Here is a 113,581-nt window from a genome sequence, read left to right as displayed (position 1 = left end):
GTATTATCCGATTAATGCAAAAATAAAACTGCTAGATTCAGGATCTTCGGAATCCCGATTTCTAGCAGTTTATTGTTTCGGAGATATCGGCTGTCAAAATTCACTATTTCCCGACAGCCCCTTTTTTAAATGCCTATCATAATGATAAGCATTATGACGGCAATATTCATATTAGGTTTTTCAATTGTCATTCAATTGCTGTCTAATTGTCATTCATCTGACATCAGTTGCGAACACCTGGAGATGCTTAATCTTTAAGTTTTATCAGCCGCTGTTCGACGGCGCTGGCATGAGCACTTAGACCTTCGGCGTGCGCCATGTTTGCTGCAGAAGGACCAAACACTTTGACAGCTTCGACAGATAATTTTTGATGTGTGACGGTCTTTAAAAATGTGCCTACTGAAACGCCGCCGGTATAACGTGCCGCTTTTAGTGTCGGCAGGGTGTGATTCGTCCCCGAAATATAGTCGCCGAATACTTCAGCAGAGTACTCGCCAATAAAAAGAGAACCATAGTTGGTGAGTAAAGGCATCAGCGAATCCGGATCTTCAACACAGAGTTCCAAGTGCTCAGGTGCCCAATCGTTAGCGAGTTTCACAGCTTCATCTAAATTGCTGACGAGAATCACTTCGCCATATTCAGCCCACGAAGCAGATGCAATTGCTTTGGTATCAAGTAATGCCAGCTGCGTCTCTACAGCTTTAATTGTCTGTAGTGCCAACGATTCGTCGGTGGTGATTAAAATTCCCTTTGCCAGCAGGTCGTGTTCAGATTGCCCCAAGAGATCTGCTGCAATGAGATTGGGATCAGCTGTGGAATCGGCGATCACCATGACTTCGCTGGGGCCTGCGACAAAATCTATGCCGACCTGTCCATAGCATTGACGCTTTGCTTCTGTGACATACTGGTTGCCGGGGCCGACAATAATGTCGACAGCGGGAACTTGTTCTGTGCCATAGGCAAAAGCGGCAATGGCCTGTGCGCCTCCGAGCTGATAGATGCCGTTGACGCCTGCAATATCCATAGCGACTAATGTTTCAGGTGCAACTTTTCCCGTGTGTTTTTGAACGGGTGAACAGGCAAAAACGTTTTTAACGCCTGCAACTTTTGCTGGGATTATCAACATGAGTGCAGAAGAGAACAACGGGTAATTGCCACCGGGTACATAACAGCAGCAGGCATTGACGGGAATGACCCGATGCCCTAGCAGGATACCGGGTGCAACTTCAATAGAATCAATATCCTTCAGCGAATCTCGCTGCGCACGTGCAAAGGCTTCAATATTAGCGGCCGCGCGTCGCATGTCGTCAATCAGCGCAGGTGATACCAGTTGATAGGCTGACTGGATAGCTTCGGCGGTTACTCTTAAGATCGGATTGGGGTTCTTGTCAAATTTTGTATTATAGGCGATCAGTGCATGATCACCTTCTTTTCGTACATTGGCGATAATGTCGTGAACGGTTTGTGACAGCCGCTCCAAGTCATCCTGTGGGCGTTCGCTGGCACGTTTGATATATGTGGTCATTATTGGTGTCCTTCCTCCGGTACAATACAAATGAATTTTAATGCGGATTGCCCTTTGTTGGAGAATTGATGCATAGCATTGGCAGGCACGTATGCATAGGCTCCCGGCGTTAATGGATTATCGACACCGTCTATGAAGAGTGTCCCTTCGCCTTCAATGACAAAATTAATATGCGGCCAAGGATGTTGATGTTTCGGTGAATAGCCCTCAGCGCCGAGCTCGACAACGCGCATCACATAGCCTTCCCAGCCTTCTTTTGGTGATACGAGAACCTTCATAAAAGCATTTTTTGCAGCATCGCTCATAACTTGAGCTGCTTCGAGTGTGTTAAAATTACCAACAACCATATTAGCCTCCTCAAATTGTTATTATTTTCTATCTTAACACCCTTTCCTTTAGAAAGCAATTCGGAAGTTGTTAGGGACACGAAACAATTGATTGTCCTTGTCATTCATGTTATACTTGCGATACCGGAGGGCGTGTATGGACTTTAGAAAAAGAAGAGAACAACTCTTGACGGAGCCTGTTGGGAAGGTGTTGATAACACTTGCCGTTCCCGTTATGATTAACAATCTCATTCAAACTTTCTACGATTTAACGGATACATATTTTGTCGGTCGCATCGGCGGGAACGAAGTTGCCGCGATTTCACTGGTGTGGCCAATACTATTCTTAATGATTTCATTTGGTATCGGCATGTCCATGGCCGGCGCGACGCTGATTGCCCAATATATTGGCAGTGGCAATGAGCAGCAGAGTCGGCGTATTGCAGGGCAGATTATTTCTTTTCTGCTGATGATAGCTGTCGCCATCGGTTTAATCGGTTACTCTTTAACGCCTTCAATTGTTTATTGGATGGGTGCGAGAGATACGCTTTTTACCAATGCTTCAACATATTTAAAAATTATGTTTGCCGGTTTGCCGGCGATGTTTATGATGTTTGCTTTCAATGCCATTAAGCAGGGGCAGGGCGATAATATTTCGCCGATGATTTTTGGTGCTGTTTCAGTGGGGATCAATGTTGTGTTGGATCCGATTTTTATCTTTGCTTTAAATCAGGGAATTGCCGGTGCGGCGAGGGCGACAATTTTGGCGCGTGCCCTTGTAGGGCTTCTTTCGGTGGCGACACTGTTTTCGACTCGGCATCAGCTTGAGCTTCAGCTGTGGGACTTGGTACCGGATATGCGTGAAATTATGAAAATATGCCGGCTCGGCATTCCGTCATCACTTGGACAAGCAATGCAGGCGCTGGGATTTACAATTTTAAATGTCTTTCTCGTAGGTTTTGGTGAAGTGACCTTAACGGCATTTGCTATCGGCAATCGCGTGAATTCGCTAATCATCATGCCCACGATGGGAATAGGTAATGCGCTTTCCACTGTGGTGGGGCAAAACCTTGGTGCAGATAATGTCACACGGGCAAGAGAGGCCGTTAAGCGAAGCGTCATTATTTCGACGATAACACTTGTAACAGGTGCAATGATTATGTATCCGTTTTCAGATCGGCTCATCAGTATTTTTACACAAAACCCTGAGGTCGTCTTTCACGGCGGTAATTATTTAAGGCTCATTATGCTGTCGGCGCCGCTGATGGGTTTTTTCCAGATTCTCAATGGTACATTTCAAGGGTCAGGTCACACAGTGTTCAGTATGATTTTGCTGATGGGAAGACTGTGGGGATTAAGGCTGCCGATGATTGTGGCGCTGAGCCATACCCCGTCTTTCGGTCCAAATTCTGTTTGGTATGCGATGATCGCCAGCAATTTCATTATTTGTTGTGTTGGATGGGGGATCTACTTTACGGGACGTTGGCAGCGCAAAGTTATTAAAGATGTTCAGACGGTGGTTGAGCGATAGGTGAACTTTAATAAATAATTCACAATTGGACAGTTGACGTATGAAGCGGATGATGCTATGATAAAGTTGTAATAAATCTTCAGGGCGGGGTGTAATTCCCCACCGGCGGTAAAGCCCGCGAGCCGAAAGGCTGATCCGGTGTCATTCCGGAGCCGACAGTATAGTCTGGATGGAAGAAGATGACGTTTTTTTTATGATCTTTTACCCTGAAGTGCCTTGTGCTTCAGGGTTTTTTGATGCATTGATGTCTCCATTAATGTTTCTCTGAAGCAATAGAAAACGATGCATAAGGAGGCACCGAAATGACAACGAAAACAAATCAAAGGATGTCGGTTTCAACCATGACAAAAGTGGCAATGCTAAGTGTTCTGGCATTTATCTTAATGATGATTGAATTGCCGCTGCCCATTTTCCCGGGCTTTTTAAAGATTGACTTAAGTGATGTCCCGGCTTTAATTGCAGGGTTTGCACTTGGGCCTGTTGCAGGGGTTGCCGTTGAGGCGATCAAGAATATTCTGCACCTTCTCAGGACTTCTACCGGCGGTGTTGGCGAACTGGCTAACTTCCTGATTGGCGCGGCAATTGTGCTGCCGTCTGCACTGATGTACCAGCGAAAACGCACGCGAACCAGCGCGATGATTGGATTGGCGATTGGTACAATCGCCATGGCAGCAATGGGAGCGTTTGCAAACCTTTATGTACTGATTCCGTTCTATACGAACTTCATGCCGATTGATGCCATTGTGGCAATGGGATCCGCTGTGAATGGCAGCATTGACAGTATTACAACATTAGTGCTTTATGGAATTGTACCATTTAATCTCTTAAAGGGTCTTGTGGTTTCACTTTTTACAATGCTTTTGTATAAACATATTTCGCCGATTATCTCAAAGCGAAGTGCTTAAGTGATGTAGGCATTGATATAGACAGTAAAGATATAGATTAGCGGTGCGTGTGATCAACACGGCTAAGAAGCGTAAAAAAACACCTGTACCAATTTGGTACAGGTGTTTGTGTTTTTTGGTGTAAATTACAATTTGTAACGCTGCAATTCCTTTTTGAGGAAGAGAATAACTTCTTCGAGTTCTTGGATGTTCTCTGTCAAATGTGTGATTTCTGAAGAGAAGTTGGTGACATTGGCACTCATTTCTTGTGATGTCGCAGAATTTTCTTCTGCGATTGCCGCAAGTGTATGCATATTTTCGAAAACGCGGTTGATTTTATCGGTTTCAGTTGAGAGCTGATTGGAAATTTCAGCAATAGAAGTAGAGACGGTTTTGATTTGCGAAGCCGCTATTTTACTTTCTTCTGTGACACTTAACATGGTTTTGGTCCCGTTTTCAAGCTGTATAAACTGATCGCCGACTTGATTGACCATATCGTTGACACCGCGGGTGAATTCGTTGAGGCTTTGATTAATGGTATTGACGGCGCCTTTTGAATCTTCAGCTAATTTTCGAATTTCTTCTGCGACGACGCTGAAACCTCGACCCATTTCACCCGCGCGGGCCGCTTCGATGGAAGCGTTTAAGGCGAGCAGGTTTGTCTGCTCGGCAATGGATTCTACGGTGCTTACAATCGTGATGATATCACCGATCTTTTTGCTGAGTGCACTGCCTTGTTCATTAACGCGACCGAAATTATCTTTAACCGCATTGAGATCTGAAGAAGCGCGTTCTAAGTCGACAAAAGCCAATTCGATTTTTTCAACAGAAGTTTCCAGTTGTTCTTTGCCGCTTAATTCTTTTTGACTGATCTGATTGAGCACTTCGATGTTATCGGAAAGAATGCTGACGGAGTTTTCTGTTTCTTCAGCCTGATGCGTTGCACCTTCTGCAACTTCTTGCACGGCTCTTGAAATCAACTCAGAAACTTGCCCCATATTGGTAGCGACATTTGAAAATTTTTCTGAGAAAGAATAGAGATCATCCAGACCGCCTTTGAGGTAAGTGATTTCTTCGCGCAGGTTTTCTTTAACATGCGTCATTTCATCAAAAACTTTTTCTAGGGGATCGTTGGAAGAAATATAAACATCTTCATTAAATTTCAGCTCGCTGATGTGCTTCATTTCTTCTGTGATGCTGCCAATCGGTTTAAAGACTATTGCCCCCGTTATGAGGCTGGCGATGAGGTAAAAGACGGGAACGCCGATGAGCAGTGGTAAATTACTGGTTCCTGAGAGCAAGAAGATGAGTAGTGCCGACAGGAGTGTTGGCAAAACGATAATCTTACCGGAAAGTGTTCGAAGAAAGCCAAAAGATAACAGTTTAGAAGCGGGATAATTAATCACGCGGTGGGTTCCCTTTTCGAACGTTAACTGTACTCTCACAACATGTGTGCCATCACTGTCTACTTTTCGTTCTAAGACTTTCGCGTCGATTTTTTCACCAAAATGTTGTCCGACACCAGTGAGGAGTCCCAAAAAGTAGTCGATGAGTCCTCGTTTTGATTTGTATGTGATAATGACATTTTTATCATCAATTTCTTCAGGAATAAGTCTAGGCGGTTTTGCGCCGGGAATCATTTTTGTCAGTTGCGTATGCACCTTGTCCATGAGCATGAGAAAACCCTTTGCCGATGATTTCTCAAAATAAGAGGGAAACCACTTGTAAAATGATTGAATATTATTTTCGCCGAGTTTTCGCCAAAGTTCCTCAGAGGAGATGTTGTCGTTTTTGGCAAAGGCATCCATTAGTGCTAAAATACGCTTATCTTCAATTTCTTCAAGCGGTGTGATGATTCGGTTGGGATTCCATCCTTGATTTTGAAGGATATTATTCTTTACGTTTTCACCATACATATTGGTCATGGTATTAAGCCAAATGTTTACTACAGTACCTTTCATGTTTTTAGCAACCTTTCTGAATCGTATTTGTTTATCGGATGTCTAAATATAAATGATGTTTAAATGAGGGAATTGAAATGATGTGATTTCCTCAACTATAAATACCGGATAAAATGGGCTCCATGTTAAATGTATTTGCCGAGATGCAAGAAAATAGAGTGCCCTTATTTCTTCTTATTATAACTCTTTTCACAAAAGATATGAAACAGTATTTTACGAGCTGGCGTAACAATTTAAGGGATTTTATGTGAAATATCTGTAAATAAAAACGCGTGGTGTGGTAAAATTTTATAAAGGGAGTTTAATATGGGGGAGGATTCATGAAAAAACGCAGATTGATTATGGCTGTTCTACTGATTATCAGTTCGATCAGCATGATGGTTGCTTTTAATAAAACGTTGTGGGCCTATGGGGATTTAAACTTGGATCAATCGTGGTCCTATTTGCCAAATCAATATGCCAGCCCAATGGATAAAATGCCTGATGGCTTGGAAATCGTTGATTTAAAACTATTCACGAATGGCTTGCTTGGCAGTTCAGAGCGTATTAGGGGAACGCTCTATAAGAAAATTGAACTACCGAGAACATGGCTCGGTGAGGATTTGATTTTATATAATAACGTCTTTCGAGATAATGCAAAAATCTATGCCGACGGACAGCTCGTCGCCGTACAGGGCAGTTTTTCAACAATGGGCAATAAAGCAATGGTTAGTACCATTGAACAATATATTGTCATTGAGCCAATGGGGCGCGACTTAACGCTCATGGTGCTTTTCGACGGCTACAGTGATCACATTGGGGCGTTTGACGATTTATATCTTATGCCGTCGAAACAAATGTTTGGCAGACTCAATATTCTATTTGGCGTGCAGACAGCCGGTTTTATTATGACGTTGATTCTTCTGCTGATGGTTTCCTTGAAACCGCTTCCAAAGTATCAGAAGCGTTCGGAGCTCGTTTTTGTATCGCTGATTATTTTACGGTGGGTTTCAATTGTCAGTTCACCAATTGTGAATCAGCTGCCGATTTCGTTGAATTTTTGGATACGTTTTGGTGCCGTCATTCAGATCTTAATGCTTTGTTATGCGCTTATTATTCTCTTTGAGCGCAAAGAGATCTGGAAGAAGCGCTTGAATGTCATGTTGGCGGTTTTTACGTTTATTATCATTATTGCGCTGTTGCTTTATGAAGCAATGAATGTCAAATGGGTCGTTCTCGGTTATGCTGCTTTGGTGACGGTGCTCTATATGATTTTTCGAAACGAGATCAGGGCAACGGATCGTTTTGCTGAGATGATGGTGGTTAACGTGTGTCTGTTGGCAGATGTCTTTTATCGCGTTAAAGCGTTCTCCCCACCGATGCATCTGTTTATTCTTGCAGTTTATGGCGTTGTTTGGCACTTTTTCAATGCAAGAGAAATGGTATCAAATGCAGAAGAGGGCATCCATGAAACACTGCCGAAGCGCATTGAGACCTGTGACGGTGATGAGACAGCCGGCATTTATGAAGAGGTGGTTGATCGGTTGAATTTAATGGCGATTTCCATTTTTGATTCAAAGACGGTTTTTTCGACAAGAGCAGAGGCCTTTTTTGGCGATGTACTTGGGTTTAGAGGGCTTCATGAAATACTGCTGCCAAATGACGCTGAACAGGCGGAATATCTCAAAGAAATCTTAGAACGCATTGTTGCAGCTGGCTCTCTTGAAGAACGCATCGTTTACTTGGAGTTGCTGCCAAAGGGGATACATCACGGTGAAAGGTATCTCAGTCTCGAGGGATACTGGTCGGATCGGAGCAAATGCCTGATGCTCATTTTGAACGATACCACTGAAATAAACGCAAAGGAACGTCATGCGCTAAAAGTGCGTCAGGAAATGGAAACCATTATTGAGGTGCTTCGCAATCAACAGGATTTTATTGCCTTCAAAAAGAATTATGAACAGTTTATTCAGATTTTAAATGAGCAGTTGCATCGCGAACAGTGTGATGTGATTAAGCTAATGGCCTTTGTCATTACCAAGCTCAATTTTTTCATGATCAAACTCAAGCTCTTTAAAATCGATGAAGGTGTTTCGCGGATTGAGAGGATTGTGTCCGACTTAGAAATGCTTCAGGCGCAGCAAAAAATGACGGCGCTGGTCCAATTTGACACGTTAATGGCAAGTTATCAGATGTCAACAGTGCTGGATGATGTCTTCAAATGGCTGGCCCCTTACATTCGCCATAATGACGGCGATTATCATCAGCGGCTCATCAGTGTCGTTCAGCTAAAGATGCTTGAAGAGCTTATTGAAACGTTGCCGGAAGACGAAACGAAGGCGACACTCAAGTCGCAGCTATGGCGTACGCAGCATTTGAGGTTCAAAGAGCTCGTCAAAACGTATAACCAATATACGCAGGATTTTGCCAAGGCACTTGGCAAGAAAGTACGGAAAATTGAAATAACAGGCGATGATATCTATATAGATTATGAGCGAAATGACTATTTTACGAAGGGCTGTTTAATTATACTGAACAACGCCATCGCGCACGGCATTGAATCACCCGCAGAGCGCGTTCGACGCAAAAAGAGCGAATGGGGAACAATCAGTGTTGTGCTAAAAGGCAGTGCATCCGAGATTATGATCATCGTTCATGATGACGGGCGCGGTTTTGACGTGGATGCTATAAAAGCAAGAATGCTCGAAGCACATCCAGACGCGTACGATGTGATCAAGCAGCTTTCAGATGAATCGGTATTAAACCATTTGCTTGAAGGCACCTATGCTTATAAAGGAACAGCAGACATGGGACTTCAAACCTTAAAAGGCGAAGTTGATTCACTAAAGGGAACATTGCGTATCGAAACGGAGAAACATGCTTTCAGCAGGCTCATTATTACCATCCCAAATGAAAAAGCCTATGTCTTCTAGGATGACGGCATTTGCGCGTCATCCTCGTGATGACAAGTGTCGAGATGTGCGATGAGCGAAGTGACAAATTGACGCGTATTGGCTGCTGTCACAAGTGAATCGATGGTGTGTAACATGCGTGTGTTGTCGATAGAGACATTGTCAGCATAAGCCTCACGGTAAATGCTGGCAATTTTTATCCCCAGCGATTTGAGCTGATCGCTGCTTAGCGGCGTCAAGCACGAGATGGGCTGTGTTAAATTCGTACCATCAAAAGCAGCGGGGTTGGTATAATTGAGCCTCTGTGCCAATGAAGGCAGTGATAAGATTCCCTTATCGGCATCTTCTATTAGTGACTTTGAACCTGAGAAATAAAAGAGTGCGTGCTGCAAATCGCCGAGATCAATTAATTGTTTTAAATTCTGGAAAGCGGCGTTTCGGAGGTCAGAGCGGTAGTCCATGATTAAGTCCAGTTCATCAATAAAGACGACGAGTCCCTTGTAATCAAGCAATGTCAGAAGCTTGCAGAAAGCGCTTAAAAAATCCAAAGTGTTTGTCTTGTCGACAAAACCGGTTAAACCGTATTTTTGCTTAAGTGCATATGGAATTTGACGTTCGCCAGTTAACCAAGCTGTGGTAACCTGCTGCATTTCTGGGTTTTTTTGAATGCGTGCACGCATAAAAGACAAAAATGCGCGTGCAAAATTCATATTATACTGAGATAGCGCCTGACAGACGGCATTGATTTCAAATCTGTTTTGATTGGGAAAAGGTGAATGCTGCAAATTGTTGAGCCAAATTTCAAAGAGATCATTAAAAGATGCTTTGCCCGTTGCATGGTGTTTAACCGATAAATTGTGCATAATGGCATAGTAAAAATCATTGATTTTATTAAAACGAAACCCGTCTTGGATTTGGAGTGTTGCAATGACATAATCTTTTTCAAGCGCATGACGCTTTAAAGTCGAGATGAGCTCAGATTTGCCGGTGCCAAAATCGCCGAGCATTAACTTGACGGCACTGGCGCCGTCTTTTATAAGCGCGAGCTGCGTGTTGAAAGCACGGATTTCATTTTCGCGGCCGAAACTCTGCCAGCTGGATTCAGCTGGTGGTGTGCCGTATCTCAGCGCGTTGATGATGGCTTTTGATTGCAATGCGGACCTCCGGGATCAGGTAAATGCGTTAGTGGCAATGATTTAACCAATAATAACTACCTTTATATTATAACTTTTTGAACGTTTTATGAAAATAGTGATTCCGATGAAGAAAGGGGCGTCAGATGTGATTTGGGAATGCGTCATTGTAGGGGCTGGTGCTTCGGGGCTTTATGCTGCCGCACAGCTGGAGATGCAGAACGTGCTGGTTTTAGAGAAAAAACATCGCGCGGGCTTAAAACTCGGCGTCAGCGGCGGCGGACAGTGTAACTTAACGCATGAAGGTTATGCTAAAGATTTTTTTGATCATTACGGTGCGCATAAAAGTTTTGTGAAACACGCTTTGAAAGCGCACGATGCAAGTGCTGTGCGACAGTTTTTCAAACATTTGGGTGTCGAGACAGTAACCCGTGAAGACGGCAAGATTTTCCCTGCGGATTTTAGAGCGCGGAGCGTTATTCGCTCACTGATAAATCGCATTGAAAACCTTGGACACGTCATACAATACCAGCAGCGCGTTACGGAAGTTGCGCAGTGGTCAAATGGCTTCCTTATCAAAACAAAAGATGCTGTTTACCATTCAAAGCGCGTGATCATCGCAACGGGTGGGCAGTCATACCCGAGTTTGGGATCGGAAGGCGATGGTTATGCACTTGCCGAAATGCTTCATTTGCCGCTTACGGCAGTCGCACCGGGGCTGACGGGCATTTTGTGTAGTGATAAGGCGCTGGCGGCACTTAGCGGCGTCGGGTTAAGCGCAATCAACATGGTGCATTATCCATCGCAGAAGCAATATACTGGGGACTTGCTCATTACACATTTTGGTCTTTCAGGGCCGGTTATTATCAATAACAGCCGAGATTTCAAAGCAGGCGACAGACTTGGCGTAAATTGGCTGGGTGAGGATCCCGGTAAAGTTCAACAGCGAATAAAAAGTATTATCGAAGCCAATGGCGGGCAGCATTTGCGCTACTTATTGAACCAGTTTGAACTGCCGGATCGTTTAAAGTCGCTGATTATCAGTCGCATGGCGATGGATGAACAGCGAAGACTCGCTGAATTCAGCCGAGAAAACCGCCAGCAGCTGATGACATGGCTGACGGCATATCCGATTGCCATCAAAAAGCTACAGGGCTATGATACTGCGATGGTCACTGTAGGCGGTATTGCGACAACGGCGATATCGTCCAAGACGATGGCGGCAAAAAACGTCGATAATCTCTATATTGTCGGTGAATTGATGGATATTGATGGAGACACGGGAGGGTATAATTTGCAGTGGGCATTTTCAAGTGCCTATGCGGCGGTTCAAGCAATATTATCGACAATCTAGGTGCATGACATTGACATTCATTCTCGATAATGATAAAATATTAACATAGATGAGAGCAATTATCAGTATCGGGAGTGTACAAAATGGCATTAGTGCAAATGGGATGTGGGCAAATCGTAAAACTGAATCAAATTGCAGGCAGTGACAAGCTTAAAAAGAAGCTGGAAGATATGGGGCTTACAACTGGCGTAGAATTTACAACCGTGATGAGAACGCGTCGCGGGCCAATGGTTATTGAGCTTAGAGGAACCCGTCTGGCGATTTCAAAAGAAGTTGCAAGCTATATTGATGTTACGCCAATTCAGAACTAAGAGGTAATTATGAAGCAGTTGAATATCGCAATTGCCGGTAATCCGAATTCCGGCAAGACGACGCTCTTCAACACGCTGACCGGCGGCAATCATTATGTAGGCAACTGGCCAGGCGTTACAGTAGAGAAAAAGGAAGGCAGCCGAAAGTTTGGGCAATGGGCGCTTTCAATAACAGATTTGCCGGGGATCTACAGTTTAGAGCCCTACAGTATCGAAGAAATTGTCACAAAGGCATATATTATAGATGAAAAACCTGATCTCGTAATCAACGTGGTGGACGGCACCTTGTTGGAACGAAATCTCTATTTGACAACACAGCTTATGGCGCTGGATGTGCCAATGGTTTTAGCCGTCAATATGATGGATGAGCTGGAAAGACGACAAATTAAGTTAGACGCAGCAGCATTGTCAAAGTCGCTTGGCGTTGAAGTCGTAATGATTTCAGCGCAGAATAAGCATAATATCGATAAACTGCTAGAACGCGCGGTGACTGTGGCAACTGATAGGCGTGATGTTCAGGCAGATCAGAGACGATCCGATGTCGTTGACAGAATTGAACGCGATGCGACGGAAGAGGATGCATCACAGCGGCGTTATGCGGTTATTCAGTCTATATTATCTGTATGCTTAGCCTATCAAACGGTTAAATATGATGAACGGACAGCAAAGCTGGATCGTTTTTTTATGAATGAAGCCATCGGGTTACCGATATTTTTTTTGATTATGGCTTTTATTTTTTATATGACTTTTGAAGTGGGGGGCATTTTTTTAGATGTCATTGACCGCTTTTTTACAAATATGCTGACACCGGCAGTCGTATCGGTTCTTGGATCGGCAGGGGTTCACGATTGGCTGATCCAGTTAATTGGCGATGGCATTATCGGCGGCGTCGGCGGCGTGTTGACATTTGTACCGAATATCGCTATTTTATTTCTTTTTATTTCCTTTTTGGAAGATACCGGCTATATGGCGCGGGTCGCCTACATCATGGATCGATGGATGACGCATTTTGGATTGAACGGTAAGACGTTTGTGCCAATGATTCTGGGGTTTGGCTGCAATGTACCGGCAATTATGGCGACGCGTACAATTGAAAATGAAAAAGACCGATTGCTTAGTATATTGATTAATCCCTTTGTTTCGTGCGGGGCGAGATTCCCAGTTTACGTGCTGTTTGCCTCTGTTTTTTTCAAAGGTTATGAAACGATTGTGACGTTTTCGCTATATGCACTGGGGATTGTGATTGCACTGCTTGCTGCAGTTGTTTTTCGAAAGACGCTGTTTCGCGAGAATGAATCCCATTTTATTATGGAATTGCCCGTCTATCGGATGCCATCGGTTAAAACACTTGGGATTCATGTATGGGAGCGTGTTAAAGGCTATATTGTCAAAGCTGGGACGGTTATTTTTGCAGCTTCTGTCATCCTTTGGCTCTTGTTGAATTTTAACCTATCCGGCATGACGAATATCGATTCGAGCTTTGGTGCTGCCATAGGAAGGGCGATAGCGCCAATTTTTAAACCGCTTGGATTTGGAACTTGGGAAGTGGCATTGTCGCTTTTGACAGGGATGGTGGCAAAAGAAGTCATTATTTCCAATATGGCTATTGTGCTGGGATCACTGGATGGTGACGCTTCCTTTCTAACGGCTCTTCAATCGTTGTTTAATAGTGTTAGCGCATACGCTTTTCTGGTTTTTGTATTGCTGTACACACCTTGTATTGCAGTTGTCGGTGTCATTAAACGCGAGACGAATTCGTGGAAGTGGACATTTTTCTCTGTGACGTATCAATTTGTTGTCGCATGGATTGTCGCTTTTATCTTTTATCGGATCGGTCTCATTCTATTTTGAGGCGTATAAAGGAAGGTGCAAATGCATTTGATTTTAAATGTTGTCATCGCGGTGGCGATTATAGCGTATGCCGCTTATGTCATCCGAAAAACAGTTTTAAAAGTTAAAGCAGGTAAGTGCATGAGTTGTACCAATAATCCTGAGGATGACTGCCATTGCAGGCGCGTTGATGGGATTGTTGGTTTCGGAGATGAAAAAAGAAATGACAAAGAGGACAAAAGGCCTGATTAGTATCATGATTCCCGTCTTTGTATGATGGCGGGTATCGTGCTGTCGCCAATAGATGCAATGAATGTTGCCCCTGAAATTTTTTAGGGGTATTTTTCATGACTTTTTTGGCGCTAATGATCATGAGGATTAGCTAAGCGGTTGGCGGCTAAATGCCGATAATACAAGTGAGAGAAAGGAGTATCGCATGAAGATTTCCCAGTTTTTTTCATCGCTGACACAACCGCAAAGTGTCTTGGCGCCTAAACAAGACGATCGTGTGACCACTGGCAGTGAACGCACTTTAGAAACACAAAGCAGTGTTCGAGACAATAAAATTGCTAAGCTCTTATCCAGATATAATGTGACGGCATCGGAAGATGACCTTGATGAGATAAATCATTTTATGGACAAAGCTTCTGGAACAGAAGCTCAAAAGCTCAATACACTTGAGACAGCGCTTGCCAAGGGCATTGAGCCGACGGATTCGAATTTATCTGACTTGCACAGCGCTTTAAATGATGCAGCGCTAACGGCTGAACAGATTGATACACTGGCTGTACCAAAGGAGGCAACTGCCGCCGATACAAAGGCCGTCATTGCCAGCCTTAAGCTGCCAAAGGCAATAAAGGCGGTTCTTTCAGAAATGGTCGATCAAGGCTATACGCTTAAAGAGGCGACTGCTATGCTGGCGAATGCACTTGGGATTAGCATGCCTGCTGACGGCAGTGCCATGAAGGCTTTAATGAAGGCGATGTCAAAGCTTTCGGTCGAAAGTGTTGCGAATGCACTATCGACACTTGGACTTGAAAATAGCGCCGTCTCAACGACCGAGACAGCAGCCGATTTGATTGCCGAAATACGCCTTGATACAATCGCCAAAACAGAAACGCCAGATATTGCATCAGCGGATTCTTTAGCAGGGAGTAAAGCAGAAGGTGATCTGTTGTCTAATCGTGAAGTACAGCCGCAAACAAAAATGTCTGCGGATCAAACGGGGGCTAAAGCAAGCGATGATCCAAAAGATGACAGCATGGTCTACGAAGAGAATGCTGTGTGGCATAACGATGATAATGCTGTAGTACCGGAGGGTTTTGAAGCCATGGTGATGGAAGCGGTAAATGCCGTTGCCGCCAATTTGGAATCGCTGACAGGTGAGCTAGCAGTAAAACAATATCTTGTCACAGAAACAACGGCAATGGGAATTGAGATGAAAGCGCAATTTGATGCTTTTAAATCGGAGGTCACAGAAACGTTGGCGGCGCCGGAGGCGCAAACGGCTGAGGCATTGGCATCTTCTGTTGCAAAAGCAATCGAAATGATCGACAAGACGATCACGCAAAAAGAAGTGACGCTGTATAGTACCATGCAGACGGAAAGGGACTTGCTTCTCACGTCCAGCGAGTTGCGCGAAGCATCTAATCTATTGGCAGAAGGAAAAATTTCAGATGCTGTCGAAATTGTGTCAAAAGCACATGATACTGTTAAAAATCTGTTTTTCAATCCTGACAGAAGACAGGTGATGCTCTTCGTGACACAGCGCGCGGAAAGCGCAAAACAAGTACTCGAACCCGGATCAGTGCAATCTTCACAGAAAATCCAAACAATCCTTTCTCAGCTTCAAGATGACCAAGGCCGCCATCATGCAAGAGACGTTGTTGAAACGTTGCGTTTCATGGGCAGTAACCATGAGTCAGAAGTCGTCAGCAGCCTTGAAGGCAGAGATCATCAAAATGATCATGAACTGATACGCACGAATGTTAAGGAAATACTGCTAAAAATGGCAAAGGAAGATAGTGAACAGCGTACGGTTAGCAGCACTGAGAAATCACTCATGAATTTAGCTGGACAGCAGATGATGAACGACCAGCAGCAAAACGGCAAAAGGCCATTTTACTTTTTCAATTACCCGATTTCTGAAGCAAATGATGTAGGCGAAATGAAAGTTTATGTTACCGGACAAAACAGACAATCACAAGTAGACTGGCAGAATTCAGAACTCTATTTTGGCATGGACCTTGGCAACATTGGCAAGACGGGCATCAAGATCAGCATTCAAAATGGTGATGTCAGTATTCAAGTCTTAAATGATCAGCATGAAGCCCTGACAGCCGTGCTTGAGACTTATAAAGAAGATATGACAGCTGCCGGGTTTAAGCAAGTGTCCGTTCAGGGTACTCCTTATGAGGACAAGAAACCGAACGCCGTGGTCGAAACGCAGACAGCGGTTGCAGAGCAAGTGATTCAAGATGGAAAGGTGGATATGAAAGTATGAATCCTTATCAAAAATCTTATGGTGAAGACGATTATACTGCATCGGATTTAACACATTATGCCGAGTCGATTATTGAAGCGGCAAATGCAGCCCAAAAACCGATTACACAATCACCTGAAAAAGTTAAACATATGATTAGCCACGATATCCGCCATATGCTTCCGCCTCAGATTTATGAATTAATTGGACTCGTTGCGGCGGCTGTAGAAACGGCAGTAGAAGAGTCAGAGGCGTAATCTGAAATTATTTACTGTGAAAATAAAGAACAGACGTTTGTGAAACCACTCTAAATTGGGTATAATAAGAGTGGTATTTTTATGATTCGAACAGGACGATCTCGGCGCCTGCAATTCGCAACGGGATAGAAGAGAGGGCATATGAAAGTTAATAAATCGTCTAAAACCGGTTCGGCGTCCAAATCCAAGGCGCCTGTAAAGAAAGAAGCAACTGAAGTACCACGTGTTTCCTTCACTGAAATACTGGCAATCAAAGACTACCAGGAACAGAAGGATGCATTGCAAAAAGTACTTGATGAAATTGATTCCAGAGGGCAACTGCTTATTGAAAATCGGACAGTTGAAAATCTGTACGCGTATAAAGAGATGATTAAAACATTTGTCGATGAAGTGGTGAACAATGGTTATGAAGTAAAAGAACGCCGCAGCTTTTCAAGAGGCGGTCGATCAAAAGTGATGAGAACGGTATCGGAAATTGATGCAAAACTCGTTGAACTCACCAATCTGATTATTAAACGAGAACATAAGGAAATTAATGTCTTGAAGAAGGTAGGCGAGATTCGAGGGCTGTTGATTAATCTGATGATTTAATAAGGAGGCATTATGGATTTATCGTCTTTAAACCCGGCGCAGTCGCGTGCTGTTATGGCCGTCGAGGGGCCGATTTTGGTACTGGCAGGTGCTGGGTCTGGGAAGACGCGCGTATTGACGCATCGCATTGCGTCGCTGATTGAAACACATGATATTTTTCCATCGAACATCTTGGCAATTACGTTTACCAATAAGGCGGCCAATGAAATGCGGGAGCGGATTGAACACTTAATCGGCCCAGTGTCGCAGCAGATGTGGGTTGGCACTTTTCATGCCATTTGTGTGCGCATTTTGAGGCGTGACGGCGATAGGATCGGTTTTGGCAACGATTTTGTCATCTATGATACGGCGGATCAAAAGGCGCTGCTAAAAGTTTGCTACAAAGAATTAGGCATAGATGATAAACGTCAGCCGCTTAAATCCACACAGTATAAAATTTCGAACGCAAAGAATGATATGCTGACGCCGGAAGGCTATGAAAAGGAATTTGGCGGGGATTTCACAGAACGCGATTTTATCAAGCTCTACAAGCGCTATCAGGAAAAGATAAAGCAAAATCAGGCGATGGATTTTGACGATCTTTTACTGAATACCCTATTGTTGTTTAAAGAAGCACCGGACGTACTCGCCGGTTATCAGCAGCGTTTTCGCTATATTCACGTCGATGAATATCAGGATACCAACCGTGCACAATATCTGCTCATCAAAGCACTTGCCGGCAAGCATCACAACTTATTCGTAGTAGGCGACGGCGATCAGTCTATTTATAAATGGCGTGGTGCTGATATCCGTAATATTCGCGAATTCGAATTGGATTATCCGGGTGCTCAACTGATAAAACTAGAACAGAATTACCGTTCGACACAGTACATTCTCGACCTTGCCAACAGTGTTATTAAGCAGAATCCCAATCGAAAGGACAAAGTACTCTGGACCGATCGCGGAAAGGGTCAAAAGGCAAAGTACTACAAAGCTTATGATGAAAGAGATGAGGCGAATTTTGTCGTACGCCAGATTAAACGACTTGTTCGCGAAGAAGGGTATCGTTATAAGGATTTTGCCATTCTCTATAGAACCAATGCGCAGTCCCGTGCTTTTGAAGACTTGCTCATTGTAGAGCAAGTTGCCTATAAAGTCGTTGGAGGTCTTAAATTCTATGAGCGAAAGGAAATTAAAGACATCCTCGCATATCTGAAACTCGTGGTCAACCCTCAAGATGATGTGAGCTTTCAGCGCGTTATCAATGAACCTAAGCGAAGTATCGGCGGCAAGTCAATTGAAAAACTTCAAATGTATGCACAAGAACGAGGCTTGAGTTTATTGGAAGCTTGCGGCGAACCGGAAGCGATGGCTCTACTAAGCGGCAAAGCGCGGCAAGGAGCCGAAGCGTTTTATCAGATTATCGGGGCATTAAAGGCCAAAGTTGACACGGCATTTGTCTCGACAATTTTTGATGACTTAATGGCACAGACGGGGTTGATAACACTTTATGAGCAGGAAAGAACCATTGAGGCGGATGCCAGAATTGATAATATTTATGAATTCAAGAGCGTTATTGATGCTTTTGAACAGCGGAATGAAGCGCCAAATCTTAGAGACTTTTTGGCGGAAACGACACTTCGCAGTGATCAGGACAGCATTGAGGACACCGATGACAGTATATTGCTCATGACTATTCATGCTTCAAAAGGGCTTGAGTTTCCCGTCGTATTCTTAGTTGGACTCGAAGAGAACCTCTTTCCAAGCTTTCGCGCAGCGGATGATCCAGAAGCATTAGAAGAAGAGCGCCGCCTCTGCTATGTTGGGATTACGCGTGCTGAGAATATGCTCGTCATCTCGCACGCCATGAACCGTACGCAATACGGGCGCTACGAGGCGCGTTTTCCAAGCGTATTTTTAACAGAAATGGATACTGCGTGTATTGACGGTATTGATCCAGCGGGCGTTGAAATGCCACACAAAGAGAAGCCGAAACAAAGCTATTTTAGTATTGGCAAATCATCTGTCGCCGCGAGTAAACTCGTACCGAAACCGATGAAGCCAACAGAGGCCGCACAGACGGGATCGGTTGAAAATATTGATTTCGTCTATAAGCCAGGCGCCAAAGTAATGCACAAAGTCTTTGGCAGCGGGATGATCATCAGTGTCAACGGTTCGATATTGACCATTGCTTTTGACAATAAGGGGATCAAGAAGCTCGACGCGGATATTGCGCCGTTAAAACCAATTGGTTAGGGGTTAACGCCGCATCTACGATTTTGTGTAAGCAAGTAAAAAATGAAAGCCATCGCGACTGTGATGTCATAACGAGCATCAATTGTCCAGCGGTTTTCACAAAAAGGAGCGTATACATGACGCAGTCTATAAAAGAGCAAATTGAACGGCTGAGGTCGGAAATCGAAAGGCACAGTCATGCCTACTACGATCTTGATCAGCCCTCTATACAGGATTTTGAATACGATGCTCTCGTCAACGAGTTGGCTGAACTCGAAAGACAGCATCCTGAGTTTCTGTCAGCGGATTCGCCAACACAGCATGTCGGCGGCACGGTACGATCAGAGTTCGTCAAGGTAACCCATGATGTCCCGCTCTTGAGCCTTGACAATGCTTACAATGCTGAAGAACTCTATGCATTCGATACACGTCTTCGAAAAGAACTGGACGAACCTTTTGCCTACTCGGTGGAGTATAAGATCGATGGTCTGTCTGTCGCAATTCGCTATGAAGATGGCGTGATGCTGAGGGCGGCGACGCGCGGCAATGGTGAAGTGGGTGAAGACGTTACCGATAATGTCAAAACGATTGCGACAGTCCCTAAAGTGCTTGCAGAGCCAGCCCGCGGTCTTTTAGAAGTGCGTGGTGAAGTTTATATTGATAAAGAATCCTTCAGGAAGATGAATGAACAGCAGACACTACAGGGAAAAGCAGCCTTTGCGAATCCAAGAAATGCGGCGGCGGGAAGTTTGCGGCAGCTCGATTCCAACATTGCTGCTTCAAGACCCATGGCGATTTTTGTCTTTGAAATTTTACAGGGAGACGACCAAGTCTTTCAACAGCAGGATGATGCATTTTCAAAGTTAAGACGGATGGGGTTTGACACTGTGGCACCGGCGATTTTCAATAACATGACAGATGTGATTGCCTACTGTGACAGCATGACGGAAAAAAGGCACGCATTGCCCTATGAAATCGATGGGCTCGTTATCAAAGTCAATGCATATCACCAGCGTTTACAACTGGGAAGAACGGCTAAGAGTCCGCGATGGGCGATTGCCTATAAATTTCCCGCAGAACTGGCGGAAACGCGACTAAGTGCTATTCAAATTCAAGTCGGAAGAACGGGTGTATTAACGCCGCTTGCCGTTTTTGATCCCGTAACCGTGGCGGGTTCGACGATCGCCAAAGCAACGCTGCACAATCAGGATTATATTGATGAAAAAGATATTCGCGTTGGCGACTATATTCTGGTTCAAAAAGCCGGTGATGTCATTCCGGCAGTGGTACGGGTTCTTAAAGAGAAGCGTGAAGGCGATTTGCAGGTTTTTAAATTACCGACGCATTGTCCGGTATGCGGTACAGAAGTGATCCAAAATGAAGGTGAAGTGGCAAAACGCTGTCCAAATGAATTGTGTCCGGCAAAGCTCAGACGCAAGATTATTCATTTTGTTTCGAGACCTGCGATGAATATCGACGGTGTTGGTGAAGCGATTATTGATCAGCTGATTGAAGCGGGTTATTTAAAAGACGTTGCGGATATTTATGAATTACATCATCAGCGCGAGGCGCTAATCGCATTGGAACGCATGGGTGAAAAATCGGTTGACAACATGCTGGCTGCAATTGAAACATCTAAATCAAATGATGTCTACAGGCTTTTATCCGGACTGGGGATACCACATATCGGTGCAAAAGCAGCCAAAGTTCTGGCAACAAAATTTGGCAGTTTGGATGCGGTAATGACGGCTTCTCAAGAAGCGCTTACAGCGATTGATGAATTTGGTGAAAAGATGGCAGATTCTGTTATTCGCTTTTTCGAGGAACCGGAGCATCAGGCTATTATTAAACATCTTCGTGCCTGCGGCGTCAATTTTGATTCGGCACTTAAAGCCGTTGATGAGGGATTGCTTACTGGCAAGACGCTTGTTGTCACGGGAACCCTTGCACATTTTACCCGTGATGAAATCAAAGCTGAAATTGAGCGGCTTGGTGGAAAAGCTTCTGGGAGTGTTTCGAAAAAGACGGATTATGTGATTGTTGGTGAAGCAGCGGGCTCGAAAGCCGAAAAAGCCCGTGCGCTAGGTGTGACGATCTTGACAGAAGAAGCATTTTTGACAATGATCAAAACTCTTTAAATCTTCGTAACAATCCTTGTAATCAAATGCGAAAACACGTAAAATGAGTGCAGAATTAAATCTTAAATGCCAACGACGGCTAATCCTGATTATATGAGGATTAGTCGTTTTTTGTGTTTAGAGGAGAAGGGTTGAAGGTGTTTATAATTATACAAAATTATGCGTTGTGCATGCATGCGACAGCAGGCAGTCGATAAATGCGGCAAACCGTAAAATATCTCTATTTATTAATGCGTGTTACAGGAACTTTATAATTTCCTTACGAATGTGACATGGATTAAAAAATGAAAGTTAACAGTTGTGCGAATTGCAAAAAAATAATTTTACACGATTATTAAAATTCTGTGTTGTGAATAATTAAACTATTTTGAAATTAAAGGCGATAGAAGAGTTGTTACAATTAATTCACAGATAAAACGGCTACTAAACATTGAAAAATAGAGGGATTTAGTTTAATATTATTAGAAACACATGCGAAAACAACAATTCTATTTACACTCTGTTCACAAAAAAAATGCACGTTAATGTGATTAACGAGTATAAACCAATCTCATTTATACAATTACATCCAAAAAAAATGCAATTATATTTTAAAAGAGTGTCATAATTTGATGTAATGTATCATTATGGTAATAGGGTTTGTGTCGAGACGTGTGCTACAGGAGTTGAATGAATAAGGGCGAGTAAACGAAACGGCCTGGCAGCAACTGTTTGCGTATACAGCAACAGTAAAAGTTTATTCAATATCTATATTTCTGAAAATACGAAAGGAGTGTTAGATTTGGGCAGATATGTAGCGAGAAGATTTGTATCAATGATCATTACATTATGGTTTGTCATTACCATCACATTCTTCTTAATGCATTCTATACCAGGCGGGCCGTTTTCAAGAGAGAAGGCATTGCCGGAAAAAGTATTGGAGGCATTAAATGAGAAGTATCACCTCAATGATCCACTGTGGAAACAGTACACAGATTATTTACAGGGGGTTGTCGTATTAGACTTCGGACCATCTTTCTCGAGACCGGGTATCTTCGTTTGGGATAAGATCCAAGAAGGTTTCCCGATATCTGCTAAAGTTGGTGGTATCGCGTCATTATTTGTTATTATAGCAGGTATTCCCGCCGGCGTGATATCCGCACTCTATCAAAATAAACTGCCGGATTACATCGTCACGGTGATTGCGACCGTCGGGGTCGCCGTGCCGAGTTTCGTCGTCGCCACGTTATTTATCTACGTCTTTAGTGAGAAATTAATGTTGGTGCCGGCGTACGGGCTGGAAGAAATCAAATCATACATTGGTCCGACGATTGCGCTGGCTGGCTTTTCGCTGTCATTTGTCGCGCGGCTTTCGCGATCGAGTCTGCTTGAAGTCATGCAGCAGGATTACATCAGAACAGCGCGGGCAAAAGGACTGTCTGAATTAAGTGTTATCTTCAAGCACGCCATTAAAAATTCACTGATTCCAGTTATCACATACATGGGGCCAACCATTGCCTCCATTTTAACGGGTTCATTTGTCGTCGAGCGTATTTTTGCGATACCGGGCATGGGAAAACTTTTTGTTGAAAGTGTTGGGAACCGTGATTATACCATGATTATGGGAACCACGATTTTCTATGCTGCGTTTGCCATCATCATGATTTTCTTAGTCGATATCGCTTATGGGATCATCGATCCGAGAATTAAACTAGGTGATTAAGGGGGGCGCATGGAAACGAAAATGACGAATAAATGGGAGCGCTTGGAATTAAAAGCGGCTGAGAGTGAAGCCGTTCGTAAGAGCTTGACGTACTGGCAGGACGCGTGGCGCCGACTTAAGAAAAATGTTCTCTCAATGGTTGGATTGGGTATTATCATTTTATTAATGCTCTTTGCTGCATTTGGCAATTTCTTTACAGAGTGGTCTTTTTCCGATCAGGATCTGGACATGTCAAATCTTCCGCCGACACTCGATACCTTTGATATTGGTGACGGCACACTTGTATATGTGCACAAGGAATACACACTCTATCTCGTTGAAGAAGATGGCGCGAAATTGACTAAGCTGCCAATTGAAGATAAAAACGTTATGAAAAAATACAATGGCTATACAGTCGATGGCAAAACAGTGGTTATTGACTATAGCCTCGCTGCTAAAGCGAAGCAGTCCGGGGATGCCGATGCACCGAAATTCCAACTCATCATAGATGACCAGTCTTTCACGGTGCCAACGGGTCAAGTTTACAACAAGGTTTACGTACTGGGTACGGACAGACTTGGGCGAGATATGCTCGCGCGGCTCATATACGGTGCTAGAATATCACTGCTCATTGCCTTTATTGCAACGGCTGTTCAGTTCTTTATCGGCGTACTTTACGGTGGGATCTCCGGTTATATTGGCGGTACAGTTGACAATATCATGATGCGGATTGTCGATATTATTGCGACGGTGCCTCTGCTCTTATATGTTATTCTCTTGATGGTCGTTATTGGCCCTGGCCTCAAGACGATTTGTATTGCCCTTGGTTCCGTTTACTGGGTGAATATGGCGAGAATTGTACGCGGTCAAATTTTGAGTATTAAAGAACAGGAATACGTTCTTGCGGCGAGAACCATTGGTGCGAGCACGTGGCGAATTATGGTAAGACACCTTATTCCCAATGCGCTTGGTCCAATTATCGTATCACTTGCGATGATGATTCCGAATGCGATTTTTACAGAGGCGTTCCTGAGCTTTATCGGCCTCGGCGTCAATGCGCCGATGGCATCATGGGGGACCTTGGCCAACGATGCAGTGCCGGGCCTTAGATCGTATGCATATCAGTTGATGTTGCCATCGATTTTGATATCACTTACTGTGTTGGCATTTAACTTCTTAGGTGACGGGCTCAGAGATGCGCTCGACCCTAGACTTAGAAAATAGAAAGGCGTGTGGACATGGGCGAGAGAATTTTAGACGTACAGAACCTGTACACTTCCTTTTATACACATTTAGGTGAGGTTCAAGCCATTCGCGGCGTAAGTTTTCACCTAGACAAAGGCGAAGCGCTGGGAATCGTTGGCGAATCAGGCAGCGGTAAATCTGTTACATCAATGTCTGTTATGAAACTATTGCAGCATCCCGGAAAAATTAAATCCGGAAAAATTATGTTTAAGGGCGAGGATATCGTTCCGAAATCATCCAAAGAAATGATGAGTATTCGCGGTGATCAGATTGCCATGATCTTTCAGGATCCAATGACATCGTTAAATCCCGTCTATACAGTGGGTAATCAAATTATGGAAGCCATGATTAAACATCAGGGTCTTTCGAAATCAGAGGCGCGGAAGAAAGCCGTTGAAATGTTGAAACTCGTTGGTATTCCGTCACCGGAAGATCGCGTTGACAACTATCCGCATGAATTTTCAGGCGGGATGCGCCAGCGTGCTATGATTGCCATTGCACTTTCGTGTCAGCCTGATCTGCTGATTGCAGATGAGCCGACAACAGCGCTGGATGTCACCATTCAAGCACAGATATTAGAACTTTTAAAAGAACTTAAAGATAAAGTCAATACAGCCATTATTTTAATTACACATGACCTCGGCGTCGTTGCAGATGTCTGCAGCCGTATTGTCGTTATGTATGGCGGCCTCATTATGGAACAAGGCAGTGCAGAGGACATTTTCTATGAACCGAAGCATCCTTACACAATGGGCCTTATCAAATCCATTCCACGATTGGATTTAAATGAAAGACAGCGGCTCGTTCCCATTCCCGGGACACCGCCCGATTTATTAAATCCGCCCGTTGGGTGTCCATTTGCATCGCGTTGTCCTTATGCAATGCAGATCTGTGCAAATGAAGCGCCAAAGTATTACGACATTAACCCAGGACATCACGCTGCGTGCTGGCTGCTTGACCCTGAAGCGCCTAAGGTTGAAGTCGATACAGGGGTGAAACGAGGTGGCGCAGATGCGTAATGAAAATAAAGAAGTATTGTTAGAAGTTAAAAATCTTAAGAAATACTTTAAGATCAACAAAGGGTTTATTCGTAAAGACGTTCGTTATGTACAAGCTGTTGATGATGTGAGCTTTAAAATATACAAGGGTGAAACGCTTGGACTCGTTGGAGAATCAGGTTGCGGCAAGTCGACGACAGGCCGTACACTTATCAGACTCTATGAGCCTACAGGCGGTGAGATCATCTTTGACGGTGCTGAAATTGGCGGTATGTCTGAACAGGAACTCAAGCCGTTTCGCAAACGCATTCAAATGATTTTTCAGGATCCGTATGCATCACTGAATACGCGTATGACCGTTGGTGATATTATCGGTGAACCGCTGGATATTCACAACTTAGCTTCTGGTGAAGCACGCCAAAAACGTATTTATGAATTGCTCGAACGCGTTGGCCTCAGTAAAATGCATGCCAGCAGATATCCGCATGAATTCTCAGGCGGGCAGCGACAGCGGATTGGCATCGCCCGTGCGCTTGCGGTTAATCCAGATTTCATTATCTGTGATGAACCGATTTCAGCATTGGACGTTTCAATCCAAGCACAGGTGGTCAATATGCTTGAAGATCTCCAAAATGACTTTGGGTTAACGTATCTGTTCATTGCGCATGACCTGTCGATGGTGAAACATATTTCAGATAGAATTGGCGTTATGTACCTCGGAAAACTCGTTGAGCTTTCCGACAGCAAGAATCTCTATGAAAAGCCGCTGCACCCATACACACAAGCGCTTCTTTCGGCAATTCCGATTCCGGATCCGGAAGTCACGCGACAAAAGCAGCGCATTATTTTGGAAGGCGATGTACCGAGCCCAATTAATCCGCCGTCAGGTTGTCGTTTTAGGACGAGATGCATCTATGCCATGGATGTTTGTGCCGAAATTGAACCGGAATTTAAGGAAGTCGAGCCGGATCATTTTGTCGCATGTCACTTGATGGATCAGAAAAAATGACATTTAATTAATAATTAACAAATTCATCTTTATTTGAAAAATAAAGGGTTCTGTATTATAATATGGTTATGTTAAAAATTGTTAACCATTGTATTAAAATTGTGTTACAAGCGAATTGAAAGAGAGATAAAAGCGAGGGAATAACACAATTATTGAACGGTATGAACGGCTTTAGCCGTTTATATAAATCATGATCCATGATGACACATCACAGCGAAGGCGATGTTTCAGCAACACATTGCAGGTTGTGAAATCAAAAAAAATGGAGGGGATTATTTTGTTTAAGAGAAGTTTAGCACTATTATTAGTGGTAATGATGGTAGCAGGCTTGTTCATCGGCTGCGGCGGCAACACAGAAGAACCGGCTGCACCTGCTGACAATACGCCGGCAGAGACTACCGAACCAGCAGCAGAAACGCCAGAACCAACTGAGGCACCGGCAGAACAAGTTCTTTATTGGAACATTGGCGCTGAGCCAAAAACGATTGACCCAGGCTTAAATGCAGCGGTTGATGGTGGTCACGTAATCAACAATATGTTTGAAGGTTTAATGCGTGAACTCAATGGTACTTTAGAGCCAGCAATGGCTGAAAGCTACACAGTAAGTGATGACGGTATGGTTTATACATTCACACTTAGAGATGCAAAATGGTCAGACGGCAAAACTGTCACAGCTCAAGATTTTGAATGGGCTTGGAACCGTGTATTGGCACCAGAAACTGCATCTGAGTACTCTTGGATCTTTGACGCTGCAAACGTTGATACTTTCCAAGCACTTGATGACAAAACGTTTGAAGTAACACTCAAGGCACCAACACCTTACTTCTTAGGTTTAACTGCATTCTATACATTCTTCCCAGTAAGACAAGAATCAGTTGAAGCTGGCGCTGACGGCGCATGGGCAATTGATCCTGCAAAATCAATTGTAAATGGTCCTTTCATGCTCGATTCATATGTTGGCGGCGACAGATTGGAACTCGTTCCAAATCCTGAATACTGGCAAGCTGACAAAGTTAAACTTGAAAGAATCGTCGGTGTTATGATTGTTGAAGCATCAACAGCATTAACAGCTTACGAAGGCGGCACACTAGATGTCCTCGCAACAGTTCCTACTGAAGAAATTTCAAGACTGATTGCAGAAGATCCTACATTCTACATCTTGCCAATGGATGGTACTTATTACTATGCATTTAATGTAGAAGCTGCACCGCTTGATGATGTCAATGTCAGAAAAGCATTATCGCTTGCAATTGACAGACAAGCAATCTGTGATACTGTAACGAAAGCTGGTCAAATTCCTGCTTTAAATATTGTTGCACCTACTTCTTATGATGCAGATGGCAACCTGTTTAGTGATCAATTAGGATCAGTTGGTCTTCAAGCCACTGCAGCTGTTGAAGACGCACAACAAGCATTGGCAGACGCTGGTTATCCAAACGGCGAAGGTTTCCCAACACTTGAATTAATGTACAATACTTCTGAAGGCCATAAAGTCATCGCAGAAGCTATTCAAGAAATGTGGAAGAAAAACCTTAACATCGACGTTGCATTAACAAACCAAGAATGGGCTGTTTTCCAAGATACTAGAAAACAAGGTAGTTTCCAAGTTGCAAGAGCTGGTTGGATTGGTGACTACTCTGACCCTATGACATACCTTGACATGTTCACATCAACTAACATTGGTGCAACGAACTACTCAAGATGGGTCAATGAAGATTATGATAAACTTCTTGAAGATGCTAAAACTGCACCAGGTCAAGAACGTTTCAACATGCTTTATGACGCAGGTAAATTAGTAGAAGAAGCATACATTAACTTGCCAATCTACTACTATACAAACACAATCATGGTAGCTGATAAAGTTCATGATTGGGAAATGAACACACGTTCTACATGGTGGTTCGGATTTGCATATATCGAATAATCTCGATTGCATATGAGAGGGAAGGTCTTCGGACCTTCCCTTTTTGTTTTGCCTAAAAATTACGAACATGTTATAAACGCATTACGATCTAAAAACTTGTGAAAGCCTGTGATATAATAGATGCGTAATAAGTGATAATGACGAAGGTAAACATGTAGATGACGGCTGTTTTTAGGTCATTGGATTTGGAAAACAGCGCCGGATTTACAAAGTACATATAAGAGGTGAAAGATGCGCAAAGGGAAATTAAGCAACGAGAAGCTAAACGATCTTGTCCTGAAGACCGTGCAGACTTCCAGAGAAGATGTTCTTATTGGTGCCAGCATCGGTGAAGATTGCTCAGCCGTTGCCTTTGGCGATACGGCATGTGTTCTATCAACAGATCCCATTACGGGGACGGCAGAAGCAATCGGGAAATTGGCAGTGAATGTAGGTCTTAATGATATAGCTTCCAGCGGGAGTGAGGCCGTTGCACTTCTGTTGACCCTATTATGTCCAGAGGAAACGACAGATGAAGCGATCTCAGGTATTATTAGGGATGCACAGATCACGGCGAATACACATAACGTTGCCATTATCGGTGGACACACTGAACGGACATCAGCTGTTAATCGCATCGTGATCTCGGTAACCGCTATTGGGAAAAATACGCCGACTGGCATTGTCAAAACCGGCGGTGCTCATGCGGGAGACTTCATTTATATGACGAAGTGGGCAGGGCTTGAGGGAACCGGTATTCTAGCGGTTGAAAAGAAAGAAGAACTTCAGACGGTTATGAAGTCGACAGAACTTGAACAGGCCAGACAAATGCTGGTGTATACAAGTGTCCTAAAAGAAGGTGCCATTGGCAAACAATGCGGCGCAACGGCCATGCACGATGTGACAGAAGGCGGCGTTCTCGGTGCTGCTTATGAAATCTGTGAAGCCAGCGGTCTCGGCTGCGAACTTCAAAAAATGCACATTCCCATTCACCCGGTAACAGAGATGATTTGCAATCATTTTCTCATAGATCCGCTTAAACTCATTGCAAGCGGTGCCATGATGATGACCATTGCGCCTGAAAATGCACCTGCACTCGAACAGGCTTTTATTGCAGATTCCATCGAATACGCAAAAATTGGCGTGATGACAGAGGCAACAGAAAAAATGCTGGTCTACGGCGATTTTGAAGTTGAAGAAATCAAAGAACCGATTGCACCTCCAGAAGGCGATGCACTCTATGATGTTTTAGATTAGGAGTGACCGATGACATATAAAAAAATAGGCATCATCATTGGCATACTGTGTTTGATGATGAGTATGCACAGTGTAGTTTTTGCCAATAAATTTATCGAAACAGACACGGTGACAATGACCAATCCGCTGACAGGCGTCACGGGGAATTATCAGCCGGTTAATCTCATGATGGGCGGTGAAGACGTTATTACAGACGTGCCGGGAATACTCTATACCAGCGGCAGCAATACGCGGACTTTGGTTCCCATTAGCTTTATCGTCGACAGAATGGGCGCGACGATTAGCTGGCAGCAAGAGACGAGAGAAATTACCATTGATACAGCGGGCAAGCAGATTGTCATGCAGATTGACAATGCCTATGCGACTGTAAACGGTACGAAGACGAAACTGCCTGATGGTATTGCGCCAATTTTGCTGGCATTCGGCAATCAAAACAAGACATTTGTACCCGTTAAGTTCATTAGTGAACAATTGGGGTTGGAAATCAACTGGATTGGTGATACGAGGACCGTTGCCATTAATAAGCCGGTCCAGACACTGACGAATGTTTACCTCGACTATCTTAAGCAGTTTCCCGAAATTAGAATGAAAGTGACTGGTGAAGTTGATGCCACTTCCTTTGTGATTTCAGGCAGTGATGTTGGTGAACAAGATAAAATCGTGATTGATCTCCAAAATACAAAATTTGAACTCGATGACCCTTCAATGCTTAAGAATGGTGTTGGCACTTATCGCGTCGGCGATGGTATCTTTGGCATTGACCGCGTTGAGATCAGTCTTAATGGCACTAATCCGCCTACAACGCGTGCCACCGTCTTTTTAGATGAAAAGCGCGGGCACCGTGTCTTTTACGATGAAACGACGCATGAAATGGTTATACAGCTCATTAATACGGTCAATGACGTTCAAATGGAAAATACTTACGGTACGGATACTGTCGTCATAGAAACCAGTGAGCGCCCAGCGTATAATATCAATCTTATAGGTGATCAAATTGTCGTTGACGTCTTCAACAGTGTTTTAAAAGCAGATGAAGGGCTGTCAACGATTGTCCCGGTCAACAAGGGCAAAATAGAATCATACGGTTACAGTCAACTGGATACCAGTCAATACGGTACGGAGGATCTCTATACATCGAAAGATGTGATTACGCGGGTTGCCATCGCATTGACAGAGGCGGTTACGTATGATGATATTTATATTGAAGATGACGGCACGAACATTAAAGTGTTCGTAGCACAAAATCCGCTCAACAATTTTGATTATGTTAGGTTAAATACGGCAAAGAGTCATGTAAGCATTCATCTCTTCGATGGTTCGAACTTCACAAAAGCATATGATTCGAAGACGCGAACGCTCACCCTTAAACTGCCGGTGGCCTCCACAGACCTCAATGATTTCACCTATCCTGTTGATGATAATATTGTCCGTGCTGTCAATATTGCCAGATCAGGCGATCAGTACATTGTGTCCATACAGCTGATCCAAAATACAACTTATACGGACAACAGTACCGCAGATGATATTATCTTCGCCTTTACCAATAATACGATACTGAATTCGAATTACACGGATACACTCATCGTGATTGACCCCGGCCATGGCGGACACGACTCCGGCGCTGTCGGGACATTGGCAAAGGAAAAAGATTTGGCGCTCCAAGCGTCTCTGTCGCTTGAAAATCAATTGAAACAGCTTGGGTTTAAAGTCTATATGACGCGCTCAAAAGATGTATATCCCGGACTTTATGATCGTGCGGATATTGCCAATGACTTGAATGCGGATCTATTTGTCAGTGTTCACATCAACGCGCATACCAATACGGCAGCAACGGGTGTTGAAGTGCTTTGCAATTCGGAAAGCATGACTGGCGGCAAAGGGCTGGCGACAGCAATTCAGAAGGAACTGGTGAGTGACTTAAACGCCGTTGACCGCGGTGTTGTCCAAAGACCGAATTTGGTTGTGCTGAGGGAAACGAAAATGCCTTCTGTGCTTTGTGAACTCGGTTTTATCAGCAATGCATCTGATCAAGCGAAGCTTATGGATCCAGCCTATCTCGACAAAGCGGCAGGTGCCATCGTCGATGGGATTGTAAAATTCTTAAAATAGCAAATTAATGCGATTGCCTTAATGACTAAATAGAAAACGGCGGTATAACACTAAATGCTGAAAAGAACCATTCGCTTTGATAAAATTGCCGGTGGTTCTTTCGGCTTGATTTAAGGAAGGTGATTAAATGAGAATAGACGGTAGAGCATTTGATGCACATCGACCGGTAAAAATAACGCGAAATTATGTGAAACACCCTCATGGCGCAGTGCTGATCGAGATGGGTGAAACAAAAGTCATCTGTACGGCGACGGTTGAAGAAAGAGTGCCATCGTTTTTAAAAGGGGCAGAAAGCGGCTGGCTGACAGCAGAATACGCCATGCTGCCTGGGTCGACACAATCTCGAAAGTCGCGTAATACGAAAGGTGTGGATGGCAGAAGTCAGGAAATACAGCGACTAATCGGTCGATCGCTTCGGGCGATTATCGATTTAAAAGCACTCGGAGAGCGAACCATTTGGATCGACTGTGATGTTATTCAAGCAGATGGCGGCACGCGTACGGCTTCCATTACAGGTGCTTACATTGCATTATCTGATGCAATTAACCGTTTGATGACGGAGGGTGTTTTGACGCAATCACCGATTATCACTTCAGTTGCTGCCATCAGTGTCGGAATTGTCGCAGGCGAACCGCTGTTAGATTTGTGTTATGTTGAAGATTCCAAAGCGGATGTTGATATGAATCTCATTATGACAGGCGAAGGTCGCTTTGTCGAAGTTCAGGGAACGGGTGAAGAAGCAACCTATTCAAAAGAGGAATTGATGACACTCCTCGCGCTTGGTGAAAAGGGGATCGCGTCATTGACGGCATACCAAGAAGCTGTACTCGCAGGGACGGTGTAATGAAAAAGACAGAAGCCAAAACAGCCGTTAAAACTGAGTTTAAAACAACGTCTAAAACAACGCCTAAAGCAACGCTAAAAGAGAACCAAAGCGCTTATCCATATAAAGCGGTATTGGCATCTGGGAATTCACACAAACGGCAGGAAATTCAAGCGATGCTTAAGGATTTTGATTACGAAATATTGTCCTTGAAGGATGTTGGACTTGAAAATATGGAGATTGTTGAAGATGGCGATACATTTGAAGCCAATGCCGTGATTAAGGCGAAAGCTGTTCAACGTGAGATTGGCGGTGTTGTGCTCGCAGATGATTCCGGGTTAGAAGTGGATGCGCTGGGTGGCGCGCCGGGGGTCTATTCTGCGCGTTATGCAGGTGAACATGGCAATGACGAAGCCAATAATTTGAAGCTTATAAAGGCATTAGAAGAGGTTGAACCGGCGCAGCGGACAGCGCGATTTGTATCAGTCATCGCCATGATCTTTGAAGACGGTGAAACCATCACTGCTAGAGGAACCGTTGAAGGGATTATTCAGTTACAGCCAGTTGGCGATAATGGCTTTGGCTATGATCCGTTGTTCTATTATCCGCCTTTTCAAAAGACGATGGCGGAGCTAACCATGAGCGAAAAGAATGCAGTAAGCCATCGAGGCAATGCATTAGCTTTGTTGAGGCAGAAACTGGAGGCAAAATATGCGGGTCTGCATCATCAGTGACACGCATGGAAACATGTCGAAAGTCACACATTATCTGGAAGAAAACTTAAATTTTTTTGATGAAATTTGGCATTTAGGTGATTTTATTAAGGACACTGAACAGCTAAAACAGAAATTTGGAAGGCCGATGATTGCCGTTAAAGGCAATTGTGACTTTTACCAGAGCGGTCCGGAAGAGATCGTAAGGGAGATTGACGGGAAACGCGTACTGCTTTGTCACGGTCATCATCACAGTGTAAAATCATCATTGATGAACCTCTATTATTATGCCGTACAGCAGAATGTCGATGTCGTATGTTTTGGTCATACGCATGTGCCCGTCAATGAACGCGAAGAAGGCATTTTATGCTTCAATCCAGGCAGTGCTGCCATTCCAAGAGCTGGTTTTCGTGCTTCAATTGGCATTATGGAGTTCGGCAGCGGGCGCGTCGTGGCAACGCACGTTCATCTGTGATTGGTGATTACTATGCAGAGGTGACTATGCAGTGGTGAGGGGTATGCGTACTATTTCAATGGTCGTGTGATGCGTTTCAAAAGGACTAAAAGGTAGTTGAAATAGACTAAATTTTCTGTTAATCGCGATATGGAGCAGACCGCTATAAGTCTGATAAAATCTCGTTTTTAGCGATTATTTTATTACAAAAACAGTTGACGCGCTATCCCATTTAATGTATAATAAAATTCGTCAGTGAACAGCGGGGTGTAGCGCAGTTTGGTAGCGCATCTGGTTTGGGACCAGAGGGCCGCGGGTTCAAATCCTGCCACCCCGACCATTGTTTTTATTTGGTTGATTGCTGAACACTGATCAAGCGTATCAATGCTGAGCATTTTTCTAGGGTTCAGGACAGATGTGAAGTGTTAATACAACGGCAGTGATTATACACTGCAAGGTGAATATGTGAATGAAATATGGCGACTGTCGTCAAGCGGTTAAGACTCAGGATTGTGGCTCCTGCATACGTGGGTTCGAATCCCATCAGTCGCCCCATTACTTTTGGGGATTCGCCAAGCGGTAAGGCAACGGACTTTGACTCCGTCATTCACAGGTTCAAATCCTGTATCCCCAGCCAATTGTTCACAATGATTTTTATCATTTTTATGAGCCCTTGAAAATTTCAAGGGTTTTTATATGAGGTCCATTAGCTTAGTTGGTAGAGCACCTGACTCTTAATCAGGGGGTCCTGCGTTCGAGTCGCAGATGGATCACCAAGCAGTCAATAAGTGTCGAAACAGTGAAACAGTCAAAAGCCCTTGACATCAAGGGCTTTTCTAATGAGGTCCATTAGCTCAGTTGGTAGAGCATCTGACTTTTAATCAGGGTGTCCCGCGTTCGAGTCGCGGATGGATCACCATAAGCAAACATAAGGAAACGACGTTCAGTACTGAACGGCGTTTCTTTTCTATTGTCTATTTAAGCGCCGCTTCAAGCAATGCCAGCGGTGATGAGAGTGATGCAGCAGCAGTCTTTTGTGCTGACAGCCATGTTTCATTAGTGCCAACTTGTGCCGCGGTGACCTCAGGTGCCGGGCCGCCGGTATGTCTTCTTGAGGAAACGATGGCAAGCAGGTCGATGACATCGTATAGATCTGCTTCAAAGAGACTGCTATGGGTTTTATAGGCATCTAAAGTCATTTCAGAAAGTGTCGTTCCGCGATCAGAAGCTTCCTTGACGATGGCGCCGATAATATGGTGACAGTCTCTGAATGGCAAGCCTTTCTTAACGAGGTAATCTGCAAGATCCGTTGCCTCCGTAAAACCTTTCAAGGTCGCTTGATACATCGTCTCCACATTAAATGATGCTGTTGCCAGAAGCCTTTCAAGCATGCTCAGCATATTGCCAATTTGGTCGGTTGTGTCGAAAAATGATTCTTTATCTTCTTGAAGGTCTTTATTATAGGCCAGCGGTAATCCTTTCAGTGTGACGAGCATACCGCTTAGATGTCCGATAATCCGTCCGCTTTTTCCCCTGACGAGCTCTGCTATGTCGGGGTTTTTCTTTTGCGGCATAATGCTGCTGCCCGTACTGTATGCGTCATCGAGTTCGATAAAGTTGAAGAGCTGCGAATTCCAAATAATAATTTCCTCTGCGAGACTGCTCATATGAACGGCCATTAGTGCATAAGCTGCCATTATTTCAACAAGATAATCACGATCAGAGACAGCATCAATACTATTTGCAGTTAGGCGGTCAAAGACAAGTGCGTCTTTAACGAAGTCGCGGTTAATAGGGTAACTGGTGCTTGCCAGTGCACCTGAACCGAGCGGCATCTCGTCCAATCTTGCGTAAATGTCAAAGAGTCTGCTGGTATCGCGCTTAAATTTTTCAACATAAGCAAGGAGATGGTGCGCCAGCGTGATAGGCTGAGCCTGTTGCAAGTGGGTGAAACCGGGCATAATGGTTTTCGTGTGCACTTTGGCAATGGCGTTAAGCGTTTCAATTAATGCCGTGAGCTTCTTGATTTGATCGATGACCACATCTTTGGCGTAGAGGCGCATATCGAGAGCGACTTGGTCATTTCGGCTGCGCCCGGTGTGTAAGCGCTTACCCGTTTCCCCAAGGGTATCAATTAAGTAAGCTTCAATATTCATATGAATGTCTTCAAGTGACAATTTAAAGGTATATGAATCAGATTTAATGAGATGGTAGACTTTCTTTAGCCCGTCTTGAATGGCAGCAGCATCGCTGTCATCGATAATGTTCTGATTCGCGAGCATTTGGACATGATAATAACTGCCGAGTATGTCATAGGGATAGAGTCTCTGTTCAAAGCCGATTGAAGCGTTAAAGAGATCGGTTTCTTTTGATGTGTCTTTTGCAAATCGGCCATTCCATAACTTTTCCATAGTATCTCCTTGTACGTTTTTTTCTATTATATAATACGTGATTGGGTTTTCCAATAGGCTTGCGCACGAGAACAATCGCGGTGTAAGCATTATTTGCCAATGGTTGCCGCAGAGGCTGCCTCGATGAACGGTGATACAGATCATTTTGATGCCAATGATAAGCTTTGCTTTAGTGGTGGGAAAACACATAAACAGATATAAAAGTCGCATCTGCTGGGCAGATGCGACATGTTGATGTGATTTGTATATCATGCTTTATAGAATGCTGTTGTTAAGCACTATTTTTCATTGCTTTTCTTCATCCATGCGCGGACGGCCATTGGCAGGCCGTAAAGATTAATAAAGCCTTCTGCATCTTTGTGACTGTAGAGTTCGCCAGTTTCGAAGCTGGAGAGTGATGCATTGTAAAGAGAATACGGTGATGTGGCACCTGCCATGATGATATTGCCTTTATAGAGTTTTAATTTAACATCGCCGGTTACCGTTTCCTGTGTTGTATCAAAGAAAGTAGAAAGTGATTCCCTGAGCGGACTAAACCATTGGCCATTGTAGACGATATCGGCGAATTTTTGAGCTGCTGTGAGCTTGAAGCTGTAAGTTTCACGGTCAAGGCAGAGATGCTCAAGTGCTTCATGTGCTTTATAAAGGATTGTGCCGCCCGGTGTTTCGTATATACCTCTGGATTTCATCCCGACAACGCGGTTTTCGAGGAGGTCGATGGTACCAATGGCATGTTTACCGCCGAGTTCATTCAGCTTTTCCATAAGTGCCACAGGGCTATAAGCAGTACCGTCAATGGCAGTTGGTACGCCTTGCTCAAAGCTGATCGTTAAATATTCAGCTTTGTCAGGTGCATTTTCAACTGTACTGGAAATTTTGAGTATCTTTGAGTAATCAGCTTCAAATGAAGGGTCTTCAATTTCAAGACCTTCATGTGAAATATGCCAGAGGTTTTTATCGCGGCTATAGCTTTGTTCTGCACTAAAAGGTAGGAAAATCCCTTTTGAATGACAGTAGTCAATGGCATCTTGCCTTGATTGAATATCCCATAAACGCCATGGGGCAATGATTTTAAGTTCCGGTTTCAATGCCTTAATACCGAGTTCAAAGCGAACTTGGTCGTTTCCTTTACCTGTGGCACCGTGGCAGATCGCTTCTGCGCCTTCTTGGATAGCGATGTCAACGAGGACTTTTGAGATAAGCGGTCTTGCCATTGAAGTCCCTAGCAGGTATTCACTTTCATAAATAGCACCGGATTTAACGGTCGGCCAGATATAGTCTGTAACGAATTCTTCTGTAACATCAACGACAAAGACTTTTGCAGCACCTGAACCAAGTGCTCTTTCTTCCAACTTGTCCAATTCTTCAACACCTTGACCGACATTGACGCATACGGCGATAATATCATAATCGTAATTTTCTTTAAGCCATGGAATGATGGTCGTTGTATCCAGTCCGCCCGAGTAAGCGAGCACTACTTTTTTATTAGCCATAATTTTTCCCTCCGAGATTATCTTTCCTTTTAATACTAATTAATACTAAAATACTGATACTGATAAAGCCATTTTGGCATTCATTATTTTTTTAACACGTCAACACGTGTTTCAAGAAGCGTGATTAATTACTTTTGTTAGCATGATTATACAAAATAATAAATATAAATGCAAGAAAAATTTAAAAAATAGTTGCAAAAATATTTATGAATATGTATAATTATCAAAAGCAAGGCACCCGTTTTAGAAAAGTGACGTTCGGGATGTCTTACCTATAAGGAGAATAAAGATGATTTTTAACTTAAAATGCCTATTGCGGCGTCTTTAACAAAATGAATAATAAATGTATAAAGTCGAATAAATATGCAAAAATGGAGGTAATATAATGTTCAAGGTTATTCCAGGGTATATTAATAAGCCCGTAGGTTTTAAAGCCGCTGGTATGTTCAGTGGCATCAAGAAGGCAAAAAAAGATTTAGCAATGGTATATACATCATATCCGGCAGAAGTTGCATGTGTTTTCACGACAAATGTCGTGAAAGCAGCGCCGGTTTTGTGGAATAAGAACGTTTATGAATCAGGTGAAAAAGTATCAGCAATTGTTGTTAACAGCGGCAATGCCAACGCATGTACAGGCCTTCAGGGAATAGCGGACAACGAGACCATGGCGACTAAAACAGCAGCGCTCTTGGACTGTAAACCATCCGGTGTACTGGTCGCTTCAACAGGTGTTATTGGCGTTCCAATGCCAATGACAGTTATTGAGAAAGGCATTGATCAGATCGTTCCGAAGCTGAAAGAAGATGATGCATCTGGTCTTGAAGCAGCAGAAGCGATCATGACGACAGACACGTTTACAAAGACGATTTGTGTACAATTTGAAATTGAAGGCAAAACGGTTACCATTAGTGGTATGTCTAAGGGTTCGGGCATGATTCATCCGAATATGGCGACGATGCTGTCATTTGTTACGACGGATGCTGTGATTTCAAAAGCTGTCTTATCACAGATGCTGAAAGAAATTAATGAAGATACTTACAATATGATTTCTGTCGATGGCGATACGAGCACCAATGATATGGTATTGGTACTTGCGAATGGCGCTGTTGGTCATACGCCGATTGCAACCGGGACGCCGGCTTATGATGCATTTAAAGAAGCTTTTTATTATGTTCATGAAACATTGGCGAAGCAAATTGTTAAAGATGGCGAAGGCGCCAATAAATTAATAGAAGTTGCTGTCGAAGGTGCCAATAATACGATCGAAGCAAAGCAAATTGTAAAATCTGTTCTCACATCCAATCTTGTGAAGACGGCGCTTTTCGGCGAGGACGCCAACTGGGGCAGGGTACTCTGCGCGGCAGGCTATTCAGGCGCGGCGTTTGATCCAATGAAAGTTGATTTGTGGTTTTCAAGTGAGCAAGGTAAGATTCAGCTTTTGGCGAAGGGCGAACCCATTGTCTTTTCAGAAGATAAGGCGGCTGAGATTTTGTCCGCTGACGAAATTAAGATCGCATTAGCGTTGCAGGAAGGCGAAGGAAGCGCTGTTGGCTGGGGTTGTGACTTAAGCTATGAATACGTAAAAATAAACGGCGAGTACAGAAGCTGATGGAGGGTGGCGATCAAATCATGGACAAGGTAATTGATAAAGCAAAGATTTTAATTGAAGCGCTACCCTATATCAATGCTTTTAAAGGTAAAATTTTTGTCATTAAATACGGCGGCAGTGCGATGACAGATGAACGACTCAAAAGCCAGGTTTTAAGAGACGTGTCACTTTTAAAATCCGTTGGGATTCGCCCGGTCATCGTTCATGGGGGCGGGAAGGAAATCACAGCACTGCTCAAGGAAGTCGGTAAACCCTCTCATTTTGTCGATGGGATCCGGGCGACGACAGCCGAAGAAATTGAATACGTGGAAATGATGTTATCCGGTAAGATCAATAAAAGTGTTGTTGCGACACTGATGCAAAATGAATGTGAAGCTGTCGGCATCTCCGGTAGAGATGGTGGATTGCTTAAGACGGTTCCTTTTGATGCATCACAGCCCGCTTTTGAACGGGTGGGCCTCGTCACTGAAGTCAATGCTAAAGTGATTGAAACGCTTTTAGAGGCACAGTTTGTGCCGGTCATTTCACCAATTGGTGCAGATGCAGAAGGCAATGCGTTCAATGTCAATGCAGATGAAGCGGCGGCAGCAGTAGCCGGTGCTTTAAAAGCGGAGAAGCTCATCATGCTCACCGATGTTGACGGTGTGCTGAACGGCAAAGCGTTGATCAGTGAAATTACCATGAAACAGGCGGAAACCCTTATTGCCGAAGGCGTGATTACTGGTGGGATGATTCCCAAAATTGAATGCTGCATCAAAAGTGATGTGGAAAATGTGCATATCCTCAATGGCACGCTGGATCATGCAATATTGCTTGAGATCTTTACACAGCGTGGTGTCGGTACAAAAATTTTTAAATGAGACAACAGGAGGTTGATGATGGCGACAATCGATCAGGCAAAACAAGTGATTGCCAATACTTATGGCAGATTTCCAATCGTTTTCGAATCGGGAAGCGGTGTGACGTTAAAAGATGATTCCGGTAAGACATACTTAGACTTTGTAGCAGGTATCGCAGTGAATGCACTGGGCTATGGCGATGAAGGCTATGCAGAAGCATTAAAAGAGCAGGCGCTTAAAATGTGCCATGTCTCCAATCTCTATTGGAATGCGCAAAATATAGCCCTTTCGGAAAAATTGACAAAATGGTCGGGATTATCTAAGGCTTTTTATTGCAACAGTGGTGCAGAGGCCAATGAAGCGGCGCTCAAATTCGCAAGGCTCTATGGCGAGGATACGCGCTATGAAATTATTACCATGGCAAATTCCTTTCACGGCAGAACCATGGGTGCATTGACCATGACGGGTCAAACAAAATATCAAAAACACTTTTCGCCATTGATCGAAGGGGTTAAGTATGTACCTTATAACGATTCGGAAGCGTTAAAAGAAGCGGTAGGCGATCAAACGGTTGCCATCATGGTTGAAGTGATTCAAGGTGAAGGCGGCATTGTTACCATAGCGCCTGCCTTTGTCGAAACGATTAAATCACTTTGCAAAACACATGATTTGCTGTTGATTGTCGATGAAGTACAAACGGGGATTGCGAGAACCGGTCATTACTTTGGTTATCAGGCGTTCGGATTAGAACCGGATATTGTCTCCGTTGCAAAAGGTGTTGCCGGAGGCTTCCCAATGGGTGTTTCACTGGTCAGTGAACGCGTTGCGTCAAAGCTTTCGCCAAGTTGCCATGCATCGACATTTGGTGGTTCTGCGCTGGGAAGTGCAGCGGCTAATTACGTGTTGAATAAAATTGATGATGAAAATATGTTGGCGCATGTTAATGAAATGGGCGATGTTCTCAAAGCAAAATTAGAGGAACTTAAGGGCAAATATAGTATCATTAAAGAGCTGAAAGGCATGGGGCTTATTCAGGGCATTTTAATTGACGATGCGTTGCCGACAAGTGAGATTATTGGCAAGGCGATCGAGGAAGGATTACTGCTGGTTGGTGCAGGTCATCAAGTCATTCGCTTTGTGCCGCCGTTGATTGTCAAAGCTGAAGATATTGAAGCGATGGGCCAAATTCTGGACAAAGTACTTGCATCATTAACGGTTTAAAAACGCTTAAAATAAATGGATGATGACGCGAGAGCATACACAATCACACATCTAAAACGCCTGTACAATGGTAAGTGTACAGGCGTTTTCAACGTGGTGATATTTGATTAAAATGATATTGGCAGATCTGTTCAGCGGCAGTGGCTTTTCTGCATGATGCCATGCTTAAGCTAGTGGTCCTTTTCAATGCTGAGAATGGCATCAATTTCCATCAACAGCTGCGTGATTTGATGTTTAACAGTGACAAATGACTGATGAATAACAGCTTCATCGCCATCTTTCAACTGTGCTTGGAAATTAATTAATTCTTTATGCAATGTATCAGCACTGATACCGCCGGTGCTGCTTTTTAGTTTATGCACCATCTTTTCGGCGCTAACATAATCACCCTCTGAAAGTTTGTTTTCAAGTGTTGCGACAAATCCCTCATTTTCTTGTCGATAAACACTTAGAATGCGCTTGAGCTTATCCTTCGGCAGCCCTGTATGATGCAGTGCTTTTTGGAAGTCCATTACAGCAGAAGTGTGTTCTTCGAGTGCCTTGCGACTTTCATGTCGTTTGAGCGCCCCGTTATTCTCTGAGGTTTCAGAGGCTTCTGAATTGATGTCTTGGTCTCGATCAGTGCCTTGAACATCCGCTTTCATATACATTGCAATTTTCTCAATGAGCACATCGGGATCGAATGGTTTTAGAATATAGTCAACCATACCATGTGTATTTAGTTTTTCTAAAGTGTCTTCAATGACATCAGCTGTCATGGCTAGAATTGGCACCTCAGTTGAAAGTGCCTGAATGTGCTCAGAGGCTTCAAATCCGTTCATGATTGGCATGTGAAGATCCATTAATATCAGAGCGATATAGGCGTGGTGACGTTTATATTGTTCTATGGCTTCTTTGCCGTTATCGGCAACATAATACGTAATTTGGTGCTGTGCCAGTATTTCGGAGACAATCATCTGATTGGTTAGATTGTCATCGACAATCAGTATTTTATGGTAATCGTCGGCAAAGTGTTTTGAAATGTCTGACAGCGCATTTGACGTCGTTTTAAGGACTGATTTTTTAGCGTAGAATAATTCAACGATGGCATCGTAAAGGACTGACGTAATGACAGGATGAATCAGTGCGATGATATCTGGATCCCGTTGAAGATTCTCGATGGTCAAATCGTTGGTATAAGGAACCAATGCGATGATTTTAGGCTTGTTGACCAAATTGCCATTATTCATTATTTCATTGTAAAGTGCTGATTGATTGTCTGAGTAAGGATCAAAATCAACGATGACGAGATCGTAGGGCTTGACATATTTCCCGGCAGCTTCCCTGAGATGTTTGATAACCGCTTCTTCATCTGAAATGATATGGGCATTGATTCCCAAATTCTTTAGTGAGTTTATCAGAAAATTCAGTTGCGAAGGACGTTTCGTAAAGAAGATGGTTTGGATGTCGTTTAAATAATAGCGCTGGCGTTCCTTTTGATAAGCTTTTTCGCCTTCAACGTCCATTTCAAGAGGCAATTCAACGACAAATGAGGTACCTTCGCCTACTGTGCTGTAAACGTCAATTTTGCCATCCATTAATTCAACGAGTCGTTTAACAATAGAGAGACCGAGTCCAGTGCCGCCGTATTTACGAGATATACTGCCATCAGCTTGCTGAAAGGGTTGAAAGAGGTCGTTTAGCGCTTTTTTTGACATGCCAATGCCAGTATCGCTGATGATAAAGTTGAGAATATAGCGACCGGATTCTTTTGCACGTAATTTTATTTCAAAGGCAATTTCACCTTCCTCAGTAAACTTGACGGCGTTGTTGAGCAGGTTGATCAGCACTTGCTCAATGCGCTTGCGATCGCCGAAAAACATATTTGGAATTCCGGGTTCTTTGTAAAATCTAAAGTGAAGTTTCTTGCGATCCAGCGGGTAGGAAGTGATGATGATAATGTTTTGAATCAGATGATCGAGATCAAAGGTGATGCGTTCAATGGTCATCTTATCGGCGTCAATTTTTGAGTAATCTAAAATATCGTTGACGATATCGATAATCGCTTTGGATGATTTGACAATACGATTGACATAGGAAGTCTGTACGGCACTCATCTCTGTGTTTTTTAGAAGATGTGAGATACCGTAAATGGCATTGAGCGGTGTTCGAATTTCATGGGACATTCTAGCGAGAAAGTTGCTTTTTACTTGATTGGCGTACTCTGCATCCTTTTTCGCGATTGTCAATGCTTCTTCCACTAGCCGACGCGCAGCGATTTCTTTTTTTAATTTGACAATCCAGAAGGCCGATACAATGAAGAGCAATAGAATCAGTAGACCGGCAGCGACAAATCTTCGAATGAGTCCAGAGTAGTCCGGTTCAATATTGAGCGTGACCCATCGGCTGTTGATGGCTATTTTTTCTTCTTCGGGAATGTTGATGAGGACTTTATTGATAATGGGAATGAGCGGTGCCATTTCTTCTGAAGCGGCAAAGTGGAGGGTTTGAGATTCATCAGATTCAAAAGTGATCATCTTCAAATTGGTAAGGCCGTTTTTTCTGATGATATAATTTGTCGTCGCAAGATTGCCGACAAAGACGCGTTCTTTGCCGCTGGCAACTGCCGCCAGCGCTTTTTCTGCCGTTGGATAAAGTGATAGACTTAGTCCCTTCATTTGGCTCAAATAACTGTGGTGGGAACTATTTTCCTGAACGGCGACGACATAATGCGTAAGATTATCAATGCCGCGAATTTGTGATTCGGTATCACTGACGACAATGACGCGTTTAAAAGTATAGTAGGGATTGGAGAAATAAAAATCGGCTTCTCTACTTTCTGTTTTTGTGAGTGCCGGCAGCAGATCAATTTCACCTTCAAGTGCCATATTATAAATTTCCGGCCATTCAAATGCTTTTTCAATGTCAAAGGAGAGACCGGTTTCGTTTTGGATATAGGTTAAGTATTCACTGGCGATTCCCTCGTATCTGCCGCGATCATCAACGAATTCAAAAGGGACGAATTCGGTGTCGACGCCGACGTGAATTAACGGGTGCGCCGCAATAAAGTCCAGCTCATCCTGTGTAAAATAAATGTCTGAATCATTGGTATCTGCGAAACCGAAGGTGCTGAGCAACACAGCACTCATGAGCATAAGAGATACAATACTAGCAATAATCCGTTTCATCGTCATCATCCTCTACCAAGTATTTGTTGATCACTGCCAAAAAAGATTCTTTAACGTCTTGAAAAGCGTCGACAATTAGGGGATCAAAGTGTTTGCCGCGTTCGGCTGTGATCAAGCTTACAGTTTCTTCAAAATCATAAGCTTCTTTATAGACGCGTTTGTTGATGAGGGCATCGAAGACGTCGATAATGGCCATTAACCTACCGGCAAGCGGGATGGCATCCCCGGCAAGTCCTTTAGGATAACCGGAACCATCGTATTTTTCATGATGATAAGCGATGATTTCAATGGCGATTTTAATGAAATCAGGTGTTTCCTGTTCGCTGATCAGTTCATTTTGAAGTGCGTTTACGCCGCAGTCGACGTGCTGCTTCATGATTTCATATTCTTGAGGCGTCAATTTTCCGGGTTTCAATAATATGGCATCGCATATTCCAACTTTGCCAATATCGTGCAGGGGTGTTGTCGCGACGAGGAGATCTATGTAGTCATCTTTGAGGATGTCGGAGAAGATATGTTTATGCTTGAGATGATTGGCTAAGATAGACATCATTTCACGTGTTCGCTTTGTATGTTTACTCGTCTCAATATTACGGACTTCAAGAAGACTTACCAGTGCGTTAATGGTGATATCACGTGCATTAACGACTTCTCTCGTCTTTTGGTAGACCAGCTGATCTAATTTCTTATTGTCCATTTCAACTTCATTTTGCTGTTGAATCAGCTGCATGTGATTTTTTATGCGTACGAGGAGTGAAAGCATGTTTACGGGTTTACGTACATAATCGACAGCACCGAGCTCCAGCCCTTTAATCTCATTGTCAACTTCTTCGTAATTCGTCAAAATAATGACGCGGATATTTTCAAATTCCGGTGTGTTGTTAATGGTTTCAAGCACTTCGAAGCCGCTCATATCGGGCATGTTTAAATCGAGGATGACCAATTGGACACTTTTGTCGGTGCGAAGCTTTTCAAGTGCTTCACTACCGCCCTCTGCGGTGATTGTCTCATAATCAGCAAGCATTTCTTGTATCATGATCCTGTCTATTAGAGAATCATCTACAATGAGTATTCTTGATAGCATAACGGTCTCCTTTGGCTAAATAGACGGGCGATTACGAATGCATAATATCTGTTAAAAAGGCATACCCAAATAACGGCAATCTATGCAGTGTAAAGTGAATAAAGGCGGCAGTGAATGCATGATAGATATCTTATTTTGTCAATTAAGAACATTCTATCACAAAATAGGTCTAAATACCTATTACAAAATACGAATACCACAGTTAGATTTATAGTTAGATTTAATGAATAACAAAAGTGTTCGGCAGCGCAGAGCCTTTATATAGGATTATAAAAGATGCTTCTATACATGGCGTTGGCGAATGGAAGCGACATAGCGTTTTACTTCTTCTACTTCCATATCCGTTAAGCCGCTTAAAGAAATTGTTTTCGAACGATTTGTTTTTTTTCTCAAAAATAAAGTGAGTATGAGAACGACAAAGAGAACACTTATGATGATTGCCGTGATGAAGTAGAATGATAAAATTGCCATGAGAGGCCTCCTAACGATAAACAGTTATAAGGTAATTGAAGTTTTGTCTATAATTGATCCTTCGCGACAAGGGGTTGAATTGACGTACTATGAATAGTATATTATCGTGAAAGGATTAAAATTTGAAGGATACCAGTTTGTTATATACTGATTATAGCATAGGTATTTTGGCTTCACAGCAATTTTCGTTTTTTTCGGAAAAGACATGAATGAAGGGGGAAGTGACGAGCAAATGAGAAATAAGAAATAAGAAAACCCAAATCACTGCAAAACAATGATTTGGGTTTTTATATGGTGCACCCTACAGGGCTCGAACCTGTAACCAACGGATTCGAAGTCCGCTACTCTATCCAATTGAGCTAAGGATGCAAATACGCCGCAAGACATATTATACTATAAAGTAAAGCGATAATAAAGATTAAAATAAAGATATTTTCCAGAAAAAGCATCCTGTCAAAACACACTTTTGATAGATCACGGTATTATTCAGTGACGAATTGCAAAATTTGTGCTTTGAATTCGGGTTCCGTAAGGATGTGAATTGGAGCGCCTTTTTTGATCAGCTGATTTGCACGGTCAATTTTATGCGTTTTTTGGTTGCGTCTCGGTTTACCGACGATAAGGTAAGTTGTGTAGAAGGTAACATGATCAACAATTTTGAAACCGAGCTTAGAGGCAGTGTCCATTGCTTTTTTGCGCGGCATTTGGAGTGTTCCCGTAAAACATATCTGTTTGCCGAAGAAAGGGCCTTCTGGATTTGGTGCATAGGTAAGTTTTTCGTTTTCGAAACGAATGGTCTTCGGTTCACAAAGCTGTTGGTGATAGATTCCCTCAATGCTTTGATTCGGCAATTTTAATGCTTCTAAAACAATTTTTGCCGTGGCAGTGGCATCTTCACAAGCGTCGTGGTGCTTGAAGGTAATACCGAAAATATCAGAAAGTGCTTTGAGACCATAGCCGCAGTCCTTGTGTTCCGGCCAGAGTTTTCGCGCCATCCTGGATGAATCGAGCCATTTAATGGACAGCATTGGCAGATCGTAGCGACTGCACGATTGATCCATTGCCATTTGGTCAAAATTCGTATGCTGTACGACATATTGATCTGTTAAGATACTGCTGAGAAAATCATAGTGTGCCGGAAAAGTTTTGGCAGTGGAAACTTGCTCCTGTGTTATCCCGTGGACGCGCACATTGTGATACTCAAAAGGGCCTTCAGGGTCGATGAGAATGGACCATCTATTGACAATGTCGCCGTTTTTAACTTCGACGATTCCTATTTGACAGACACTGGCGGCTTCACGGTTGGCGGTTTCAACATCTAATACGAAAAAATGCATGATTGAGCTCCTTAAGTTTATCTACTTTAATAGTATACGCTTTTTTTTGTGAACACGCCAATTTTTCCCATCATTTTTTATGATTTACGGGTTTTGCGGCAATGAGATCAACTGACAGATATGCTATAATTGATGTGGCAAGGATGTATCTTAAGAACAGTAAGGGGATTGCAAATGCGTAGAAACAGCGGATCATTTGATGGCAGTCATATGACTGAAGATAGAAAAAGATATGTGATGAGCGGTGATGGCGATCATGATTGGAAAAAGCGACTTCATTTAAAAATGAGACGGAAGCATGTGAGCTTGGTACGACGTTATAGAATGTGTGCATTTTTAGCAGCTTTGTTTGTCATGACAGTGATGACGGGCTGCAACGATACAGCTAAAGAAACAAACAAATTGGTAATTGCCGATCAATTTGGTTTGGCATACGCACCGATTGAAGTGCTTAAGGAGACGCCGATTCTAACAGATGTCCTCAAGGCACACGGTCTTGAAGATGTGACAGTCGAGTGGGTGAGAATGGGAAATACCGCAGCGATAAGAGAGGCCATGGTCGCTGGACAGCTCGATATTGGTTTTGTAGCGATTCCGCCATTTTTACTGGGGCGTGAAGGCGGCATGGACTGGAAAATTATATCCGGGATCTCGGAGAGTCCCGTTGGACTCGTTGCAAAGGAAGATGGTACCAGCTTCGAGACAATTGATGGCTCAAAGCGCATTATTCTGCCGCAGCTCGGGAGTGTTCAACACATTTTATTGGCGATGGCATCGGAACGCACTTTTGGCGATGCGACGGCACTCGATGCGCAAGTTGTGGCGATGACGCATCCTGACGGGATGACGGCGATGCTGAGTGATACGGATTCCTATTTGCATTTTACAACACCGCCCTATTTGGAGCAGGAACTGGCAGATTCTCAGTTTACAACGCTGATTGACGGCGAAACGTGTTTTGGCGGTCCGTTTACATTTATCGTTGGAATATGTCCAGAACGCGTGTATGCGAAGACTGAATTGTACACGGCTTTTTCAGAAGCACTTGATCAGGCGATTGATTATCTCAATGCGTCACCTGATGAAGCGTCGGCACTTTTAAAACAGGCTTACGAATATCCAGAGGATGTTATTGATGCTGTTTTAGAAGATCCGAGCATGCGGTTTTCATCGGAAGTCAATGGACTCGAGCATTTTCAGTCTTTTATGGCGGAAATGGGACTTCTGGAAACGGTAGAATCCTCAGGAGGACTATTCTGGGATGAGCAATAAAAAGCGCAAAAGCAATATTGCAAACAGCAGATAGAATTGGAGGCATTTGACAGATGAAGAGGTGGATGCAGTCACCGTTGATGACCTTTGCTGTAATCATAGCTGTCTGGGAGGGGATTGCCCTTGCACAGTGGTTTCCGGAAACACTGTTTCCCAGTGTTGATACGGTAGTGAAAGCACTTATAAAGCTTGGCGCTGAAGGGGCACTAATCAGTCGAATCGCGTATAGTATTGGCATCATCTTGATGTCCATGGTCATGAGTTTATTGGCGGCAGCTGTTCTCCTATGGCTGTCAACGCGTTATAAGAGTATGGCACGGCAAATTGGTTATTTAGAAGCGATTTTTAACCCGCTCCCCGGCATGGCAGTATTGCCGCTAGTCATTTTATGGGTTGGTGTAACCCATAAAGGGATGCTGCTGATTATGATGCACGCGATGGTATGGCCTATTTGGGCACAAATGCGCGTCCGATTTGATGCGCTAAAACAGACCTATGCCGCTTTTATGAAAGCCTATAGCATTACAGGTTTACGTGCGGGGTACCATGTCTATTTTTGCGGTTCTGTCGGTGAGTTGCTGTCTTCGATAAAGACGGCGTGGAGCAGAGGGTGGCGTGCCTTAATTAGTATCGAAATGGTTTTTGGCATGGTAGGGACGCACACGGGTCTTGGCTGGCTGATCTACGAGCGAAGAATGTACATGGATACTGCGGGACTTTATGGCGTACTGCTGGTTATTGCACTGATTGGCGTGGCAGTCGAACAGGGACTTCGCACAATAGAGGATCGCTTTCGTTCATAAAGAACAAAGAACGATCGTACAAGCGATTGATGTTTAAAGAGGCATGATGTTTATAAGGAGATCGGTATGCGCGAGGAGATAGATCATCAGCTGCCGCTGATTAAAATAGAGAACCTAACGAAACGCTATCAGGATACGACGATTCTTTCGGCACTTTCATTTTACTTGGCGCCGGAAGAGGTATTGGTAATCATGGGACCGTCAGGGATTGGCAAAAGCACGCTCCTTAGCATTTTAGCGAATCTTGAGTCTTATGATGGGGGGCACATCCAGTATGATTCGCGTCTTTTTGATCGTATAGCTGTACCGTTGCCAGTGGTTTTTCAGGGAACGGAAACACTGATGCCATGGATGACTGTGATGCAGCATTTATTGCTGGTTGCCCCTAACCTTGAAGAGGCGGAAACACGGCAGATACTGGAGCGTGTTGCGCTCTGGGAGCATCGTTTAAAAAAACCGTCTGAACTCTCCGGGGGCATGAAACAGCGGTTGGCTTTTGCTCGGGCGCTTGCCTGTCAGTCAAAGGTTATTTTGATGGATGAGCCCTTTACGGGATTGGATGAAGCACTTAAAGAATCGCTTTATCAATTGCTAAAAGAAGTGCAGCGCGAACGCGGACTGAGCATCATCTTGGTAACACATGATACGAGAGAGGCTGAAAAGCTCGGCAATCGGATTTTGGAGCTTAAATCGGCAGAGATGCTTATTGAGAAAATACCGGGTTCTAGCGATTGACTTAAAGCAGGCGGCAATAAAGCCGTGCCAATAAATTGATGATCATTAATCAAGGGGCATCAACAGGTACCCCGCATCTAGTTGTTGCGTTGATTAATGTTGAAGAGATGAGGGAATCAAAGAATCGCACGAAGAAAGGTGGCGTTGACAAATGACGCGAAAAATCATGTTGCTGGAAGATGACAAGAGCTTGATTGATGGCTTGATGTACACACTCTCTAAAGAGGGATATGAGGTCGTGGTTGCTCAGACGATTGCTGAGGCGGCGAAGATATTGGCTGTACAGCGATTTGATTTGCTGTTGCTGGATGTGACGCTGCCGGACGGCACTGGATTTGAGCTTTGCAAAGATGTCAGGGATCGCGGCAATCGCGTACCGATTATTTTTCTAACAGCATCAGACCAAGAGCTGAGCGTGATTAGAGGACTAGACAGCGGCGGGGACGATTACATAACGAAGCCTTTTAAAATTGGTGAATTGCAGTCCCGAATTAGGGCACTGCTTAGGAGAGCAGAACAGAGGGGGACAGGGCCGTCAGAGGTAGAGCCCATCGTTTCTGGGGATATCTATGTGGACCTTGTAAACCATCAAGTCATGCGAAGTGGTGAACCGCTAAACCTAACCGCTGCAGAATACAGACTGCTAGTTCTTTTTTTAAGGCATACAGGACAAGTGCTGACACGGCAGAAGATATTAGAGGCGCTTTGGGATCACGCAGGCGATTTTGTTGATGATAATACGCTATCAGTCTACGTCAGACGATTACGAGAAAAAGTCGAGCTGAATCCATCCAAGCCTGAGCGGCTTGTAACGGTGAGGGGATTTGGCTATCAGTGGCAAGAGGTGATGCAATGATCATGCAATGGGATCGCGGCAGTCGGTACTTTTTTATAGGGCTTGTTCTGATGACTTGTCTGGTAATTATCAGTACGGGTATGATGACCATGAAGCAGGCAGAATCCATGAAAGCGGTATTGCTGTCCCATGACAGTGCGGTTGCCAGTGCTTTAATGGAAGCGGGGGTTTCGTCAGAAATTATTGCAAAAGCGCTGACATCAACGGTAGTGAGTGATGACGGTTCACATCTTCTCCGTCAAATGGGACAGTTGGAGTCGATGTCATATACCAATGCCGACGATTTGTCGATTCTGATCGCGGCAGGGATTACACGGCGGATGCCGGGAACGATACTCTGGGGAATGGTAATGCTCGGCGGAGGCTATTTCTTTATAGAAAGACGGGAACGGCTTTTTAAATCCGTTACACATCAGTTGCAGTCCTTCATGGAAGGCAATTATCACAGCTGTTTACCCAGCCTTGACGAGGGTGGGCTCTATAAAATGTTTGCAGCAATTGATGAACTGGCGTCGACATTGTCGGCGAAAAATGATGCCGAACGTGAAGCAAAGCAGTTTCTAAAGGCAATGCTTTCGGATATCTCGCATCAGTTGAAGACACCGTTGACAGCCCTTAGTATGTACAATGAGATTATACTGGATGAACCCGAAAATGTAACGGCCGTCACATCGTTTTCTAAAAAGATTGATCATACATTGACACATATGTCGCAGTTGATTCAAGCGCTTCTGAAGATTACGAGGCTCGATGCAGGCAGTGTGCACTTTGAACAGTCGGTCTATACCGTTCGTGAATTGGCAGAGCAGGCGGTTGATCCGCTGATGTTGCGCGCGGAGAAAGAAGAAAAACGCATTATACTGGATATTGCACCGGATATTACACTTTATTGTGATCTTATGTGGACGCGTGAAGCAATTGCCAATATTGTTAAAAATGCACTGGATTATTCAGAGCGTGGCATGACGGTTACACTTACCTGTGAAAAGACAGCGACCGCGGTTCGGTTAATGATTACTGACAATGGACCGGGTATTGCGCCCGAATCAATTTACCATGTATTTAAACGATTTTACAGACAGCCAAAAGCAAAAGAAACACAGGGGGTTGGCCTCGGACTGTCGCTTTCGAAAGCAATTACAGAAGGGCAGGGTGGTGTGTTGACTGTTCAGAGCACATTAGGCGAAGGCAGCACTTTTTCAATGACCTTCCTTACAGAAATGTAAGCTTATTTTCACCGACCTGTAAGCTTTGTTTGTTATGCTTTCATAGAAGGAGGCAGTTACGTATATGGAAATTTTAAACATAGAGAATCTCAGTAAAATTTATGGACGCGGCGATACGGAGGTTAAAGCACTGACAGATGTATCCTTTTCAATGAAAAAAGGAGAGTTTGCCGCTGTCGTTGGCGAATCCGGTTCTGGAAAGAGTACGCTCTTGAACTGTATTGGCGGTTTGGATAACCCTTCTAATGGGAAGGTGTTGATTAATGGTGAGGACTTATTTGCCATGACAGAGCGACAGCGAACGATTTTCAGGCGACGCCATATTGGTTTTGTCTTTCAGTCTTTCCAGCTTGTTCCCGAGTTAACGGTTGAGCAGAACATTGTCTTTCCATTGCTCTTGGATGATAAAACACCTGATCGTGCAATGGTGGAGGATATTTTAAAAGTGCTTGGTTTAGGTGATCGGCGAAATCATTTACCAAGCCAGCTTTCAGGTGGGCAGCAACAGCGCGTCGCCATAGGCAGAGCGCTTATCCATCAGCCGATGCTGATCTTGGCAGATGAGCCCACCGGCAATCTTGACAGCCGAAACAGCCGTGAAGTACTTGCGCTTTTATTATCCGCAGCACGACGTTACCAGCAGACAATTTTAATGATTACACACAATGTCAATTTAACGACATCTGTAGATCGTGTTTTAAAAGTGACTGATGGCATCCTTGAAGACTTGGGGGGCGTGAAGGCATGAAACACTATCTTGACCTCATTCCAATAGTTGATAAAGCACACAGCCGACGCCGACTAATGACGAAACTGTGCATCGTTTTATCCGTCTTTCTCGTCACTGCAATTTTTGGGATGGCAGATATGGAAATGCGCAGCCAGTATTTGCAGATTTCAAAAGATGAGGGAAACTGGCACATGCTTCTCACAGATATTGATGAGGAGACGGCAGCTATTATCGCCACACGTCCCGAAGTTGAACATGCGGGATGGTATGTATCTTTCGCTAGTGACAGCGATTCGCTTTTGGGAAAACCGCTCTATAATGCAGGCATGTCTGCTGAAGTGCTTAGAAATATTTTTCTAACGGATTTGGTAGAGGGAACCTATCCTAAACATTCGGATGAAGTGGCACTTTCACGCAATGTGAGAGATCAAACAGCGCTTCGGACAGGTGATTTTGTCACCTTGCCTTCACCATCCGGTGGAACACAGTCTTTTCGCATTACAGGTTTTATGGACAACACGGCAAATTTACTCAATAAGGATGCCTATGGCATGCTGCTTGATGTGACGACTGCAAAAACCTATGTGAACAGCACGTCTTTTCGACAGCAATATATGATTCAATTTTCAAAACATACCAATATGCGGAAAGCCATAGCTGAAATCAGAACAGCATTCGATTTAACCGACGATCAAATTAACTTAAATGAAAAACTATTGGGTGTTTTAGGCCAAAGCGATTATAGTTATATGAAGCAATTATATATAGTGGCTGGCGTACTTGGCATCGTGGTACTCCTAGCAGGCGTCATGATGATTGCCAGCAATTTAAACAGTGATATCATGCAGCGTACATCTTTTTTCGGCATGTTGAGATGCCTAGGGGCAACGAAGCGGCAAGTGATGCGCTTTGTACGATTGGAAGCACTCTCGTGGTGTAAAATGACGATCCCAATTGGGGTCTTGTCGGGAACCGTTGTCACTTGGTTTTTAAGCGCAATCCTGAAATGGCTGACACCGGTCTATTTTGATGAAATGCCTACGTTTGCCATCAGTTGGATTGGTGTTGGAGCAGGGGCGCTGATTGGTCTTTTAAGTGTATTGGCAGCTTCAAGTGCCCCTGCGCGGAAAGCGGCGCAGGTATCGCCGTTAATGGCGATCACGGGAAATGCCTATATGGACGGTACGGCAAAATCGGTGAAGTCAGCAGCCAAAACACAATATCTTAAAGTGGATACAGCACTGGGCGTACAGCATGCGTTCACCATGAAAAAAAATTATGCACTCATGCTTGGCTCATTTGGTTTGAGTATTATTCTCTTTTTGTGCTTTTCAGCGACGATTGATTTTTTAAACCATGCAATAGAGCCGCTAAGACCTTGGTCTGAAGATATTGTCATCCGGAGTACCAATGGTGACAATCGATTGCCTGCGGCATTGGTCGATCAAATCGGCGCTGAAGCGAATGTTAAACAAGTTTCCGGAAGTCGCTATTTGTATGATAAAGCGGATGACAACGGCAATGTATTCAAAGTGGTAACTTTAGATGAAGCACAGTGGCCGATGTTGAAACGCTATTTGTTGGATGGCACTGTAAATTCACTTCAAGACGGAGTGGACACTGCACTTCTGCTTTACAGTTCAGAAAATACGATGACTACGGGCGATGTCATCAATTTTGATGGTGCTGATGTTAGAATTATGGGTGTATTATCAGACAGCCCGGTCAATGCAACAAATGGCGCCATGACGCTCTTATGCTCAGAGGCGACATTAGATGCAATTGAAAAAGTTGATGGTTATGAACGCATTGACATTATTCTTGAACGCGGTGTATCGGAAATGGATGTTGCGGCGATCCGTGCGATGGTTGATCCGACGATGCATTTCTCAGACAATCGGCTGACAAATCGACAGGCAAGAGGTGCCTACTTTTCAATGGCGCTCTTTATCTACGGTTTTCTCGTAATCATTGCCTTAATTACACTGTTGAATATTGTCAACGGGATTAGCATTAGCGTATCGGCGAGAATCAAGCAGTATGGTATTATGCGTGCGATTGGCATGACCAAAGTGCAGATTATCCGGATGATTAGAGCAGAAACGATGACCTATGCTGTTTCGGGCAGTGTATTTGGCTGCATTGCAGGCCTGCCGCTGCATAGATGGTTATACAGTATGATGGTGACATCGTATTGGGGGACGCCGTGGTACGTGCCGATCCGTGCGGTGGCATTGATTGTGATCCTCGTACTGGCAACGTCAGTGATTGCCGTGTATGGTCCGTCAAAAAGGATTCACAATATGTCCGTTGTCGATACGATTGCAACATTATGACGTAATCATAACGCAATCATAACAAGGATGCGATAGATGACGGATGAATGATATAAATATTTTGAATGGCCTTAATTCTTTTAACGTCAAGGAATTAGGGCTGTTTTTTTGAGCTTAAAAATGGATGCTGTCAGCAAATAGGACTTAAAAAGATAGCTTAGAGCATAGAAGTCGGAAAAGTTTAAAAGCAATTAGCCCTTGGGATTGACGGAATAAATTGTTTGTCATATAATTAACGAGTACATTCACTGAACGCATTCAGTTAAATGGAAAGGAGAATCTTATGTCATATCAGTACGAACGCTTGTTTGAGCCAGTTAAGATTGGCGGCGTCACTGTTAAAAACCGCTTTGCCATGGCACCGATGGGACCATTGGGGCTAGGCGACGACGAAGGCGGCTTTAATCAACGGGGCATTGATTATTACACGGAAAGAGCCAAAGGTGGTACGGGGCTTATTATTACGGGTGTCACATTTGTTGACAATGTTGTTGAACAGCATGCAATGCCAAATGTGCCATGTTCAACCCATAATTCAGTACACTTTATCCGAACAGCCAAAGAGATGACGGAGCGAATCCACGCCTATGATTCAAAAGTCTTTATCCAATTGAGTGGTGGTTTTGGACGTGTGACCATTCCTACAAACCTTGGCGAATATCCGCCGGTGGCACCGTCGCCGATACAGCATCGATGGCTTGATAAAACATGTCGAGAACTTACAATAGCGGAAATTCAAGAAATCGTAAAACAATTTGGCAAAGGCGCATACAATGCGAAACGTGCCGGATTTGACGGCGTCCAGATTCATGCGGTTCATGAAGGGTATCTCATTGATCAATTTGCAATATCGCTGTTTAACCATCGAACGGATGAATATGGCGGCTCACTTGAAAATAGATTGAGATTCGCAAGAGAAATTGTTGAAGAGATTAAGCGTCAATGCGGAGAGGATTTCCCAGTAACGCTGCGATACAGTCCAAAGAGTTTTATCAAGGATTACCGAGACGGCGCTATGCCGGGTGAAGTATTTACAGAAAAGGGTCGGGATATTCCAGAGGGGATTGAAGCGGCAAAATTATTGGTTGCATATGGCTATGATGCACTTGATGTCGATGTCGGGTCGTATGATTCATGGTGGTGGAGTCACCCGCCTATGTATCAAGAGAAAGGCCTTTATATCCCATATGCTAAAATTGTAAAAGAAGCCGTTGATGTACCGGTTATTTGTGCCGGGCGTATGGATAATCCTGATTTGGCATTGTCTGCCGTTGATGACGGGGCTTGCGATATGATAAGCTTGGGAAGACCGCTCTTGGCAGATGCCGATTACGTCAATAAACTAAGAGCATCTAAAACGAAAGATATTCGGCCATGTCTCTCATGTCAGGAAGGCTGTATGGGAAGGGTTCAAGAATATGCGGCATTGAGCTGCGCTGTTAACCCACAGGCATGTCGTGAACGCGTAACAGCACTTACGCCAGCATATCAATCAAAGCGCGTTGCGATTATCGGTGGCGGTGTTGCAGGTTGCGAGGCAGCGCGCGTACTGGCACTTCGCGGGCATAAGCCTGTTATATTTGAAAAGACAGATCGCATCGGCGGCAATCTCATTCCAGGCGGTGCACCGGATTTCAAAGAAGATGATCATGCGCTGATTGCTTGGTATGAACATACCTTGGCGCAGTTAAATGTATCAATCGAATTAAATCACCCATGTACGTCGGCAGAAATATTAGCGGAAGACTACGACAGTGTGTTAATTGCGACGGGATCAACGCCAAAGACCTTTGGTATTGGCGATCATCCTGCGGTGTATCCTGCGGCAGCGCTTTTAATGAAGGAAGTGCCTTTTGAAGAGCATATCGCTGTCATTGGCGGTGGTTTGGTTGGCTGTGAACTTGCGATTTGGCTTTCAGATATGGGCAAGAAAGTAACCCTTATCGAAATGCAGGAGTGCCTCTTGGCAGTCAATGGACCTTTATGCCATGCCAATTCAGAGATGCTTGAAAAGTTGGTACCTTATAAAGGGGTTAACGTTATGACCGGTGCTCAGGTTATTGATGGCAAAGCAGGTTCGATTGTCGTTAAAACAGGCGATAAAGAAGAAACGATTGCAGCAGATCAAGTGGCACTTGCCGTTGGCTATGGCAGCGATCAGTCGCTTTATGAAGCGTTGAAATATGAAATTGAATCTCTTCATGTTATTGGCGATGCGAGAAAAGTTCAAAACATTATGTATGCGATTTGGGATGCGTTTGAAGTGGCATCAACCCTTTAATCGTCCGCTTATTCGCAGTTAAAGAAACAAATAGACAGGAAAGTGCACAATCATCTTTTGCTGATTTTTCACTGCAATATATTGAATGCACGCATGGCAAAAGCTAGCGGTGTTGGCGTGAAAGGTTTATAATTTGAATAATGCAGGTTTCCTTAGGCGGCAATCATACAAAAAAACGGACATTTAATGTGTCCGTTTTTTCTTATGAGCAAATACTTAAAAATAAGTGAATACGGCAATGTTCTCACTTATTTGGCCATACTCTTAACAACTAAACTAATAATGGTTCGAAACTGTTGTTTTAAATCAAATTTCCCGTCTCTTAAACACCACTCGAAGACGATTCCCCTGCCGACGACAAAGAGATAATTCGTATAGCGCTGGGCGCTGTATAAGGTGTTGAGTTCACCGGATCGCTGCCCTTCCTCGATGACTTCTTTAAGGACATTTTGCATGAATTGGCCTTCAACGGTAAACATTTTATTTTCAGGTGTATATAGTTTTCGAATGGTTGTGATGCCATCATCTTCAACAAGTTTTGCATAGTGTTCAAAAAAGCTAATGATGCGTTCGCTATAGCTGTCGCTTTGCATAGGTTCTTTAACCCATGTCATAAAAAAGTCATCAACGCGGCTGAAAATCTCTTTGAACAAGTCTGTCTTTGAATCGAAATAGTAATAGTACGTACCAACAGATATACCCGCTTCTTTAGCAATTTCACTAATGGTGATTTCACCGAATCCCTTTTCGTGCATTAATTTTACACCACATTCATAGATGCGTTTTTTTGTTGCAATTGCCTTTTTGGCACGATTTGTCATCTTGGGCATATGATCACTCCTTCGGAAAGTACTTTTTCAATTGGCGCCATCCTTATTTTATGACGCTGCGTGTATGATGGCAAAGCAATAACCAGTACCCACTATTATATCGGCAAAGGTTTTAAATGACAAGCAACAGTCAGGAATCCCCAATTTCATACTGCGCCATCTTATTGTAAAGCATCGTTCGTGAAATACCGAGCAGTTCCGCAGCTTTTTTTCGATTGCCTTCACAAGCCATTAGCGCATCTTGGATAAGGCTTTTTTCAAATGCTTGTTTTGCGGGAATCAGTTTGTAATGGGTAACGGCCTGTTTGCGTTCACGCATACGGATTCGTTCGGTGAGCTGTGAAAAGTCTTTGATGGTTAAAATAGTGTGGTCTGTCTGATTCATAGCACTTTCCACTGCGTTTTGAAGTTCACGGACATTGCCCGGCCAATCATAAGCCATTAAAAAGTTTAAAGCCTCTGAACCAATATCGCCAATCATCATACCGAGCTGCTTATTGAGTCGGCTGATAAAATTTTGAACCAGCAGCGGAATATCTTCTTTGCGTGTCCGTAATGGGGGCGCTGAAATGCGAATAACATTGAGGCGATAGTAGAGGTCACTTCGAAAACTGCCCTTTTCAACCAATTGTTCCAATTCAATATTGGATGCGGCAATGACGCGAACATCGACGAATTGACTTTTTAAACTGCCGACGGGATCAATCTCGTGTTCTTGCAAAACCCTCAAAAATTTCGGCTGCATCGTCATAGGCAGCAGATTGATCTCGTCTAAAAAAAGTGTTCCACTGTCGGCGAGCTCAAATCGTCCAATTTTGCCTTTTCGAGAAGCGCCGGTAAACGCACCGGCGGCATAGCCAAAGAATTCAGATTCCATAAGTTCATTGGGAATAGCAGAACAATTGACACGCACGAAATTGGCGCTGCATCTTGGACTGAGTGTATGAATGGCATGAGCGATCAACTCTTTACCGCTGCCTGTTTCGCCCTCGATAAGTACGGTAGAGGAGGATCGAGAAGCCTGCAGGATTTTATGTTTGAGATCCAAGATGGCCTTGCTTTCGCCAATGATATTGTCAAGGTTGTATTTGGCGCCACGCTCCATTGAAAGCTCTTTGCGGTAGAATTCAATTTGAGAAGATAAGGCGATGATTCGCGTTTGAAACTGGGCGACGCTTTCTTTGCCTTGGATAACGATGTAGAGCATAATGCCGCAGAGTTCGCCGTTTTGGTCAAACCGCGGAAAATAGGTGGTGAATGCGGGGATACCGTTAAAGGACACTAAGCCGCGGGTGACGGCTTTACCGGTTTGAAAAACTTCTGTCGCATGGCTTTCAGGGATGATTTCCCATACTTTGCGACCGAGTACTTCTGATGCATGAAAACCTGTGTAGCGCTCCCAGCCCGGGCTAACGTACGTATAATAACCTTCCTTGTCGAGAACGGCCATGCCGTCTAACTGATTGATGAATTCCTGCATAATTTCAAAAGACAATTTGTTTTTTGACATCAATGCCTCCCACACGCTAATGCAAAAAGATGGTCCGACAAACACTCGCTTTTGACTTCATTATAGGCTGAGGCTTTATGATGTGTCAATAAATATTTACGTGTCAATATATATTGACACGGCGTAAATGCCTTAAAAATACAATGTTTCCACGGCTTTTATGTATGAAATCGTGTACACAAATATTGACACCTGTAATGCTGCTAATATTAATGCTGCTGATAAAAGCCTGATATTGCAGGGGTTTTCCGCGATCATGATTTTGGCATCACCTTTGCAATAGTAAATGATGTTACTAAAAGAGGTCACTGATAGACGGGTCTATCAATGACAGATAGGATGGAAAGGAGTCAGCATATGAAAATCATTGATTTGTCAATCGCCGTGGAGGATGGTTTGCCAAGCGATCCAAAACCTCAAATTCCAAGAATTGAGTATTTGAATCACAAAGACACGGCACAATCGATGACAACCTACTTTAATGACAATATCACCGTTGATGACTTGCCGGAAGGTAATGGCTGGGCGATTGAGAACATTCAGCTCACGACGCATTCCGGCACACATCTTGACGCCCCCTACCATTATTATCCGACGATGAACGGCGGAGAACGCGCTTGGACCATTGATGAAATCCCGCTTGAATGGTGTCTTGGCGATGGTGTTAAGATGGATTTCAGCAGCAAGCCGGACGGCTACAAGATTACGGCAGAAGATGTTGAGATGTATTTCAAAGAAATTGATTATCAGTTGAAAGAAGGCGATATTGTACTGCTGCAAACAGGTGCTGATAAGCAGTGGGGAAAACCCGAGTATTTGCTTGCAGGTGCCGGAATGAGCGCAGAAGCAACACTTTGGCTCATTGAACATGGTGTACACGTCGTTGGGACAGATGGCTGGAGCTGGGATGTACCGCTGCCGTTTGAGGCAGAGCGATTTGCGGAATCGCGTGATGTTGATATTATTTGGGAAGCGCATCGCGTTGGCAGAATCAAAGCTTATTGTCATATTGAAAAAATGACGAATTTAGATCAATTGCCGGCATTTGGTTTTAAAGTCAGCTGTCTGCCTGTTAAAATTAAGGCGGCAAGTGCCGGGTGGTGTCGTGCGGTTGCTTTTATTGAGTAGAAAGTGAGGGTTATTTATCATGGGGTCTAGTACAATATTTATCATCATTTTCGTTATCTTTTGCGGATTTCTTATCGGCGCAGGTCTTTTTAGTAAAAAATGGGTTAAAGAATCTTCAGATTTTGTCTTAGCGGGACGGGAAATTTCAACACCTATTAATATTGTTGGCGTTTGTGCGATTGGCTTCGCCGGCACGACGGTGACGCTGGCGCCGGCTTTTACACTTAATTATGGTCTGATTGGCGGGATTGGCTGGGGTGCCGTTTATGCAATATGCGGGCTTATGCTCTTTGGCCTTCTGTATTCGAATTTTATTCGCAGAAGCGGTGCACAAACATTGCCGGAGTATTTGGAGATGCGGTATGACAGCAAGACGCGATCGGTGGTTGCCATTACATCGGTTATCGGTATGTGCGGAATTATGGCAAACAACGTCGTTTCAAGTGTTGACAATATAGCGGCATTTACGGGATGGAGCCGCCCGTTGATTACGGCAGTTATTTTTGGTGTCATTATCATTTTTACGTTTATTTCCGGACTCTGGGCGACGACGATTACAGATTTATTCCAAATTACCATTGGCGTCATTGTCGTGCCAACGGTCTTCTTTTTATTAGCAAGTCGTTTCGGATGGACTGAGGCATTAGCGGCGAACTGGGGGCCGGGCGCGTTGGGAACAGATGGCTTTGCCGGTCAGCTTGCCGGTATGAAGTTGACGTATCCTTCATTCCTCAATTTCTTTATCTGCTTTGCGGCGGCACTCGTCTGGGGGAACAATTACTATTGGATGAAAATCGCCAATTGTCGAAGTGAACACGTCGCACGGAAATCGTTTGTTTTGGCAGCAATTATTCTGTTGATCATTTTTATGATTCCGTTGAGTTTTGTCGGAAGCTATATGGGAGCTTTTTACCCAGAAATGCTTACTTTCAATGGTGGTCGCATTCTGGCAACGGGAACTTACGGCTTTATCGCAAGCACCTTTATGCCGCTCTTCGGCAGTATTGTAGTGATTAGTGCCTGCGCGGCATCGATTTCGACAGCATCAACTTCGGCACTTGGGGCTTCTGCCGTTGCCAATCGCGATATTTATCAGCGTATTATCAATCCCAATGCAGATGCTGCAAAAAAACTAAAAATGTCGAAAATTATTATGCTCTTTGTCGGGATTGTCACGTTTATATTATGTCAATTTCCAGGTGGACCGACCTATCTCTTTGCTTTTGCCAATTCATGGCTCGTGCCGCCGGCAGTATTGCTGGGACTTGGTGCTATTTGGCCGAAATTTAATGCAAAAGGTGCTCTTTGGGGAGCTGTGTGTGGTATGGTGACGATGGCTGTCTTTACGTTACTGGATTTAACAAAAATCTTTTCGATTGGACAGTATGTTTTTTTAGCAACGTTGGGGCTTGCCGTAACATTGATCGTTGCCGTTATTGCATCTTATTTTGGCAAACCGCGTTATTACGGGGAACAAAGCTGGGAACGCATCCCGAATGATCATAATCGTTTAGATGTGAAACTCGAAAAGATTGATTTGGAAATCTTGACATTAATGCGTCTTGGACATCAGTATATGGCTGATATTACAGACTCACTCGGTGTAGATTCGAAAATTTCCGGTGCAGCCGTTGAAAGGTTGGATCGAGGCGGTTATTTGATGCGCATGGGGCTGACGGGATCTAATTTCTTTACATTTGAGCTAACGGAGAAAGGACAAAAAGCACTCGATCCGCTGAGTGAACACGAGAGGCAGTTATCGGTGCAGTTTTTATCGCCCATGTATTTAGAACTTTTAAAGACAGTTGAGCGCAACCCGGAACACCAAGCGGCATTTGTAGAAAAGAACGGCATTGCCTCGATGCAAATGGCGGCAATCTCTTCACACTTGACGCGTCGAGGTTATATCGAAGAAAAAGGACTCTTTAAAAGGAAACTGATGATTACGCCAAAAGGTCGAAAAGCCATTGAACAATTTAGTAAAGCCTAATGAATGAAAGGTGCATATTCGACAGTGTACAGACATATGATTAAGCATTCGAAGTCGTTAAAAAAACAAAGGTAAGAAAGTGCAAAGGAGTTAGCGAAGGCTTTTAACTTAACTGAGCAGAATGAAAACAATCACTAACATTATGAGTGGGAAGGAGTGATCCGATGCAAAAGACCATTATCACAGTGGCGACAACAGGGGCATGGCCCAAGAAAACAGATAATCCCAATATTCCCATGACGCCGCGGGAAATTGCGGATGATGTTTATAGGTGCTGGCAGGCAGGCGCAGCGATCTGCCATCTTCACATGCGTGATGACGCAGGCAATGGCACGATGAATGTTGAGAAATTTCGGGAGACACTGGCATATATTCGTGCCTATAAGGATTGTGATATCGTTGTCAATATGACGACTTCAGGTGACCTCCATGCGACGGACGAAACGCGCATGCAGCATTTAAAAGAACTGAGGCCGGATATTGGCACATTTGACTGCGGTTCGATGAATTGGCAGCATCATGCACTTTTTCTGAACCCGCCGCATTTTCTTGAGGCGCTGGGTGAAACAATGCAGGCATGTGGTGTGAAACCGGAAATTGAAGCATTTGATCCTGGTATGATTTACAATGCGGCCTATTATTTAAAAAAAGGGGTCCTAAAGGCGCCGCTCCACTTTCAAATGTGCATGGGCGCTGCGGGTGGTATCAGAGGTTCGCTTAAAAACCTGCTTTTTATGGTGGAAACCATGCGCACTGTTGCACCGGATTCAACGTGGAGTGCCTTCGGTGTAGGCGCCAGCGCAATGGAAATCATGTATGCGACGGTAGCGCTAGGCGGACACTTGCGCGTAGGGATGGAAGACAACGTCTTTTACTCAAAAGGTGTCTTGGCAGAGGGGAATGTGCAGTTTGTCAAACGTGCGAGAAAAATTGTCGAAACTTACGGCAATACTGTGGCGACGCCGTCAGAAGCGCGTGCTATTCTGAATCTGTAAAGCAGTAGAAGTGTCTGCAAAAATGTTTAAAGTTCAAAGCTTCTGATCTCATAAGATTTAGTTTACAGATTTGCAGTGTTCTAAACCGATTATCACGAATACATCAAAATCCCCGCTCGGATAGTAATCTGAGCGGGGATTTTGCGTTAAAGCAAATATAGACATCTATTATAGGAAAGAAAGTATTTTTTGTTCATCAAGATCATAAAGTTTTTCGGTAATGACGCCTTCTTTTGTAATGACGACAGCCGGTACTTGATCGACGTTGAGTTTTAGTGCAATCCCGTTTGACTTATACACGTCAATGCGGTTGACGGCTATAGCGCCTGCCTTGGATGTTTCAATGGCTTCAATGCGCGTGAGAAAATCTCTCGAAGGCGCGTCAATCGCATTGTAAACATAAATGAGACCTGGCTTTTCTTTTTGGAGAATTCGATTTTCGAAGATTTCTTTTTCGGCGATATAACGTTCTGCCGCAGTCCCGGCAATGGCACCGTCGCCAACAGCTGTTGCAATTTGCTTAAGCCATTTATCCGTAACGTCGCCAACGGCAAAGACACCTTCGATGTTGGTTTCTTTTTTCTCATTAACCGGAATGTATTTGCGATTGGTCATGGTGATTTGCCCTTCAAAGAGTTCTGTGTTTGGCAGATACCCAATAAATTCGAAACAGTTGTCGCAGTCAATTGGAATTTCTTCATCGGTTTTAACATTTTTTAGAACGACTGTTTTGAGGTGCTCATCACCCTCAAAACGTGAAACGACTGAATTCCAGACAAATGCCATCTTAGGATTGGCGAGCGCTGCTTCCTTAGCGATCTCATTGCAATCCATCTTGCCTTCATCGTGCATGACGGAAACGGTAACTTTTCGCGCAAATTTCGTAAGGAACATACCTTCTTCAATGGCAGCGTCACCGGAACCGATAACGACGACATGCTTGTCGGTGTTTGCAGCGGCATCACATGTTGCACAGAAGCTGATCCCTTTATCAAATAAGAAGCCTTCCTCATTTAAGGCGCCGGTCGTTCTTGGGCGTCCGCCAGTTGCGATAATGACGGTTTTACCAATATATTTATTTCTAAACGTTTCGACGATTTTTTCATCACCTTCGAGCTGAACACTTGAAACAGCTGTTAATTTGAACTTGACGTCCATATTTTTTGCCTGTGCTTTCATGAGGTCTGTGATAGCCTCGCCCTTAGGTGCATCTGGAAAACCAGGATAGTTTGCAATTTCATTGGTGTAGGTAGCCAAGCCGCCTACCAGTGCCTTTTCAAGCAAGAGTGTTTTAAGTCTTGCCCTACCGGCATAAATCGCAGCGCTTAATCCAGCCGGACCGCCGCCGATAATAATCACGTCATAATGCTCAACGATTTTTTCTCTAGCCATATATTGCCTCACATTCTATAAAATAGGAATATCAGATGATAGCCCGCCGCTTCGTCACATATCAATTGAACCAATCATGTGACGATAGGCTTTGGGCATGACAACAAGATTATGTGAATGATTACATAAAGTATTTTACGAGTAGTTTACTGCCGACAATAGCGCCAAAGAACATGCCAATGGCAAAAACCCATCCTGAAAGCGAAAGCGATGCGATCCCACTGTAAAGTGCGCCGATGTTGCAGCCTGCTGCCAATCGTGCGCCATACCCCATGAGTAAGCCGCCAAGCGTCGCAGCAATGATCTGTTTTTTTGATTTTATTTTTTTGATTTTAAAGCCGGATGCTAGAAGCGTTGCCGCTAATGCGCCGAAAATAATACCGAGGTTGCGGAAGGTACCGGCATGATTTAAAAAGCCATTTTCGAGCGTTGCCTGTGCACCGGAACTCGCAAAGTAATACCATTTGTCAACACTGCCGCCAATTGCTTCGTAGACCCACGCGCCCCAATAAGCGAAGACGCCTGAAACGCCCCATGGATTACCAGTCGCGGCAAGGGTTACGATTTGAAATAGTGACAAAAGCACCGCAGCGGTAACATAGGTAAACGGACTCTTAATCCATTTGAGATAGTAGTCATTTTTTTTGACGCGGTCAAAAAATTTAACTTGTTTATTTTCCAAAAAAGTTCACCTCCAGAAGGGTGCTTATTTATTTTTTTCGATGATGACTTCCCACTCGCCGTCATCTACTTCTTCAACTTCAACGTTATAGCCTTCTTTGCGCGCCCATTCAGGGACGTTTTTCATGGCACAGCTGTGGTCGATTTGAACGATGAGTACATCGCCGAGTTCGAGTTCGTTTAATTTATTTTGAGCTTTCACGAGCGGTACTGGACACGCTTCACCGTAACAATCTAACATAACTTCTTTCATAATGAGCCTTCTTTCTTTTCGTTTATAGAGATCTGTTTAATGCTTAAACAGAAACTGATTTGATAATTTAATAACAGGTTTTTAGTTTCTTAAGACAGTTTTTCAATACGTGTTTATTTTTTCTCTCTAGAGGATCTATCAGCCGATAATCACATAGGATCGTCTGCGTTTCGGTGAAAGATGCCGTTGTTTCAGCACAGTATGCTTATTTATTTTTTTCGATGATAACTTCCCATTCGCCGTCGTCTACTTCTTCAACTTCAACGTTATAGCCTTCTTTGCGCGCCCATTCAGGGACGTTTTTCATGGCGCAGCTGTGGTCGATTTGAACGATGAGTACATCGCCGAGTTCGAGTTCGTTTAATTTATTTTGAGCTTTTACGAGCGGTACTGGACACGCTTCACCGTAGCAATCTAACATAACTTCTTTCATAATGAGCCTCCATAATGATATAATATAAGTAATTCGTCTTTGTCGATAACATTGTCGTTAATGACCAGCGCCGCCGCGTTTTGCCTCGTATTTTTCTGCAATGACGTAAAGTGCCATTAAAACGAGTAGTTGCAGGACGACTGCACCCATCCATCCAAACACATCCGGTAGGAACACGGATGGCCCTTTTGAAATAAAGTGCTCTTTCCACCAGCCATAGTCATGGGCGCCCAAAAGGGAACCAACCACGAAGAAGACCAGTGAAATCATATTCATATAAAAACCTTCGCCGACGCGCATCAGCGTACCGGAAGCACAACCGCCTGCGATAACCATGCCTACACCGAACATGAATGCGCCGATAAGTGTTGCTATACTAATTGGTGCAACGTAGCTCATTCCCGGAATAGGTAGTCCTTGCGCCGCATAGCCGTATTTAATAGCCGTAAAGCCTATGGTTGTTAAGGCAAAGGCAATGATAACGGCACGGGTTAACGAAGTGCTTCCCGTTAAATAAGGATCGCGCATGGATGCGGTAAAACAGAAACGTCCCTTTTGAAGAACAAAGCCGAAAGCCGTACCGGTAATCCAGAATAGTGCCAATGTTGATGATTTGGCATTCAGGATGATGGCGACGACGACGACGAATAGTGCCAGTAAGACACCAAAGGGAATCTGATTTTTCTTTGGCTTTCGATTTCGATTTGAACCACGTCTTGAAGCTCTACTGACTTCAGCCATTTGTCACACTCCTAAAATAAAAGTTTGCTATACTCTTAACAATCTCACAATATTATGATAACATTTTATTTGAAAAAATCATCAGTCGCATTTCCAAATCAATATAAGAAAAAACGATACCCAAATCTACGCACATAACTTCATAATGAATTAAGAAAGGGGTAACTCATGAATTTAGCGGCACTGGCTTATTTTAGAGAAGTTGTTGAGACTAAGAGTATTTCAAAGGTTGCAGCTAATCGCCATATCTCTCAATCGGCTTTGAGCCAGAACATTCAAAAGCTGGAAGATGAGTTGGGGTATCAGCTTTTGGAGCGGAGCAATAAAGGCGTTTTGCCAACAGAAGCAGGACGCATACTCTTTAAGTACTCCGGGACGATGCTGCGCATTGAAGATAAGCTTAAGGAAGAACTGGATGCGCTTGCTTACAGCATTGAAAACATCCGAATTAACGGTTATCTTTCATTGGTAGATTATTCACTGCCATGTGTTCTCTATAAGGTTAAGAAGAATTTCCCAACCTATAATTTTGAAATGCGCGCTAAATCGAACATGGAGTCGATAACGGATTTGATTAATGAACTGACAGATCTGTGCTTCGTCACTGAGGAACCGTGTGACGATCGCCTCGACGTCAGCCGGATCGGTAAAGAACATATCGTCCTAGTGGCGAATAGCGAATCCGCTGTACCGGATATTATTGATGTTGAAGAGCTGCAGCGGCATGAAATGGTGCTTCTGGATGATGAGGCATTAACGATTTCATCTTTTCTAAAGAGTCAGCTAAAAAATGTTGGGTTATCGATCGATCAGATCCCGATTATGTTTAAAGTTGATTCTATTCCGGCGGCCAAATCGAGTGTCAATAATCAGCTCGGCATTTGCTTCTTACCCTATATGTCAGTCAAAAAAGAGCTTTACGAGAAAAAATTCAAAGTCGTTGAAGTGAGAAAATTTAACCTCGATTATGATATTTATCTCGTAACGCGCCAGAAGTGCAGTCGTCAAAAACCAGTGACGGATGTCTATAATTACTTCGTTGAAAATGGCGAAAAGGATTTCTGTTAGAGTGCTTTACATATTTATTTGTTTATCCGCAATAAAAAAATCAGTTTTCTCTGCGTATGATAAGTCATACGAAAGATAACTGATTTTTATCATTTCAAACGCCGGTTGACGAGATCGATGGCGTTTACACGGTTTTAGGTCTGGTAATGGTGATTTCCCACACGCCGTTCATCACCTCATCGATGGTGTATGCTAGCGTTGTGTTGGCGAGGTGCTGTTCAACAGATGCGATAACACAACTGTGATCGACGATCAATTGAAACGTTTCGCCAGGTTTGAGCAGCTCGATTTCATGCTGCATCTTCAAAACCGGCACAGGACAAATGTCGCCAAAACAATCTATTTTGTGCATGAGATGCCTCCAGTAAAACTATTACAATGCGCTTAACTATTTCCGTTAAGATTTTATCAAAAAAGGGTGTGTTTGACAATGGTAAAGCCGTTAAAATACAGTGTTTTAATCCCAGCGTTCAACAGTGAGCGCTCTATTGCACTGCTCCTCGATTCGCTTCGCGTTTTTTTTGACGCAGCTGAGGCGCCTTATGAGATTGTCGTTATCAATGATGCCAGTTCGGACGGCACTGCGGAAGTACTAAAAGAATATGCGAGGAGACATGCTGAGGTACGTGTTAGGCATTTGAAACACAACCGTGGACAGCAGATGGCGCTCTATTTGGGACTTAGATATTGTCGTGGTGATTTTGTTATAACCATGGATGATGACTTGCAGCACGCAGTGGACGCATTGCCTAAATTGCTGAAGGAAGCAGAGCAGGGCGCCGATCTCGTTTTCGGTATTTATTCTGATCGGACGGACCAGCACTATCGAAGGCAAGGATCGCATTGGATTGGCAAATTTTTCAAATGGCGTTTTAAGGATGCGCTTGGCGAATTGCGGGTCAGCAGTTTTCGGGTTATTGCACGAAGTGTTTATATGCCTGTTGCAGCAATGGGCGAAAAGCGCTTTGTTTATTTGAGCGCTGAGCTCATCCCCTTTGCAAGATGCATTGCCAATGTGGCAGTAAGCCGTTCACCGCGTGTCTTCGGCAAATCCGGCTATCGGTTCTGGCGGCTTATTGGGATTGGTATTCGGCTTTTTATCTACTATGGGTTTAAAAAAAAGTGATGTTGGTGTGCAGCTAAGCCAATTGAAACTATTGGTAAGTTGTGATGGCGTGAAGGTTGAAGGTGAGGGGCTTATCTCAAGGCAATGAGGCCATTTCTTTAAATAGGTATCATGATGAAACAGGAGGCGGCAATATGCAGTCAAAAGTGTTAATGGTAGGGGCGGGAAGCTGCCAGATCAGCGGGATTAGAGCGCTAAAAAAGCGGGGGTGTCAAGTCCTTGTCGCAGATTATTCGGAGATGTCAAAAGGAAAACAGATGGCAGATCTTGCCGTTTTGGCAGACGCCTTTGATGCGGATGCGATCATAAAATGTGCCAGAGAGCAAGCCGTGGATGCGGTGATTACTGTTGGAACGGATCAGCCGTTACTGAGCGTTGTCAAAGCAGCAGAAGCAATGGCATTGCCGCGGTTCATCGATTCGGACGTTGCGTACAATGTGACCAACAAGCGAGCGATGAAAACAATTTTTAAAACGGCTGGGATTCCAACGATGCCCTTTGCCTTAATTGATGCGTCCTTTGAGGATGCTGAACTCGCGCACATTATGCCGCCCTATGTGGTAAAGCCCGTCGATTCCCAAGGACAGCGCGGCATATTCAAACTCAATACAATTGCGGCGATTCGGGCGCATTTCGGCGAGGTCGTAAAGCATTCAAGGGAGACAGTCATACTGGTAGAACAGTATTACCCAAATGAAGAAGTCACCGTCAGCGGCTGGGTTATAAATGGCGAGGCGATTTGCCTGACTGTGACAGATCGCGTGACCTTTCATCCGGATCTGCATATCGGCGTTTGTACAGCGCATGAGTATCCTTCGAAGCATATAAAATATTATGATGAAACCTTTAAACGGCTGACACAGCAAATTTGTGAGGCATTTCATATTTTAGACGGTCCCATTTATTTTCAGATGCTGGTTGGTGAAGCCGGTGTCGTCGTCAACGAAATTGCTTGTCGGCTTGGTGGTGCTTATGAGGACATTACGATTCCTGCGGCAACCGGTGTTGATATCCTGTCACTCAATATCGAAGGCGTCTTTGGCAGCATGCCGAAACGCGTTGATGTTATGCCGAATTTGACGGACATACAATATTTCAGTACGCAGCTTTTCTTCTGCCATCCTGGGAAAGTGACTTCGCAAACGCCGATTGAGGTGGTGGAAGCACTGCCATATGTTTTAAGCGCGGGTTACAATTTTGATGTCGGTGAAACAGTGCCGCCGACAGAGAGCGCCTCTGCTAGGGCTGGCTATGTAATTGTCACGGGGACATCAGAAGCGGATTTAGTGATAAATCTCAAAAGAGTCTTTCAAAAGATGCAGTGGCAGAATGAAAATGGCGAAAACATGGTCATTGAAGGCAGACGCAATGAGCGATAAGATTGGTGACGGTCATAAACGAAACCTGTTGGTAACGAGGGATGCTAAAAGCATCGGTGCCGTTTAAGATTATTGGTCAGTGTGTTCATAAAACGAATTGTGAATTTTATAGACAGTCGTCTGCCAAGGATAGGTCCCGCTGTAGGCGGCGATTCGCATCGCGTAAAGCGGGTTTTCAAAAGTATGAACAGGTTCGGTTTCCGTTTCGATGAATTGGAACAGTGCATCAAAATAGTGAGTATTAACATAGAGAAAATCCCAAGTGGGCGAGGTTTGTCGGATATAATTCATCTCATCGTGAATAATGAGATACTGAATATTGCGATCGCGAATATAATCCTCTAGGCTGATGTTGGCGGCGTCGAGATAACCGAGATTTCGAAGATCGTAGAAATGTGTTTCATCGACGGCTTCAATCGCATTGAGATTTCCGAGGACGACGGCATCAACCGGGAGTACATTTTTTAAGGATGCAACCATCTGATCGTAACGAACCTGATATGGGCGTTCGCGTTCATAAAGGGAGAGATTGGCATAGCAGTGCCAAATGAGAACACCTAAGAGTATAATGGCGGTTAAGCGTTGCCTGCCAGCTTGAAGGCGATTCTTTTCGCGAATAAAAATGTGGATTTCTCTAGGTTTGCGATAAATATACTGTGTGATGCCAAGGATAATCCAAGGGATTACAAACAGAACGGCCAGCTGATTGTTGCGACCGAGTAGAAAGAGTGCCAGCAGCGTGCCGAATAAAATGGCATGAGCTTCTGTAAACTTGCGTGTCATCAGCGGTGACAATAACAGAAGTGCCCCGGCGATGAGCCAGAGCTTGATGTGCATTAAATCGTAAGTTCCGCCTGTTCGCAGATAGAGCTTTTGCCAGAACCAGAAGAATAATTCTGTTCGGCGCGTTGGTGCGCTGTTCAGTCCAAGGTCGGCGCCATATTTTAAATATGCCGAAAAAAACCCCGGCACTGCCAGTGAACCAACGGCAACTATACATAAAAAGAGAAGCGTCAGAATTCCTGCGAAGTAAAACAGCTGTCTAATGGATCGCTTTTGGTTAACAATTTGCCATACCATGAGGGCTGAAACAGCCCCAGCGATTAAAAAACTGTTTGGATGTACGCCAATACTGAGAAAGACAATGAGGGCCGGCCAAAGGGTAGCGCCGGTTAATGTGGAACCCAAGGCGACAATCATGAAAAATAAAATCATGGTTTCCTGACGGCCGAAATGCAGGGCATAGATAAAAGAAATATTGAACATCAATGCCAAGGTCGGCAACTGATAGGGCAATTTTAACTGCTTGAGGAAATAGGCAAAGGCTATAATCGAGAGCATGCCAAATGTAAGTGATAAAAGCCGCATGGCAAATACCGTATCGCCAAAGCAGCGCAGATAAAGCGATTGCAGACCGACATAAAGCCAACGAAAAGGATGCGGTACACGCGGATAGAGGTCAAAAAAGGGTTCTGTTACCCAAAGGTTTTGCGCGCGCATGGCGGCGCCGGCAATGCCCTTGAGCCAAAGTTCATCTGAATGAACAGTGGGAAAGCGCAACAATGTCATGAAATTCACTAAAAAATAGATCAGGAGCGAAAAAAAGGTGATCGGTATTTCGAATGGCCGATGGCTGTGGCGGTATTTTATCGTATTTTGATAAGCTTGTTTTGCATGTGTTTTTAACATAATAATCACGAATCTCCTGAAGATTAAGTGTGCTGAGGATAGAAGCTACCTCTTGAAAGATCAGCGTTTCACTCTCTTTTATCATAATGAAAAAAGTGATGAAAGTACAGCCTTGTTAAAAGACTGTTAAAAATCTGTCATGCTAATATAGAATGCTATATAAGAAAATACGGTATCCGCTTTGCCGGATAAATCGTTATAATAAAGCTGTGAAAACCTATTTTTTTCACTTTAATTGTTTAACTTTTAACAATATACTCCAGTACAATCTCACAAATTTGTTTTTGGAGGTCAACATGACAAAACGAAAATCGACGGTTAAGCTGCTGACATTGCTTGTCTTTACGGCCTTAATCGTTGCGGCTTGCGTGAATGATACATCCTATCCGGGCACGATGAACGTCATTGAGGCGGATCAAGTGCTGTCACAGATGGAAGGTGCTGTCGTCATTGACGCAAGGGGCCAGGAGGCGTATGACAAAGGGCATCTCGAGGGAGCCGTTTCGTTATCGCCGGCAGAGCTCGTTACAGATGTTCCTGTTCCGTCGACCCTTGCGCCGAAGGAACAAGTCGAAGCTGTTTTGGGTTCAAAAGGCATTGATCAGAACACGACGCTCTACGTCTATGATGACAATATGGGCGTTAGTGCTGCACGCATCTGGTGGACTGTGAAAGTGTACAGCCCTCAGCAAACGGTGCAGATTGTCAATGGCGGCGCTTCGGCACTTGTAAACGCAGGCGCGCCACTATCGGCTGATGCGACGGTACTGCCGGAAACGACTTATGAAGCACAAGAGGCTGATACTTCGATCATTGCGACTTATGAAGAAGTGAAGGCACTTAGTGAAGCGCCGCAAGATGATGTCAAAATCTTAGATGTCAGATCTGCAGCAGAATATGCGGCAGGCTATATTCCAACGGCGATTAATTATGCGCATACGAAAAATCTCTACAGCGACGGTACTTTTATGTCGTCAAGAGATCTTGGGTTATTCTATAAAGATTTGGGACTTTCAAAGGATGATGAAATCATTCTCTACTGCAAGTCTTCTTTTAGAGCGGCTCAGACCTATGCGCTACTCGATGAAGCTGGCTACAGCAATCTCAAAATTTATGACGGTGCATGGCTAGAGTGGGAACAGCAGGGTGCGCCGGCAACACCTGTGGAGCAGGCAGTGCCTGTAACACAGCAAGAAGGATCATGATTATCCTGTGGGGAGGCTATTGGTTATGAAAATAAATAAAAAATGGTTAGCGGTTATCCTGTCAATTGTCTTAATCTTTTCGATGACAGCATGCGGCAACACGGAAACACCTGCGGCGAGCATGGAAGTAACACCGAGTACATCGGAGACGACAACACCGGAAAGCACTGAAACACCTGAAGCACCTGAACCGGCCGAGGCGGCCTTTGACATGGCGTCACTGGTTGGCGCATATTATGATAATATGCCTGACCATATTTACAAAATCGCACAAGCTGATTTTGTCGACATGGTAAAAGCCGGCGACGCAATGACAATTTTAGATATCCGAGGTGCTGACGACTATGGCAAAGGCCATATTGAAGGTGCGGTTAATATGCCGTGGGGAACGGCCATCAGTGATGGGCTCAGTAGTATTCCGGCAGATAAGCCCGTTTTCGTCTATTGCTATACAGGTCAAACCGCAGGTCAAGCGGTTATGACATTAAACCTCGCGGGTTTTGATGCGAGAAGCGTCAACCTTGGCTGGAACCTTGGCATTTCCAAAGTAGATGGTGTTGACGCCGTTACGACGACAGAAGCATCGACGCTGACAGCCGGTGCAACGGCCATTGACGCCAATGTGCAAAGTGCGCTGGATGATTACTACGCAGGGCTTGCGGCCGTTAGTGATACAAAATACAAAAATTACAAAGTTTCTGAAGACAGCTTAAAAGAAATGGTAGATGCCGGTGATGACAGCATTTACATTCTCTCTGTCCGCAAAGCAGCTGACTATGCAGCTGGTCATATTGCCGGTGCAGCAAACATTCCGTTTGGCAAAGCCATGGCAGCAGATTTTGATACCCTGCCAATGGACAAAACCATTGTCGTCTATTGTTACACAGGACAAACCGCAGGTCAAACAACAGCAGCACTCAGACTCTTAGGTTACGACGCCGTATCGTTAAACGGCGGAATGGGCAATGCTGCCAATGCACCAAGCGGCTGGGCGAACAAAGCGTATCCGGTTGTCAGTGAAGTGACAACTGGCATTGAAAAGCTCTATGCAGAAATGCCGGATCATATTTACAAAATTGCGCAAGCCGAATTCATTGATATGGTTAAAGCAGGCGATGAGATGACAATTGTCGACATCCGCAGTGCAGCAGACTATGAAGCAGGCCATGTAAAAGGCGCAGTCAATATGCCTTGGGGTGGAACGGCCATTGCAACAGAGATGGCGAAAATCCCTAGCGATAAACCTGTCTTTGTTTACTGCTACACAGGTCAAACCGCAGGTCAAGCTGTCGTTGCTTTTAACCTTGCCGGTTTTGATGCGAGAAGCGTAAACCTCGGCTGGAACCTTGGCATTTCAAAAGTTGAAGGCGTAGATGAAGTGGTTGTTACAGAGGCGACAACGTTAACAGATGAAGTGACGGCTATTGCAGCACCTGTTCAAGCAGCGATCTTAAGTTACTATGAAGGTTTAGCGACTGTGGCAGACACTACTTATAAGAATTATAAAATTTCAGAAGATAATCTGAAAGCGCTTGTAGATGCCGGTGATGACAGCATCGTTATCCTGTCTGTTAGAGGTGCTGATGATTATGCAGCGGGTCATATCGAAGGTGCCATTAACATTCCATTTGGCAAAGCGATGATTCCTGAATTCGAAGCACAATTGCCAATGGACAAAACCATTGTCGTCTACTGCTATACAGGTCAAACAGCAGGTCAGGCAACGGCAGCACTAAGATTTTTAGGCTATGATGCCGTATCGTTAAACGGCGGTATGGGTAATGCAGCCAATGCACCAAGCGGCTGGGCGAACAAAGAGTATCCAGTTGTTCAGTAGACTGACGGCTGTGATATGATTGGCTGCTGGGGCAAAGCATTTGAATGATCAAAAGACTGAAAGGTTCTAAGACTGATTAGACAACGGATACTTAGCAGCGAAAAAACAATGATTGAAAGCATAAAATGTGATGAGGAGGCGGGTTTCGTTATATAATAACGTTAGCCCCCTTCTTTTTATGTTGGTAAAAATGGGAGACTGCAACGACTTGCCGCAAGGGGAAATGAAGAGCTGCAGCTAAAAGATGGCTGCTGCGTCGGTTTGCGACGATAAAATTTGTAATGACTCAATAGACAACCGAATTTAGTGGAGCGGTTAAGATGAATGAGAGGCTGGCAAAATGATTCCGTATCATATACCTTATATGCCGAAAGAGGATGTCGTTTTAGATGCGGCAACACTGACAGCGGCAAAAAAATACGATGCAGCAGCAATATTTGATGCAATACCGATGTACCAGAACATGGCATCGCGTATGCTATTGACGCATTCTGCTGCTGCGGCGCTTGAAATGATGGCGATGATGGCCAATATACAGCCAGGGGATGAAATTATTTTACCCGCTTTTACATATGTGGCGACGGCAAATGCTTTTGTGAGGCAGGGTGCTGTGCTGCGGTTTGCCGATATTGAAATGGAGACACTGAATATAGATCCGCAGTCCGTTGAAACACTGATGACGGCAAAAACGCGTGCGATCATTCCAATACATTACGGCGGCATTGCCGCAGATATCAGGCGGCTGCAAAAATTGCAAAGTACACAATGTCTTTTGCTTGAGGATGCTGCTCATACATTGGGCGCAACCTATGATGGGAAAGCGCTGGGAAGTTTTGGTGATATGAGCTGTATTAGTTTCCACGAGAGTAAAAATATTACCAGTGCCGGAAATGGTGGTGCTTTGATTGTTAAAGAAGCACAGGCTGTGCGTGAAGCAGAAGAAATGCTTTATCAGGGAACGGATCGTGAAGCATTTATGCGAGGTGAAATTTCGAGATATCACTGGCAGCGGATCGGCAGCGCCTTTGAAATGGGCTTGGCGGCAAGAGCTTTTCTTAAAGCGGCTATTGTTGATATGAGCTGGGTAACGGAACATCGGCGTGCGCTCTGGTGGCGCTATCAGCATGCGCTGGAGCCGCTTTCAAAACAAGGGTATTTAAAGCTTGCAAAATGTCCAGATACCGTACAGACGAATGGACACATTTTTTATATCTGCCTTGAATCTGCTGAAACGCGTGAAATGTTAATGACTTATTTGTTTTCAAAGGGCATTGAAGCGCGTACACATTATGAACCCCTTCATCTAAGTCGGTTTGGCATTGCGATTAGCGGTAAGAAGCTTGTATTGCCCAATACTGAGACCGTTGGCAAGACTTTGCTGAGGCTGCCACTCTATGCCGATATGACAACGGCTTTGCAAGATGAAGTGATTGATGCGCTTTTTGAATTTTTTAAACACTAAACCAATTGCTTTTTCCGTTGTAAAACGTGTAAAATAGATTATTATAGGGAGTGTTTCAGAAAGGGAGGCATCATGCGCGACAATAAGGGGTGGTTTTACGATAGCAGGCGGACACTGATGATTATTGCCCTCGTCATTATTATTGGTGTTATCAGCATCTCCTATGTGGGCTATTCGAGCTACGGGAGCATTATTCGGGATGATATTCGCAATATAACAAAATTAACATCAACTAACATTTATTCTGAAATTGACAACGAACTGACAAAACCGATTTTTGTCAGCCTTACCATGGCAAATGATCAATTTGTCAAACATTGGATTTACAATGAATCGGATGCCACCGAACCAGAAATAACAAATTATCTCGAAGGCATTCGAGAGAAGTACAATTATCACTCAGTTTTTCTCGTCTCTAGCCAAACGAAACGCTATTATCATTACAATGGTTTATTTAAAACAATTTTGCCGGAAGACGATCACGATCAATGGTATTATAATTTTTTAGCACAGTCTGAAAGCTATATTCTCGACGTAGATCAGGATGAAGCTGACAATCATCTATTGACCATATTCATTAATTGCAAAATCCTTGATGATTATGACAATGTCATAGGTGTGACGGGTGTCGGCGTTGAAATGGACTATGTGCAGGATATGCTGGAAACATTTGAAGACACCTATAAGCTGGAAGCTTTTTTAGTAGATGAGAATGGTTTAGTGCAAGCGCATACCAACGGTGCGATGATTGAAACGCGCAACATTGGCAATGAAGCGCTTTATCGAGATCTCGGCAATACCTTTTACCGAAGAGATCAGGATCTCAATATCTTTCATTTAGACAAGGACGGGCAGGAACAGTATGTTATATCACATTATATTGATGAATTAGATTGGTATCTCGTAGTACGAAAAGATACTGCTCAGCTTGGCAATTCTTTTAATCGTCAAATAAAACTGGATGTCGGCATTACGCTGCTGATTCTAATCATTGTCATAGGTGCCGTTTATAAAATAATCGTTGCACATCAGCGCGAAATTCACAAGCTGGCAATGACGGATACCCTTACAGCCCTTGCTAATCGACGTTATTTTGATGAGCGGTTGGCGCGTGATCTGACGCGAACCGAATCGCAATGGTGTTTATTTGTCATCGATATCGACGGATTTAAACGCGTTAACGATGTCTACGGTCATCTTCAAGGTGATAAGGTACTCGTGCATACCGCAGAATTATGTCAAAGTTGTATGCCGGATGTCAGCTTAGCCAGATGGGGTGGCGATGAATTTTCAGGAATCGCAAGAGGAAGCTGCGATGATATTTACAAATTACTTGAAAGCTATCGAAAAGCGGTGGAAGATGATGCGGCACTTCAGTCTTTTGGTGTGACTGTCAGCATTGGCGTCACGGCGGCCGTGGCAACGGATACGGCTGACAGTATTGTCAAACGTGCCGATCAAGCACTGTATCGTTCAAAATCGACAGGACGAAACCGCATTACGATTGGATAAAAGACTGATTAACCCGTTAAGGGGATTATAAAATACAGTTGAAGAAACCGTTAATTGGGATAAAATTGAATGAAATCAATATAAAACGAAAAAAAACGAGTGTGATCCGCTCGTTTTTTTTCGTTTTAACGATTCGCTATGGCCGACTCATAGACTGCTTTATAAGTTTTGGCATTAATCTTCAATGACAAAACTAATGGTCTTTCATTTGAAATTGCACAGAATCGAGAACATAATCTAATTGTAAACAGTCTAGACTTCATTTGACCGACAGCTAAGGTCAAAATCAATGGCAAGGTATTCATGAACTTGAATGAAAAATCTTGAATGCAAAATAATGAAGGGGGCAGAATAAAATGGATCATGTTTCAAAACCAAACAAATCCGGTAAAGAAAATGTTCAAAGGTTTGGTCGATTTTTAAGCGGTATGGTCATGCCGAATTTAGGTGCTTTTATAGCTTGGGGTATTATAACAACACTTTTTATTGCAACGGGCTGGATGCCGAATGAGCGGCTGGCAACATTAGTCGGCCCAATGATTACTTACTTATTGCCATTATTAATTGGTTATACGGGTGGTAAACTCGTAGCGGATGTTAGGGGCGGTGTCGTCGGCGCCGTTGCGACGATGGGCGTCATCGTCGGTGCAGATATCCCAATGTTCATGGGCGCCATGATTATGGGACCTCTAGGCGGCTATGTGATTAAGAAATTTGATGGCATGGTTGAAGGTAAAATTACAGCGGGCTTCGAAATGCTCGTTGCAAATTTCTCAGCCGGCATCTTGGGGATGCTCGTTTCACTGTTAGGCTTTTATGCGATCGGACCAGTCGTGCTTGCACTCAACAACGTATTGAAGACAGGCGTTGAAGCGATCGTTGCAGCAAACCTGCTGCCATTTACCTCAATCTTTATTGAACCCGGCAAGATTTTGTTCCTCAACAATGCGATTAATCACGGCATCTTAGGACCTTTAGGCATTCAACAGGCCACCGAAACAGGCAAGTCGATCTTTTTCCTACTCGAGACCAATCCGGGTCCAGGACTTGGTGTTCTATTGGCATACTGGTTCTTTTCAAAAGGCATGGTCAAGGAATCGGCGCCAAGTGCGATTATCATTCACTTTTTAGGCGGCATACACGAAATTTATTTTCCTTATGTACTGATGTATCCAGTGCTGATTCTCGCGGTTATTGCAGGTGGTATGAGCGGTGTGCTAACGTTTACGATTTTCGGGGCTGGACTCATTGCGACACCATCACCGGGCAGTATTCTAGCCGTTTTGGCGATGACGCCGAAAGGAAGCTTTATTGCAGTGATCTTGGGAGTCATTGTTTCGACAGCGGTTTCCTTTATTGTCGCGGCATTTTTCCTGAAACGCAAAAACTTTGATAGCGAAGACGACAGTTTGTCAAAAGCGCAGGCGACAATGAAAGAAATGAAGGCGTCTTCAAAAGGTATTCAAACAGTTAAGAAAATTGTCGTCGCCTGTGATGCAGGAATGGGATCAAGTGCCATGGGTGCGACCACGCTCCGCAAGAAAGTTCAAAAGGCGGGATTAGCAATTGAAGTCATCAATACATCCCTTGAAAATATTCCAAGTGACGCTGATATTGTCATTACACATAAGACACTGGCGGAACGTGCAAAAGAGCACAATGCAACAGCAGAACTCATTGCCATCGAACAATTTGTTGGCAATCCGGTATACGATGAACTCGTCGAACGACTAAAAAAATAGTCATTGAGAAACAGTGGAGTCAAGGCTTCACTGTTTCATTTCATCAAATGATGATGGCCTTTCTTCCCTCTACAACGTTCTTCAATTATGGCACTAATTGCTGATGACAGCATATAGGAAGTTTATTGGATAAAAATGTTATAAGTGGGATATAATAATACTGAATAACTGTCAGAAAATTCAATTCTTAAAAATTGTCTGCGATAAATCGTATGGAGGACGCTTTGGATTATTCAAGAAGGGTCATTGAAATCATTGAAATACTACTGGAAACAGAAAACTATATCGCCATTGCAGCAATTGCAGAAAAGCTAAATGTCAGTCGGCGCACGATCTTTAGGGAAATGGAAGCAGTTGAGGCAATTACAGCGGAACTTGGCATGACACTGTCAAAAAAGACGCGTCTGGGTCTTTCAATTGCTGCAACATCGGCACAGCGTGAGCGGTTTAAAACGGAATTTGCAAGAAAGGCCGATGTTCACTTTGATCAGGCAATGCGCCAAAATGTGTTAATCGTCGAACTGCTTAAAAGTCGTGAACCGCAAAAGTTTTTCTATTTTGCCAATATGCTCAGCGTCTCAGAAGCGACGATTTCCTATGATATGGATAAAATTGAGCCTTGGTTTAATAAACGTGAAATTGAACTTATTCGCAAACCTGGGTTCGGCGTCTATCTCGAAGGCAGTGAGACGCAATTCAGAAAGGCAATTGTCGATTTCTTGTATCAGCATTATGAGCATCAAGAATTGGTTGCACTGCTGGAAACGGGACTTTATCAAGAAAACATGGTGGAAGCGCTGATTGACAGAGATGTGCTGATCAAGGTAACAACACTGCTAAGACAGTATGAAACGCTTATTGCAAGGCGGCTGACGGATGCTGCATACATGGGGCTTTTAATACATCTTGCCATTGCCATTCAACGAACGGCGCGCGGTGAACGCATCCGTATGAATCCCGAACTGTTAAAAGAACTCCAGCGCGATGCACATTATGAAATGGCAGGCATAATCGGTCAAAGTATTCAATCAAAATTCAACATTGTTTTTCCGGAAGACGAGCTCGGCTATATTACCATGCATTTAAAAGGTTCAAAACTTAAAACCGCAGCATTGGTGGATGAAAACGATGTCATGATCAGCAACTATGAAATCAGCAAATTGGCATCAAAGATGATGGCTGTTTTTAAAAGCGAAAGCGGCTATGATTTCAGTGACGACGAACGTCTGCTCGTTGGGTTAGTCAGCCACCTTAAACCTGCGCTGACGCGAATGAAACTGCACTTGGATATTCGAAATCCGCTACTCGACAAGATTAAAGAAATGTATCCTGAAATCTTTAACATGTCGCTTAAAACAACAGTGATCATTCGTGACCGATTTGATGTTGAGGTACCTGAGGCAGAGGTAGGCTATATCGCCATGCACTTTGGCGCTGCCATTGAACGATTTCGAAAAGCGCAAATTGTACAACGTGATATTCGCATCGGCGTCGTATGTTCAAGCGGTATTGGCACATCGAGCCTGCTTTATTCAAGGCTCTCGAAGCTGTTTCCCAAATTGACGATTGCAGCACAATTCTCAAAAGAAGATATCCTCTTGGGAAAAGCGGATGTCTATGGTGTTGAATTGCTCATCTCAACCATTGCGCTGGAAAAGACAACAGTGCCCGTTGTAATCGTCAACCCGCTGCTTCTCGAAGACGATGAGGCGCGTATTGCACACGTACTCAAAATGCTTAACAATCAGCCGGGGGCGAAAATTTCAGCACCACCGAAGGAACACAATGATCGTGCCCAAGTTCAATGGATTCACGATGTAACAGAGAGTGTCTTAACGCTGGAAGCACATTTTAAACTGGTAACCGATTTGCACGCAAAATCACTGTCGCAGATTATTAAACAGATTGCCGAATCCTATGCCGGCGAGTTTCGCACTCGTAAAAAATTAGAACGGCAGTTTCAAGCGCGTGAGCGGCTTGGCAGTACGATTATCCATGGTGAAGGTTTAATGCTGCTGCATACGCGATCAGAGATTTTTGACAGCGTCTGCTTCAGCGTCTGGCGTTTAAACAATGCCGTAAATGTTCATAAGGATGTCATTGAAAATGTCATCGTCATGGGAATGCCGGAACAGCGATCAAGCATACAGTCAGATATGATGAGCCAGCTCAGCAAGGCAATTATTGAAGACGATCTTTTTTTAAATCAAATAAAACATGGTGACGAAGCATCTATTAAAGCTTATATAAACACAATTTTGCAGCGCTGGCTGAATAAACAGCTCCAAAAAGGAGGTCCAAATGACCTCTAAACTTCAACGGATCGGTAGATTTTTAAGCAGAATGGTCATGCCGAACATTAGTGCCTTCATCGCATGGGGCATTATCACCACGCTTTTTAATCCCGATGGCTGGTTTCCCAGCACGGCAATGAATATGCTCGTGGTGCCTTTAATGATCTATGCACTGCCGAGTCTAGTCGCCTATGCCGGCGGACAGCACATTTACGGTCACAAAGGCGGCATTATTGCCGTTGTCGGCACGATGGGCGTCATCATTGGCACGCAGACGCCCATGTTTGTAGGTGCCATGATTATGGGCCCCATTAGTGCTTATTTGCTAAAACGCGTTGACGGCATGCTCAAAAGGCATACGCCCATTGGGTTTGAAATGCTCATGTCAAATTTTACGGCTGGCGTACTCGGCACGATTATGATTATTTTGGGTTATGTGATGATTGGTCCAATTATCGGCCATCTTAATGCACTTTTTAAACTGGGTGTTGACTTTGCTGTTTCCAGAAGTCTACTGTTCCTCGCAGCCATTTTTATTGAACCCGGCAAGGTGCTCTTTTTAAACAATGCGATTAATCACGGCATTTTGACACCACTGGGACTTCAGCAGTCTCTGGCAAAAGGCGATGCTATTTTCTTCTTGCTGGAAACAAATCCGGGGCCGGGTATTGGCATCTTAGCAGCCTACTGGGTTAACGGCAGGGGAAGTGCGAAACTAACAGCACCCGGTGCACTGATTATTCATGCCCTTGGCGGTATTCATGAAATTTATTTTCCCTATGTCATGATGTATCCTGTGCTCTTTGTATCCGTAATCATCGGCGGTCTCGTCGGCGATTTTATCTTTCAGCTGTTTGACAGCGGCCTTGTTGCAATGGCTTCACCCGGCAGTTTGTTAGCCATTTTAGCATTGGCACCTAAAAATAAGCTCTTTGGCATTTTACTCGGAATTATCGGTTCGTCAGTGGCGTCATTTCTATCGGCAGGTTTACTCATTGCCAGACGAGAATCATGGGAAATGCCGGATCATGACGAAATGGCATTTGAAACGGATATCTTTAAAGGTTATCAAGGCAATTATGAGATTGCCAAAATTGTCTTTGCCTGTGATGCGGGTATGGGGTCTAGTGCCATGGGGGCATCATTGCTGCAAAAAATGTTGAGAGCCAGCGGTGTCAATGTCTTGATAGAAAATGTCTCACTGGACGATATACCAGAGGATGCCTCTGCCATTATTACTTTTAATGATTTGCTGCCCTGTGCACGGCAAGCTGTGCCGGGGGCGCTCTATATAGGGATAAAAGACTTTTTAGACCGCGCGTATTATGAAGCTTTAATAGATGCCTTGCTCAAGAGGTGTCATTTTAAGGAGGTAACCATGAACCATCAAGTACCAGATCAAATTTTAATGAAGTCCAACATCATTTTAGATAAGGCATCTGTTTCAAAAGAAGAAGCGATTCGCTATGCTGGGCAACTGCTCGTCGAAAGCGGTTATGTCGAAGCAAATTATATCGAGGGCATGTTGGCGAGAGAGGAAAAATTCACGACCTTTATCGGCAATGGCGTTGCGATACCGCATGGTGAAAATGCCGTTAAGGACAGTATTATTGCCTCTGGTATTGTCGTTGTTCAATATCCAAATGGCATTGATTTCGGCAGCGGCAATATTGCAAAGCTTGTGATCGGCATTGCCGGAAAAGGCAACGAGCATCTCCAAATTCTTTCTAATGTGGCTGAAGCCATTGAAGAAGACGAATTGCTGAATCAAATGCTGCGGACAAAGAATCCGGATACAATTTATGATATCTTTGCAGCAGAGGGGATGTTGGCGCAATGATCATTACAGTAACCGTCAACCCGGCGATGGATCGAACGCTGGCGATAAACGGTTTGTCAGACGGCGCCGGAGATGCCTTTGTTGGCGCCTTTGTCTATGGCATGGTGAATAACGATATGCCGGAAGAGGTCTTGCGATTGGCACTGGCAACGAGCGCCGGTGCGGTGACGACAAAAGGGACGAATCCGATAGATTTAACATGGATTCAATCGCATTTAAAAGCGGTATCCATTGAATATATTTAATGGCATGATTGCGTTTTTAGTGAGATAGAAGTAATGGTTGAATAGAAGTAATGGTTAATGAAACTGAAGTAATGATCGTACGCGATCTTGATTTAAGAAAGGAATCGTACAGCTGTGGCTGTACGGGGAAAGAGGACATGAAAACAAAAGCAGTAAGAATGTATGGTCTTGATGACTTGAGACTTGAGACGTTTGATTTACCGGAAATGAAGGAAGATGAAATACTTGTAAAAGTAATCTCCGACAGCATTTGCATGTCGACGTATAAAGCGGTTAAACAAGGTAAAAATCACAAACGCGTGCCGCAGGATGTCGATACGAATCCTATTATTGTCGGTCATGAAATGGCAGGTGTTATCGTCAAAGTCGGCAAGAAATACGAAGGACAGTTTCTGCCGGGGCAGAAATTTTCACTTCAGCCGGCACTCAATTACAAAGGAAGTCCGTTTTCACCGGGGTATTCCTATCCGTATTTTGGCGGCAATGCAACTTACAACATCATTCCGCCTGAAGTAATGGAACTCGGCTGCCTGCTGGTTTATGACGGTGACAGTTACTTTGGTGCTTCACTTGGCGAACCCATGTCCTGTATTATTGGCGGTTATCATGCCAATTACCATACTGTTACGGGCAAGTACGAGCATATCATGGGAACTAAGGCAGGCGGAGACCTCATCATCATGGGGGGTGCAGGACCAATGGGGCTTGGCGCCGTTGACTATGCGCTGGCCATTGACAATCGTCCGAAGCGCGTTGTCGTTGCGGATATCAGTGATGATCGACTGAAAAGAGCGGCGCGGTTTATAACACCTGAACGCGCCAAAGCAGCAGGTGTTGAACTCATTTATGTCAACACGGCAGCTTATGATGATCCCATTGCACATTTGATGTCACTGACAGGCGATAAGGGCTATGATGATGTCTTCGTATACGCACCGGTTAAAGTACTCGTCGAAGAAGGTGATAAACTGTTGGCGAAGGACGGCTGTATGAACTTCTTTGCAGGGCCGACAGATCATCAGTTCAACGCGCCGATCAACCTTTATCATGTTCATTACAGCAATACACACATTATGGGTTCCACCGGGGGTAATACCGATGATTTAAAAGAAGCGCTTTATATGGCCGCCAACCATCTCATTAATCCATCGGTGATGCTAACACATATTGGCGGCATTGATGCAACCATTGACGCGATTATGGATCTGCCCAATATTCCGGGTGGCAAAAAGCTTATCTACAATCACATTGACATGCCGCTGACAGCGATAGAGGATTTTGGCAAACTGGGTGAAAATGATCCGCTCTTTAAAGCATTGCATGAACGCGTTGAAAAGCACAATGGTTTATGGAATGCTGAGGCGGAGGCGTATTTGCTTAAATACTTCGATGCGGAAGCGTAAGTCGCTGCATGGAGGAATGAAGACTATGAAAAGTATTTATCAGAAAAGCGATAAGACATGGATGCATGATAAATGACAGAGGCACAGGATTGACAGCACGTGTTTAATTCTTTATAATGCAACTAAGGATGAAGGTGATGCAGAAAAGAATCTTCGTCTGAAAATGATAAGACATTTAAAAAGCTGAGAAGAGAAGAGTAACCGATGCACGACTTTTAAGAGAGCCCTTGGATGGTGCAAAAGGGCAGGTGACGGCGTGGTGAATAAAGCCTCAGAGCTTTGTATGGAACCCAAGAAAGGGAGATAATACAACGGTCGCCACCGTTAGAGGGCTAGAGTATCAACAGTTTATCTGCCGTACTTGAAATGAGGTCAATCTATATTGACAAATTGGGGTGGTACCACGAAGTTTAACTCTCGTCCTCAAGGTGAAAATCTTGAGAACGGGAGTTTTTTGCGTTACAGAAAAAGCGAGTTGTCAGTGAGGGCAATCGCTTTCACCTGATTTTCGCCTCGATGGGTTGAAGATAGTCTTTCGAAAGCATTACATATGGTGGTGAAAGCAATAAAATTTAAGGCCGCAATCAGAATATGATAACATGGCACAACACAACGCAAGACAGTACAACGCAGCACACGGCATGACACTGTAAAACTTAGCCGGTGTCGTCTGCTTTACCAAAGAAGCGGGTACATAAAGTTTGAATACAAAGTGAGGAGTGATGAGATGCATTGGGCAATGAAAACAGCAGAAGCAATTATTGAGCGTTATCCAAATGAGGAAGTCTACGTATGCGCGTCGGGGATTAGTCCGACCAGCGAGATTCACATTGGCAACTTCAGAGAGGCCGTAACCACTTATTTTGTGACAAAGGCACTGGCGCAGCTGGGCAAGCGCACGCGTTTTATCTTTTCATGGGATGATTACGATGTTTTTAAACGCGTGCCCGATCATCTGCCAAGCACGTTAAGCCGTTATATCGGCATGCCGCTTATTGATGTACCCGATCCGTTTGGATGCCATCAATCCTTTGCTGCACATTTTGAGAATGAGTTCGAAGAAGCACTGAATCAATATGGTATTCACCCGGAGTTCATTAACCAGAGTACGATGTATAAATCCGGTGTTTACAATGAAGATGTTCGCTTGGCGCTTAAAATGCGTCATGAGATATACGATTTGCTGCATACGTTTGACGGTCGGCAAGATTCAGCGGTACGTGAGAACTTTTATCCGATTACCCTTTACTGTCGTAATTGTCTAACCAATCATACCACTGTTACGGGATACAGTCCTGAAACCGATGTCGTGCAATACCACTGTACATGCGGGCATCAGGAAGTCGCTGAGCTTGAAAGCATTAACCGTATCAAACTGACTTGGAAGGCGGACTGGGCCATGCGTTGGAAACATGAACGCGTTTGCTTTGAACCAGGTGGGCATAAACATTCGGTGCCGGGTGGCAGTTATGATATTTCAAAATTAATTTCTGAACAAATTTTCGGACGGAAAGCACCGTTTTATATGCCTTATGATCATACGGGCATTAAATCAAAAATTTCACCGAAAACCGGCAACCTCATTACGCCAAAGGATTTGCTGGAAGTCTATCCGCCGGAAATCGTCCTATACCTCTACTCAAAGTACAATGCCGACCATGCGTTCGATATTGATATGGATGAAGACGTTGTACGCAATTATTCTGAGTTTGAGCAGATATCGAAACAATACCACGAAGGCCGTGTTGAGGATGACGATTTGAAGTTCGCGTTGGAACTTAGCAATATTACGCGATCTGCTTCATGGTTTGGGCCAAGATTTTCCGTAATTGCCTCGGCGCTGCCGCTTTTAAACGACGATCTTGAAATGATGGAAACACTGTTGCTAAATGAGAAGCAAACTGGTGAAATGTCAGAAGCAAGTGTGAAAGAGAAAGTATTGAGGGCTTCTTACTGGATTAGCAAATGGCAGCCCGAGCAAAAAGTTGCGATTAAAACGACGCCGGAGGTTAAATTTATCAATAATCTCAAACAAGAAGAGCGCTTATGGCTTCAAAACTTTAAAGCGTTGCTGGAAAAGGCAGAAGACGTTCACAGCGATCGGTTTTTAAATCAGTTGGAAACCATGACCGATACGATGATGTCAGGAGACAGTGATTGGGACAAGGCGGCGTTTCGACTTATTTATCAGCTGACAATCGGCCAAAATACAGGACCGCAGATTCCGATGCTCATTGATATTATGGGAAAGGAATCGCTGATTGCACTTTTGAATAAGATTTAAGACAATCGCATTGCTTAGGAATGCGTTATAAGTAAATGCATCAATAGGCTGGGAAAAAATCAGGATAAAATCAGTATTTTTATCAGCGGATACGCGATAGCCGTACGATGAAAAGGGTATAATCATCAAAGCCTCGACGGATCTCGACTTAAATTTAGGAGGAAACAAAATGTCAGAAGCAAAACAAGTTGGTCAATTATATATCAATGGCACCTTCAAACCAGCTGAAGACGGTCAGACTTTTGAAGTGCTGAATCCCTATACACTTGCGATTATTGGCGAACAGGCCGAAGCATCTGAGAAAGATATTCAGGCGGCTATAGACGGTGCGGTACAGGCTTTTAGGACATGGAAGCAAACGACAGCCTATGAAAGGGCTGGCTATTTGCGAAAACTGCTGCATTTGATGCAGACGCGCGAACGTGAAATCGCAGAAGTGATGACACTCGAACAGGGAAAGCCGGTTGCAGAGGCAGTTGGCGAAGTACGCTACGCTGCGAGTTATGTGGCGTGGTATGCCGAAGAGGGCATTCGCGTCACTGGCGATCTGCTGGCGCCGTCGCAAACTGACAGCAGGCTCAGCGTCAGAAAGATACCGGTAGGCCCTGTGGGTATTATCACGCCATGGAATTTTCCGTTGGCGATGTTCGTGCGAAAAATAGCACCGGCACTTGCAGCAGGTTGTACCGTTATCGTAAAACCTGCGGAACAGACACCGCTGACAGCTGTTAAATTTTTTGAACTGATACATGAAGCGGGATTCCCGGCTGGGGTTTGTCAGTTGCTGACAGGGGAGGCATCAAAAATCGGCAGCGCTTGGATGGCGTCTTCCGCCATTCGGAAGATCTCATTTACCGGTTCGACGGCAGTGGGGAAAATGCTGATGCGTCAGGCGAGTGAAACACTTAAGAAAGTTTCACTGGAACTCGGTGGTCATGCACCGCTCATCGTCTTTGACGATGCGGATTTAGACATGGCAGCCGCAGGCGCCGTGGAATCGAAATTTAGAAATTGCGGGCAAGTTTGCGTGGCGACAAATCGTGTACTGGTTCAGCGTTCTGTTTACGATGCCTTTATCGAAAAGTTGATGAAACGTACATCGGCGCTTACGTTTGGTGATGGCTTTACCAATGTCGATATGGGACCGATTATTGATAAGCAAGGGTTTGACAAGATTGTGGCACATGTGGATGATGCACTGGCGAAAGGAGCCAAGTGTCTGTTGGGCGGAAAACCGGCTAAAGGTGGCGGTGGCTACTTATTTGAACCAACCGTTTTAACCGATGTGACATCGGCAATGCGCATTGCGAAAGAAGAAACTTTTGGTCCAGTGTTGCCTGTCTTCGTCTTTGATACAGAGGCGGAGGCAATCCAAATGGCAAATGATACGCCGTTTGGATTGGCTGCATACTGTTTTACGGAAAATCTCAGCAGATCCATTCGCGTGACAGAAGCACTTGAATACGGTATGGTGGGACTGAACACAGGACGCATCAGTGCGGCGCAAGCGCCTTTTGGCGGTGTTAAGATGAGCGGTTTCGGCCGAGAGGGCGGCCGTTACGGCATCGAAGAATACCTTGTCACACAGTATATTGCAACGGTTTATAAAGAATCATAAGGGCAAAAAATAAATTGAGGATAGCATAAGCTATCCTCTTTACTTTTTTTGAGTAAAATTTTTGAGTAAATTGTTACATAGTAAATGTGCAAGATTAATCAATTTGATTAGATATTTTTATTGATAAGTTTTTTTGTTTTTTATATTATGAATAAATTTAATCTCTTATTCTATATTTAGTCAATACGTATCTCTAGTTTTTCATTTGTATCATCATCAAGAATATCGAGCATTTAAGAGAAGGTGTCTTAAAGCGTTAGTAAGACACCCATCAATACTGTATGCAATATAATGACTAGATTTTGTCCAGTGCCTGCCTTAAATCGGCAATTAAGTCATCGGCGTTTTCAATGCCGACGGAGACGCGAATGAGATCTGGTGCGACACCTGCGGCGATTTGATCGGCTTCGCTGAGTTGTGCGTGTGTCGTACTGGCTGGATGAATAACCAGTGATTTTGCGTCGGCAACATTTGCAAGCAGTGAGAAGAGCTCAAGTGCGTCGATAAACCTTTTACCGGCCTCGACACCGCCTTTGATGCCGAAGGTGAAAATTGAACCGACACCTTTTTGAAAATACTTCTTGGAAAGCGCGTGATAGCGGTTGTCACTGAGCTCTGGATAATTAATCCAGCTGACTGCAGGGTGTGTCTCTAAAAAGGCAATGATTTTTCGCGTGTTTTCAACATGGCGTTCGACGCGAAGCGAGAGTGTTTCGAGACCTTGCAGCAACAGAAAAGCATTGAATGGGCTGAGGCATGCACCGGTGTCTCTGAGCAGCTGAACGCGTGCTTTGATAATGTAGGCAAGATTGCCTGCGGCTTCTGTGTAGCGAATATTGCTGTAAGAGGGATCGGGTTCCGTCAGGCATGGAAATTTGCCGCTTGCCGCCCAGTCAAACTTGCCGGAATCCACAATGACGCCGCCGATGGTAGTGCCGTGACCGCCGATGAACTTCGTCGCAGAGTGGACGACGATATCGGCACCGTGTTCAAACGGTCGAATCAGGTAGGGGGTGCCGAAGGTATTGTCGACGATAAGCGGAATGCCGTTGGCATGTGCAATGGCGGCAATGGCTTCGAGATCGACGAGGTTAATGCCCGGGTTGCCAATGGTTTCGACGTATAGTGCGCGTGTTTTGTCTGTAATGGCAGCGCTGAAGTTTTCCGGTTCATCCGGATTGACAAACGTTGTGGTAATGCCATAGCGCGGCAGCGTCGCATGGAATAGATTATACGTGCCGCCGTAAAGCGTGCTCGCTGAGACGATTTCGTCACCGGCGCCCAGTATATTGAGAATGGCATAGGTGATGGCAGCAGTTCCGGAAGCAACGGCAAGTGCGCCGACACCGCCTTCCAGCGCTGCAATGCGCGCTTCCAAAACGGCATTGGTTGGATTCATAATGCGCGTGTAGATATTGCCGTCCTTGCGGAGTGCAAATAAATCGGCCGCGTGCTGCGCATCGTCAAAGACATAGGAAGTTGTTTGATAAATGGGAACCGCACGTGAGCCGGTTGTGGGATCAGGTTCTTGACCTGCATGAACTTGAAGGGTTTCAAATTGGTAGTTTTGATTAGACATAAAGTTGCCTCGCTTTCGAATATAATTTAAGGGGTAGATGCCGTTAAACAATGATAACCGGGTAGGGGGGCGTATTCACGGTGTGTAAAAAATTACATAATTGATATAAAATGGTAATTCTTAGATATAGAACAGCCGTTTTTTAGCATTGAGATAATTGCATGATTCAATTTCCGATCCTTTTGCCACAACAGGCATGTCAATAGAAATGAAACCTATTGTGACAAGGATCAAAGGAAGCCTATTCGGCCGCTGTTCATTTTTTCAGTACCCGCACGGAGCAATTGACATGGGTGCGGACTAGTCAATGCTGCTGCGATCAAATGGCGTTTGCTGATAGACGTAATAGTTTAACCAGTTGCCGAAAAACAGGTTGCCGGTAGAGCGCCAAGTAACAATCGGCGGTTTTGACGGATCGTCGCCGGGATAATAATTTGCCGGAACGGCGATTGTTTTACCTGCGGCAATATCTCGGTCGTATTCCTTTTTCAGCGTATCTGGATCGTACTCTGAGTGTCCCGTGATGAAAATTTGACGACCGTTTTCAGTCATGACGGCAAAGATGCCGGCTTCTTCTGATGTAGCGACAATTTTCAATGCAGCGTGTTTTTCGATATCGGCTGCATGCACGGTAGTGTGCCTTGAATGAGGGGCGTAGAAGAAATCGTCAAAGCCCCGAAACAATGGTGTATGCGCCACGTGCAAATGGTGTTTGAAAATGCCGAAACACTTTTCGTCAAGCGGGTATTTTGGAATGCCGTAATGGTGATAGAGTCCTGCTTGTGCCCCCCAGCAGATATGCAGGGTAGAAAAGACATTTCGAATACTCCAGTCCATAATGATCTTGAGCTCATCCCAATAGCCGACTTCTTCAAAATCATAGTGTTCTATGGGTGCACCCGTGATAATCATACCGTCGAATTTATCGCCTTTAATATCTTCAAATGTCTTGTAAAAAGCATTTAAATGTTTTTCATCTGTATTTTTTGACGTGTGGGTCGACGGATGCATCAAAGTGACGTCCACCTGAATTGGCGAGTTGCTAAGGACTCTTAAAAGCTGTGTTTCCGTGTCGATTTTCAGGGGCATCAAATTGAGAATCAGTATTTTAAGCGGTCGGATATCCTGGTGCATCGCGCGCGTTTCCGACATAATGAAGATGTTTTCATTCGTCAAAATTTCAACCGCAGGTAAATTGTCCGGAACATTAATTGGCATAATATGACCTCCTTAAGCCAATGGAAAAAATAAAACCCCTACGCAAATCGGCGCCGTGATGCAGATGAGGCATCACATTGCCATTCGTGTTGAGGCCAATTATTAAAAAAACCCCTTCTTGGGATAGAAGAGGTTAGTTTGAGCGCTCAACTATCTTTCAATCAAGGCAAATGTGCCAGGATTGCAGGAATTAGCACCAGTCTTATGCTGGTTGCCGGGCTTCATAGGGCCAGTCCCTCCGCCGCTCTTGATAGCACTATTAAGTTAACACTGATTATAAGGGGTTATGAAATGGCTGTCAACACCTTTTTTCAAAAAAGTTTTTAACGGGGCTGGCGGCGTACAGCAGCAGGAGGGCGCTGATTTGATTTTCGGTATTTTAGGAAATTGATGATAATTGGGAAAACGTGAATTTGCGACGACAAAAAGGGTATTCAGATAAATGGAATGAGAGAGGAGTGTGACAAAATTGGTGCTGAATGAATTAAAACGTCAAAATAAGCAGTTTTTAATGCGCATGCTGCCGTTCACGGGCTTTATCGGTCTCGTGATGGCGTTTATTTCTGTCTATATAGAAGACGTCCTCGGCATCATGCTCAATCATTTGTTCCTCGGTTTTGCAAGTTTGCTGCTCGTCGGTCTCTTTTGGTGGACAGAACAGCAGACGGGCAATATGGACCGATGGATTTTTGTCTTGATAATGGCCTCTATTGCCATGTGCTTGATCTGGGGTGTCAATATGCTTGGCTATAGCCCGTCGAGTATTGTCTCTATTTTGGATTTTACCCTGGCCATGCTCATCGCCAGCGTGACAGTCCCTATGCCGACCAAATATTATTTGCCGATGATGATAGTCGCAAATCTTTATCTATTCATTGGGACACCGTTTCTAAACAATGCGCAGGGTGGTTTTGGACTGCTTGAAGTGTCTGTTGTTATCTTGTCGATTACTTGTGTCTACATGGGCAAGCTCTCCTATGAACGCACGGCAAAGTCGATTGAAATGACGGATGCCCTTGAAAGACAAAGGGAACATCTCGAAGAACTTGTCTTGGAGAAGACCACTGCACTAAAACAGAGAGAGGACGCGTTTTCGAAAGAAGTCATTGGCGTCTTAAGCAGTGTCATTGAACATTATGATGCCTACACAAAAGGACACTCTGAAAAAGTTGCCCACCTCAGTGAGATTATTGCGCGTGCAATGGGATATGATCTAGAATTTCAGCAAGAGATCTATTGGGCAGGACTGATTCACGATATTGGCAAAATTAAGGTGTCGAAGGAACTGTTAAACAAGCCGGGGTATTTAACAGATGAAGAATACCGATTACTAAAACAGCATCCCATCTACGGGTATGATATGATAAAAGCATCTAAACCGCTAAAAAATGTTTCCAAATACGTCTTTCACCATCATGAGTTCTATAATGGGAAAGGCTATCCATTGGGACTTGAAGGGGATGGCATTCCAAAAGCTTCTCAAATCCTGTGCGTTGCGGATGCCTGGGATGCGATGCGGTCTGAACGCATTTATCGCAGTGCGCTCTCGGTGGAAGAAGCGCGCGCAGAGTTACTAGCCTGCCGAGGGCAGCAATTTTCACCGGATGTTGTCGATGTGTTTTTGACGCTGGAAGAATCCTATATCTGACAGGAGCCGTGCGCGATGTTTTGTGGGCAAATGTCGTAAAAGCCTTTTACCACCTCTGTAATTATGTCATAATTAAGATAGAATTTCAGAGGGTGATACAAGAGGGAGGCTATATGCGTTACACGATTTTAGTGGTGGAAGACCAGAAAGAAATCCGCGACATTGTGATGCGTTATTTAGCAAAGGAAGGTCATCATGTGCTGAGTGCATCAAACGGGCTAGAAGCGCTGGAAATTTATCAGAGAGAGAAGATTCACTTATTAATTTTGGATGTTATGATGCCTGGGATAGATGGTTTCGAAGTGCTTAAAACACTAAGAGCTGTTACAGACATACCTGTCATCATGCTGACGGCGAGGGTTGGCGAAGAAGATCGCCTTTTTGGTTTTGACCTCGGTGCAGACGATTACGTGGTCAAACCGTTTAGCGTCAGGGAGTTGGTGCGGCGTGTCGGCGTGCTTTTAAGACGTGTCTATGCATCGACTGAGCGTCAGGAAATCATCTATGACGATTTGAAGCTAGATTTAGGGCAAATGACGCTTTTTAGAGGCGCAGAAGAAATTTCGCTGACAACTTATGAGTTTCAACTGATTAAAACATTTTTTGAACATCCCGGACAGATTTTGTCGCGGGAACAACTGATCGAAACGGCTTTAGGAGAAGACTACGACGGATTCGACCGCAACATTGACAGTTATGTCAAGCGGCTTAGACAGAAGATTGAAGTTGATCCAAAGCATCCAAAATGGCTGACGACCAAATATGGTGCTGGCTATTGTTTTGGAGGCCGATATGACCTTACGTAAACAGTGGCTTGTCGGTATGCTCCTTATGGCGGTTCTAACGGTCATTCTCAATACCATTATCTTAAATGTGTTGACGAGAAACGTTTTTGACGATTATATCTCAACAGCGTATGAAACCCACGTCAACCAGCTTACCAACTATTGCGAACGCATTCTAAGTCAGGCGGATTATGATGCCAACCAGCTCGTGATGGAGCTCGAAGCACATTTAACGGACCCGATAACACAGATTAAACTTTACACGCCGGATGGTGAACTGCTGGCAACGGCATCGACGCCGAATGCGATAACAGTTGGCTTTGGCGGTGGCAATCATATGATGCAGCGCATGATGAGTGGCGGTGTTCAGGAAGTTGATCAATATGAGATAAAAAGTGACGGCGATTTGATCGGCGTGTTGAATATAACGCGTTACAGTGCACTGGAACATGCGGTTGCAACGCAGAATTTTAGATACCTTCTGATTCGAAACAGTCTGTTAGTCATGGTGCTCGTCATCGCGCTGGCACTCATATTAAGTGCTAGGCTTAGCAGGAGGCTGACGCAATCGCTTCATGAGACGGTGACCCTTTCGGAAAAACTTGATCTTGGAGAAGAAGTGACCGTAAAATATTCTCGTACGCAAGAAATCAGGCGCATTCAGGAGAGCTTGATGGGACTGCATGCCAAGCTGAAATTAAAGCAAAAGAGCCGTAAACAGTTTATTGATGAAATTGTTCATCAGTCCAGAACGCCGCTTACGATTCTCAAGACGCACTTTGAAGGGTTTGAAGATGGGGTCATCGAGTTCAACGAGGATGAAATTCGCATCTGTATGCGTCAAATTGATGAAGTGACGCAGCTTATTGAAAACGTTGGTCATTTAATTGAGACTGAAAGTGATGCGTCGACGATTCATATAACGCGCTTTTCCGTTCCGGAGCTCATTGGACAAATAACGCGCGGCTTATCCCTTCAATTTGAAAAAAAAGGCATTAAGCTACGGATGGAGGGGCACGGTGATATTCAAATTGCATCCGATATTTACAAATTGAGCCAAACCATATACAATTTACTGACAAATGCTTACAAATACACGGAGACCGGCGGCGATGTCCATGTTGAGTATGCACTGTTGGAGGAGGTAGTGACCATTTGTGTGTCTGATACGGGGATTGGTATTGACGAATCAGACCAAGACCATATTTTTGAGGCGTACTATAGAGGCAGTACAGCTCAAAAAACAACTGGCGAAGGCATTGGTCTCTTTATTGCATCTGAAAATATAAAACTGCTTGGGGGAACGATTACAGTGCGCAGCAAGCGCAAGGAGGGGACGACTTTTATTATTAAGTTGCCATATGTTCCAGAACTCTAGCGATAAATGATTTAAATAATTGGGTTGTACTGACGAGGTGAAGTTATGCAAAAATATGCCTTTAAATGGGCAATGCTAGGTGATATTGAAAAAGGCCGTCCCAATTTGGGTGGGACGACGACGGTTGCGACGTATCGTCTGATGCAGTATTGCCTCAGAGATGCCATGGAAAAGCATGTTGGCGCTGAGGTGACAGATCAAATCTTTCAGGAAGCGGGGATGCTTGCGGGCGCAGCAGTGTACAATCAGTTCATTGCGGGCAATCAGGAGCTTAATCCCTTTTTAATGGCGCTAAAGGATATTCTGCTGGATCTTGGCATCGGCATTGTCCGCGTTGAGAAAGCTGATGCTGAGACAGGAGAACTTATTCTCACTGTATCTGAGGATCTTGACTGTTCCGGAGTGCCGGAGACTGGCGAGAGCGTCTGTACTTTTGATGAAGGTTTTATCAAGGCGGTGTTGGAATCTTTTTCCGGCAGAAACTATGATGTCAAAGAAATTGACTGTTGGAGTACAGGTGAAAAAACGTGTCGATTTAGGGCGGTGATTATTGACGATGAAGCATAAAACAACAGAAGCGGTATTCAAGGCATACATAATGTCACTGTTGATGGATCGCGCATTGCCAGAGGCGGTAAAAGAAAATGCTGAAACCGAATGGCATGAGATCATGCAGGATGAGGAATTGCGAGAAATCATCACAGCGGTCATTGGCATTAGAGAAGCGCTTATGCCGCTCAGCGAAGGCGATCTCAGTACGCAGATTGAAGGGCACGGCTACACGATCAGTCTGTTGAAAAAATTGCAGGCATCGCTTAAACACATTGTCTATCAGTCAAATGCTATTTCAGAAGGCAGTTTTGCGCAGAGCATGGATTTCATGGGTGAACTATCCGATGCGTTTAATAAAATGGTTTATAAGCTCGACGATGCCTTTTCGACATCAGAGCGGCATCGACTGAAAGCAGAAGAGAGCGAGCGACGTCATCGATTGCTTGCGGACAATGCGACAGACGTTATCTGGACGATGAATATGGCGGGGCAGTTCACATATATAAGCCCATCAGTTGTGCGCATGAGAGGTTATACGCCTGAGGAAGTTATGACGCATACGCCTGAGCAGACGTTGTGTCCGGGCTCTTTGGAGTATATGGTGGAGGGCTTGCGCGTTGCAAGAGTTCACATTGAATCGGGCTCGCGAATGCCCGTTTTCAGAGGTCAGCTTGAGCAGCCATGCAAAGACGGGAGCACTGTTTGGACAGAAGCAACGATTTCGGGGCTTTATGATGAAGATGGCAAGTTTATCGAACTGCTGGGTATTAGCCGCGACATTACGGCACAGAAGAAACTTGAGGCGGAAATCATTAAAATTTCGACAACGGATAAACTGACGCAGATTTACAACCGCTTAAAAATGGAGAGTTTGCTGGAGAGCGCTTTTAATGATGCATATACGCAGGGGACTTGTTTTCAGGTTGTCATCTTTGATATTGATAAATTTAAGCGGGTCAATGACCGTTATGGCCATCCAACTGGTGATATTGTCCTTGTGGAATTGACACAATATGTGGCACAGGTTATTAGAGCGCATGATAATGTTGCATTCGGCAGATGGGGCGGCGAGGAATTTATGCTGGTCATCAAGGGTATGCAGCTCTCGGAAGCTTCGGTGCTTTTAGAAAAGCTCCGGGCGGGCATTGAAGCTTATGACTACTCGATTTCAGAAAAAGTAACGTGTAGTTTTGGCATCGCACAACTGAGTGTGGGGATGAGTTTGACGGATTTGATTTTACGTGCGGATCAGGCGATGTATCAGGCAAAGAGCAGCGGCCGCAATTGTGTCATCATTGACAATGAAGCGGGCGCCTGCCTTTCCATGGAACGGATTGTTCGCATATAAAAAAGCATCAGTAATGTGTGGGGTGGCTATGAAAATTGGACAATTTGCAAAAGAGAACCATATGACGGTGGATGCGATTAGGCATTATATGTCGATGGATCTCATTTTGCCGATCAAGCGAAGCGGTCAGTATGAATTTGATGATCGGTGTCAGGAAGATCTTCAGGAAGTCGTCTATTTAAAGCGTTTGGGATTTGCGCTTTCTGAAATACAATCTTTGATGTTGATAAAGCGTATGGCAAAACACACGGCCTATGAACGTGCGAACTTTTACCGTGCTTTTTTTGAAAGGCGGCTTGCGTGGATTGACCAAGAGCGAAAGCGATTGAAGCAGATGAAACGGGACATTGAAAAGCATTTGGAACAAGAGGTGGTATTGCCGCCGGTTCCTGCAGAAGAGGGGGTGCCGCTTCAGGCGATGCCGCTGCTGTGTTGTGCAAAATGTCAGTCGGAGCTGATCGTCGAAGCAGGTGTTCTGGCACAAAATCAAATTATTTCAGGTGAAATGGTTTGTCAGTGCGGGGCGCATTACACCATCGAATCCGGTATTGTGTGCGCAGCGGAGACAACACCCCCTAAACGAGATTACCATGAGCTTTCAGTGTATTTGTTGGATTATGTTCAAGAGACGCATTATACTTATTTAAGCCGAATTGTACACGCGCTGGAATGGGTTGACCGTCAGATTGATTTTCAATTTGACGTAGCACTTGAATTAGGGACGGGATCGGGCTTTTTCCTCAGGTATTTTCTCGATCAACTGCCTAAAGATTCGATTTACATTGCCGTAGATTACGATTACGATCGACTAATACAGTTAAAGAGGGCGCTTAGCGGTATTGAATCAAAGCCGAATATACTCTATATTTGTGCCGATTTTCAAGCAATGCCGCTGAAGGCGGGCATTGCTGATTTGCTCGTTGACTATTCCGGCAGCAGCAATTTTGGATTTGAACACGAAGCGTATCTCTTTAACCTGACGCTGCCGTATCTCAAAAAAGATGCGAAGTGGATTGGTGCTTTTATACTCTTTAAAAATTTTGTGTACGGAAGCCGAATTCCGGAAAAATTGAGACATCAGTTTACTGAACAACCAATACTGACGGCACTGGATGCCGCAGGATACAAAGTGGAACACATGTATGAAACGGACGTCGTGACGAAAGGTGGACGCTTTGAGGATTACTTTTTAAAAGGTGAGGCGATCAGCAGTTTAATGACAACGGGAAGATGGGGTTAACCCCATCTTTTTTAGTTTTTTGTTGTAAAAAAACATGAGAACACGTCTTGTCATGGGGTTTTGACGATGGCGTATGATGTTTCAAAAGGAGGTTTTAACATGCTTTCAGAAACAGCTATTACGCCATTGATTTCACGTCGAAATCAATACCTATTTATAGGCGGCAACGGTATTTCCATCATTGGAACGGCGCTTTATACGTTTGCGATCAGCCTTTATGTCCTGAATACGACGGGATCGAGTCAGCAATTTGCCATTACCCTTGCATTGGGCGTCATGCCGCGCGTGCTGCTCTCGCCGATTGCAGGTGTCATATTGGATCGTACCGACAAAAAGAGAATGGCGGTGATCATGGATATCGTCAATATAATTTGGATGGCCATATTACTGGCATTGCCGACGCTTTCCATAACCGCTATCTATGCGGTCACTTTTGGGGTCAACGTCACCAGTGTTTTTTACGGAATGGCTTCCGAAATCATGAAGCCGATGATCGTAATGCCCGAGGAATTGATACACCTCAATGGTGTTGCAAAAGTCATTGATGGGTTGGCTTCTGTCGTGGCCCCTCTAATGGGCGGCGTGCTGATACTGTCTATGTCGATTAAAACGTTTATTCTAGCAAATGCCGTGAGTTTTGGCATATCAGCAGTATGCACTGCGGCAATGCAGCTGCGGCGTGAAGCAGAAAAGACGCATGAGATCCAGCGCTTTGGTACGGCGCTTAAAGAAGGGATCGCTTATCTATTCGCCGATACCAACATGCGCTATATGTTTCTCGTCTTTCTGAATTTGAATTTTTACTTGGGCATAGCAGTTGAAGTGCCGATCCCGGTAATTCTCAATCAAATATTTGAGGTGACTCCCAAAGCCTATGGATTTGTCAACAGTGGTTTTCCAATTGGACTCGTCATTGGCGCACTCATGTTGGAACGATTTAATCCGCATATGCAAATCTGGTGTCTTTTAAAGCGTATGAATGCGCTGATGACACTTGTCATAGTCTGTATGGCACTGCCGTTGATCGGCGTATTTCAAATTGCGGTTACACCCTACTACTTTACCCTGATGACAGCGCTTGGATTTTGCATCAGCTATGTGGATATTACCATTATGGTCTACTTGCAGACTGAAGTCCCGGCCGCTATACGCGGAAGAGTTCTCGGCATTATGATGAGCTTTGTCAAGCTTATTCTGCCGATTGGCCTCGTGTTATCAGGCATATTAACTGCCAGAATGCCTGTCGCCTATGTTGTCTTAATGGGTGCCGCAGTGGCATTCGTAACGAACGTGATGATACGAAATGTAAAATCGTCATAAATTTTAGAAATGGGTATTTACAAAAAAGTAAATTCATCATATAATAATTACGAACAGCGTTCGGCAATATCAAACGAACGCTTTTATAAAATCAATATGCGAGAACGCTGTTTGATAATGCTGAATACAGGAGGTGAATTGTTCGTTTTTTGCAATAAGTGGGGCAAGAATTTTAGGGAGGTTATGAGTGATGAAAAGATTTTTAAGTTTTGTATTCATTTTTGTAATGATCTTAAGCTTTGTGACGGGCTGTGGCAGCAATAACGACAGCGCGGCAAGTACATCTACTGCTCAGGCAACAACGGAGACGAGTACATCCGGCGAACCGGTTGTATTAAAACTTGGTCATATTGCAAATCCCGATACGGCATATGACAATTTTGCACATGAATTCAAACGTTTAATTGAAGAAGGATCAAATGGGAAATATGAAATTGATATTTATCCGAGCGGACAATTGGGGGTCGATCGTGAATTAATGGAATCGCTTCAAATTGGCAACGTTGACTTAACCGTTATCACAGCGTCGGATATTAATCAGTTTGTACCGGATATGGCCGTTCAGGATTTGCCATATTTATTTAGAGACTGGGATCACGTTGAAAAGTTTCTCGATTCAGATGTGGCGCAAGAGTTTTTCGGCTTAACGGATGAAGTTAACATGACGACACTTGGCTTTATGCCAAGGGGCTTTAGACATGTGACGAGTAATGTCGAACCGATTTACGCGCCTGAGCAGCTTAAAAACTTAAAGATTCGCGTTGCTGAAAGTGAAATCTATATTGAAACGTTTAAGGCGCTTGGTGCAAATGCGCAGGCAATGGCATGGAGTGAGGTCTTTACAGCACTTCAACAGGGGACCATTGATGCGCATGAGAATACCATCGTCACAACACGAGACTACAAGATTAACGAAGTTCAAAAATACGTATCGGAAACGGGGCACTTCTTTGCCTTTGCAGCCCTTCAAATGAACAGCAACCTTTTGAACGGCATGAGTGAAGAAGATCAGGCATTGTTCCGTGAATCGGGACTTGAAGCGGCGAAAAAACTTGGTGAAGAACAGAAAAATGACGAGGCTTCCGCTAAGGCAGAGTTGATCGACCTCGGCATGAGTTTTAATGAAGTTGATGATAAGACAGCTTTTGAAGCATTGGTTTCACCAGTTTACGACGAGTTTTTTGAGACACACGACAAAAAGTACTTTGACGCTATTAAAAACATCCAGTAGTATCTGATAGCTCAGCGTCTTTGCTGCGTGCACATACTTAATGAATAATCACATATTGACAGCGCGAAGGAGGACGCTGAGGTTTCCATAGTGTATAAGGAGGCCGGCATTGGTTTTTATCAATAAATTGAGTCATTGGCTGAATAAAATCAGCGGTTATTTCTTGGTATTTTGTTTCGGTTTAATGACGATTACGTATTTTGGTCAAGTCTTGCTTCGATATGTTTTTCAGACGGGGCTTCACTGGACAGAGGAATTAACGCGTTATACGAATATCGCCATGGTTATGGTAGGCTCGGCGATGCTTGCAGGCCAGCATAAGCACATTAATGTCAGTGCGCTGGAGATGATGCTGCCGGAGTCGCTTCGAAAATATCTTTATATTTTTCAACAGTTGCTGAGTTTGATATTTTTCGGTGTTGTTGTCAAGATTTCACTGGATATGGTGGCACTTGCAGGGACACAGGTGTCGACGAATATGCGTGTTCCAATGGCATATGTTTACAGCATTTTTACCGTCGCCTTTGCCATATCGGTATTTCAGGTGATCGTCTATATCCTAAATTTACTCGTTAAACGGGAGGTGCAGTAATGGGAGGTATTCTATTTATTACCGCACTGCTCTTATTGGTGCTAGGTGCGCCGATTGTCGTCGCACTGGGGCTGGCATCATGGCTATTTATTGCATTTAATGATATTCAAAGTGTTGTTATTATTCAGAAATTATTTGCCGGCATTGATTCGGCGGCGCTGCTGGCAGTTCCATTTTTTATCTTGGCAGGTGATCTGATGAACCGCGGCGGCATTGCCAAGCGAATCGTCAACATGGTCAGCGGTTTTGTCGGGAATATTCATGGCGGCATGGGGATCGTAGCTGTTATTGCCTGTATGTTTTTTGCGGCGATTTCAGGCAGTGGTATCGCCACTGCGGCTGCCATTGGTTCTGTTACATTGGTGGGCATGAAAAAGGCCGGTTATGACCCTGCATTTAGTGCAACGGTCGTCGCAGCAGCGAGTCCGATCGGTATCATTATTCCGCCGAGTATTGCATACATTATCTACGCCGTGCTCGCAAAAGTTTCTGTTGCAGATATGTATAAAGTGGGGATTCCAGCAGGGGTCATCATGGGCATTGCATTGATCTTACCAACATATCTGATTGCGAAAAAGCGTGACTATATGTCAAAAGCAGCTGAAATCGCAGCGGTTGACGCTGCTGCATTAGAAGACAGCGGTCTAGAAGCACAAGCATTGAAACCGAAAGGATTCAAAGCGTTTATTGATTCTGCATGGGCACTTGGAACGCCTATTATTATCGTCGGCGGCGTCTTTGCAGGTATTTTTACACCAACAGAATCGGCAGTTGTTGCCGTAGTATATTCGATTATCATCGGGATTTTTGTTTATAAAGAAATGTCATTTAAAGATTTGCCATCCATTTTTCTGGGTTCGGCGATTTCAACTGCGGGTATTATGATTATTATGGCTGCGGCGGCATTATTTGCATGGGTGATGGTTTATGTGAAAATTCCTCAGACCATTCTTAACTCTGTTCTGGGATTGACGCAAAGCAAAGTGCTGATCCTGTTGCTGCTCAATGGCATTGTACTCATTGCCGGCATGTTTATGGAATCGGGTTCTATACAATATATACTGGTGCCGATTGCGCTGCCGATTGCAAAGGCGCTGGGGATTGATCCCGTCCATTTTGGCATTATCTTAGCGACGAACCTCGCCATTGGCATGTTGACACCGCCTTTTGGCATTACGTTGTTTACATCGGCGCGTGTTTTTGATACGAGTATACAGGCGGTCTCGTTGCAGACGCTGCCATATCTCATAGCGCTGATTGCCGCACTGATGCTCATTACCTTTATGCCACAGACAGTCATGTGGATTGTATGATTTTAGCGTGTACAAAATTTATTTATAAATCAAGCAAGGAGGATTACAATGCAAAATCAAAGAGATGAAATTTCAAAATCAATTAAAACCGGCGATTTCATGACCAATTATCATGATTACGGTGAAGGTTTTCCGCTGCTGTTGATTCATGGTTCCGGACCGGGGGTCTCCGCATGGGCAAACTGGCGATTGGTATTGCCGGTGCTCTCTGATAAACGACGTGTTCTGGCGCCGGATATGGTGGGTTTTGGTTATACGGAAAGGCCGGAAGGCATTGTGTACAGCATGGATGTCTGGATGAAACAGGCAATTGATTTTCTCGATGCCATGGGGATTGAAAAAACGGATGTCGTTGGCAATTCCTTTGGCGGTTCCATGGCACTGGCACTAGCGATCCATCATCCGGAACGCGTGCGAAAAATCGTTCTAATGGGTGCGATGGGTGTTGATTTCCCAATTACGTACGGTCTGGATTTCGTATGGGGTTATGAACCGTCTGTTGAAACGATGGCAAAAGTACTGGATCTCTTTGTCGTCGACAAATCTTTTCTTTCTGACCAGCTTGCAGAAATGCGCTATCATGCCAGTGTTGAGCCGGGCTTCCAAGAAGCGTTCTCTTCCATGTTCCCATGGCCTAGACAATTTAGCGTTAAAGCGATGGCACATGATGAAGCGCTGATCAAGACGATACCGCATAAGACATTAATTGTTCACGGACGCGAAGATGCCGTTATTCCTCTGGAGAACTCCGTGCGTTTAAACAACCTCATTAAGAATTCGGAACTCCATGTCTTCGGCCTTTGCGGTCACTGGACGCAGATTGAACAAACTAAGAAGTTTAACGACTTGGTCGATTTGTTCCTTAGCCAAGAATAGCCCTTTATTTGACGGATGATCTATGTTAAGATAAAAGGGAAAATTTAGTTAACGAGGCAAAGATTATGGCAGCAGCGGGAAAAGTTCAATCAATCGAACGTGCGATTAAAATCCTCAATTGTTTTTCAGAAAGGCATTCTGAACTCAAATTGACGGAGATTGCAGATATGTTAGATCTCAATAAAAGTACGATCCACGGCATTATTAATACGCTCAAGGATGGTGGTCTTATTGACCAAAATGAGGAAAATCAAAAATACCGACTTGGATTGAACCTTGTACACTATGCGGCGCAGGTCTTAAAAAGCCTTGATGTTCGAAAAGTTGCAGAACCAGTTATACGACAATTGTGTGATGAGGTGAACGAAACGGTGCATCTCGGTGTCCTAGACGGTAAGGAAATCGTCTATATCGACAAAATGGAATCCAATCAGTCGATACGAATTTTTACATCTATTGGGACGCGGTATCATGCTTATTGCACGGCAATTGGAAAATCGATTTTATCCGATTATACTGATGAGGCCATCGAACGCTTGCTGCCGGATGTTCTGCCGCAGTATACGAAGACCACGAAAACTTCTAAAGAAGCTATTTTGGCAGAGATTGACGAAGTGAGGCATAATGGTTACGCACTTGACCTCGAAGAAAATGTCGAAGGCCTTAAGTGTGTTGGTGCACCGATCTACAATCATGAAGGCCATGTGAAGTATAGTATCAGCGTCTCGGGGCCGATACAACGGATGACGGATGAAAAGACGGCGATGATTATCGAACGCATAAAAATCGCGGCACAGGAAATATCAAAAAAAATTGGTTATATTCAATAGTGCAGGCATTTAGCCTGCTCTATTTAAACCAAATAGTCAGAACGCAGTTCGGCAATAACGAATTATAGGAGGCGACCATGCTTACAAAAGAAAAAATTGCACAGCTCGCAATGATGCTGAGACAGGCTGAAATCGAAGTAAAACCCATTGAACCGCTCTCTGAGACCGATTCGCTCCAAGAAGCGGATTCCTATGAGATTCAAAAGATTAACATTGATGCGAAATGTGCAGAGGGCATGAAGATTGTCGGTAAAAAGATCGGATTGACGTCGAAACCAATGCAGGATATGTTTGGCGTCAACACACCTGATTTTGGCTATTTGCTTGATACGATGATTAGCAAAAACGGTGAATTTAAAAGTGATACGCTGCTTCAACCGCGTGTAGAGGCGGAGATTGCCTTTGTACTGAAAGAAGACTTGATGGGACCGGAAGTGACGGTTGAAGCGGTTTTAGAGGCAACTGATTATGTAGTTGCTTCTTTTGAAATTGTCGACAGCCGCATTCGTGACTGGAAGATCAAAATCGCAGATACCATCGCAGATAATGCTTCTTCAGGACGTTATGTTTTGGCATCAAAACGCGTTGATCCCAAGCAAACAGATCTTAGGGCGATCGAGATGTCACTTTATAAAAACGATGTACTTGTCAACAGTGGTGAAGGCAGTGCGGCGCTTGGTCACCCTGCTTACTGCGTTGCGTGGCTGGCCAATAAAATGTCGACTTATGGCGTGCCGCTGAAAAAAGGTGAAGTCGTTTTATCAGGTGCGCTATCGGCTGCCGTTCCAGCTGCCAAAGGCGATACTTTTAAAGCGACGTTTTCAGAACTTGGCACCGTGACGGCGACGTTTGTCTAGTGTCATTAAGAAAACATGACAGCTTGCGAGTGTATGGCGGTTTGTAAACGCATGCGTGTTTGTGAGAGTGATTGTAACGGCAGAACATTCTCTAATAATCTCTAAAGGCACAATAACTTATCACAGCGCAATTGTTTGTGACCGTCAGTCATAGCGTTGTCATGATATAAGGAGAGAACATGAAAAAAGCAAAAGTAGCGATTATCGGTCCGGGCAATATCGGCACGGATCTGTTATATAAGATTAAGCGCAATCCCTATCTGGAACTCGTGATGGTGGTTGGCATTAAGGAATCCCAAGGGACGGAAATTGCCCGCCAAGAGGGCATTGATGTGACGACGAATGGGATAGACGATTTGTTGAAGCGCGATGATGTGGATATCGTCTTCGATTCAACCGGTGCGGGACCACATTTAAAGCATGCACCGCTATTAAAGGAAAAAGGTATTTTCGCGCTGGATTTGACGCCGGCAGCAGTAGGGCCTTATGTCGTTCCGGCGGTCAACTTGGATGATGATCTTTTGACGCATGAAAACCTCAATATGGTAACCTGCGGCGGCCAAGCGACTGTGCCCATCGCAGCAGCTATTAACGCTGTGGCAGATGTTAGCTATGCTGAAGTTATTTCATCGGTTTCCAGTAAAAGCGCCGGACCGGGAACGCGTCAAAATATTGATGAATTTACCGAGACGACCAAACATGCGCTTGAAAAAGTGGCCGGTGCGGACAAGGCAAAAGTCATTATTGTCCTAAATCCAGCTGAACCGCCAATTTATATGCGCAATACGATTTATACAAAAGTCAAAAATCCGGATATTGACCTGATTACCAAAAGTGTTGAAGCGATGGTTGAAAAACTTAAAAAATATGTACCGGGCTATACGCTGCTCATGGCGCCAATCATTAAAGACGACATCGTGACGACGATGATTCAGGTTGAAGGCCTCGGTGATTTCCTGCCGGTTTACGCAGGGAATCTCGATATTATCAATGCAGCAGCAATAGAGGTCGCTGAACACTATGCCGTTAAGAAACTGGGGGTGAAATAGATGCGGAAAGTTATGTTAACGGATACAACACTGCGAGACGGCAGTCACTCGGTTTCACATCAGTATTCTCTTGAGGACATGAAGAAAATTGCCATGGCACTTGATGAAGCGGGCATTGACCTGATTGAAATCGGTCACGGCGATGGCTTGAACGGTCAATCGCTGAATTATGGTTTTGCGGCGCATACAGATCTCGAATACGTTAAAGCGGTTGCCGGGGTTCTTAAAAATGCAAAACTGACGGTGCTTCTCGTACCGGGGATCGGCTTGATTGAAGATCTAGAAGCTGTACGTGAAGCTGGGGTCAAAGCGGTTCGCGTTGCAACCCATGTAACGGAAGCGGATGTTGCTGAGCAGCATATTAAAGCCGCTAAGAAAATGGGACTCTTTACAGTGGGCTTTTTAATGATGTCGCATATGGCATCAAAGGAAATTATTCTGCAAGAAGCGCAAAAGATGGAAAGCTATGGCGCTGATGTGGTCTATGTTACCGACTCTGCCGGTGCAATGCTGCCGGATGAGGTATTTGAAAAAGTGGCTTATCTCAAATCGCATTTAAAGGTGCCGGTTGGACATCATTCCCATAACAATCTCGGCTTGGCGGTTGCCAATAGCGTTAAGGCTTATGAGGCGGGAGCAGACTATTTGGACGGATCACTCATCGGCCTAGGTGCCGGTGCGGGCAATTGTCCGACTGAAGCGCTGGTTGCTGTTTTGGAGCGACTTGACATTCCTAAAAATGTTGATTTGTACAGTATTATTGATGCTGGCGATAAAGTGTTGATTCCGATTTTAGAAGCGCATCAAAAACCGCTTCCGCGTATGAATTCCGATTCCCTCATTATTGGTTATGCAGGCGTCTATTCTAGCTTTATGCTGCATGCTCGCAATGCCGCCAACCGATTTGGGGTCGATGCCCGTGACGTCTTGATCGAACTCGGCAAGAAGAAAGCCGTCGGCGGTCAGGAAGACTGGATTATTGAAGTGGCGCACCAACTTGCGAATAAGTAATTTGATATTTCCCCAATCCTCCGATACAAGAGCACCCGCGTCCGTCAACGCGCAGGTGCTCTTTAATTTTTTGTCATATTTTGCGGAAAACGACCAATGAAGCGCGATGCTACAGGAGGATTATCCATAAAAGCGTTAATAATGTGTTTTAGAATGGGTATAAACTTTTAAGCGGTTACTTTTATCAACATGTTTATTTTGATAAGATAAGTGTAGGGGATAGCAGTAGATCCGATGAGAATGGTGGCGATTTAATCATGAAATATAATTTAAGCAAGCCTTTGATTAAGCAGATTGTTGACAGTCAGGAAATATGGCTCATGGGCTATGAAATATTCCGGCGGTCAGGCGTCCATATCGTCGAGGGCTTAAATGCGACACATATGCGTGCACTGGTTGAAGACCGCGGCGCTTTTGATGTCAGTTTGACATTCAGCAAACTGGGAGAACTTCTGCACTATCGCTGTTCCTGTCAGCGCGTAGGCCTCAGCAAGAAAATATGTGAACATTGTACTGCTGTCTTGCTTCAAATTACAGAAGACGGCGATTTGCTGAGGAGAGTGGATTCGGAAGAACTGCCGTGGCCGTTTAGCGATCATACCATCGTTGAGGCCGAGCATTACGGTGAGATAACCCATGCAGAAGATGCTGAGACTTCTTTTAGAGAAGCGAAAGCGATCGTCGAAGATGTTAAAGCGCTGCGGTTTATCACGGCTTTTGAAGACATTAAAAAGCGCTATGATATGATGCCGATACGGCTCAGGGCGTACATAGAATGGCTCAAATGTGAGGCGTTTCCAGTAGCGCTTTCATTAAAAATTGGAACTTCTCAATTGTATAATATTAAAGATGTTCCGGGTTTCGCGGAAGCTTTTGTCAACGGAACAGAAATCTATTACGGTAAGTCTTTTACCTTTAATCCTCAAAAACACTGCATTGCCAATCGGGAGTTGCAGCTTTTTGAGTTTGTCCAAGATCTCGTAGGGGATCAGGTGCTCTATAAGACGGAAATGGTGCACAAGCAGAAATTGCGTATGACGAGTTATCGCTTTAGACAGTTTATTGATCTCTGTATGGCGTTTGATATCCCAATCTACGAGAAAGTTACGGAGAAGCGTATTCATATTGAGGACCAATTGCCTGCGCTCACTTTTGATATTGAAAGCGAGTCGACATACATAACCATTGGGACGACGCTCTTTGAACAATTTGAATTTGCGGACACAGAGGGTTTCTTTTTAAGGAACCGTGAAAATCAGCTTTATAAGATTCCCTATAGACTGCAAAAGATCTTTATGATATTAATGGCGAACGATCAATTTCCGAAAGTGCCAATGGTGCATGCTCAGCGCGTGTTGGATACCATAATCCCTGCACTTAAACGCGTTGGCACTGTCGTATACGGTGAAAGCCTGAAAACGCACTTAATTGACGCGTCAATGCAATGTCAGGTTTACATCGACTATAAAGAAAAAGCAGTTCACATTAAACCCATTTGTCAGTACGGTGAGGTGCGATTTAATCCGTTGTCGCAGAAATTTGAAAATAGGCCAAACGGCCAACTTTGTATACGGGATCATGAAGCAGAAATTCGTTTCTTGGCGCGTTTTGACAGCGAGGTGTTTTTACCGGTCGTCGATACGTATCGCATTATTCGGGAACAGCACATTTACGATTTTCTCGCGACAACGCTGCGGGAATGGTTGCAGGAGATACAGGTCTACTCGACGAAACGGTTTAAGCGCAAACGCGTTATTGAGCCCGCACAGCTGACACAGCGCGTTCGCATTAGCGAGAAACTGGACTATCTGGAATTTCATGCAGACTTGGAAGGCGTTTCTCAAGAGGAACTAAAAAGAATTCTAAAAGCATATCGAGAACATAAACAGTACTATCTGTTAAAAAATGGTGCTTACCTATCGCTTGAAAAACTGAATTTAGACGTATTGGATCAAACAATTTCACATTTTGGCATTAAGCAGAGCGCCTTAGGCAAGCCGCTAATGCTGCCGCTTTCAGCAGCTTATTATCTAGGTGATAAATTACAGGATGAAGGCAGAGAAACGATTGATGCCTTTTTTGCCCGCATTCAAGCACTCAACGAAGAACCCGTTAAATTACCGGATGCGTTGATGCAGGTTTTAAGACCTTATCAAATTAGAGGCGTACAGTGGCTGTCCAGTCTTTCAAAACTTAATCTCGGCGGTATACTGGCCGATGATATGGGGTTGGGTAAAACGCTCCAAATTCTTGCGTATCTGATGGATCAGCGGCAGGCGTTAAAAGGAAAGCGCACCCTCATTGTGGCGCCGACATCACTGATATACAATTGGGGGCATGAAATCGAGAAATTCACAAAGGGGCTCACATATGATGTGGTCGTTGGTTCGCAAGATGATCGCAAGCGCATTGTGACAAACAGCCAATCGATGATTTGGATTACGTCTTACGGCAGTTTACGTCGTGATTTGCACTTATACGAAGCGGAGCGCTTTTTCAGTGTTATACTCGATGAAGCACAACATATTAAAAACGAAGGATCTCTTGGTGCGAAAGTAGTCAAACAGCTTACGGCTGACCATCGTTTTGCCGTAACGGGAACGCCGATTGAGAATAACTTAGGGGAGCTCTGGTCTATCTTTGACTTCATATTGCCAAAACACCTCGGCAGCCGGAGTTATTTTAAACAGGCTTTTGAAAAGCCGCTTGCCGGAGAACAGCGTGAAACGGCTCAAGCAGAATTGAAGCAGCTTATTACGCCGTTTATTTTAAGGCGTATTAAAAGGGATGTTTTAAAGGAATTGCCGGATAAATTTGAAAGTCATGTTTATGTAGGGATGACAGAAGAACAAAAATTGCTGTACCATGCAACACTATCACGATTGAGAGGAGAGTTTGGACAAGGTGGCGATGTTAATCGCATTCGCATGCTTGCGGGTCTGACGCGTCTGCGGCAGATTTGCTGCCATCCCGGCGCGTACCTTGATGATTATCATGGCGGAAGCGGCAAACTTGACGCGCTGGTTGAAACGCTTGATCAATTGTCCGAGGGTGGACACAGTGTATTGGTATTTTCTCAGTTTACTTCTGTCTTGAGATTGATTAAAGCGACGATTCACCAATCTTATTTTTATATGGACGGCAAGACGTCGCCGGAAGATCGTATGACATTGGTGGATCGGTTTAACAGCGGTGAGCGGAGTGTATTTCTAATATCGCTTAAAGCTGGGGGGACAGGGCTAAACCTGATTGGTGCAGATACCGTGATTCACTTTGACCCGTGGTGGAATCCTGCCGTTGAGCAACAGGCGACGGATCGTGCGCATCGCATTGGGCAGGTTCAAAATGTTCACGTTATCAAACTAATTGCTCAAAATACGATCGAAGAAAAAATTCAAAAGCTGCAGCAGCAAAAGCAGCAATTAATTGATGATTTTATCAAGCCGGGTGAAACATTTATTTCGAAACTATCAGAGGTGGAGCTGCAGTTGCTGTTCTCTTGACGTGGGGTTATTCGCCGCGTTTATGTAAAGCAAGCGGTACTTCTCTGAACATGGCGGTCATGCGAGAAAGGAGTTTGCGAAAATGAAAGCACTGGTTATTGTTCATTCTTACCATCACTTGAATACGGCAAAAGTGGCAGAGGCAATGGCGAAGGTTTTAGCGGCAAAAGTGGTTTCGACGGAAAATGCAGCAGATGAAACACTGGCGGCATATGACATCATTGGTTTTGGTGCGGGAATTGACAGCGGGAGGCACTATGCGCCGCTTATCCGCTTTGCTGAAAAACTGCCGGTTGTCAGTGGGAAGAAAGCTTTTATTTTTTCCACGAGTGCTATCGTCGGTGAAGAAAAGCTGCAAAGTGACCATGCGGCACTTCGAACAGTTCTCCTGTCAAAGGGTTACGAGATTCTGGACGAATTTCACTGTAGAGGATTTAATACCAACAGTTTCTTAAAAGTGCTCGGCGGCATGAATAAGGGGCGGCCAAATGATTCTGATTTGAAAGCGGCGGCGATATTTGCTGAGGCGCTTAAAAAGCGGATGGCCTAACGCGAAAGTGATGGCTGGTTCTAAAAGTGCTGACGGCAGTACTGTTCGATAAAGCTGACGACAGGAACCTTATTGGCTTTTAAATGTGAATGTTTAATCAGGTAGCAAGTCCTATTTGGCGGTTTTGAAGTCAGTGTCTGTTCATAATACGGACCGGAAGCGTTCATTGCTTTGAAAACAGATCGCGGAACAATGCTCCACTGCTTATCGCTGTCAAAGAGCATAAAGATTAAATGGGCGGCATCGACGTGGTATGCAGGTGTTGTTGACAGCCAGTGTCCGTCGTGCCAGAGCTGATATTGATACCCCCAGTCCATGAAAATTTCATTGGTGTGATCAAGGTCGCAGGGGTGAATCGCCTTTAGATTCTCAGACGGCTTTCCGTAGCGAACGAGGACCATCTCTTCTTCGATTATTTTAGTGACAATGACGCCGGGCATATCAAATGCACGCTTGACAAAACCGACGTCTATGTCGCCGGATTTGATTTGTGCATAGGTTTCTAAAGTATGCTGTGTGATGATCTTAGGCTGAACATTCAGCAGGTTGTGTC

89 protein-coding genes, 6 tRNA genes, 2 riboswitches and 1 other annotated feature (1 of these 98 running past the window's edge) are annotated in these 113,581 nt (G+C 44.2%); of the genes, 72 read left to right on the top strand and 23 right to left on the bottom strand.

Annotation, left to right across the window (positions count from 1 at the left end; all coding sequences use genetic code 11):
* Positions 1-247 precede the first annotated feature (247 nt).
* Positions 248-1,525, bottom strand: coding sequence for a histidinol dehydrogenase (gene hisD, locus KHM83_RS02915; protein WP_213235405.1), 1,278 nt, complete (start codon positions 1,523-1,525; stop codon positions 248-250).
* On the bottom strand, positions 1,525-1,872 hold the full coding sequence (locus tag KHM83_RS02910) for a cupin domain-containing protein (protein ID WP_213235404.1): 348 nt from the start codon (positions 1,870-1,872) through the stop codon (positions 1,525-1,527). The genes hisD and KHM83_RS02910 overlap by 1 nt, the downstream gene beginning before the upstream one ends.
* Before the next feature lie 136 nt (positions 1,873-2,008).
* Between KHM83_RS02910 and KHM83_RS02905 the strand changes: the two genes are divergently transcribed.
* Both KHM83_RS02905 and KHM83_RS02900 read left to right on the top strand, forming a co-directional pair.
* Complete coding sequence (locus tag KHM83_RS02905) at positions 2,009-3,382, top strand: MATE family efflux transporter (RefSeq protein WP_213235403.1); 1,374 nt, start codon at positions 2,009-2,011, stop codon at positions 3,380-3,382.
* A gap of 71 nt (positions 3,383-3,453) precedes the next feature.
* Positions 3,454-3,567, top strand: a riboswitch (FMN riboswitch).
* Positions 3,568-3,684: 117 nt separating this feature from the next.
* The gene (locus tag KHM83_RS02900; protein WP_213235402.1) at positions 3,685-4,287 is read left to right on the top strand and encodes an ECF transporter S component; all 603 of its coding nucleotides are present in this window, start codon (positions 3,685-3,687) and stop codon (positions 4,285-4,287) included.
* Positions 4,288-4,412: 125 nt separating this feature from the next.
* Here KHM83_RS02900 and KHM83_RS02895 read toward each other — a convergent pair whose 3' ends face one another.
* On the bottom strand, positions 4,413-6,227 hold the full coding sequence (locus KHM83_RS02895) for a heme NO-binding domain-containing protein (protein ID WP_213235401.1): 1,815 nt from the start codon (positions 6,225-6,227) through the stop codon (positions 4,413-4,415).
* 320 nt (positions 6,228-6,547) lie between these two features.
* On the opposite strand from KHM83_RS02895, the gene KHM83_RS02890 reads away from it, so the two are divergent.
* Complete coding sequence (locus KHM83_RS02890; protein ID WP_213235400.1) at positions 6,548-9,139, top strand: ATP-binding protein; 2,592 nt, start codon at positions 6,548-6,550, stop codon at positions 9,137-9,139.
* On the opposite strand, the gene KHM83_RS02885 is transcribed toward KHM83_RS02890, so the two are convergent.
* Entirely contained in the window at positions 9,136-10,272 is a 1,137-nt protein-coding gene (locus KHM83_RS02885; RefSeq protein ID WP_213235399.1) for a BREX system ATP-binding domain-containing protein, read from the bottom strand. The two genes, KHM83_RS02890 and KHM83_RS02885, sit on opposite strands and share 4 nt — an antisense overlap.
* 88 nt (positions 10,273-10,360) lie before the next feature.
* Here KHM83_RS02885 and KHM83_RS02880 point away from each other — a divergent pair, with 88 nt between their 5' ends.
* From KHM83_RS02880 to KHM83_RS02765, 24 genes are all read left to right on the top strand, one after another.
* The gene (locus KHM83_RS02880) at positions 10,361-11,605 is read left to right on the top strand and encodes a BaiN/RdsA family NAD(P)/FAD-dependent oxidoreductase (RefSeq protein WP_213235398.1); all 1,245 of its coding nucleotides are present in this window, start codon (positions 10,361-10,363) and stop codon (positions 11,603-11,605) included.
* A gap of 83 nt (positions 11,606-11,688) precedes the next feature.
* On the top strand, positions 11,689-11,916 hold the full coding sequence (locus tag KHM83_RS02875) for a FeoA family protein (protein WP_213235397.1): 228 nt from the start codon (positions 11,689-11,691) through the stop codon (positions 11,914-11,916).
* 9 nt (positions 11,917-11,925) lie between these two features.
* On the top strand, positions 11,926-13,767 hold the full coding sequence (gene feoB, locus KHM83_RS02870; protein WP_213235396.1) for a ferrous iron transport protein B: 1,842 nt from the start codon (positions 11,926-11,928) through the stop codon (positions 13,765-13,767).
* Positions 13,768-13,788: 21 nt separating this feature from the next.
* The gene (locus KHM83_RS02865; RefSeq protein WP_213235395.1) at positions 13,789-13,998 is read left to right on the top strand and encodes a FeoB-associated Cys-rich membrane protein; all 210 of its coding nucleotides are present in this window, start codon (positions 13,789-13,791) and stop codon (positions 13,996-13,998) included.
* Positions 13,999-14,182: 184 nt separating this feature from the next.
* Complete coding sequence (locus tag KHM83_RS02860; protein WP_213235394.1) at positions 14,183-16,249, top strand: hypothetical protein; 2,067 nt, start codon at positions 14,183-14,185, stop codon at positions 16,247-16,249.
* The gene (locus KHM83_RS02855; RefSeq protein ID WP_213235393.1) at positions 16,246-16,485 is read left to right on the top strand and encodes a hypothetical protein; all 240 of its coding nucleotides are present in this window, start codon (positions 16,246-16,248) and stop codon (positions 16,483-16,485) included. The genes KHM83_RS02860 and KHM83_RS02855 overlap by 4 nt, the downstream gene beginning before the upstream one ends.
* Before the next feature lie 141 nt (positions 16,486-16,626).
* Positions 16,627-17,076, top strand: coding sequence for a YaaR family protein (locus KHM83_RS02850; RefSeq protein ID WP_213235392.1), 450 nt, complete (start codon positions 16,627-16,629; stop codon positions 17,074-17,076).
* A gap of 12 nt (positions 17,077-17,088) precedes the next feature.
* On the top strand, positions 17,089-19,311 hold the full coding sequence (locus KHM83_RS02845) for an ATP-dependent helicase (RefSeq protein WP_213235391.1): 2,223 nt from the start codon (positions 17,089-17,091) through the stop codon (positions 19,309-19,311).
* A 116-nt stretch (positions 19,312-19,427) separates the two neighbouring features.
* A complete protein-coding gene (ligA, locus tag KHM83_RS02840) occupies positions 19,428-21,428 on the top strand; it encodes an NAD-dependent DNA ligase LigA (RefSeq protein WP_213235390.1) in 2,001 nt (666 codons plus the stop codon).
* A gap of 772 nt (positions 21,429-22,200) precedes the next feature.
* On the top strand, positions 22,201-23,130 hold the full coding sequence (locus tag KHM83_RS02835) for an ABC transporter permease (RefSeq protein ID WP_343213104.1): 930 nt from the start codon (positions 22,201-22,203) through the stop codon (positions 23,128-23,130).
* 9 nt (positions 23,131-23,139) lie between these two features.
* Positions 23,140-24,333 carry an ABC transporter permease gene (locus KHM83_RS02830; protein WP_246542840.1) on the top strand — a complete coding sequence of 398 codons (1,194 nt, stop codon included), beginning with the start codon at positions 23,140-23,142 and terminating at the stop codon, positions 24,331-24,333.
* Positions 24,334-24,347: 14 nt separating this feature from the next.
* Positions 24,348-25,373 (top strand): ABC transporter ATP-binding protein, encoded by a 1,026-nt coding sequence (locus KHM83_RS02825; protein WP_213235388.1) that lies wholly within the window; start codon positions 24,348-24,350, stop codon positions 25,371-25,373.
* Complete coding sequence (locus KHM83_RS02820) at positions 25,366-26,361, top strand: ABC transporter ATP-binding protein (RefSeq protein WP_213235387.1); 996 nt, start codon at positions 25,366-25,368, stop codon at positions 26,359-26,361. The genes KHM83_RS02825 and KHM83_RS02820 overlap by 8 nt, the downstream gene beginning before the upstream one ends.
* Before the next feature lie 277 nt (positions 26,362-26,638).
* The gene (locus KHM83_RS02815; protein ID WP_246542839.1) at positions 26,639-28,285 is read left to right on the top strand and encodes a peptide ABC transporter substrate-binding protein; all 1,647 of its coding nucleotides are present in this window, start codon (positions 26,639-26,641) and stop codon (positions 28,283-28,285) included.
* Positions 28,286-28,516: 231 nt separating this feature from the next.
* Complete coding sequence (locus KHM83_RS02810) at positions 28,517-29,521, top strand: AIR synthase family protein (RefSeq protein ID WP_213235386.1); 1,005 nt, start codon at positions 28,517-28,519, stop codon at positions 29,519-29,521.
* Between the two features lie 9 nt (positions 29,522-29,530).
* On the top strand, positions 29,531-31,630 hold the full coding sequence (locus tag KHM83_RS02805) for an N-acetylmuramoyl-L-alanine amidase (RefSeq protein WP_213235385.1): 2,100 nt from the start codon (positions 29,531-29,533) through the stop codon (positions 31,628-31,630).
* Positions 31,631-31,757: 127 nt separating this feature from the next.
* Entirely contained in the window at positions 31,758-32,474 is a 717-nt protein-coding gene (gene rph, locus KHM83_RS02800) for a ribonuclease PH (RefSeq protein ID WP_213235384.1), read from the top strand.
* Positions 32,474-33,187, top strand: a complete 714-nt coding sequence (locus KHM83_RS02795) for an XTP/dITP diphosphatase (protein ID WP_213235383.1) — start codon at positions 32,474-32,476, stop codon at positions 33,185-33,187. Before rph ends, KHM83_RS02795 begins: the two co-directional genes overlap by 1 nt.
* The gene (locus KHM83_RS02790; RefSeq protein ID WP_213235382.1) at positions 33,165-33,641 is read left to right on the top strand and encodes a metallophosphoesterase family protein; all 477 of its coding nucleotides are present in this window, start codon (positions 33,165-33,167) and stop codon (positions 33,639-33,641) included. The genes KHM83_RS02795 and KHM83_RS02790 overlap by 23 nt, the downstream gene beginning before the upstream one ends.
* A gap of 242 nt (positions 33,642-33,883) precedes the next feature.
* A tRNA-Pro gene (locus KHM83_RS02785) sits at positions 33,884-33,960 on the top strand.
* 139 nt (positions 33,961-34,099) lie between these two features.
* Positions 34,100-34,175 (top strand) — tRNA-His (locus KHM83_RS02780).
* 7 nt (positions 34,176-34,182) lie between these two features.
* A tRNA-Gln gene (locus KHM83_RS02775) sits at positions 34,183-34,257 on the top strand.
* A 63-nt stretch (positions 34,258-34,320) separates the two neighbouring features.
* Positions 34,321-34,396 (top strand) — tRNA-Lys (locus tag KHM83_RS02770).
* A 67-nt stretch (positions 34,397-34,463) separates the two neighbouring features.
* A tRNA-Lys gene (locus tag KHM83_RS02765) sits at positions 34,464-34,539 on the top strand.
* 55 nt (positions 34,540-34,594) lie between these two features.
* Here KHM83_RS02765 and argH read toward each other — a convergent pair.
* Both argH and KHM83_RS02755 read right to left on the bottom strand, forming a co-directional pair.
* The gene (argH, locus tag KHM83_RS02760) at positions 34,595-36,031 is read right to left on the bottom strand and encodes an argininosuccinate lyase (protein WP_213235381.1); all 1,437 of its coding nucleotides are present in this window, start codon (positions 36,029-36,031) and stop codon (positions 34,595-34,597) included.
* Between the two features lie 278 nt (positions 36,032-36,309).
* Positions 36,310-37,524, bottom strand: coding sequence for an argininosuccinate synthase (locus KHM83_RS02755; protein WP_213235380.1), 1,215 nt, complete (start codon positions 37,522-37,524; stop codon positions 36,310-36,312).
* Between the two features lie 385 nt (positions 37,525-37,909).
* Between KHM83_RS02755 and argJ the strand changes: the two genes are divergently transcribed.
* The 3 genes from argJ to KHM83_RS02740 are packed head-to-tail and all read left to right on the top strand — an operon-like array spanning position 37,910 to position 41,193.
* On the top strand, positions 37,910-39,133 hold the full coding sequence (argJ, locus tag KHM83_RS02750; RefSeq protein ID WP_213235379.1) for a bifunctional glutamate N-acetyltransferase/amino-acid acetyltransferase ArgJ: 1,224 nt from the start codon (positions 37,910-37,912) through the stop codon (positions 39,131-39,133).
* Positions 39,134-39,153: 20 nt separating this feature from the next.
* The gene (argB, locus tag KHM83_RS02745; protein WP_246542838.1) at positions 39,154-39,993 is read left to right on the top strand and encodes an acetylglutamate kinase; all 840 of its coding nucleotides are present in this window, start codon (positions 39,154-39,156) and stop codon (positions 39,991-39,993) included.
* Between the two features lie 18 nt (positions 39,994-40,011).
* Positions 40,012-41,193: an aspartate aminotransferase family protein gene (locus KHM83_RS02740; protein ID WP_246542837.1), complete on the top strand. Its 1,182-nt coding sequence runs from the start codon at positions 40,012-40,014 to the stop codon at positions 41,191-41,193.
* Between the two features lie 170 nt (positions 41,194-41,363).
* Here KHM83_RS02740 and KHM83_RS02735 read toward each other — a convergent pair whose 3' ends face one another.
* From KHM83_RS02735 to KHM83_RS02715, 5 genes are all read right to left on the bottom strand, one after another.
* Positions 41,364-44,360: an ATP-binding protein gene (locus tag KHM83_RS02735; protein ID WP_213235376.1), complete on the bottom strand. Its 2,997-nt coding sequence runs from the start codon at positions 44,358-44,360 to the stop codon at positions 41,364-41,366.
* Positions 44,341-45,444 carry an HD domain-containing phosphohydrolase gene (locus KHM83_RS02730; protein ID WP_213235375.1) on the bottom strand — a complete coding sequence of 368 codons (1,104 nt, stop codon included), beginning with the start codon at positions 45,442-45,444 and terminating at the stop codon, positions 44,341-44,343. Before KHM83_RS02730 ends, KHM83_RS02735 begins: the two co-directional genes overlap by 20 nt.
* Before the next feature lie 282 nt (positions 45,445-45,726).
* A complete protein-coding gene (locus KHM83_RS02725; RefSeq protein ID WP_213235374.1) occupies positions 45,727-45,915 on the bottom strand; it encodes a hypothetical protein in 189 nt (62 codons plus the stop codon).
* A gap of 292 nt (positions 45,916-46,207) precedes the next feature.
* Positions 46,208-46,284 (bottom strand) — tRNA-Arg (locus KHM83_RS02720).
* Positions 46,285-46,397: 113 nt separating this feature from the next.
* A complete protein-coding gene (locus KHM83_RS02715) occupies positions 46,398-47,252 on the bottom strand; it encodes an exonuclease domain-containing protein (RefSeq protein ID WP_213235373.1) in 855 nt (284 codons plus the stop codon).
* A 174-nt stretch (positions 47,253-47,426) separates the two neighbouring features.
* Here KHM83_RS02715 and KHM83_RS02710 point away from each other — a divergent pair, with 174 nt between their 5' ends.
* From KHM83_RS02710 to KHM83_RS02675, 8 genes are all read left to right on the top strand, one after another.
* Positions 47,427-48,524 carry an ABC transporter substrate-binding protein gene (locus KHM83_RS02710; RefSeq protein WP_213235372.1) on the top strand — a complete coding sequence of 366 codons (1,098 nt, stop codon included), beginning with the start codon at positions 47,427-47,429 and terminating at the stop codon, positions 48,522-48,524.
* A gap of 53 nt (positions 48,525-48,577) precedes the next feature.
* Entirely contained in the window at positions 48,578-49,327 is a 750-nt protein-coding gene (locus tag KHM83_RS02705) for an ABC transporter permease (RefSeq protein ID WP_213235371.1), read from the top strand.
* Between the two features lie 66 nt (positions 49,328-49,393).
* On the top strand, positions 49,394-50,062 hold the full coding sequence (locus KHM83_RS02700; RefSeq protein WP_213235370.1) for an ABC transporter ATP-binding protein: 669 nt from the start codon (positions 49,394-49,396) through the stop codon (positions 50,060-50,062).
* Between the two features lie 151 nt (positions 50,063-50,213).
* Complete coding sequence (locus tag KHM83_RS02695; protein ID WP_213235369.1) at positions 50,214-50,918, top strand: response regulator transcription factor; 705 nt, start codon at positions 50,214-50,216, stop codon at positions 50,916-50,918.
* Positions 50,915-52,144, top strand: coding sequence for a sensor histidine kinase (locus KHM83_RS02690; protein ID WP_213235368.1), 1,230 nt, complete (start codon positions 50,915-50,917; stop codon positions 52,142-52,144). The genes KHM83_RS02695 and KHM83_RS02690 overlap by 4 nt, the downstream gene beginning before the upstream one ends.
* Before the next feature lie 64 nt (positions 52,145-52,208).
* Positions 52,209-52,892, top strand: coding sequence for an ABC transporter ATP-binding protein (locus KHM83_RS02685; protein ID WP_213235367.1), 684 nt, complete (start codon positions 52,209-52,211; stop codon positions 52,890-52,892).
* Positions 52,889-55,210, top strand: a complete 2,322-nt coding sequence (locus KHM83_RS02680; protein ID WP_213235366.1) for an ABC transporter permease — start codon at positions 52,889-52,891, stop codon at positions 55,208-55,210. Before KHM83_RS02685 ends, KHM83_RS02680 begins: the two co-directional genes overlap by 4 nt.
* 283 nt (positions 55,211-55,493) lie before the next feature.
* Positions 55,494-57,491, top strand: coding sequence for an oxidoreductase (locus KHM83_RS02675; protein WP_213235365.1), 1,998 nt, complete (start codon positions 55,494-55,496; stop codon positions 57,489-57,491).
* A 248-nt stretch (positions 57,492-57,739) separates the two neighbouring features.
* Here KHM83_RS02675 and KHM83_RS02670 read toward each other — a convergent pair whose 3' ends face one another.
* Both KHM83_RS02670 and KHM83_RS02665 read right to left on the bottom strand, forming a co-directional pair.
* Positions 57,740-58,321 (bottom strand): TetR/AcrR family transcriptional regulator, encoded by a 582-nt coding sequence (locus tag KHM83_RS02670; RefSeq protein ID WP_213235364.1) that lies wholly within the window; start codon positions 58,319-58,321, stop codon positions 57,740-57,742.
* Between the two features lie 130 nt (positions 58,322-58,451).
* The gene (locus KHM83_RS02665) at positions 58,452-59,831 is read right to left on the bottom strand and encodes a sigma-54 interaction domain-containing protein (RefSeq protein WP_246542836.1); all 1,380 of its coding nucleotides are present in this window, start codon (positions 59,829-59,831) and stop codon (positions 58,452-58,454) included.
* Between the two features lie 357 nt (positions 59,832-60,188).
* Between KHM83_RS02665 and KHM83_RS02660 the strand changes: the two genes are divergently transcribed.
* The 3 genes from KHM83_RS02660 (at position 60,189) to KHM83_RS02650 (ending at position 63,944) form a co-directional block, all read left to right on the top strand.
* Entirely contained in the window at positions 60,189-60,959 is a 771-nt protein-coding gene (locus KHM83_RS02660; RefSeq protein WP_213235363.1) for a cyclase family protein, read from the top strand.
* Between the two features lie 19 nt (positions 60,960-60,978).
* Positions 60,979-62,949, top strand: coding sequence for a sodium:solute symporter family protein (locus tag KHM83_RS02655; protein ID WP_213235362.1), 1,971 nt, complete (start codon positions 60,979-60,981; stop codon positions 62,947-62,949).
* Positions 62,950-63,113: 164 nt separating this feature from the next.
* The gene (locus KHM83_RS02650; RefSeq protein WP_213235361.1) at positions 63,114-63,944 is read left to right on the top strand and encodes a beta-keto acid cleavage family enzyme; all 831 of its coding nucleotides are present in this window, start codon (positions 63,114-63,116) and stop codon (positions 63,942-63,944) included.
* Between the two features lie 168 nt (positions 63,945-64,112).
* Here KHM83_RS02650 and KHM83_RS02645 read toward each other — a convergent pair whose 3' ends face one another.
* From KHM83_RS02645 to KHM83_RS02625, 5 genes are all read right to left on the bottom strand, one after another.
* The gene (locus KHM83_RS02645) at positions 64,113-65,336 is read right to left on the bottom strand and encodes an FAD-dependent oxidoreductase (RefSeq protein ID WP_213235360.1); all 1,224 of its coding nucleotides are present in this window, start codon (positions 65,334-65,336) and stop codon (positions 64,113-64,115) included.
* 121 nt (positions 65,337-65,457) lie between these two features.
* A complete protein-coding gene (locus KHM83_RS02640; RefSeq protein ID WP_213235359.1) occupies positions 65,458-66,018 on the bottom strand; it encodes a YeeE/YedE thiosulfate transporter family protein in 561 nt (186 codons plus the stop codon).
* A gap of 24 nt (positions 66,019-66,042) precedes the next feature.
* Positions 66,043-66,270 carry a sulfurtransferase TusA family protein gene (locus KHM83_RS02635; RefSeq protein WP_213235358.1) on the bottom strand — a complete coding sequence of 76 codons (228 nt, stop codon included), beginning with the start codon at positions 66,268-66,270 and terminating at the stop codon, positions 66,043-66,045.
* Positions 66,271-66,475: 205 nt separating this feature from the next.
* Complete coding sequence (locus tag KHM83_RS02630; RefSeq protein ID WP_213235358.1) at positions 66,476-66,703, bottom strand: sulfurtransferase TusA family protein; 228 nt, start codon at positions 66,701-66,703, stop codon at positions 66,476-66,478.
* Between the two features lie 57 nt (positions 66,704-66,760).
* Entirely contained in the window at positions 66,761-67,444 is a 684-nt protein-coding gene (locus KHM83_RS02625) for a YeeE/YedE thiosulfate transporter family protein (RefSeq protein ID WP_213235357.1), read from the bottom strand.
* Positions 67,445-67,612: 168 nt separating this feature from the next.
* On the opposite strand from KHM83_RS02625, the gene KHM83_RS02620 reads away from it, so the two are divergent.
* Entirely contained in the window at positions 67,613-68,512 is a 900-nt protein-coding gene (locus KHM83_RS02620) for a LysR family transcriptional regulator (protein ID WP_213235356.1), read from the top strand.
* A 124-nt stretch (positions 68,513-68,636) separates the two neighbouring features.
* Here KHM83_RS02620 and KHM83_RS02615 read toward each other — a convergent pair whose 3' ends face one another.
* A complete protein-coding gene (locus KHM83_RS02615; RefSeq protein WP_213235355.1) occupies positions 68,637-68,864 on the bottom strand; it encodes a sulfurtransferase TusA family protein in 228 nt (75 codons plus the stop codon).
* Between the two features lie 78 nt (positions 68,865-68,942).
* Between KHM83_RS02615 and KHM83_RS02610 the strand changes: the two genes are divergently transcribed.
* The gene (locus KHM83_RS02610; RefSeq protein WP_213235354.1) at positions 68,943-69,638 is read left to right on the top strand and encodes a glycosyltransferase family 2 protein; all 696 of its coding nucleotides are present in this window, start codon (positions 68,943-68,945) and stop codon (positions 69,636-69,638) included.
* 134 nt (positions 69,639-69,772) lie between these two features.
* On the top strand, positions 69,773-71,017 hold the full coding sequence (locus KHM83_RS02605; protein ID WP_213235353.1) for an ATP-grasp domain-containing protein: 1,245 nt from the start codon (positions 69,773-69,775) through the stop codon (positions 71,015-71,017).
* A 69-nt stretch (positions 71,018-71,086) separates the two neighbouring features.
* On the opposite strand, the gene KHM83_RS02600 is transcribed toward KHM83_RS02605, so the two are convergent.
* Positions 71,087-72,706, bottom strand: coding sequence for an ArnT family glycosyltransferase (locus KHM83_RS02600; protein ID WP_213235352.1), 1,620 nt, complete (start codon positions 72,704-72,706; stop codon positions 71,087-71,089).
* A 296-nt stretch (positions 72,707-73,002) separates the two neighbouring features.
* On the opposite strand from KHM83_RS02600, the gene KHM83_RS02595 reads away from it, so the two are divergent.
* The 11 genes from KHM83_RS02595 (at position 73,003) to KHM83_RS02545 (ending at position 90,148) form a co-directional block, all read left to right on the top strand.
* Positions 73,003-73,911 (top strand): sulfurtransferase, encoded by a 909-nt coding sequence (locus KHM83_RS02595; RefSeq protein WP_213235351.1) that lies wholly within the window; start codon positions 73,003-73,005, stop codon positions 73,909-73,911.
* Between the two features lie 25 nt (positions 73,912-73,936).
* Entirely contained in the window at positions 73,937-75,748 is a 1,812-nt protein-coding gene (locus tag KHM83_RS19645) for a rhodanese-like domain-containing protein (RefSeq protein ID WP_246542835.1), read from the top strand.
* A 340-nt stretch (positions 75,749-76,088) separates the two neighbouring features.
* The gene (locus tag KHM83_RS02585; protein WP_213235350.1) at positions 76,089-77,210 is read left to right on the top strand and encodes an aminotransferase class I/II-fold pyridoxal phosphate-dependent enzyme; all 1,122 of its coding nucleotides are present in this window, start codon (positions 76,089-76,091) and stop codon (positions 77,208-77,210) included.
* Positions 77,211-77,282: 72 nt separating this feature from the next.
* Positions 77,283-78,722, top strand: coding sequence for a sensor domain-containing diguanylate cyclase (locus tag KHM83_RS02580; RefSeq protein WP_213235349.1), 1,440 nt, complete (start codon positions 77,283-77,285; stop codon positions 78,720-78,722).
* A gap of 356 nt (positions 78,723-79,078) precedes the next feature.
* On the top strand, positions 79,079-80,464 hold the full coding sequence (locus KHM83_RS02575) for a PTS mannitol transporter subunit IICB (RefSeq protein WP_213235348.1): 1,386 nt from the start codon (positions 79,079-79,081) through the stop codon (positions 80,462-80,464).
* 224 nt (positions 80,465-80,688) lie between these two features.
* The gene (locus KHM83_RS02570) at positions 80,689-82,776 is read left to right on the top strand and encodes a BglG family transcription antiterminator (RefSeq protein ID WP_213235347.1); all 2,088 of its coding nucleotides are present in this window, start codon (positions 80,689-80,691) and stop codon (positions 82,774-82,776) included.
* Positions 82,766-84,598, top strand: a complete 1,833-nt coding sequence (locus tag KHM83_RS02565) for a PTS mannitol transporter subunit IICBA (RefSeq protein ID WP_213235346.1) — start codon at positions 82,766-82,768, stop codon at positions 84,596-84,598. Before KHM83_RS02570 ends, KHM83_RS02565 begins: the two co-directional genes overlap by 11 nt.
* Positions 84,595-84,843, top strand: coding sequence for a PfkB family carbohydrate kinase (locus KHM83_RS02560; protein WP_213235345.1), 249 nt, complete (start codon positions 84,595-84,597; stop codon positions 84,841-84,843). Before KHM83_RS02565 ends, KHM83_RS02560 begins: the two co-directional genes overlap by 4 nt.
* A 137-nt stretch (positions 84,844-84,980) precedes the next feature.
* Positions 84,981-86,246 carry a zinc-binding dehydrogenase gene (locus tag KHM83_RS02555; RefSeq protein ID WP_213235408.1) on the top strand — a complete coding sequence of 422 codons (1,266 nt, stop codon included), beginning with the start codon at positions 84,981-84,983 and terminating at the stop codon, positions 86,244-86,246.
* A 176-nt stretch (positions 86,247-86,422) separates the two neighbouring features.
* Positions 86,423-86,674 (top strand) — a binding site (T-box leader).
* A 299-nt stretch (positions 86,675-86,973) separates the two neighbouring features.
* Entirely contained in the window at positions 86,974-88,530 is a 1,557-nt protein-coding gene (gene lysS, locus KHM83_RS02550; protein WP_213235344.1) for a lysine--tRNA ligase, read from the top strand.
* A gap of 169 nt (positions 88,531-88,699) precedes the next feature.
* Positions 88,700-90,148, top strand: coding sequence for an NAD-dependent succinate-semialdehyde dehydrogenase (locus tag KHM83_RS02545; RefSeq protein WP_213235343.1), 1,449 nt, complete (start codon positions 88,700-88,702; stop codon positions 90,146-90,148).
* A gap of 295 nt (positions 90,149-90,443) precedes the next feature.
* Here the strand turns inward: KHM83_RS02545 and KHM83_RS02540 are convergent, their stop codons facing one another.
* Both KHM83_RS02540 and metA read right to left on the bottom strand, forming a co-directional pair.
* Complete coding sequence (locus KHM83_RS02540) at positions 90,444-91,727, bottom strand: O-acetylhomoserine aminocarboxypropyltransferase/cysteine synthase family protein (RefSeq protein ID WP_213235342.1); 1,284 nt, start codon at positions 91,725-91,727, stop codon at positions 90,444-90,446.
* A gap of 300 nt (positions 91,728-92,027) precedes the next feature.
* The gene (metA, locus tag KHM83_RS02535) at positions 92,028-92,945 is read right to left on the bottom strand and encodes a homoserine O-acetyltransferase MetA (RefSeq protein WP_213235341.1); all 918 of its coding nucleotides are present in this window, start codon (positions 92,943-92,945) and stop codon (positions 92,028-92,030) included.
* Positions 92,946-93,092: 147 nt separating this feature from the next.
* Positions 93,093-93,202, bottom strand: a riboswitch (SAM riboswitch).
* A 203-nt stretch (positions 93,203-93,405) separates the two neighbouring features.
* On the opposite strand from metA, the gene KHM83_RS02530 reads away from it, so the two are divergent.
* From KHM83_RS02530 to KHM83_RS02450, 17 genes are all read left to right on the top strand, one after another.
* The gene (locus KHM83_RS02530; protein ID WP_213235340.1) at positions 93,406-94,593 is read left to right on the top strand and encodes an HD-GYP domain-containing protein; all 1,188 of its coding nucleotides are present in this window, start codon (positions 93,406-93,408) and stop codon (positions 94,591-94,593) included.
* Between the two features lie 113 nt (positions 94,594-94,706).
* Positions 94,707-95,399, top strand: coding sequence for a response regulator transcription factor (locus tag KHM83_RS02525; RefSeq protein ID WP_213235339.1), 693 nt, complete (start codon positions 94,707-94,709; stop codon positions 95,397-95,399).
* Positions 95,386-96,756, top strand: a complete 1,371-nt coding sequence (locus tag KHM83_RS02520; protein ID WP_213235338.1) for a sensor histidine kinase — start codon at positions 95,386-95,388, stop codon at positions 96,754-96,756. Before KHM83_RS02525 ends, KHM83_RS02520 begins: the two co-directional genes overlap by 14 nt.
* A gap of 45 nt (positions 96,757-96,801) precedes the next feature.
* Entirely contained in the window at positions 96,802-97,323 is a 522-nt protein-coding gene (locus KHM83_RS02515) for a V4R domain-containing protein (protein WP_213235337.1), read from the top strand.
* A complete protein-coding gene (locus tag KHM83_RS02510) occupies positions 97,313-98,656 on the top strand; it encodes a sensor domain-containing diguanylate cyclase (RefSeq protein WP_213235336.1) in 1,344 nt (447 codons plus the stop codon). Before KHM83_RS02515 ends, KHM83_RS02510 begins: the two co-directional genes overlap by 11 nt.
* A gap of 28 nt (positions 98,657-98,684) precedes the next feature.
* Positions 98,685-99,896 (top strand): MerR family transcriptional regulator, encoded by a 1,212-nt coding sequence (locus KHM83_RS02505; protein ID WP_213235335.1) that lies wholly within the window; start codon positions 98,685-98,687, stop codon positions 99,894-99,896.
* Positions 99,897-99,995: 99 nt separating this feature from the next.
* The gene (locus KHM83_RS02500) at positions 99,996-101,216 is read left to right on the top strand and encodes an MFS transporter (RefSeq protein WP_213235334.1); all 1,221 of its coding nucleotides are present in this window, start codon (positions 99,996-99,998) and stop codon (positions 101,214-101,216) included.
* A gap of 190 nt (positions 101,217-101,406) precedes the next feature.
* Positions 101,407-102,447, top strand: coding sequence for a TRAP transporter substrate-binding protein (locus tag KHM83_RS02495; protein ID WP_213235333.1), 1,041 nt, complete (start codon positions 101,407-101,409; stop codon positions 102,445-102,447).
* 109 nt (positions 102,448-102,556) lie between these two features.
* The gene (locus tag KHM83_RS02490; RefSeq protein WP_213235332.1) at positions 102,557-103,039 is read left to right on the top strand and encodes a TRAP transporter small permease; all 483 of its coding nucleotides are present in this window, start codon (positions 102,557-102,559) and stop codon (positions 103,037-103,039) included.
* The gene (locus tag KHM83_RS02485; RefSeq protein ID WP_213235331.1) at positions 103,039-104,352 is read left to right on the top strand and encodes a TRAP transporter large permease; all 1,314 of its coding nucleotides are present in this window, start codon (positions 103,039-103,041) and stop codon (positions 104,350-104,352) included. The genes KHM83_RS02490 and KHM83_RS02485 overlap by 1 nt, the downstream gene beginning before the upstream one ends.
* A gap of 48 nt (positions 104,353-104,400) precedes the next feature.
* Positions 104,401-105,228 carry an alpha/beta fold hydrolase gene (locus tag KHM83_RS02480; RefSeq protein WP_213235330.1) on the top strand — a complete coding sequence of 276 codons (828 nt, stop codon included), beginning with the start codon at positions 104,401-104,403 and terminating at the stop codon, positions 105,226-105,228.
* Between the two features lie 65 nt (positions 105,229-105,293).
* Complete coding sequence (locus KHM83_RS02475) at positions 105,294-106,058, top strand: IclR family transcriptional regulator (RefSeq protein ID WP_213235329.1); 765 nt, start codon at positions 105,294-105,296, stop codon at positions 106,056-106,058.
* 77 nt (positions 106,059-106,135) lie between these two features.
* On the top strand, positions 106,136-106,915 hold the full coding sequence (locus tag KHM83_RS02470) for a 2-keto-4-pentenoate hydratase (protein ID WP_246542834.1): 780 nt from the start codon (positions 106,136-106,138) through the stop codon (positions 106,913-106,915).
* A gap of 179 nt (positions 106,916-107,094) precedes the next feature.
* Complete coding sequence (locus KHM83_RS02465; protein WP_213235328.1) at positions 107,095-107,964, top strand: acetaldehyde dehydrogenase (acetylating); 870 nt, start codon at positions 107,095-107,097, stop codon at positions 107,962-107,964.
* Positions 107,965-108,975, top strand: coding sequence for a 4-hydroxy-2-oxovalerate aldolase (dmpG, locus tag KHM83_RS02460; protein WP_213235327.1), 1,011 nt, complete (start codon positions 107,965-107,967; stop codon positions 108,973-108,975).
* A gap of 257 nt (positions 108,976-109,232) precedes the next feature.
* Positions 109,233-112,478, top strand: a complete 3,246-nt coding sequence (locus KHM83_RS02455) for an SNF2-related protein (protein WP_213235326.1) — start codon at positions 109,233-109,235, stop codon at positions 112,476-112,478.
* An 82-nt stretch (positions 112,479-112,560) separates the two neighbouring features.
* On the top strand, positions 112,561-113,028 hold the full coding sequence (locus KHM83_RS02450; protein WP_213235325.1) for a flavodoxin family protein: 468 nt from the start codon (positions 112,561-112,563) through the stop codon (positions 113,026-113,028).
* A 20-nt stretch (positions 113,029-113,048) separates the two neighbouring features.
* On the opposite strand, the gene KHM83_RS02445 is transcribed toward KHM83_RS02450, so the two are convergent.
* Positions 113,049-113,581: the 3' portion of a LysR family transcriptional regulator gene (locus KHM83_RS02445; protein ID WP_213235324.1), read on the bottom strand. The gene runs 337 nt beyond the window's last position; only the last 533 of its 870 coding nucleotides appear in the window; its start codon lies off the right edge, out of view — the gene reads right to left on this strand; its stop codon occupies positions 113,049-113,051.

The organism is Fusibacter paucivorans (assembly GCF_018390735.1).
In the GTDB taxonomy this organism is placed as follows: Bacteria; Bacillota; Clostridia; order Peptostreptococcales; family Acidaminobacteraceae; genus Fusibacter; species Fusibacter paucivorans.
Note: the sequence above shows the minus strand (reverse complement) of the source record. Positions and strands in the feature narration are given on the sequence as shown.

Coding starts and splice junctions, on each gene's coding strand:
- KHM83_RS02875 (WP_213235397.1), top strand. CDS start 11,689: ATGGCATTAGTGCAAATGGGATGTGGGCAAATCGTAAAACTGAATCAA.
- KHM83_RS02540 (WP_213235342.1), bottom strand. CDS start 91,727: ATGTCTAATCAAAACTACCAATTTGAAACCCTTCAAGTTCATGCAGGT.
- KHM83_RS02725 (WP_213235374.1), bottom strand. CDS start 45,915: ATGGCAATTTTATCATTCTACTTCATCACGGCAATCATCATAAGTGTT.
- KHM83_RS02585 (WP_213235350.1), top strand. CDS start 76,089: ATGATTCCGTATCATATACCTTATATGCCGAAAGAGGATGTCGTTTTA.
- KHM83_RS02830 (WP_246542840.1), top strand. CDS start 23,140: ATGGAAACGAAAATGACGAATAAATGGGAGCGCTTGGAATTAAAAGCG.
- KHM83_RS02865 (WP_213235395.1), top strand. CDS start 13,789: ATGCATTTGATTTTAAATGTTGTCATCGCGGTGGCGATTATAGCGTAT.
- KHM83_RS19645 (WP_246542835.1), top strand. CDS start 73,937: ATGAAAATAAATAAAAAATGGTTAGCGGTTATCCTGTCAATTGTCTTA.
- KHM83_RS02650 (WP_213235361.1), top strand. CDS start 63,114: ATGCAAAAGACCATTATCACAGTGGCGACAACAGGGGCATGGCCCAAG.
- feoB (WP_213235396.1), top strand. CDS start 11,926: ATGAAGCAGTTGAATATCGCAATTGCCGGTAATCCGAATTCCGGCAAG.
- KHM83_RS02635 (WP_213235358.1), bottom strand. CDS start 66,270: ATGAAAGAAGTTATGTTAGATTGTTACGGTGAAGCGTGTCCAGTACCG.
- metA (WP_213235341.1), bottom strand. CDS start 92,945: ATGCCAATTAATGTTCCGGACAATTTACCTGCGGTTGAAATTTTGACG.
- KHM83_RS02805 (WP_213235385.1), top strand. CDS start 29,531: ATGACATATAAAAAAATAGGCATCATCATTGGCATACTGTGTTTGATG.
- KHM83_RS02455 (WP_213235326.1), top strand. CDS start 109,233: ATGAAATATAATTTAAGCAAGCCTTTGATTAAGCAGATTGTTGACAGT.
- KHM83_RS02675 (WP_213235365.1), top strand. CDS start 55,494: ATGTCATATCAGTACGAACGCTTGTTTGAGCCAGTTAAGATTGGCGGC.
- KHM83_RS02715 (WP_213235373.1), bottom strand. CDS start 47,252: ATGCATTTTTTCGTATTAGATGTTGAAACCGCCAACCGTGAAGCCGCC.
- KHM83_RS02560 (WP_213235345.1), top strand. CDS start 84,595: ATGATCATTACAGTAACCGTCAACCCGGCGATGGATCGAACGCTGGCG.
- KHM83_RS02740 (WP_246542837.1), top strand. CDS start 40,012: ATGGCGACAATCGATCAGGCAAAACAAGTGATTGCCAATACTTATGGC.
- KHM83_RS02480 (WP_213235330.1), top strand. CDS start 104,401: ATGCAAAATCAAAGAGATGAAATTTCAAAATCAATTAAAACCGGCGAT.
- KHM83_RS02910 (WP_213235404.1), bottom strand. CDS start 1,872: ATGGTTGTTGGTAATTTTAACACACTCGAAGCAGCTCAAGTTATGAGC.
- KHM83_RS02900 (WP_213235402.1), top strand. CDS start 3,685: ATGACAACGAAAACAAATCAAAGGATGTCGGTTTCAACCATGACAAAA.
- KHM83_RS02695 (WP_213235369.1), top strand. CDS start 50,214: ATGACGCGAAAAATCATGTTGCTGGAAGATGACAAGAGCTTGATTGAT.
- KHM83_RS02670 (WP_213235364.1), bottom strand. CDS start 58,321: ATGCCCAAGATGACAAATCGTGCCAAAAAGGCAATTGCAACAAAAAAA.
- KHM83_RS02615 (WP_213235355.1), bottom strand. CDS start 68,864: ATGCACAAAATAGATTGTTTTGGCGACATTTGTCCTGTGCCGGTTTTG.
- KHM83_RS02515 (WP_213235337.1), top strand. CDS start 96,802: ATGCAAAAATATGCCTTTAAATGGGCAATGCTAGGTGATATTGAAAAA.
- KHM83_RS02655 (WP_213235362.1), top strand. CDS start 60,979: ATGGGGTCTAGTACAATATTTATCATCATTTTCGTTATCTTTTGCGGA.
- dmpG (WP_213235327.1), top strand. CDS start 107,965: ATGCGGAAAGTTATGTTAACGGATACAACACTGCGAGACGGCAGTCAC.
- KHM83_RS02565 (WP_213235346.1), top strand. CDS start 82,766: ATGACCTCTAAACTTCAACGGATCGGTAGATTTTTAAGCAGAATGGTC.
- KHM83_RS02855 (WP_213235393.1), top strand. CDS start 16,246: ATGAATCCTTATCAAAAATCTTATGGTGAAGACGATTATACTGCATCG.
- ligA (WP_213235390.1), top strand. CDS start 19,428: ATGACGCAGTCTATAAAAGAGCAAATTGAACGGCTGAGGTCGGAAATC.
- KHM83_RS02610 (WP_213235354.1), top strand. CDS start 68,943: ATGGTAAAGCCGTTAAAATACAGTGTTTTAATCCCAGCGTTCAACAGT.
- KHM83_RS02505 (WP_213235335.1), top strand. CDS start 98,685: ATGAAAATTGGACAATTTGCAAAAGAGAACCATATGACGGTGGATGCG.
- KHM83_RS02475 (WP_213235329.1), top strand. CDS start 105,294: ATGGCAGCAGCGGGAAAAGTTCAATCAATCGAACGTGCGATTAAAATC.
- KHM83_RS02905 (WP_213235403.1), top strand. CDS start 2,009: ATGGACTTTAGAAAAAGAAGAGAACAACTCTTGACGGAGCCTGTTGGG.
- KHM83_RS02825 (WP_213235388.1), top strand. CDS start 24,348: ATGGGCGAGAGAATTTTAGACGTACAGAACCTGTACACTTCCTTTTAT.
- KHM83_RS02810 (WP_213235386.1), top strand. CDS start 28,517: ATGCGCAAAGGGAAATTAAGCAACGAGAAGCTAAACGATCTTGTCCTG.
- hisD (WP_213235405.1), bottom strand. CDS start 1,525: ATGACCACATATATCAAACGTGCCAGCGAACGCCCACAGGATGACTTG.
- KHM83_RS02890 (WP_213235400.1), top strand. CDS start 6,548: ATGAAAAAACGCAGATTGATTATGGCTGTTCTACTGATTATCAGTTCG.
- KHM83_RS02525 (WP_213235339.1), top strand. CDS start 94,707: ATGCGTTACACGATTTTAGTGGTGGAAGACCAGAAAGAAATCCGCGAC.
- KHM83_RS02510 (WP_213235336.1), top strand. CDS start 97,313: ATGAAGCATAAAACAACAGAAGCGGTATTCAAGGCATACATAATGTCA.
- argH (WP_213235381.1), bottom strand. CDS start 36,031: ATGGAAAAGTTATGGAATGGCCGATTTGCAAAAGACACATCAAAAGAA.
- KHM83_RS02705 (WP_213235371.1), top strand. CDS start 48,578: ATGAAGAGGTGGATGCAGTCACCGTTGATGACCTTTGCTGTAATCATA.
- lysS (WP_213235344.1), top strand. CDS start 86,974: ATGCATTGGGCAATGAAAACAGCAGAAGCAATTATTGAGCGTTATCCA.
- argJ (WP_213235379.1), top strand. CDS start 37,910: ATGTTCAAGGTTATTCCAGGGTATATTAATAAGCCCGTAGGTTTTAAA.
- KHM83_RS02625 (WP_213235357.1), bottom strand. CDS start 67,444: ATGGCTGAAGTCAGTAGAGCTTCAAGACGTGGTTCAAATCGAAATCGA.
- KHM83_RS02595 (WP_213235351.1), top strand. CDS start 73,003: ATGACAAAACGAAAATCGACGGTTAAGCTGCTGACATTGCTTGTCTTT.
- KHM83_RS02820 (WP_213235387.1), top strand. CDS start 25,366: ATGCGTAATGAAAATAAAGAAGTATTGTTAGAAGTTAAAAATCTTAAG.
- KHM83_RS02665 (WP_246542836.1), bottom strand. CDS start 59,831: ATGTCAAAAAACAAATTGTCTTTTGAAATTATGCAGGAATTCATCAAT.
- KHM83_RS02790 (WP_213235382.1), top strand. CDS start 33,165: ATGCGGGTCTGCATCATCAGTGACACGCATGGAAACATGTCGAAAGTC.
- KHM83_RS02735 (WP_213235376.1), bottom strand. CDS start 44,360: ATGAAACGGATTATTGCTAGTATTGTATCTCTTATGCTCATGAGTGCT.
- KHM83_RS02520 (WP_213235338.1), top strand. CDS start 95,386: ATGACCTTACGTAAACAGTGGCTTGTCGGTATGCTCCTTATGGCGGTT.
- argB (WP_246542838.1), top strand. CDS start 39,154: ATGGACAAGGTAATTGATAAAGCAAAGATTTTAATTGAAGCGCTACCC.
- KHM83_RS02660 (WP_213235363.1), top strand. CDS start 60,189: ATGAAAATCATTGATTTGTCAATCGCCGTGGAGGATGGTTTGCCAAGC.
- KHM83_RS02690 (WP_213235368.1), top strand. CDS start 50,915: ATGATCATGCAATGGGATCGCGGCAGTCGGTACTTTTTTATAGGGCTT.
- KHM83_RS02895 (WP_213235401.1), bottom strand. CDS start 6,227: ATGAAAGGTACTGTAGTAAACATTTGGCTTAATACCATGACCAATATG.
- KHM83_RS02630 (WP_213235358.1), bottom strand. CDS start 66,703: ATGAAAGAAGTTATGTTAGATTGCTACGGTGAAGCGTGTCCAGTACCG.
- KHM83_RS02575 (WP_213235348.1), top strand. CDS start 79,079: ATGGATCATGTTTCAAAACCAAACAAATCCGGTAAAGAAAATGTTCAA.
- KHM83_RS02710 (WP_213235372.1), top strand. CDS start 47,427: ATGCGTAGAAACAGCGGATCATTTGATGGCAGTCATATGACTGAAGAT.
- KHM83_RS02850 (WP_213235392.1), top strand. CDS start 16,627: ATGAAAGTTAATAAATCGTCTAAAACCGGTTCGGCGTCCAAATCCAAG.
- KHM83_RS02500 (WP_213235334.1), top strand. CDS start 99,996: ATGCTTTCAGAAACAGCTATTACGCCATTGATTTCACGTCGAAATCAA.
- KHM83_RS02730 (WP_213235375.1), bottom strand. CDS start 45,444: ATGCTATCAAGAATACTCATTGTAGATGATTCTCTAATAGACAGGATC.
- KHM83_RS02495 (WP_213235333.1), top strand. CDS start 101,407: ATGAAAAGATTTTTAAGTTTTGTATTCATTTTTGTAATGATCTTAAGC.
- KHM83_RS02880 (WP_213235398.1), top strand. CDS start 10,361: ATGAAAATAGTGATTCCGATGAAGAAAGGGGCGTCAGATGTGATTTGG.
- KHM83_RS02620 (WP_213235356.1), top strand. CDS start 67,613: ATGAATTTAGCGGCACTGGCTTATTTTAGAGAAGTTGTTGAGACTAAG.
- KHM83_RS02465 (WP_213235328.1), top strand. CDS start 107,095: ATGAAAAAAGCAAAAGTAGCGATTATCGGTCCGGGCAATATCGGCACG.
- KHM83_RS02450 (WP_213235325.1), top strand. CDS start 112,561: ATGAAAGCACTGGTTATTGTTCATTCTTACCATCACTTGAATACGGCA.
- KHM83_RS02545 (WP_213235343.1), top strand. CDS start 88,700: ATGTCAGAAGCAAAACAAGTTGGTCAATTATATATCAATGGCACCTTC.
- rph (WP_213235384.1), top strand. CDS start 31,758: ATGAGAATAGACGGTAGAGCATTTGATGCACATCGACCGGTAAAAATA.
- KHM83_RS02860 (WP_213235394.1), top strand. CDS start 14,183: ATGAAGATTTCCCAGTTTTTTTCATCGCTGACACAACCGCAAAGTGTC.
- KHM83_RS02605 (WP_213235353.1), top strand. CDS start 69,773: ATGCAGTCAAAAGTGTTAATGGTAGGGGCGGGAAGCTGCCAGATCAGC.
- KHM83_RS02600 (WP_213235352.1), bottom strand. CDS start 72,706: ATGTTAAAAACACATGCAAAACAAGCTTATCAAAATACGATAAAATAC.
- KHM83_RS02645 (WP_213235360.1), bottom strand. CDS start 65,336: ATGGCTAGAGAAAAAATCGTTGAGCATTATGACGTGATTATTATCGGC.
- KHM83_RS02700 (WP_213235370.1), top strand. CDS start 49,394: ATGCGCGAGGAGATAGATCATCAGCTGCCGCTGATTAAAATAGAGAAC.
- KHM83_RS02755 (WP_213235380.1), bottom strand. CDS start 37,524: ATGGCTAATAAAAAAGTAGTGCTCGCTTACTCGGGCGGACTGGATACA.
- KHM83_RS02845 (WP_213235391.1), top strand. CDS start 17,089: ATGGATTTATCGTCTTTAAACCCGGCGCAGTCGCGTGCTGTTATGGCC.
- KHM83_RS02685 (WP_213235367.1), top strand. CDS start 52,209: ATGGAAATTTTAAACATAGAGAATCTCAGTAAAATTTATGGACGCGGC.
- KHM83_RS02680 (WP_213235366.1), top strand. CDS start 52,889: ATGAAACACTATCTTGACCTCATTCCAATAGTTGATAAAGCACACAGC.
- KHM83_RS02470 (WP_246542834.1), top strand. CDS start 106,136: ATGCTTACAAAAGAAAAAATTGCACAGCTCGCAATGATGCTGAGACAG.
- KHM83_RS02485 (WP_213235331.1), top strand. CDS start 103,039: ATGGGAGGTATTCTATTTATTACCGCACTGCTCTTATTGGTGCTAGGT.
- KHM83_RS02555 (WP_213235408.1), top strand. CDS start 84,981: ATGAAAACAAAAGCAGTAAGAATGTATGGTCTTGATGACTTGAGACTT.
- KHM83_RS02580 (WP_213235349.1), top strand. CDS start 77,283: ATGCGCGACAATAAGGGGTGGTTTTACGATAGCAGGCGGACACTGATG.
- KHM83_RS02795 (WP_213235383.1), top strand. CDS start 32,474: ATGAAAAAGACAGAAGCCAAAACAGCCGTTAAAACTGAGTTTAAAACA.